This window comes from Azospirillum sp. TSO35-2 (assembly GCF_003116095.1).
Classification (GTDB): Bacteria; Pseudomonadota; Alphaproteobacteria; order Azospirillales; family Azospirillaceae; genus Azospirillum.
In genome coordinates, this window is record NZ_LGRA01000021.1 from 2966361 (window position 1) to 3067914 (window position 101554).

Here is a 101554-nt window from a genome sequence, read left to right on the forward strand (position 1 = left end):
TGGCCTGAAGGACTTCAAGATGGTCGAATCCAGCGAGGCCGGCATGCTGGGCGAGGTGAAGCGGGCGGTGCGCGCCAAGAAGTTCATCGTCTTCCTGGGCTGGGCGCCCCACCCGATGAACAAGTCCTTCGACATGACCTATCTGGCCGACGGCGACGACTGGTTCGGCCCCAATTTCGGCGGCGCCACCGTCAGCACCAACGTCCGCAAGGGCTACGCGACCGAGTGTCCGAACGTCGGCAAATTCCTTGCCAACCTGTCCTTCACGATCGACATGGAAAACTCCGTGATGGACGGCATCATGAACGCCAACAAGAAGCCGGACACCGCGGCGGCCGAGTGGCTGAAGAAGAATCCCGACACGTTGAAGACCTGGCTGAAAGGCGTCACCACCGTTGACGGCAAGGACGGGCTCGCCGCCGTCCAGGCCAAGCTGGGCCTCGCCAAGTCGTAGTCGCATGGCGCGGGGGGCGTGCCTCCCCGCGCCGTCGACATTATACAATCAACGATCTGTGGTGTCGGGAGGTGTTTTCGGCTACATCAACAGCATCATGACTCAGCCGTTGAAGCACCGCACCCTGTCGGCCGCGATCGTTGATCAGGTTCGGCAAGCCATCCTCGACGGCACCCATGCGGCCGGCACCCAGCTTCGCCAGGATGCGCTGGCCGAGCTTTATGGGACCAGCCGCATCCCGGTCCGCGAGGCGCTGTTCCAGTTGGAGGCGGAGGGGCTGGTCCGCATCGTGCCGCACAAGGGCGCCATCGTGTCCGAACTGTCGCTCGACGAGATCAACGATGTCTTCGACTTGAGGGCGCTGCTCGAGCCCCGCATGCTGGCCCAGTCGGCGCAGGCCTTCACTGCGGAGGATTTCGCCAAGCTGGATGAGATCCAGGCGCGTTTCGAAACGGCCATCGCGCTGCACGACGTCGGTCGTTGGGGCGCCCTGAACGCGGAACTTCATCTGGCGCTCTACGCCAAGGCGCGGCAGCCGCGCAGCCTTGCGATCGTGACTTCACTGTTGCAGACGAGCGACCGCTACACGCGGGTCCAGCTCAGTCAGACCAACGCCGCCATCGGCCGGGCCGAGCGGGACCATGCGGAACTGATCGCGATGTGCCGGCGCGGCGCCGTCTACGAGGCATGCCGTTTCCTGCAAGCCCACATCGAGGAGGTGCGCGGCGATCTCCTGAAGGTGCTGAGGCCGGCCGGGCTGGGGGCCTGAGCGGCGGATCGGCCGCTCAGGCTCCAACCCCGGCCGGCTCCCTGTCCTACGAGGCGTCGGCGACCTGGAACCCCTCCCAGAAGGGGTCGCGGTCGTCGACGAAGATGGTGTTGAAACCGGTGGTGCGCGCCCAGCCGCCGATCGAGGGAATGATGGCGGGCCAGTCGCCGACCGTGGTTTCCGCTTCCACCCGGCCGGTGAAGGTCGAGCCGATGATGCTCTCGTGGATGAAATCCTGGCCGACGGCGAGCCGTCCCATCGCGTGAAGCTGGGCGATGCGCGCCGAGGTGCCGGTGCCGCAGGGGGAGCGGTCGATCGCCTTGTCGCCGTAGAAGACCGCGTTGCGGGCGCTGCCCTGCGGCGTCACCGGGCGTCCGGTCCACATCACATGGGTCAGCCGGTCCAGCGCCGGATTGGTCGGGTGGACGATGCGGTGCCGGGCGTTGAAGGCGCTGCGCAGGCGCGGGCTGAGGCGCAGCACATCGGATGGCTGAAGGTCCGACAGGTCGGCATAGCCCTCCTGCGGCTCGACGATGGCGTAGAAGTTGCCGCCGAACGCGACGTCGACACGCAGCATCCCGAAGCCCTCGACCTCGACCTCGTAGCCGCGCCCGAGCAGGAAGGACGGCACGTTGGTCAGCGTCACGCTTTCCACATAGGGCCCGTTCTGGACGTAGCGCGCCTCGACCACCCCGGCCGGCGTGTCGAGCCGCAGCAGGCCCGGCTGGCGCGGCGTGACCAGGCCGTGCTCCAGCGCCATGGTGACGGTGCCGATCGTGCCGTGGCCGCACATCGGCAGGCAGCCGGACGTCTCGATGAAGAGGATGGCGACGTCGCAATCCTCCCGCGTCGGCGGGTAGAGGATCGAGCCGGACATCATGTCGTGGCCGCGCGGCTCGAACATCAGGCTCTTGCGGATCCAGTCATGCTCGGCGAGAAAATGCTGGCGCCGTTCGAACATGGTCGCCCCCCGAAGGGTGGGGATCGACCCGCCGGTGACGAGGCGGACCGGGTTGCCACAGGTATGACCGTCGATGCAGAAGAAGCTGTGACGCGCCATGGACGTGACCTCGAAGAAATGAGCGATCAGGGTAGAGGAGGGCCGGCCGCAGCCACCGGGAACGGTGCGCGGCCGGCCGTTGCGCGTCAGGCGGTGACGGCCAGACCAACATCCGGAAGGCTGGGCCGGTTGGCAAGCGCCTTGGTCATCAGCGCCTCGACCGCCGCCTTCTCGTGCGGCAGCAGCTCCAGCCGCGGCGGGCGGGTGCGCCAGGTGCCGCGACCCATGATGTGCTCGCACAACTTGATGCACTGCACGAGATCCGGGCGGGCGTCGAGGTGGAGCAGCGGCATGAACCACTCGTACAGCGCCATCGCCTCGGCGAAGCGGCCGGCCTTGGCGAGGCGGAACAGCGTCTCGCCCTCGCGCGGGAAGGCGTTCGACATCCCCGACACCCAGCCGACGGCGCCCATGGCGACGCTTTCGACGATGACGTCGTCGAGGCCGGCGAACAGAACGAAACGGTCGCCCACCATGTTGCGGGTGTCGATGAAGCGCCGGGTGTCGCCCGAGCTGTCCTTGAAGCAGACCACCGTGTCGCAGTCGGTCAGCATGGCGAGGATATCGGGGGTGACGTCGTTCTTGTAGACCGGCGGGTTGTTGTAGACCATCACCGGCAGGTCGGTGGCCTTGGCGACGCTGCGGAAATGCGCCGCCGTCTCATGCGGCTTCGACGAATAGACCAGCGCCGGCATGACCATCAGGCCGTCGACGCCGACGCGGGCGGCCTCGCGGGCGGTGTCCGCGGCGAAGGCGGTGGTGAATTCGGCGATGCCGCAGATCACCGGCACGCGCCCGGCGGCCGTCGCCTTGGCCGCCTCCATGATGGCGACCTTCTCGTTCCGGGCCAGCGACGTGTTCTCGCCCACCGTTCCGCAGATGATCAGGCCGGACACGCCGTCGCGGATCAGGGCGTCGATCACCTTCGCCGTGGCGTCGACGTCCACCGACAGGTCGTCGCGGAACTGGGTGGTCACCGCCGGGAAAACGCCTTCCCAGGAAATGCGGGCAGTCATGGAAGCTCTCCGAAGAAGCGGGGCGGTCCTGCGATGGAGGCCGCGCCGGGGGTGGGTGGGACAGGATGGTGTCGGTGCATGGCGCCAGCCCGGCGCGGTTCGGGTAGGATATTTTATACAATCCTGGAGTCAAGGGGCTTCCGACGTCTCCCATGGGGGAGGCGGTGATCGCCAAACGTCTCTGGGAAACCGGCTTGTCCCCGTCGTTCCAGTTGAAGCCGCAAGAGCCCCTGGTCCGCCGACGGGCGGTTCGAGGTGCAAGGGGGTGACGCGGCGGCGGGGATTGTATATTGTTTGCCCCGCGCCGACGCACGGGGTCGCGTCGCCGCTCTCGATCGGGCCGGGCAGCCCGCGGACAACGCCCATGGCCGGCGCCCCCAGGCCGGCGGACTGAACGGGTACGGAAGGCAAGGACCAGGATGCGCATCGCCGTCGTAGGGGCCGGTATCATCGGCGTCACCGTCGCCCACGCCCTGCTCGACGACGGGCATGAGGTCGAGGTGATCGACCGCGAAGGGCCGGCGGCCGGGACATCGGCCGGCAACGCGGGCTGGATCGCCCACATGGACATTCTGCCGCTGGCCTCGCCGAAAGCCTGGGCGCACATGCCGCGCTGGGTGCTCGACCCGCTCGGGCCGCTGTCGATCGCGCCGCGCTACCTGCCGCGCCTGGCTCCCTGGCTGCTACGCTTCGCCGCCGCCAGCCGGCCCAGCCGCATCGCGGCGGGGTCACGGGCGATCCATGCCCTCAACGCGGCCTCTCTTCCGGCTTGGGAAAAGCGGCTCGAGGCGCTGGGGCTGGGGCATCATCTCCGCCGCAAGGGCATCCTGTCCGTGTGGACCGACACCGCCGATTTCGCCGCGTCGGCCGCGCTCCACGCCCGGCAGGCCGCGCTGGGGATCCCGGTGGAACGGTTGGACCCGGCGATGGTCCGCCAACTGGAGCCGACCCTCGCCAAGGGCATCGCCGGCGGCGCCCACTACCCGACCGGCGCCCACATCAGCGACCCGCGCCAGTTCACCGAAGCCCTGGCTGACGCGGCGCGGGACCGCGGTGCCCGCTTCACCGTCGCTTCCGTTGCCGGCCTCGACGCGGGGGAAGCCGGTGTCGGGCTGCGCCTTGCCGACGGGGGCGGCATCCTGCCGGCCGACCGCGTGGTCGTCGCCTGCGGGGCCTGGGCGAAGCCGCTGGCGGCATCGGTCGGCGACCGGGTCCCGCTCGACACCGAGCGCGGCTACAACATCACCGTCGCCACCGGTTCGCTCGGCCTGTCGCGGCCAGTGATGTATGAGGGCCATGGCTTCGTCACCACCCCGCTCGACACCGGGGACCGCATCGGCGGCAACGTCGAATTCGCCGGGCTGGACGCGCCGCCGAACTGGGCCCGGGTCGACGCGATGCTGGGGCGGCTGGAACGGGTCATCCCGGGGCTGGCGATCAAGGACGGAACCCGTTGGATGGGCTTTCGCCCCTCCATGCCCGACAGCCTGCCGGTGATCGGACGGGCGACGGCAAGTCCCCGGGTCATCCACGCCTTCGGCCACGGCCACTACGGCCTGACCCAGGCCGCCGCAACGGCGGAGATGGTCGCCGCGATGGTCATGGACCGGCCGCCCCCCATCGCGGCCGAACCGTACGCGGCGGCCCGTTTCAAGACGGGCTTCTGATCGAAGCCGCGCCGCTCTACCATCCGCCATCCGCCATCCGCCTCAGCGCCGCGCCGCCGCCACGTCGGCCGGGCTGACGGCGGCCTGCTTGCCGCCGAAATGGCCGAGCACGTAGTTGGTGACCGCGGCGATCTCGACGTCGGTGTAGCCGGCGGCGAAACCGGGCATGAAGACCTCGCCGTCGGGCGTGTCCATGCGCGCGCCGTGCAGGATCACGTTCAGCGCGTTGGTGCCCTTCGGATCGTTGACCGACTGGCTGCCGGCCAGCCCGGCGTGGGAGTGCTGCAGGCCCTCGCCGTTCCAGCCATGGCAACTCGCGCAGGCGCCCTGGAACAGCTTCAGGCCGACGGTCTCCCGCGTGTTCTCGTCGGGCGGCGGCGCGTAGGGCGACGGCGCCTTGGCGGCCGGCGGGTTGGGGTTGATGGCGGCGGCAAGGTCGGAGGTCTGCGGCGGGACCGTCCGCAGATAGGCGACCATCGCCCGGATATCCTCCGGCGTCAGGTGGCGCAGGCTGTGGTCCACCACCTCCGCCATGCTGCCGGACGCCGAGCCCCGGCCCTCCGCGTGGCCCTTCGACAGGTAGTCGGTCAACTGGCGGTCGGTCCAGTCGCCGATGCCTGTCTGCTTGTCGGAACTGATGTTGTAGGCCTTCCAGCCCGCCGCCTCCGCGCCGGCGAACTTGCGCTCCTGGTCCAGCGCGAACAGGGCGTTGCGCGGCGTGTGGCATTCGCCGCAATGGCCCAGCGCCTCCACCAGATAGGCGCCGCGGTTCCATTCCGGCGGGTGGGAGGGATCCGGCGTCATCCGCTCGCCGGGCAGAAACAGCAGCTTCCAGGCGCGCATCAGGTAGCGCTGGTTGAAGGGGAACTTCAGGTCGTTCGCCGGGGCCTGCGCGCGCACCGGCGTCAGGCTCGACAGGTAGGCCTTCACCGCCAGGATGTCCTCGTCGCTCATCAGCGCGTAGGCGGCGTAGGGGAAGGCGGGATAGAGGTCCTCGCCGGCCTTGCCGACGCCGTGGCGCATGGCGCGGACGAACTCCGCGTCCGACCAGGTGCCGATGCCGGTTTCCTTGTCGGGGGTGATGTTGGGGGCGTAGATGGTCCCGAAGCCCAGCGTGAACGGCAGCCCGCCGGCGAAGGGCTTGCCGCCGGGCACGCTGTGGCAGGCGGCGCAGTCGGCGGCCTGGGCGACATACTCGCCGCGGGCGATCAGGTCCGGTCCGGCCGCCGGCCCTGGCGACGCGACCGCGTCCAGCCGGTGCGGCAGGAAGAAGAAGGCCGCGGCGGCGACCACGATCACCGCGACGAGGCCAAGAAACCACAGTCCCCAGCGCTTCATGGCCATCCTCATTCGCCGGTCCGGGCGAGCCGGGTCAGGTCGTTGTCAGCCGGTTCCCGCCCGGCGGGGCCCTTCGACAGGACGTCGCGCCCGCTTCCCTGCGACCGCAGCTCCTCCCGCCGGAAGGGCAGGCTGCGCAGCCGCTTGCCGGTGGCGGCGAAGATCGCGTTGCCCAGCGCCGGGGCGGCCGACACCGTGCCGGTTTCGCCGACGCCGCCCGGTCCCTCGGCGCTCTGCACGACATGGACCTCGATCGGCGGAGTCTCGTTGATGCGCAGGTTGCGGTAGTCGTGGAAGTTGCTCTGCTCGACCCGACCGCCGGCGAAGGTGATGCCGCTGTAGAGCGCCGCCGACAACCCGAAGAGGATGCCGCCTTCCAACTGCGCCTTCACGCTGTCCGGGTTGATGGCCAGCCCGCAGTCGATGGCGGCGACGATGCGCTTAAGACCGATCAGCCCGGCCGGGTCCACCGCCGCCTCGATCACCACGGCGACATGGCTGCCGAAGGAATCATGGAGCGAGACGCCGCGGCCGCTGCCACCCGGCAGCGGATTGCCCCAGCCCGCCTTCTCGACCGCGAGGTTCAGCACGGCCAGCGAGCGCGGGTTGTGTTGAAGCAGCGCGCGGCGGTAATCCACCGGATCCTTGCCGGCGGCGTGCGCCAGCTCGTCCATGAAGCTCTCGACCACGAACACGTTGTGGGTCGGACCGACGCCGCGCCACCAAGTGATGGGCACCGGCGGGTCGGCGCGGACCCAGTCCACCTGCACCGCCGGGAAGCGGTAGGGCGTCTCCTTCGCCCCTTCCACCGCGTCGTCGTCCAGCTTGCCCTGCTCCAGCCCGCCGGGGAAGTAATGGCCCATGACGGAGCCGCCGGTGACGCGGTCGGTCCACACCGTCGGCAACCCGTCCGGCCCCAGCCCGGCGGCGATGCGGTCGTAATAGGCGGGGCGGAAGATGTCGCGCCGGATGTCCTCCTCGCGGGTCCAGATGATCTTGACCGGGTAGTCGACCTGCTTGGCGATCGCCACCGCCTGCCCGATCGAATCCGCCTCCAGCCGCCGGCCGAAGCCGCCGCCGAGCAGGTGGTTGTGCAGGATCACCTTCTCCACCGGCAGTCCGGCCTCCTTGGCCGCCAGCCCCTGCGCGGCGGTCGGCACCTGGGTGCCGACCCAGATCTCGCAGGCGTCGGGGCGGACGTGAACGGTGGTGTTGATCGGCTCCATCGTCGCGTGCGCCAGGAAGGGCAATTGGTAGACCGCCTCCACCCGCTTGGACGCGGCCTTCATGGCGCCGTCCACGTCGCCGTCGCGCCGGGCCTGCACCGGCTGGCCGGTTTCCGACCTGGCCTTCAGGTCGGCCCAGATGCCGTTGCTGCTCGTGCCCGCGTTGGGTCCGTAGTCCCAGGTGATGTCCAGCGCCTCCAGCCCCTTCCTGGCCGCCCAGAAATGGTCGCCGACGACCGCCACCGCGTTGTCGATCCGCACCACGTCGCGCACGCCGGGGACGGCCCGCGCCGCCCGGTCGTCGACCGAGGCGACCTTGCCGCCGAACACCGGGCAGGCCGTCACCGTGGCGACCTTCATGCCCGGAACCTGGACATCGATGCCGAAGACGGCGGTGCCGTTCACCTTGCTGGGCGTTTCGACCCGCCGCACCGACCTGCCGATCAGCTTGAAATCCCTGGGGTCCTTCAGCGGCGGATCCTTCGGCACCGGCAGCCTCGACGCCCCGTCGACCACCTCGCCGTAGGTGGCGGTGCGTCCGGTCGGACGGTGGGTGATGATCGCCCGCTGGGCGGCGCATTCCGCCGGGTCGACGCCCCATTGGGCCGCCGCCGCGCCGATCAGCATCTGGCGGGCCGCCGCGCCGGCTTGGCGCAGCGGCACCCAGGCGCCGCGGATGGAGGTGGAGCCGCCGGTCGACTGCGACTTCAGCAGCGGCTGCTGGTACAGCTCCTCGTTCGGCGGGGCGGGCACGACCTGCACCTGGTCCAGCCCGACCTCCAGCTCCTCGGCGATCAGCATCGCTTCGCCGGTGTAGATGCCCTGTCCCATTTCGACGCTGGGGACGATCAGGGTGATGGAATTGTCGCGGCCGATGCGGATGAAACCGCCGGGTGCGAAGCCCTGGAAGGCGGCGCCGTCCTTGTCGGCGTCGCCGGCGCCCAGCATGCGCAGGCTGGGTTCCTCCCCCGCCGCCCACGCCTTGCGGCGGCCCATGGCGGCGAAGGCGATCAGCAGCGCCCCGCCTTGAAGGAAGCGGCGGCGCGTCGACGGTGACAGCGTCGCGCCATCGACGCGGGCGTAGGTGGGCTTGTCCATATCATGTGTCCCGGGCGGCGAGGGTCAGGCTTGCGACGCCTGCTTGATGGCGGCGCGGATGCGGGAATAGGTCCCGCAGCGGCAGATGTTGCCCGCCATGGCGGCGTCGATGTCGGCGTCGGACGGATTGGGGTTGCGGGCGAGCAGGGCTGCGGCGGACATCACCTGCCCGGACTGGCAATAGCCGCACTGGACGACCTCCAGCGCCAGCCACGCCTCCTGGATTTTCTTCCCCGAGGGCGACTGGCCCACCGCCTCCACCGTCGTGACCGCCCGCGCCCCGACGGAGGCGACCGGCAGGATGCAGGACCGCACCGGCTTGCCGTCGAGATGAACGGTGCAGGCGCCGCACTGGGCGATCCCGCAGCCGAACTTGGTGCCGTTCAGGCCGACGACGTCCCGCAGCACCCACAGCAGCGGCATGTCCGGCGGCACGTCGACCCGATGGGTTTCGCCGTTGACGTTGAGTGTGATCATCGAACCTCCAGCCCAGCCCGGATGCGAGCGGGGCTCGCCCCCGTCTCCGTCGCGCCGATCCGCCATTGGTGGGCAGAACGGTGGCGGGTGGTGTTTGGTTCCGTGCGCTTGCGTCAGCCCGCGTGCGGCGGCCGTCCGGCGTCCCCGGGCGCCGAGCGGGCCTGCGCTGCTATGCCGCTGGTCTTACCACCGACCTGGCTGAGGCATATCAATGCCTTGCGCGCAGGGGCGGGCTTTTGATCCGCGCTCTTTGCAACTCTATCTTCACCGCGGGCAGTTTTAAGTTGCGGCCCGCGAGACTGGAATGATGAATGTCTGTCCCTGTTCTCGTCGCGAAATCGGCCCCGCTCCCCGAGGCCGACGCGCGTGTTTCGCCGGCCCATCCCAAACATGGAAACCCGGCGGTGGTCGGGCTCGCGGGTTTCGGGCTGTCGACGCTGGTCCTGCAGTTCCACAATGTCGGCTGGGTCGCGATCGGCCCGGTGGTGTGGCTTGGCCTCATCTTCGGCGGCGTTGCCCAGATGATCGCCGGCCTGCAGGAAATGAAGGCCGGCAATAACTTCGGCTACAGCGCCTTCACCTCCTACGGCTGCTTCTGGATCGCCCTGGGGCTGATGCTGATCGGCAATGCGACCGGCCTGTTCAGGGTCACCGAAACCGACATCGGTTGGTATCTGGTCGCCTGGACCCTCTACACCGGGATCATGACCATCGGTGCGATGGGGATCAGCGCCGTGCTGGGTTTGTTGTTCGTGACGCTGCTCGCCGGCTTTGTTCTGCTGGATCTGGCGCATTTCGCCGACCCCCGATTCACCGTGGTCGCCGGGTACGAGCTGATGGGCTGTGCCGGTCTGGCGCTGTACGGCATGGCCCATGCGGTGTTCCTCGACGTCTTCGGTCGCGATGTCCTGCCGATGGGAAAGCCGATCCTGCGCTGAGCGGATCGCTGGGCGGTCGTCGGACCGCATCCCGACGGGGGCGCGGCGTGCCCCGCCCCCGTGATCGCGCGTGTCGCCCGCCGCCTCAGGCCAGCCCTTCTTCGGCGAGCGCCCGGGCGACGGACGGCACCTCCTTCATCCGGGCGAAATAGGACCGCAGCCGCTCGGGCAGCTCGATCCCGGACTTCGGCGCCCACATCAGCATGACGAACAGATACGCGTCGGCGATCGTCATCCGATCCCCCAGCAGGAAGGCACCGTCGCCAAGCTGCCCGGCGATGGAGGCGAAGTGCCGGGCCAGCATCCCGGCCGCCTTGTCCTTCTCCGCCTGGGTGGCGTCCGGGTAGAAGAACGGCTTGAAGTTGCCGTGCAGTTCGGTGGTCATGAAGGACGTGGCCTCCAGCGCACGCCAGCGCGTGATGCCGTCCGGCGGCAACAGCCTGCCGCTCCGGTGCGCGATGTAGGCGAGGATGGCGAGGTTCTCGGTCAGCACCGTCCCGTCGTCGAGTTCCAGCGCCGGCACATAGCCCCGTGGATTGATCGCCAGGAAATCGCGCCCGTCGTCGGTGCGCTTGTCCCGATCGACGCTGACCAGACGGTAGGGAAGCTCCGCTTCGATGAGCGCGATGTGGTCGGCCAGGCTGCAGGCGCCGGCATGGTGGTACAGGATCATGACCAAGCTCCGTGATGGAAGGTCCATTGCCACCGCTCCTCGGGTCGGTTAAAACCGGAACGATGTTCCACACAGAAATACGGAACAATGTTCCGTTTAGCAAGGGGCAAATCGGAGATGGACCGTCCGCGCGCCGAACACGGGGATGAACCGGAAGGCATGGTGGCGAAGCCCCGGGCGGGGCGCGCCGATGCCCAGCGCAACATGGACGCTCTGCTGAAAGCGGCCTTGGAGGTGTTCGCGACCTCGGGCGTGGACGCGCCGGTGCGCGACATCGCCGCTAGGGCGGGGGTCGGCGTCGGCACGCTCTACCGCCATTTCCCGCAGCGCGCCGACCTGATCGCCGCCGTCTTCCGCCGGGAGATCGACGCCTGCGCCGATGCCGCGGCCGAACTCGCGGCCGAACAGACGCCCGGTGATGCGCTGGCGCAGTGGATGCAGCGCTACGCCTCCTTCATCGCCACCAAGCGCGGGCTTGCCGCGGCCCTGCATTCCGGCGACCCGACCTTCGACACGCTGCCCGAATATTTCCAGAAGCGGCTGTTGCCGGCGCTTCAGGCGCTGCTCCACGCGGCGGCCGACGCCGGAGAGGTGCGCGGCGACGTCGATCCGAACGACCTGCTCAGCGCGGTCGGCCGTCTCGGCATGCGCGCCGGTGACGACGGCACCGCACAGACGCAGCGCATGGTGGCGCTGCTGGTCGATGGCCTGCGGTACGGGGCGAAGCCACCGGCGTGACGGCGGCGCCTCAGTTGCCCATCATCATGCGCCCATCATCATGCGGTAGCGGAGCTGGTCGAAGATCACGGCGAGGATCAGCAGCCCGCCGAGCAGGACCATCTGCAGGTACGAGCCGATCTGCGCGAGGTTCATGCCATTCTGCACCAGCACGATGAAGAAGGCGCCCAGCACCACGGTTTCCACCCGGCCGATGCCGCCGCGCAGCGACACCCCGGCGATGACGCAGGCGGCGATCGATTCCAGGGCGATGGTGCCGCCCAGGTTGGCCTCTCCCGATTCGACGCGGGCGGTCAGCAGAAGCCCGGTCAGCGCCGCGATCAGCGCGCACAGGACATAGGCGACGATCAGCGTGCGCCGCGTGTTGATGGCCGACAGCTTCGCCGCCTTGATGTTGCCGCCCACCGCGTAGAGATGGGCGCCGGTGCGGGTGCGGGTCATGATCACCCAGATGACGGCGATCGCGACGGCGGCGACCAGCACCGGCACCGGGATGCCGAGCCAGCGGCCGAAGCCGAACAGGTCGGCGAACTGCGGCGGCAGGCCCGACACCGGGACGCCGCCGGTGAGGAACAGCGACCCGCCGGCCGCCACCGAGCTGACGCCCAGCGTCATGATGAAGGGCGAGACGCCGAACCAGGCGACTCCGGCGCCGTTGGCCAGACCGACCAGCGCCGCCGCGGCGAAGCCGGCCAGCGCCCCCAGGGCGATCACCGGCGCGACCGCGTCGGGCAGCACCGTGCCCAGGCTCGCCATCACCAGGGCCGACACCACGGAGGTGAGGGCGACCGTCGCCCCGACCGCCAGATCGAAGCCGCCGGTGATCAGCACCATCATCTGCCCGAGCGACACCAGCACCAGATAGACCGACTGCCGCGCCACGTTGACGAGGTTGTCCACCGTCAGGAAGTTGTCGGACGCAAGCCCGAAGACGACCAGCGCGGCGACCAGGAAGAAGGGCAGCACGCCCAGCCGGATGAACAGCGCCCGGCTCATCGCCCGCAGGCGGACGGAGGTGGTGGCCGGAACGACGCCGGCCGGTCCGGCAGGCCCGGGGGCGGCGGAGGAGGTGGCGCTCATGCGGGCAGTCTCGCTTCGTCGGGGGTGGGGATCGCGGGGATGGGATCGAAGAAATGCGCGAGGACGGCGGCCTCGCCGATGCCGTCGCCGTCCAGCTCGGCGGCGATGCGGCCATGGGCGAAGACCAGCAGCCGGTGGGCGAGGTTCATGACCTCCGGCAGGTCGGAGGAGATCACCACCACCGCCTTGCCGGCCTCCGCCAGCTCGCGGATCAGCCGGTAGATGGCGGCGCGGGCGCCCATGTCGACGCCGACGGTCGGCTCGTCGAAGATGTAGAGGTCGTAATCGCGGCCGAGCGCCCGGCCGAACAGCGTCTTCTGCTGGTTGCCGCCGGACAGCTGCGCCACCGGACGGCCGCGATAGGCGACCGGCAGCTCGACTCGGTCGGCGGTCGCCTCGCAACGCTTGCGGATGCGCCGCCAGGGCAGCAGGCCGAAGCGGCTGCCGCTGCCGGCCAGCACGCCCTGGGCGAGGTTGTGGCGGGTGGTGAAGGCCAGTTGCAGCCCCTCGGTCTTGCGGTCGGGCGGCACGTAGCAGGCGCCGGCCCGCATCAGGGCGCCGGTGTCGGCGCCGGTGACGTCGACCCCCTTCAGGGTCACCCGCCCGGCATGGACCGGCAGCAGCCCCATCAGCGCCCGGAAGCTGCGCGACTTGCCGGAGCCGACCAGCCCGGCCACCCCCAGCACCTCGCCGGGGCGCAGTTCCAGATCGACGCCGTGGACGCCCCAGGCGTGCAGCCCCTCGACCCGCAGCAGGGCCGGGCCGGGGTGGCGGGCGATGGTCGGATAGACCTCGGCGATCGCGCGGCCGGCCATCATCTCCAGCAGGGCCGCTTCGCTGGTGTCGGCCATCGCCACGGTGCCGACCCAGCGGCCGTCGCGCAGCACGGTGACGCGGTCGGCGATGCGGGCAAACTCCTGCATGCGGTGCGAGATGTAGATGATGCCGACGCCGCGCGCCTTCATACGGGCGATGACGGCGAACAGATGGTCGACCTCGCGGTCGGTGAGCGACGCCGTCGGCTCGTCGAGGATCAGGATGCCGACCTCGCCGTGCAGGGCCTTGGCGATCTCGACCATCTGCTGCTCCGCCCGGCTCAGCGTGGCGACCAGCCGGCCGGGGTCGATGGCGAAGTCGAGGTCGGCGAACAGGGCGGCGGCCTTGCGCCGCATCGCCTTGCGGTCGAGGAAGGGGCCGGCGCGCGGCTCGTCGCCCAGGAACAGGTTCTCCGCCACCGTCAGGGTCGGCACCAGCGAGAATTCCTGGAACACCGCGGAGATGCCGGCGGCGCGGGCGTCGGCGACGCCGGTGAAGCGGGCGTGGTGGCCGCGCACCAGGATCTCGCCGTCGCTGGGGGCGGAGACGCCGGCCAGCAGCGAGATCAGGGTCGATTTGCCGGCGCCATTCTCCCCGAACAGCACATGCACCTCACCCGCGCGCAGGTCGAAATCGACCCGGTCGAGGGCGGTGACGCCGGGATAGCGCTTGGTCAGGGCGACGGTCCGGATCAGGGCGGGTGGGGACATGGGCGCGCTCCGGTTGGGGACCCTTGCGGACCGCCCCCTTGTGGATCGTTGGACGGTCCGCAAGGGGGGCGATCACGTCACGCTGCCGATCACTTCACGCTGAAGACCGGGCTGAAGTTGTCGGGCGGCAGGATGCTGTCGTGGGGCACGGTGCCGACGTTGGCCTTGTCGACGACGAAGATCTTCGGGCCGACATGGCGGACCAATTCCTGCTTCTCCAGCGCGCGCACCGCCTGGTCGATGGCGATCCGGCCCTGGATGACCATGGAATCGGCCGGCGCCGCCTGGATGAAGCCGCGCTTGATGCCCTGGTAGACGCCGGGCGTCATGTAGAAGGCGATCAGCCCGACCTTGTCCGTCAGCCCGCGTTCGCGCAGCAGGCCCTGCGCCGCTTCGGCGGTCACCGCGGTGCCGGCGATGTATTTGACGTCGGGCGTCGCCTGCAAGACGTCCTCGACCAAGCGGAGCTGCGCCTCCTTGCCGGTGTCGCCGTAGCGCGGCTCCAGCACCTGGACCGCCGAGCCGGCCACCGCCTCCTGGAAGCCCTTGTTGGCGGCCTCGACCCAGCCGGCGCCGGCCGGGCCGGGGAACCAGCCGACCTTGACCGGTGGGCTGCCGGCCGGGTGCCTGGCGGCGAGGTAGCGCCCGGCCTCCGCCCCCATGGTGTGGAAGGACACCAGCGACTTGGCGGTCAGCGCCGGCGAGGAGATGCCGTTGATGACGTCGATCACCGGGATGTTCTTCTTCGCCAGTTCGGCCACCAGATTGTTCAGGCCGTCGAAGGAGATGGCGCCGATCACCACGGCGTTGGCCCCGCGCGCCACGCAATCCTCGATCTGGCTGATCTGCTTGTTCAGCTCGGTGTAGCCGCCGGCCTCCACCACGTTGGCCTTGACCCCCAGCCGCTTGGCCTCCTGCACCACGCCGTAGTCGACGCCCAGCCAATAGGCGTCCTTCATGTGCGGGAAGGAGACGCAGATGTCCCACGCCTTGGCCGCCTTGGGCAGCGGGCTGTAGGTGATGTCCTTCGGCTTGCCGTCGGCGGAGAAGGCGGGCGTCACCTCCACCGCCGGGTAGGGAAACCAGTCGGCGGCCGAGGCCGGGACGGCGGCGGCAAGGCAGCTTCCAAGAACGGTACCGGCAACGAGAGCGCGAGCGAGGGCGTTCATGCGGGTGGTCTCCACGGCATGGGATGGGGCATGGGATGGACGGACGGGGATATCGGGGGGAAGGAGGACGGGGCGGGCCGACGCCGCCTCAGGCCAGCGCCTCCCGCAGGCGGGCCAGCCGCTGCGCCTCGTCGGCGCGGGCCGCCAACGCCTGCTCCATGTCGACCTTGACGAAGCGGACGGTGGTGTGCGGCTGCATCTGGCCGATCAGGTCCATGTCGGCGGACACCACCGCGCCCAGCGTGAAATAGCCGCCGCCCGACACGGCGTCGCGGTGCAGCACGATGGGCTCGGTGCCGCCCGGCACCTGGATCGAGCCGTAGGGATAGCAGGCGTCGACGATGTTGGAGGGGTTGGAGCCGGCGCCGAACGGCTGCTCGCGCGGCTCGAAGCTGAAGGGACGGCCGCCGCGGAAGCGATAGCCCATGCGGTCGGCCTCCGGCGCCACCTTCCAGCTGTCCTCGAAGAAGTTGCGCCCGGCCTCCTCGGTGATCAGGCGCCAGTACAGGCCGGGCAGCACGCGCAGCTCGGCGCTCTTGCCGACCGTGCGGCGCAGCGCCTCGGGCACCTCGGTGCCGTGCTGGACGGCGCGCGGCGGGCCGAGCGGCACCATGTCGCCGGCCGCCAGCGCCCGGCCGTGATAACCGCCGAGCGCACCGATGATGTAGGTGGAGCGGCTGCCCAGCGCCGGCGGGGTGTCGATGCCGCCGGAGATCGCGATGTAGGCACGGGCGCCGCCCTTCAGGTAATCGAAGGACAGCACCTGTCCGGCGCGCACCGGGAAGGCGGTCCAGGCCGGGTGCGGTTCGCCGTCGACGCGGGCCGGCAGGTCGGCGCCGGTGACGGCGACGGTGGCGTCCACCTCGAACTCGAGCTGCGGGCCCATGAACACCGCCTCCAGCGCGGCGGCGCCCTCCGGGTTGCCGACCAGCAGGTTGGCGGCGCGCAGCGCGTAGCGGTCCATCGCCCCCGACATCGGGATGCCGAGATGGAAATAGCCGGGCCGGCCGAGATCCTGGACCGTCGTCAGCAGGCCGGGGTTGAGAACCTTAAACGCCATGGAGGGTCTCCATCAGCCGCTGGTTGGTGCCGTCGATGTCCGCGTTGAAGCCGTCGAGGTCGAAGGTGACCTTGCGGATGCGCGGCTCATACCGGTTGGCCGCGACATCGGCGGTGATGGCGTCGTATTCCTCGCGGTCGATCGGCTTCCATTTCACGATGTCGCCCGGCCGGAAGAACACCATGAACTCGTGCAGATAGGAGACCTTCTGGGTCGGGTCGTAGATCGGCATCGGCGTGATGCCGAACATCTGGTAGCCGCCGGCCCCGCGCACCGAATAGACGCAGCCGAAGCAGCCGCCATGGCCAATGGTGTGCTTGGGCGTGTCGGTGCGCGGGCGCAGGTATTTCGGCACCTGGATCTGCCGCGACCGCTCGACCAGCTGGTAGAGGAAGGGCAGCCCGGCGACGAACCCGACCATCGACACGAACCAGGGCGCGGCGTGGTGGGCGTGGATGAACTGTTCCACCGTGTCGTAGCCGTTCATCCGCGCGGCATACTCCAGGTCGGTGCTCTGCGGATCCTGGTGCCGCTCGCGGAAGCGCATCAGCGTCTCGGTGGTCCAGGGATCGCGGTAGAAGACCGGGACCTCGATGATGCGGGTGTCGAGCCGCTTGTCGGCCTTCTCCGCCGCCTGTTCGAGCGACTGCAGCCGGCTCATCAGGGCATCGGGGGCGATGCGGTCGGGGTCGAACTTGATCTGGAAACTGCCGTTGGCCGGGCAGATCTCGGTGATGCCCTCGATCCGCGCGGCACGCACCGCGTTGGTGATCGACATGCTCTTGAAGAAGGCTTCGAGCGACATCTCCTCGTCCATTTCGACGAAGATGTGCTCGTCGCCACCGTAGGAATAGCGGGTGTGCATCCGGTGCTCCTATTGCGCGGCCTTCGGGGGATGGAATGCGGGGTTCCCGGCGAGCCAGCCTTCCAGGAACCGGGTGTGCGCCTTGCCCGCCCGGACATCCGGATCGGCGGCCAGCGCCTTGTGCAGCGCCACCGTGGTCTTGACGCCGGTGACGCTGAAGCGCTCCAGCGCCGCGGCAAGGCGGTCGATCGCCTCGGCACGGGTCGCGCCATGGACGATCAGCTTGCCGAGCAGCGAATCGTAGAAGGGCGGCACCGTGTAGCCCTCGTAGATCATGCCGTCGAAGCGCACCGCCGGATCCAGCGGCACGGCCAGCGTCTCGATGGTGCCGGGGCTGGGTCGGAAATCCGCGGCCGGATCCTCGGCGTTGATGCGCACCTCGATGGCGTGGCCGGTCCGCGTCACCTGGTCCTGGGTGACGGGCAGCGGCTCGCCGCCGGCGATGCGGATCATCGTCGCCACCAGATCGATGCCGGTGATCATCTCGGTCACCGGATGCTCGACCTGGATGCGGGTGTTCATCTCGATGAAGTAGAAGGCGCCGCTCGCCTCGTCGTAGAGATACTCCAGCGTGCCGGCGCCGCGGTAGCCGACGCTCTCGGCCAGCGCCACCGCCGAGGCGCACAGCCGCGCCCGGGTGGCATCGTCGAGGCAGGCGGCCGGCGCCTCCTCCCACACCTTCTGGCGGCGGCGCTGGAGCGAGCATTCGCGCTCGAAGCAATGGACCGCCCGCGTCCCGTCGCCGAGAATCTGCACCTCGATGTGGCGGGCGTTCTCGATGACCCGTTCCAGGTAGAGGCCGCCGTCGCCGAAGGCGGCCTGGGCCTCCGACTGGGCCTGCGGGGCGAGGCGGCGCAGCTCGTCGGGGGTGTCGGCGATGCGGATGCCGCGCCCGCCGCCGCCGGCCGCCGCCTTGATCATCACCGGGTAGCCGATGGCCTCGGCCGCGGCGAGCGCCGCTTCGACATCGGCGACGCGCCCCTGCGAGCCGGGCACCACCGGCACGCCGGCGGCGATGGCGGCGTCGCGGGCGGCGGCCTTGTCGCCCATGCGGCGGATGGTGTCGGCCTTGGGCCCGACGAAGACCAGCCCGAACGCCTCGACCATTTCGGCGAACTCGGCGTTCTCGGCCAGGAAGCCGTAGCCGGGATGGACGGCGTCGCAGCCGGCCTCCCGCGCCGCGGCGACCAGCCCGGCGGCGTTGAGGTAGGAGTGGCGGGCGGCCGGGCGGCCGACGCAGACCGCCGCATCGGCCAGTTTCACCGCCAGCATGTCGCGGTCGGCTTCGGAATAGGCCTGGACGGTTTCGATGCCCAGGCTCTTGGCGGCGCGGATGATCCGCACCGCGATCTCGCCGCGGTTGGCGACGAACAGGCGCCGGATCGCCATCGCCTCAGCCTTCCAGCTCGACGAGCACCGCGCCGGCCATCACCGGCTCCTCGTCCTCCACCGCGAAGCTCACGATGGTCCCGGCGACGTCGGCCCGGATCTCGTTGAAGCTCTTCATGACCTCGACCAGACCGATGACGTCGCCCGGCTCCACCCGGTCGCCAACCTCCTTGAAGGGCGGCTGGTCGGGGGCGGGGCGCCGGTAGAAGGAGCCGGGCAGGGGAGAGCGGATCTCGGGCATGGACACAATCCTTCTTGAACGGGCCCTTCTTGAACGGGCCGTCTGGGGCGTGAGGAGGAAATCAGGTCGGTTGCGCAACGAGATCGGCGGCCGCGACGATGCGGAGGCCGTCCTTCAGCAGGGCGCCGCGCACCGCGGTGCCGATCGCCAGCGCCCCCGGCGTGTCGGAATGGAAGCAGATCGAGTCGAAGGCGATGTCGATGTCGTCACCCTCCACCGTGCGGACCTTGCCGTCGCGGCAGGCGCGGACGCACTTGTCGGCAACCTCCGCCGGGTCGAGCGGGCGCATGCGGCGGGCGAAGACGATGGAGCCGCTGCGGTCATAGTCGCGGTCGGCGTAGAATTCGCGGATCACCGGCAGGCCGGCGGCCTCGGCGACGGCGCAGGTCTTCGAGACGTCCATGCAGAACAGCAGCGTGTCCGGGCTGGACTTCAGCAGCGCCTCCACCATCAGGCGCGACAGCGTCTCGTCCTTGGCCGCTTCCATGTAGAGGGCGCCGTGCGGCTTGACGTGTTGCAGGCGGGTGCCGTGCCGGCGGGCGAACTCGCGCAGCGCGCCGACCTGATAGAGGATGTCGTTCACCAGCTCGTCGGGCTTGGCCTGGATGACGCGGCGGCCGAAGCCCTGGAGGTCGCGGTAGCCGGGATGGGCGCCGAGCGCCACGCCGCGTTCCACGCCCAGCCGCACCACGCGGTCCATCAGGTTGGGATCGCCCGCGTGGAAGCCGGTGGCGACGTTGGCCGAGCTGATGAGGTCCATCAGCGCGTCGTCGGAGGCCTCGCCGAGAGTCCACTGGCCGTAGCCCTCGCCGAGGTCACAGTTGAGATCGACCATTGTGCGAGCCAACGCCTTACTCCCTTGCTTGTCTTTGGGGCCGGGCCGCCGCCCGGATGATTTTCGGAATGGCTGCCTTGCCATATGAGCGTATGTCGTTTCCAAATCTTTGCAATTTCTAACTTTTGAGATTGCATTATCGATTTTTCAGATGGAAAAATATGCCTGGAATGAAGGCAAAGCAGGGGTTTCAGCGGGGGTAAAGCCGGTGCCAGCCTGCCCACAAAACCGGCATTTTCGGATTACCAGATAATGCGACACGACAAAACCCAGGGGGTGGCGTGCTGAACTTTCGCCATGTGAAATATTTCGTCGCCACCGCCAATCTCGGGCAGGTGTCGCGCGCCGCGCGGGAGCTGTCGATTTCGCAGTCGGCGATCACCTCGGCCATCAAGGAACTGGAGGCCGAGGTGGGCGGGCGCCTGTTCGTCCGGACGGCGCAGGGGATGGAGCTGACCGACACCGGACGCCGCTTCCTCGCCGCCAGCCACCGCATCATGGCGAGCGTGGAGGAGGCCCTGCATCCCGCCGACACCGGGGCCGAGATCGCCGGCAGCCTGTCGATCGGCGCCAGCTACACCGTGCTCGGCTATTTCCTGCCGCAGCATCTGGAGCGGCTGGAGCGGCGCTACCCCAATCTGCGCATCCACATCCACGAACTGACGCGCGAGATGATCGAGGACAATCTGATCACCGGCCGGCTCGACATGGCGGTGGTCCTGACGTCGAACATCAGCAACCCGGAACTGACGACCGAAACGCTGATCGGCAGCCAGCGGCGGCTGTGGGTGCCCGCCGGGCACCGATTGCTGGAACTCGATTCCGTCGGATTGCAGGATGTGGCCGAACACCCCTACATCATGCTGACGGTCGACGAGGCCGCCCATTGGACGACCCGCTACTGGAGCGCCTCGCCCTTCCGCCCCAACGTCCGGCTGCGCACCTCGTCGATCGAGGCGGTGCGCTCCACCGTCGCCAACGGCCAGGGGGTGACCATCCTCTCCGACATGGTCTACCGGCCATGGTCGCTGGAGGGAAAGCGCATCGAGACGATCATCATGCGCGAACGGGTGCCGGCGATGGATGTCGGCCTTGCCTGGCGCCAGGGCGTGGAACTGACGCCGGCCATGCGCCTGTTCCGCACCCATTTCAGCGAGGTCTATCAAACCCCGCAGAGCCGCATGCCGCGGTGACCGCGCTGCCATAAACGCCGCGCGGCCCCGGCCTGCAGCACGCAGACCGGGGCCGGGGCAACGGAACCGCTCTAGCGGCGCCGCTCAGGGGTGGGAGACCGCTCCGGCGGTCCGGCCCGCGCCCTCTCCGGCGCCCACCCGGTCCGTCCGCCGCCCGGCTCCGGCCATGCGGCGCAGCAGGACGTAGAAGACCGGGGTCAGGATCAGGCCGAACAGGGTGACGCCGATCATGCCGGCGAACACCGCGACGCCCATGGCGTGGCGCATCTCGGCACCGGCGCCGACCGAGGTCACCAGCGGCACCACGCCCATGATGAAGGCGATGGAGGTCATCAGGATCGGCCGCAAGCGCAGGCGGCTGGCCTCGATGGCGGCCTGGACGGTGCTGCGGCCCTCCTCCTCCAGTTCGCGGGCGAACTCGACGATCAGGATGGCGTTCTTCGCCGACAGGCCGACCAGCACCATGAAGCCGATCTGGGTGAAGATGTTGTTGTCGCCGCCGGTGATCCACACGCCGGCCAGCGCCGACATCAGGCTCATCGGCACGATCATCAGGATGGCCAGCGGCAGGGTCAGGCTTTCGTACTGCGCCGCCAGCACCAGGAACACCAGCAGGATGCTGATCGGGAACACCCACAGCGCCGAGTTGCCGGCCAGGATCTGCTGGTAGGTCAGGTCGGTCCATTCGAACCGCACGCCGCGCGGCAGCGTCTCCGCCGCGATGCGCTCGGCCGCCGCCTGGGCCTGACCGGAGGAGAAGCCCGGCGCCGGCCCGCCGTTGATGTCGGCCGCCGTGTAGCCGTTGTAGCGCACCACCATCTCCGGCCCATAGCTGGGCGACACCCGGACCAGCGAGGACAGCGGCACCATGTCGCCGCGGTCGTTGCGGGTCTTCAGCAGGCCGATGTCGCCGGACTCCGCCCGGAACGGGGCGTCGGCCTGCACCCGCACCTGGTAGACGCGGCCGAAGCTGTTGAAGTCGTTGACGTAGAGCGAACCCAGATAGATCTGCATGGTGTTGAACACATCGCCGACCGACACGCCCTGCTGCTTGGCCTTCACGCGGTCGAGATCGACGTCGAGCTGCGGCACGTTGATCTGGTAGCTGGAGAAGGTCGGTCCCAGCTCCGGCGTCTGCATCGCCTTTTTGACGAAGGCGCCGACCGCCGCGTTCAACGCCTCGTAGCCGAGGGCGCCACGGTCCTCCACCTGCATCTTGAAGCCGCCCAGCGTGCCGAGCCCCATCACCGGCGGCGGCGGGAAGATGGCGACGAAGGCTTCCTTCAGGCCGGCGTAGCGCTTTTGCAGGTCGCCGGCGATGGCGGCGGCCGACAGGCTGGCATCGCCGCGCTCGGCGAAGGGCTTCAGCGTGACGAAGACGATGCCGGCGCTGGAGCTGTTGGTGAAGCCGTTGACCGACAGGCCGGGGAAGGCGACGGCGCTCTGCACGCCGGGACGCTTCAGGGCGATGTCGGTCATCTCGCGGATCACCGCCTCGGTGCGGTCGAGCGAGGCGCCGTTGGGCAACTGGGCGAAGCTGATCAGGTACTCCTTGTCCTGGGCCGGGACGAAGCCCATCGGCACCGCGCGGCCGAGCAGCACGGTCACCGCCAGCAGCAGCACATAGACCAGCATCATCAGGCCCTTGTGCCGCACCACCCCGCCGACGCCGCGGCCATAGCCGGAGGACGCGCGGTTGAACACCCGGTTGAACAGGCGGAAGAAGCCGCCGAACACCCGGTTCATCCCGCGGGTCAGCCAGTCCTGCGGCTGGTCATGGCCGCGCAGCAGCACCGCCGACAGCGCCGGCGACAGGGTCAGCGAGTTGAAGGCGGAGATCACGGTGGAAATCGCGATGGTCATCGCGAACTGCTTGTAGAACTCGCCCGACAGGCCGGTCATCGCCGCCAGCGGCACGAAGACGGCGACCAGGGTCAGGGCGATGGCGATGATCGGGCCGCTGACCTCGCGCATCGCCTTGTAGGTCGCTTCCTTGGCCGACAGGCCGGACTCGATGTTGCGCTCGACGTTCTCGACCACGACGATGGCGTCGTCGACGACGATGCCGATGGCCAGCACCATGCCGAACAGCGACAGCGCGTTGATCGAATAGCCCAGCAGCAGCATCAGGGAGAAGGTGCCGACGATCGACACCGGCACCGCCAGCAGCGGGATGATCGACGCCCGCCAGGTCTGCAGGAAGACGATCACCACCAGCACCACCAGCGCGATGGCCTCCAGCAGGGTGTGGATCACCGCCTCGATGCTCGACCGCACGAACTGGGTGGGGTCGTAGACGATGCTGAAATCCACGCCTTCCGGCATGTCGGCCTTCAGCTCGGCCATGGTGGCGCGCACCTGGTCGGAGATCGCCAGCGCGTTGGCGCCGGGGGCCTGGTTGATCGCCATCGCCACCGCCGACCGGTTGTCGAGCAGCGAGCGCAGGCCGTATTGCGACGCGGCCAGTTCGACGCGGGCGACGTCGCGCAGGTGGGTGACGCCGCCGTCCTTGCCGACCTTCAGGATGATGTCGGCGAACTCGTCGACCGTCTTCAGCCGGCCCTTGGCGTTGATCGACAGTTGCAGCGGCGTGTCGGGCGAGCTGGGCGAGGCACCGATGACGCCGGCCGCGACCTGGACGTTCTGCTCGCGGATCGCCGCGACGACGTCGGGGGCGGTCAGGCCGCGCTCCGCCACCTTGTTGGGGTCGAGCCAGACGCGCATCGAATAGTCGCCGGCACCCCAGACCTGCACCTCGCCGACGCCCTGGATGCGGCTCAGCCGGTCCTTGACGTTCAGGATGGCGTAGTTGCGCAGGTAGGTCATGTCGTAGCGGTCGTTCGGCGACAGCAGATGCACGACCATGGTCAGGGTGGGCGAGCTTTTGACCGTGGTCACGCCCAGCCGCTGCACATCCTCCGGCAGGCGGGGCAGCGCTTGCGAGACACGGTTCTGCACCAGCTGCTGTGCCTTGTCCGGGTCGGTGCCCAGCTTGAAGGTGACGGTCAGCGCCACGTTGCCGTCGCTGTTGGCCTGCGACTGCATGTACAGCATGTTCTCGACGCCGTTGATCTGCTCTTCCAGCGGGGCGGCGACGGTCTCGGCGATGACCTTGGGGTTGGCGCCCGGATACTGCGCCCGGACGACGACGGAGGGCGGGACAACCTCCGGATATTCGGAAATCGGCAACTGGAACAGCGAGATCACGCCCGCCAGGAACAGCGCCACGGACAGCACCCCCGCGAAGATCGGGCGGTCGATGAAGAATTTCGAGATGTTCATGACGGCTCTCCCGGCGGTGTCCGTTACGGCGCGGTGGAGGCGGTGTGGATCGAGCTGGGTGTCCCGTCCATCGCGACGACGCGCGGGCTGACGCGGCTGCCCGGCCGGGCGTGCTGCAGGCCGTTGACGACGACGCGCTCGCCGGGCTCCAGCCCGCTGGTGACGACGCGCAGCCCGGCCTGGAAGGCGCCGGGGACGATCACCCGGTAGCCGACGGTGTCGTCCGGGCCGACGACCAGGACGAACTTCTTGTCCTGGTCGGTGCCGATGGCGCGGTCATCGACCATCAGGGCGTCGTGCGGCTGGCTGCCACCGACCTTGATGCGGGCGTAAAGGCCGGGAACCAGCAGCCCGTCGGCGTTGTCGAAGCGGGCGCGCACCCGGATGGTGCCCGACACGGCGTCCATGCGGTTGTCGACATGCTCCACCGTGCCGTCGCGCGAATAGCCCGCCTCGTTGGCAAGGCCGAGCTGCACCGGCACGCCGGCCGCGTCCTTCACCCCGGCGATGTGGGTCAGGTAGGTCTGCTCGTCGACGTCGAACGAGGCGTAGATCGGCGAGACCGAGACCAGCGTGGTCAGCGGCGCCGCGGTGGCGCCCGCCGCCACCACGTTGCCGACCGTCACCTCGGCGCGCGACACCCGGCCGGAAACCGGCGCGCGGACCTGGGTGTGCTCCAGGTCGATGCGGGCGATCTCCAGCGCCGCCTGGGCGGCCTTCAGGTTGGCGGCGGCGGCGCGGGCGTCGTTCTCCTTGCTCTCCAGCGACTGGCGGGAAATGGTGTCGTCGCGGACCAGCCGCTGGGCGCGCTCCAGATCCGACGCGGTGAAGCGGACGCGGGCCTGGGCGGCGGCGACCTGCGCCTCCTGCCGGGCGACCTCCGCCTCATAGGGACGCGGGTCGATGGTGAACAGGACGTCGCCCTGGCGCACCAGCGCGCCGTTGCGGAAATGCACGGCGGTGATGGCGCCGGCGACCTGCGGGCGCAGCTCCACCCGGTCCACCGCTTCCAGCCGGCCGGAATAGGACTGCCAGTCGGTGATCTTGCGGGCGACGACCGGAGCGACATCGACCTCGGGCGGCGGCGGGGCGGCGGCGGCCGTGGTCTGCGGCGCGTCGGCGTGGCCCTGGCTGACCACGACACCGGCGCCACCGGCGGCGGCGATGCCGGCGAGAAGGACAAGAGCGAGCTTCGAACGGGATGTGATCGACATGGTGCGTGTCTCCAGCGGGGCGGAGGAAAGGGTCAGGTGCGGACGCCGGGCAGCCGGCGTCGGAAGAAGTCGGCGACCGCCTGCCGCGCCGGCGGATGGCCGGGCAGGGCGTCGTGCGAGATGGCGGGGAAGCGTGTGACCTCGGTCGGCACGCCGGCGGCGATCAGGCCGGCGGCGTACTGCTCGGCCTCGGCGCGCAGCAGGTCGTTCTGGGCGGTGACGATCAGCGCCGGGGGCAGCCCGGCCAGCCGCCGCGATTCCAACGGCGCGGCGTAGGGGTGCAGGCGCTGCGCCGCGTCCGGCAGATAGGCGCGGTAGCAGCGGGCACAGCTCGCCATCGTCGGATCGAACGGCGCCACGCGCTCCTCACCGGCACCGGTGCGGCTGGCCCGTGTCAGGCTGGGGTCGAGCATCGGGCCGAGCAGCGCCTGGGCGGCGATGGCGACGCCCCCCAGGTCGCGGGCGAGGAAGGTCAGCGAGGTGGCGACATGGCCGCCGGCGTCGTAACCGGCAACCCCCAGCCCGCCGTCGGCCAGCCCCAGCTCGCGCGCCGTCCCGGCGGTCCACACCGCGGCGCGGTAGGCGTCCTGGGCAGCGGCCGGGAAGGGGTGGGCGGGGGCCAGCGAGTAGCCGACCGACACCACCAGCGCCGGCACCGCCGCCGCGATGGCCGCCGCGCTGTCCTCCGCCTCGTCCAGCGAGCCGGAGGTGAAGCCGCCGCCATGCAGGTAGAGCAGCGCCGGCACCGCCAACCCGATCAGCGGCCGGTACAGCCGCAGCCGGATGTCCTGGGCGTGGCCGGCGATGGTCCGCTCATCGACCTCGAACGGGCAGGGCGTGGCGGCCGGCTGCGACGCGCTGCTTTGTGGCCTTGATGACCGTCCCATTCCGCTCCGGTGCCGCGGCACCCCTCCCGTATTGCAACAGGAGGGAGTGTGGCGTCTTGACGCAGCTGAATAAATACTGGGTCAGCGTCAACACAATTCGGATCGGATGAACAATCGCCGGGGCGCCTGCCCCGTCAACCGACGCACAGGGTCAAATCACGCACAGGCAGGCGCCGTCCGCCTCCATGGCGACGGAGTCGACGGCAACCGGCAACGCCTTCTCCGGCTTGACCTTTTCCGGCTTGCCCTTCTTGGGGGCCTCGCCGCCGCAGGCGTCGAGGGGCAGATCCTCGCCCTGCATCAGCGGACAGCGTTCGAACAGCTCGGCGAGCCAGTCGACGAAGACGCGCACCTTCGGCGACAGGTGGCGGTTTTGCGGGTAGAGGGCGGAGATCGGCATCAGGGCCGGGCGCCATTCCGTGAGGAATTCCACCAGGGCGCCGCTGCGCAGGTGGGGCAGGACCATGAAGCGGGCGGGCTGGATGATCCCCAGCCCCTCCAGCCCACAGGTGACGTAGGCGTCGGCGTCGTTCACCGACACCGTGCCGGCCATCTTCACCTCGTGCTCCTCGCCGTCGCGCACGAAGCTCAGCTCGTGGACCTTGCCGGTGCGGCTGAAATAGTTGACGGCGACGTGGCGCTCCAGATCCTCCAGCGTCTCCGGCACGCCGTGGGCGGCGATGTAGGACGGGCTGGCGCAGGTCACCGGGCGGAAGGCGCCGACCCGCCGGGCGATCAGGCTGGAATCCTGCAGGTCGCCGACGCGCAGGACGCAGTCCACCCCCTCCTGGATCAGGTCGATCGGCCGGTCGCTCATGCCGATCATGATCTCGATGTCGGGATAGGCGCGGTGGAACTCGTGGATCGCCGGGATGATCATCAGCCGGCCGATCGAACCGGGCATGTCGACGCGCAGCCGCCCGCGCGGCGTCTTGCGCGCGCTGGTGAAGGAGGCTTCGACCTCCTCCAGGTCCTGGAGGATGCGGGTGGCGCCCTCCAGATAGGCGGCGCCGTCGAGCGTCAGGCTCAGCTTGCGCGTCGTGCGCTGGAGCAGCCGGACGCCCAGCTGGGCTTCGAGATTCTGGATGGTGGTGGTGACCGACGCCCGCGGCAGGCCCAGCGTGTCGGCGGCTTTGGAAAAGCTGTTGACCTCCACCACCCGAACGAAGACGCGCATCGCGTGAAGCTTGTCCATGGTCGCCCCGTCCCGCCCGTGGTTCCACGCCGCCCGACAGGCGGCCCGGCTATTTAACCACGGCCTTCGGCGCTGTCGACTGTCCGGACGGTCATGGCTGGGGCGCGGGGCCGGATCCGGGTGGGGCCCGAGCGGCGCGGGGTCCGGTGGAGTGGCCGTTCGACACCGCGGCGGACGGATCGCCGCCGCGGTGCCTGCGGACCGTCACGTCCGCCGGTGGCGCATCATTGCGCCTGCGTGCCCGGCTGCCCGGTGGTGGTGCCCTGCGTCCCCGTGCCGTCGTTCCGCATCGTGTCGTTCGGCATGGTGGTGTCGCGCGAGGTGCCGGACGACCGCCCGGTGGTGCTCCGGTCGCCCGCATTGCCGGTCGAACTGCCGGACGAGGTGCCGGTATGGTCGTTCAGGTTCAGCGCGGACAGCGTGCGGTCGTCGGCCCGGCCGGTGGCCTTCAGGCCATTGTCGCGCTGGAACTTGATCAGGGCGCGGCGGGTGCTGGCGCCCCAGATGCCGTCGACGGTGATGTCGCGGCCGTCGTTGTGGTCGTTCAGCGCCTGCTGCAGGTCGCGGACGCGCTCGTGGCTCATGCCGGCGGCGGTCATGCCGCCCGACGTCCGGTGGGACTTTCCGGTGTGGGTCGTGTTGTCGGAGCGGGCGTCGCTGACCTCCTTGCTCGCCTTGTCGGTCCAGCGGTCGGTCTTCTTGCCCAGCCCCTCGTCCATGCTGTTGCCGGCGACGGCGCCGCCGACACCGCCGACCACGGCACCGACCGGGCCGCCGACCACCGCGCCGGCCACCGCGCCGCTGCCGGCGCCGGTCGCCGTCCGCGAGGTTTCCGTGCTGCCGCAGGCGCTGAGCGCGAACAGGGCGCCGACCGCCGCCGCGGTCATCAAGCTCTTGGGAATCCCACGCATGGTTGCGATCCTTTTCTGTGTTGGCGACCCGCCGCCCCGTGCGGCAAGAACTGTCCTGCCGCCCGGCAAGCGACAGCTGGGTCATACCAACAACAATCAGCAGGACGCCGGCTTGTTCCCTGACCCCGTCCGGGGATTTTCGGCCGAACCTCTACACCATCCGGAAAAACGACGGCGTCCGGGCGTCGATTGCGGCGAAAGCGAGGGAGCGGAACACGCTCCGGAGCGTTGGATGCGGGCGATCGAGCGGCCGCGCCGCGGCCCGGATGAGGGTCGGGAACGCGGATCGCCACCGAAGCGGGCTATCCGTAAGGGCCTGCGGTCCGGTCACCGGGATCCCCCCTTGCGCGGCCCGGAACGCCTTGATCGACGACCGTTCGGGCCTACATGAGCATCATCCCCGATACCCTTGATTTCATGCGTTTCACGCGACGGCGGCTGGCTCTGGGCCCAGGCGCCGCCGACCGCCGTTTCCCGGTCTGCGGCTGGCCGGCACGGTCGGCCCGGCGGCTTTGCAGAGCGATGGGCGGTCGGGGAAGGGAGTTACGAATGCCGAGCCAACACCGTTCGACCGAACCGCTGTCCCTCTATCTGAGGGACATGCGCAAATACGACCAACTCGCTCCGGAGGAGGAGCGCGACCTTGCCCGCCGCTGGCGCGGGCGGGACGACGCCGACGCGCTCGACCGGCTGGTCGGCAGCCATCTGCGGCTGGCGGTCGGTGTCGCCAAACGGTTCCAACGCTACGGCCTGCCGCTGGCCGATCTGGTGGCGGAGGGGAACATCGGGCTGATGCGCGCGGCGCGGAAGTTCGATCCGGAGAGGGGCTACCGCTTCTCCACCTACGCCCACTGGTGGATCCGCGCGGCCATCCAGGATTATGTCCTGCAGAACTGGTCGCTGGTGAAGATCGGCTCCAGCAGCGCCCACCGCACCCTGTTCTTCAGCCTGCGCCACCTGAAGGCCCGGCTGGCGGAGCTGGAGAGCGGCGACCTGTCACCGGAGGCGACCGCCACCATCGCCGCCGAACTCGACCTGCCGGAGCGCGACGTGGTGGAGATGAACCGCCGCCTGTCGGCCGACCGTTCCTTGAACGCCACGGTCGGGGAGGATGACGGCCTGGAATGGCAGGACCTGCTGGCCGACGACCAGGCCGACCAGGAAACCACGCTGGCCGAGGCGGAGGAGCACGTCCAGCGCCGGCGGCTGATCGCGCTGGGGCTCGACAAGCTGAACGCGCGGGACCGCCAGATCCTGATCGCCCGCCGCCTGCTGGACGAACCGGTGACCGCCGACGAGTTGAGCCGGCGCTTCAACCTGTCGCGCCAGCGCATCGGCCAGATCGAGGCGGCGGCGATGCAGACCGTTCGCAAGGCCGTTCTGGCCGGCCGGGCCGCCACCACGCCGTCCGGACCGCGGCCGGGCGCGTCCACGGGGCGGAAGGGACGGGCGGGTGGCCGGATCAGCGGGCCGGCCCGGTCCTGACCCCGTTGAGGCAGCCGGCGGGAAGCAGCGTGTTGCCGACCAGAAGGGCGCCGTGGCGGTACAGGCGCCAGCCGCTGCCCGGTTCCGGCAGGTCGAAGGCCCACAGCCGGCCCGACGGGTCGCTCCACACCATCCGCCCGTTCACCGCCGCCAGGGCCGCGGCGACCTCGGCGGCGCCGGTGCCGGGGCGGAACACCACCATGGTGGCGGTGGCGCCCGGCGGCGGCAGGGCGGCGACCGGACCGGCGATGGTCACCAGCAGGGCCAGCAGCACCGGAACCACCCGCCGTCGCCCGCCGCCACCGGTCGGCGGAGCGGCGTTCCGGTCGGACCGCTGAAGCCACCAGCCGGCCACGGCGACGGCGACCCCGAAGATGACGAACCACAGCAGGTCCCAGAACAGCTTGTCCTCGACGTCCATGCGGATGCGGTGGATGCCCAGCAGCCAGTGCGACAGCACGCCGTCCAGCATGTGCCACACCCCGAACCCGATCAGCGCCACCCCGGCCAACGCCCGCCCGGTGACGCGCCCGGCAGCCAGGGCATCGCGGCCGCGCCACAGCAGCCACAGCCCGGCCGCGGCGATGACGTACATCAGCGCGTGGAACAGCCCGTCCGCCAGGATCTGCACCCGGATGTCGCGGAAGGCCGGGGCGTCGATGGCCGAGAGCAGATGGTGCCATTGCAGGATCTGGTGCAGCAGGATCCCGTCGAAGAACCCGCCCAGCGCAAAGCCGAGGCTGCCGCCGGCCAGCAGAAGCCGGCGTTCCCGCCCGTTCGGGGCGGGCACCGGCGGCCGGCCGCTGTCGACGTCCATGGCGGACATGGCGCCCCTTCCTCCGCGTGGTCGGCATCCGCTTTCCAAACGGCGGCGCGGCGCGCTGGTTCCGGCCAACCACCGGCGGGCGTCCCCACCGGCGGGCGTCCTCCACCGACATCCGTGCACCGACCGGCGCGACCCGGATCGCGCAGCCCTGGCGTGAAGGACGTAACCCCTTCTCCCCATGGCGCTGCGATGGAAGGAACTCCGATCGCGTCCGCCACCATGGCGGCGAAACTGGCCATGGTGGGTTACATCCCCGGTGGCGACATGAAACCTTCCGGGCTCCCTCGCCACGACTTTACGCCGGTCCTGGCCGGAGGTGGTGACCGTCACACCCCCGCCGGCCAATCGGGGACACCGCCGTGCCGGCAGCGGTGCCCCGGGCCGGCGACGGCCATTCTGCGTTGTGGACATGTTGTGGACGGGGGCCGGGAACCGCGACGACAGGAGAGGCAGGGCCGCATGCTGGAGCGTCAGGCGAGGGACGTCCGTCTCGACCTTTTCAAGGGCGTGGCCCTTCTCATCATCTTCATCAACCACGTCGGGACCAACCCGCTGGCGAAGGTGATGCCCGGCCGTTTCGGACCGTCCGATTCGGCGGAGATCTTCGTCTTCATCTCCGGCTACGCCGTGGCGCTGGCCTACGGTCCGGTCCTGGCGGAGCGCGGCTTCGCCGCCTGCCTGGGCAAGGCGCTGGCCCGCTGCCGCCATTTGTGGGCGGCGAACATCGCCACCATGCTCGCCTGCGCCCTGGTCGTCGCCGCGGCGGTCCATGGCGCCGACCTGCCGATCACCGCCTCCAACCGGCTGGCCAGCTTCGCGCCGCTGTTCGACAGCCCGGTGACGGCGATGGCGTGGCATCTGGTTCTGCTGTATCTGCCCTTCGCGCTCGACATCCTGGCGCTCTACATCGTTCTGGTTGCCGCCGCTCCGGTTTTCCTGTGGTCCTACGCCCGCTTCGGCTGGGCGGCGGTGGTGGCGTCGGTTGCGCTGTATCTGGCCGCCCAGGCCGTGCCGGAGGCGACGCCTCCCAACCTGTGGCAGGGCGGCTGGAACTTCAGCCCGCTGGCGTGGCAGTGCGTCTTCTTCCTGGGCACGACGCTGGCCCTGGTCGTGCGCAGCGGCCGGCTGAGGTTGCCGCGTTCGCCCTGGCTGCTGGTGGCGGCGCTGGCGGTGGTGGTCGGCATGGCGCTGTGGAAGGGGGCGGCGTCCGACCTCGGCCGGTCGCTGCTGCCCGTTTCGCTGCATCCATGGCTGCCGGCGGACACCATTCCCTGGGCCGGAAAGCACAGTCTGGAGCCGATGCGGCTGCTGCATTTCCTGGCGCTGGTCTGCGCCGCGGCGCTGCTGGTGCCGCGCGACGCCGCGTGGCTGCGCTCCGGCCCGGCGCGGCTGCTGACCGCCTGCGGCCGCCATTCGCTGCCGGTGTTCTGCGTCGGGGTGGTGCTGTCCTTCACCGGCACCGTGCTGTTGCTGCTGGCCGACCGGAGCATGGCGACCGTCCTGGCGGTCAACCTGGGCGGCATGGCGGCGCTGGTGCTGTTGGCGATGGTGCTGGAGCGTCGGCGGACGCGCCGGGGTGTTTCCCCGGCCCCCACCGCGACGGTTGCGGCGGAGACGCCCTGACCCGGCGTCGATCCGGCAAGCTACGGCTGAGCGTCTTGAATCCTGCGGTCGGACGGCGCATAATCCCGGAATGCAAATCAATCCGGCCATACCGTCCTACCAGACGTTGAAGCCGACCCCGCAGCTGACGCCCGCGGCGCAGATCGCCATGTCTCCGGCAGTCCAGGCGGCGCAGCAGACCGCTCCGTCGGTGCGCACCCAGACCGCGGCCGCGCCGCAGGCCACCGGCAAGTCCGAACAGACGCGCGACGCCCGGTCGGGAACCCAGGGCGGCCAGACGGTCGACACGACCGCGGCGGCGCTGGGCGCGCGGGTGAACGCCCAGGGCTATCGCGGCTCCGCCCGCGGATCGCTGCTCGACCTTTCGGCCTGAGCCGGCGCCTCATCAGGTTGCTGCGCCAAAAAGGCGGCGGAGGTTTCCCTCCGCCGCCTTTGTCGTTTCGCGCCGGAGAGGCGCGTTGGCCTCAGTGCGACAATTCGCTCAGGGGACCCTTGCCCTTGACGGACTCGTAGCGGCCCTTCTGCCACTTCTCCAGTCCCTGGAGTTCCTTCTCGGTCATGTTCAGGGTCAGCTTGCTGCCCTTCATGTGCAGCTTGCTCAGCGGCAGGACGACGTCCTTGTCGCTGACATCCACGGTGTGGTCGACGTCGAGCACGGCGTAGAGCTGGTTGTTGTAGCGGACGACATCCTCGATCTCCGCCATGTTCTCGCCCTTGCTGCCGTAGATGTCCTTCCCCTTCAACTGATCGACATGCATCCGCAGCAGCGCCGGATCGGCGCGGTCGTCGACGGCCGCAACCGTTGGATTGTTGGACTTGGTGACGCTGTGGTCGGACGCAGCCAGGGCCGGCGTGGCGGCAAGCATGGCGGCGGTGCAGCCCAGAAGAAGGTAGCGTTTCATCGGTTGGCTCCATCTTGCGTGGATGTTGTCCCCGATGAACGGCGCAGTCTGCGGGAAGGTTTCATTGCAGCCAAAAGAAAGGGGCCTTTCCCCCGATTTGAGAAAGGCCCCCTGGTATTCCGGACGGTTGCGGAACGCTTACTTCAGCTCGTCCATCGTGTTGATGATGTGACTGACGATGCCGTATTCCTTGGCCTCGTCCGCCATCATCCAATAGTTGCGATCGGTGTCCTTGGAGACCTTTTCCAGCGTCTGCCCGGTCTCACGCGCGATGATCTTGTTCAGACGCTCGCGCATGCGGATGATTTCCTTCGCCTCGATGGCGATGTCCGTCGCCCGGCCGCCCGTCCCGCCCAGCGGCTGGTGGATCAGGAAGCGGGTGTTGGGCAGGCAGAAGCGGTCTTCCTTGTTCGCCGCCAGGAAGATGTGGCAGCCGGCGCTGGCGACCCAGCCCGTGCCCAGCATCTTCACCCGCGGCTTGATGAAGCGGATCATGTCGTGGATGGTGTCGCCGGCCTCGACGTGACCACCGGGCGAGTTGACCACCACGGTGACGTCGTCGTCGCTCTCATGGGCGAACGCCAGCAGCTGCGCCGAAACGGCCTGCGCCAGCTTCATGTCGATCTGACCGAAGATCAGGACCGTGCGCGCCTTGAACAGGCTCTGCTGAACGGCGGCGAACGGCGGCTGGGCGCTGTCCTTCGACTTTTCGTCCGGTTCCTTTTCCGGTTCATCGTCGAACCGGGTGTATCCGACCTGCGCCATTGATGTTCTTCTCCCTGATATCGGAAGCGGGGCTGCGGACCCTCGTCGGACCCGGAGCCGCATTGCGCCTTGCCAAGTCTCCACATAGCCTGTCCGGGCTGCATGTTCAACGTCCGGCAGGCCAAAATCGGTCGGGACCGGATTGACCCGGCCCGGTCGCTCCGGCCACACTCCGCCCGCCGGAATATCGAGGAGCGGAGCGGAATGGCCGGAACGGCGGCGGGGCAGGGCGTGTCGGTGATCATCGCGGCCCACCGCGCCCACGACACCATCGCGCGCGCCGTGCGCAGCCTGCTGGACCAGGACTGGACCGCGTGGGAGGCGGTGATCGTCAGCGACGACGGCACCGATTACCGCCCGACGCTGGTGGCGGCGGGACTGGATGATCCGCGGCTGGTCTTCACCGGCACCGGCCGAATCGGCGCCGGCGCGCCGGCGGCGCGCAACGCCGGACTGGCGGCAGCGCGGCTGGAGCTGGTGGCGCCGCTCGACGCCGACGACCGCTTCCGGCCCGGCCGGCTGTCGGCGCTGGCCCCGCTGGCGCTGGTCCATGGCGCCGCCTTCGACAACGTCGCCGTGGTGCGGGACGAGGATGATTCGCCGCTGTTGCGCCTGTTCGACGATGGCACGGCGCCGGCACGGCTCGACGCCGGCGGCTTCCTGGCCACCTCGGTGCCGATGTTCCCGCTGGTGCGCCGCGAGCTGGCGCCGGGCTGGGACGAGGACGTGAATTTCTGCGACGACGTGGTGTTCAACACGCGGCTTCTCGCCACCACCGGCCCGGTCCCGCTGGTGGCGACGCCCTTCTACGAATATCGCCAGCGCGCCGGCTCCATCACCTTCTCCGCCGACAGCGGGGAGCGGGCGGAGCGCTGCTACCGCCATGTGCTGGACCGGCTGGCGCGGGATGGATTCGGCATCGCCGACCGCGCCTTGGTCGCCCGCTTCGCCGCCGCCATCGAGATCAAGCGCGCCCGCAACGCCGCCTTCGATGCCGCCTTCAAGGCCGGCCGTTGCGCCAACTTCCAGGAGTTCCTGGCGCTGGCCGACGGGTAGCCCCACGATTCGCGACGATTCCGACCACGATTCCGCAGGTTTTGTTTTACCATTTCATGTCAGCCTCGATCTGTCGCCGACCGCCGGACCGGACACGGTATTGGACATGAGCGCCCCGACCTGCTGCCTCGCCCGCATCCCCGCCAACGGAAAGTTCTGGCTGAAGAACGCGCGGGTTCCCGACGCCTTGTGCGACATCCGGATCGAGGATGGCCGCATCCGGGCGCTGGTCCCGGCCGGCGACTCGCCCTGCTGCGCGCCGGGCCTGGACCTCGACGGCGGGGCGGTGCGCCGGCTGGACGGGGATGGTCCGGTCGAGGCCGGCGGGACGGCCGACCTGTGGGTGACGCTGTGCAGCGGCCGGACGGTGGCGATGCGGGGCGGCCGGCTGGAGGATGCGGTTCCCCCCTGACCACCGACGGACGGTTCGCCGCATTGAACCTTCTCGACATCGGATGTGAACTGAACGATATAGTTCAGTTTGCCCGGCCGCCGTTCGGTTGCGCCGCGGCGGCAACGAAACGTCTTCCAGGTCACAGCCTCCATGCGCCATTCGCTTCGCATCGTCGCACTCCTCGTCCTGATGGCATTGGCCGGCGGGGCGTACTGGTATTTCGTGAAGCAGGGCGGAACCGTGGCCGGGCTGACCGCGACGCTGAAGGCGGCCGGCGGCGCACCGGCGCAAGGCGGTGCGTCCGGCGCGCCGGGGGGCGGGGCCAAGCCGCCGGGCGGCATGCCGCCGATGCCGGTGGAGGCGGCGACGGTGCGCGTCGGCACGGTCGACCGCACGGTGACCGCCGTCGGCTCCCTGCTGTCCAACGAATCGGTGATGATCCGTCCGGAAATCGCCGGCCGCATCTCCGAGATCGCCTTCAAGGAAGGCCAGCGCGTGACCAAGGGCAGCGTGCTGGTGCGGCTGGACGACGCCATCGCGCGGGCCACCCTGGCCCAGGCGCAGGCGAGCATCGCCTTTTCCCGCGCCGAACTGTCGCGCGCCGACCAGCTGGTCCGCCAGAACACCGGCCCCTTGCGCAGCCGCGAGCAGGCGGCGGCCAAGCTGCTGGCCGACGAGGCGGCGGTGCAGTTGGCGAAGGCGCAACTGGACAAGCAGGTCATCACCGCGCCGTTCGACGGCGTGCTGGGCCTGCGCAAGGTGTCGGTCGGCGACTTCGTCCAGGCGGGCAAGGACATCGTCAACCTGGAGGACATCGACACCCTGAAGCTGGATTTCCGGGTGCCGGAGATGTTCCTGCCGGCGGTGAAGGTCGGCCAGACGGTGAAGGTGGCGGTGGACGCCTTCGGCGGGCGCAGCTTCGACGGCACGGTCTACGCCATCGACCCGCTGGTCGATGTGAACGGCCGTGCCCTGGCGGTCCGCGCCCGCGTGCCGAATCCCGACGGCAACCTGCGTCCCGGCCTGTTCGCCCGCGTCGGCCTGACCCTGGTCACGGTGCCGAACGCGGTGCTGATCCCGGAACAGGCCATCGTCGCCTTCGGCAAGGACCAGTTCGTCTTCAAGGTGGTCGACGGCAAGGTCAGCCAGACCAAGGTGACCCTGGGCGAGCGCCGCAACGCCGAGGTGGAGATCACCCAGGGGCTGGCCGCCGGCGACGTGGTGGTCACCGCCGGCCAACTGAAGATTCGCGACGGCGCGCCTGTGGCCGTGGTGCCCAACAAGCCCGCCGGGAGCTGAACCCATGGTCCTGTCCGACATTTCGGTCCGCCGTCCCGTCCTAGCGACGGTGATGAGCCTCGCGCTGATGCTGATCGGCATCGTGTCGTACCAGCGCCTGTCGGTGCGCGAGTATCCCAAGATCGACGAGCCGGTGGTCACCGTCGAGACGACCTACAAGGGCGCCTCGGCCCAGATCATCGAGAGCCAAGTCACCCAGACGCTGGAGGACAGCCTCGCCGGCATCGAGGGCATCGACGTCATGTCCTCGATCAGCCGGGCGGAGAAGTCGCAGATCACCCTGCGCTTCCGGCTCGACCGCAACGTCGACGTGGCGGCCAGCGATGTGCGCGACCGGGTGGGCCGCGTCCGCGCCGCCCTGCCGTCGGAAATCGACGAGCCGGTGATCGCCAAGGTCGAGGCCGACGCCCAGCCGATCATCTATCTCGCCTTCTCCTCCGACCGGCATTCGCCGCTGGAGGTCACCGACTTCGCCGACCGCTACGTCAAGGACCGGCTGCAGAACCTGCCCGGCGTCGCCCAGGTCCGCATCTTCGGCGAGCGGCGCTTCGCCATGCGGCTGTGGCTCGACCCGCAGCGGATGGCCGCCTACCGGGTGACGCCGCAGGACGTCGAGGCGGCGCTGCGCAAGCAGAACGTCGAGATCCCGGCCGGCCGCGTCGAAAGCGTGGCGCGCGAGTTCACCGTGGTGTCGGAAACCGACCTGCGCACGCCCGCCGAGTTCGAGAACATCATCCTGCGCGACGATTCCGGCTATCTGGTGCGTCTGCGCGACATTGGCCGGGCGGAGCTGGGCGCGCTCGACGAACGGGTCAGCGCGCGGTTCAACGGCCGCGGCGCCGTCGCCATCGGCGTGGTCAAGCAGTCGACCGCCAACCCGCTCGACGTGTCGAAAGCGGTCAACAACGCGCTGCCGAAGATCACCGCCGCCCTGCCCGACGGCATGGGGGTCGACGTCGCCTATGACAGCTCGGTCTTCATCTCCAAGTCGATTGACGCGGTGTTCCACACGATCTTCGAAGCCATCGTGCTGGTCGTGCTGGTGATCTTCTTCTTCCTGCGCTCTCTGCGGGCGACGCTGGTGCCGCTGGTGACCATCCCGGTGTCGCTGATCGGCGGCTTCGCCCTGATGTACGCCTTCGGCTTCTCGATCAACACGCTGACGCTGCTGTCGATGGTGCTGGCCATCGGCCTGGTGGTCGACGACGCCATCGTCATGCTGGAGAACATCTTCCGTTACGTCGAAGAGGGGATGGACCCCTTCCGGGCGGCGCTGAAGGGCTCGCGCGAGATCGGCTTCGCCGTCATCGCCATGACCATCACGCTGGCGGCGGTGTACGCGCCGATCGGCTTCATGACCGGCCGCACCGGCCGCCTGTTCACCGAGTTCGCGCTGACGCTGGCCGGCGCGGTGATCGTGTCGGGCTTCGTCGCGCTGACGCTGTCGCCGATGATGTGCTCCAAGCTGCTGAAGCACCAGACCAAGCATAATTTTCTCTACCGCGCGATCGAGCGGCTGCTGGAGGGCATGACCAACGGCTACCGCGCCCTGCTGCGTCTGTCGCTGCGGGCCCGGCCGCTGGTGCTGCTGATCGGCCTCGGCGTGGCGGCGGCCAGCTATGTGCTGTTCACCGGCCTGAAGTCGGAGCTGGCACCGGTCGAGGACCGCGGCACCATCGTCGGCATCGCCATCGCGCCGGAAGGCTCGACCCTGGACTACACGATGAGCTACGCCCAGCGGATGGAGGCGCTGTTCCGCCAGATCCCGGTGCTGGAGAAGTTCTTCGTCGTCGTCGGCTTCCCGGTGGTCAACCAGGGCATCGCCTTCGTCCGCCTGATCGACTGGGACCAGCGCGACGTCAAGCAGCAGGCGATCACCGCCCAGCTCTTCCCCAAGATGTTCGGCATTCCCGGCATCCTGGGCTTCGTCACCAACCCGCCGTCGCTGGGCCAGAGCCCGATCGACAAGCCGGTCAACTTCGTCATCCAGACCTCCCTGCCGTTCGAGGAGCTGCAGACGATGGTCAACGGCATGATGGCGGAGGCGCGCAACTTCCCCGGCTTGACCAACCTCGACACCGACCTGAAACTGAACAAGCCGGAGCTGCGCGTCTCGCTGGACCGCGACAAGGCGGCCGACCTGGGGGTGGACGTCGACGCGGTCGGCCGCACGCTGGAAACCCTGCTGGGCGGGCGGCAGGTCACCCGCTTCAAGAAGGAAGGCAAGCAGTACGACGTGATCGTCCAGGTCGCCAACGTCGACCGCCGCAACCCGGACGACATCGCCTCGATCTATGTCCGCGGCGGCACCAGCGCCACCGGCGGCCCCGGCCAGATGATCTCGCTCGCCAACCTGGTGAAGGTGGAGGAGCGGGTGTCGCCCAAGGAGCTGAACCACTTCAACAAGCTGCGCTCCGCCACCATCACCGCGACGCTGGCGCCCGGCGTGTCGCTGGGCGAGGCGCTGGCCGTCATGCAGGCGGCGGCGAACAAGATGCTGCCGGCGACCGCCCAGACCGACTATGCCGGGCAGAGCCGCGAGTTCCGTGAATCGGCGACCGGCCTCTACTTCGTCTTCATCCTGGCGCTGGCCTTCATCTATCTCGTTCTGGCGGCGCAGTTCGAAAGCTTCATCGACCCCTTCGTCATCATGCTGACGGTGCCGCTGTCGATGACCGGTGCGCTCGCCGCGTTGCAGTTCAGCGGCGGGACGATGAACGTCTACAGCCAGATCGGCCTGGTGACGCTGGTCGGGCTGATCACCAAGCACGGCATCCTGATCGTCGAGTTCGCCAATCAGCTCCAGCGTGCCGGAACCGACATCCGCAAGGCGGTGGAGGAAGCGGCCGTGCTGCGCCTGCGCCCGATCCTGATGACGACCGGCGCCATGGTGCTGGGCGCCGTGCCGCTGGCCAACGCCCAGGGCGCCGGTGCCGAAAGCCGGCAGGCGATCGGCGCCGTCATCGTCGGCGGCATGTCGCTGGGCACGCTGCTGACGCTGTTCGTGGTGCCGACGGTCTACAGCTATCTGGCGCGCAAGAAGCCGCTTCCGGTTGAGATCGAAGAGGAGCCTCACGGTTCCGGCCACGCCGCGCCCCATCCGGCGGAATGAGCGGAGGAGCCGCAGCGTCATGGCGAGCGTGCTGATCATCGACGACGACGATGTGGCGCGGGCGGTGCTGCTGCGCACCCTGACCCTGGCCGGTCACGAGGCGGTCGGCGCCCGCGATGGGGTGGAGGGGATGGCGCGTTTTCGCGACCACCCCGCCGACCTCGTCATCACCGACATCTTCATGCCGAACCAGGAGGGGCTGGCGACGATCATGGAACTGCGGCGCAGCGCCCCCGGCCTGAAGATCATCGCGATCTCCGGCGGCGGTGCCCGCGCGTCGCTGGACGTGCTGCCGGTGGCGGAAGCGCTGGGCGCCCAACGCACCCTGCGCAAGCCCTTCACCCCGGCCGAGGTGATGGAGACCGTCCGCGCCGTGCTGGCGGAATGACGGCACAAACACAAACGCCGCTCTCGTGCGAAAGCGGCGTTTGCTGGGTCGGGGTGGGCGTGTCGCTCGGTTCGCGGAGAGAGTTCCAGCTTGTTCTTGTTCAGCCGGGCCGTTCTTGGTCCGTGGAATCGTTTTCGGCCGCCCCGGTCAGGCGGCCATGCGTTCTTCCTGGACGCGGCGGCTGTCGCGAAGGCGTTCGAACATCTGCTGGATGGCGTCGCGGCTGATGCCGTCACGAGCCATGACAGCGATCACGATGGGGTCTTCGAGGAGTTCGGAAAGGGTCGGCGTCGTGCTGCGGTCCATGCGTCCCTCCCAATGTCCGACCCCCGTGTCACCGTGGCCAGTCCCAAGGGGCGGGAGCGGCAGACGGTCGAGGCCGGCAATAGCGATTGACCTATCCTTGTTGGCGTTCTTCTCGGCGTTCGGTCAGGCGGGGTGTAGCCCCTTTGCCCAAGATTGTACGTTGAAAATACAATTTAGCAACCATATCGCAGATCGGGTGGTATTGTCACCCGTCCATTGGTCAAGCTCCGCTATATCTTTCCGTTGCCCAGTATTGGCCGCCTTCCCATCGGATGGCCCGGCCGGGTCGCGGCAAGGATCCATGACCCGACTCCACCGAGTCGATCAGGCCCCCGGCTGCGCACGCGTCAGGCTTGCCCCTGAGGCGGCGCCGTCCGCCGCGGCGGACGGCACCGTGACCTCCACCGCGACCCGCCGGACCTTGGCGTGGGTCAGGCACAGGTCGGCGGCGCGGTCGGCCAAGTAATCGGGGCCGGGAACGGCGGATTCCGCGCACAGCCGGCGCAGATCCTCAACGATGTCCTCGTAGGACATGACGGCCGCGATGTCGTCCGGAAAGCCTGGGCCGGGGTGGGTGACGGTCAGCGTCAGGTCGAAGCGCACCATCGGCCGGTCGGCGCGGCCGGCGATGGCGACGGCCGCGGCGAACCCGCGCACCAGGATGGTGTAGGTGAGCGGCGCACCGCCCGGCTGGACGATGGTGGTTCGTTCTGCGCTGTGATCCGACAACACTGTCTCCCGCCCGGCGGTCCGGCGCCGGTAGTTTTCCGGGCGGCACTATAGGCGGTGCCGCCCCGCCTTACCACCGGCAGCCATGCCGGGACAGGGTCAAAGCGCCTCGGCGATGCGCACCACCGTGTCGCGGCCCGGCACGGCGTCGCGAAGGGCGGCGATGGAGGCGCCCAGCAGCGGGTGGTGAAGGTCCGCGGCGATGTCGGCGAGCGGGCAGAGCACGAAGGCGCGCTCAGCCATGCGGGGATGGGGGATCTCCAGGTCGGGGTCGGCCACCACGCGGTCGCCGTAGAGCAGGATGTCGATGTCGATCGGCCGCGGGCCGAAGCGCAGCCCGCCGCTCTCGCGGCCCAGCGTCGCCTCGATCTCCTTCAGGGCGCGCAGCAGCGGCCGCGGTTCCAGGGTCGTCGTGCCGCGCACCGCCATGTTGAGGAAGGCCGGCTGTTCGGTGACGTACATCGGCGCCGTCTCGTACACCGCCGACAGCGCGTCGATCCGCACGGCGTCGCCCAACCGCCGGATCGCCTCGGCCAGGTTGGCGGCGCGGTCGCCCAGATTGCCGCCGAGCGCCAGATGGACGGTGACGGCGGGCGCGCCTTGATCGGAGCCCTCATCCGAAGGGGTGGGTTGCGGCTGTGGCGGAAGCTCGGCCATGGCTTTGGCGATCCTGATGTGCTGGGATGGGGCGGGTTGCGAAACTCCTAGCAAATCTCCGCGCCTCCGTCAGCCTTGCTCGGGACCGGCGGGGCGGGGAACGCGGGCGCCGCGGCGGGGTTTCAGCATGACGAGTGTGGCGATGAAACGAAATCGCGGTGGAGGACGAATCATGGGTGCGCGCGCAGCGGCGATGCTTTTCGGCGGCACGGCCGTCATCCTGGCCGGTTGCGCCACCGGCCCCGACCCCGACGTGGCCCGGCGCGCCCAGACGTCGATGGTCGGCATGTCCAAGAGCAACCTGCTGTCCTGTGCCGGCGTGCCGGACCGGCAGGCGACGGCGTCGGGCCGTGAATACTACACCTACGTCGCCCCGGCGACCGGCGCCTACAGCCCCGGCAGCAGCATCGGCATCGGCGCCGGCAGCTTCGGTGGCAGCGGCGGGGTCGGGTTGGGGCTGGGCTTTGGCGTGCCGATCGGCGGCGGAAGCTATGGCTGCGAGGCGACGGTGGTGCTCGGCCCGCGCGGCACAGTCGAGCAGGTCAGCTACCCGGCCGGCGTTTCGCTGTCGTCCTGCACGCCGATCGTCCGGAATTGCGTGCCGCCGTCCTGATAAGACTTTGTAATGAGACGATCGGGACTGTTGCCGAGCCCCGCAATTCCCTATCTTGAAGCGGCGCCTTGGCGATAACCGGCTGACAACGGGCCGGGAACCGGGCGAGCGCGACGATGACGGTGCGGGTATGGCGGTCGAGAGGGCGTGCGCCCGAAGAAGGCAAGCACCCGAAACGTGCAAGAACAAGGGTTGGAGGGACGACGAACCATGGACATGAGCGGAAGCCATCGGATCGAGGCCAGCCGCGCCGCGGTGTGGGCGGCGCTGAACGATCCGGACATCCTGCGCCAGTGCATCCCCGGCTGCGAAGAGGTGGTCAAGCAGTCCGACACCGAGATGACCGCCAAGGTCGTCGCCAAGGTCGGGCCGGTCAGCGCCAAGTTCGCCGGCAAGGTCACCCTGTCGGACCTTGACCCGCCCAATGGCTACACCATCACCGGCGAAGGATCGGGCGGTGCCGCCGGCTTCGGCAAGGGCGGCGCCACCGTGTCGCTGGCCAGCGAAGGCGAGGGGACCGGCGAGGCCACGATCCTGACCTACACCGCCAAGGCCCAGGTCGGCGGCAAGCTGGCGCAGATCGGGTCGCGGCTGGTCGACGCCACCGCGCGCAAGATGGCCGAGGAGTTCTTCGCCCGATTCTCCCAGATCGTCGGCGCTCCGGTCGAGCCGGTCCCGGTCGAATCCGCCGATGTCCAGCCCGCCGCCGCACCCGCCGCTCCCGTTGCGGCCGAGTCGGCCACGGTAAGGCCGGCCGCCACCGCGTCCGCCCCGGCGAAGCCCGCCATCCGGATGGCGGCCCCGCCGCCGGAGGTACCCCTCCCGGTGCCGGCGGGGCTTGTCGGCGGCAGCTTTTACGTGCCGTGGGCGGCTCTCCTTGTGGTTGCCGTCCTGCTCGCTGCGCTTGCCTGGATGAATTAGGCCTGCGGATTGTTCATTGGTCTGACAGCAGCATGAAAGGGGCTTTGCCACACCCCCGGAATGTGTATGCTGCCGCGCGAATCCGGTTGGCCCCCTCGGCCGGCCGATCCATCGGAAGGGAAGCCGAAGAATGAAGAAGCTGTTGATGGGCGTTGCCGCCGTTGCCGCCCTCGTCACCGGTGCCGGCGCTGCCCAGGCGGCCGATGCCGCCGCTGGCAAGGACGTGTTCAAGGTCTGCATGGCCTGCCACACCGCCGAGCAGGGGAAGAACAAGGTCGGTCCGTCGCTGTTCGGCGTCGTCGGCCGTCCGGCCGCGTCGATCGAGGGTTACCAGTATTCGGCCCCGATGAAGGAAAAGGCCGCCGGCGGCCTGGTCTGGACCCCGGAGAACCTGGACGCCTACATCAAGGCCCCGAAGGAAGTCGTTCCGGGCGGCAAGATGGCCTTCGCCGGCCTGAAGGAAGACGCCAAGCGCGCCGACCTGATCGCCTTCCTGGCCGAGCAGAAGTAACACCGCCCGCCTCGACGAGGTGGATGGCGAAAGGGCCGGAGGGTGACCTCCGGCCCTTTTCTTATGCACAAGGTCCGTTGCCCGTGCGGGCCGGGCTCAGCCGGCCGCGTCCAGGCTCTTGCTCGCCACCTCGTAGACATCGGGGGACAGGCCCGGCGTGCCGACGATCCGTTCCAGTTGCGCCTTCATCAGCGCCTGCCGGGCCGCGTCATAGCGCCGCAGGCGGGAGAAGGGCCCCATCAGACGGGCTGCAACCTGCGGGTTCATCGGATCCAGGCGCAGGACCTGATCGGCGAGGAAGCGGTATCCGGCGCCGGTTGAGTCGTGGAAGCGCACCGGGTTGCCGTTGGCGAAGCCGCCGATCAACGCGTAGACCTTGTTCGGGTTGCGGATCTCGAAGGCCGGATGGCCCAGCAGCGCCGTCACCCGCTCCAGCGTGTCCGGCCGGTGGGACATCGCCTGGACACCGAACCACTTGTCGACCACCAGCGGCTCACCCTTCCAGCGCTCGTAGAAGTCCGCCAGCGCGGCGTCGCCTTCCGGCGTCGCGGCGTTGGACAGGAACTGCAGCGCCGCGATGACGTCGGTCATGCCCTGCGCCGTGCGGTACTGGTCGAGGCAGAGGTCCAGCACCTCCGCGTCCTCCAGCGCCATCAGGTAGGCGAGGCACAGGTTCTTCAGCGCCCGCTTGCCGATGGCCGCTGCGTCGACGGAGAAGGGCTCCTGGCTGGTGTTGCGGCGGTAGAGGTCGAGCCAGCGCGGGCGCAGCGCCGCGGCCAGCGTCTTGCGCGCGAACTCCCGCACCGTGTGAATGGCGTCGGGATCGACCACCGCCATCTGGGTGCCGAGATAGGCCTCGGTCGGCAGCACCAGCGCCTGGGCGGCAAAGGCCGGGTCGCGCGCCGCATCGTCCAGGATCGTGGCGACGGCGTCGACATAGCCCCGCGGCAGGTCCAGCGGGCGCCCGGCCTGCTGGTCGGCGACGAGGCCCAGCAGGATGCGGGTGCCCAGGATCTGCCCGGCCTCCCACCGGTTGAAGGCGTCGCTGTCATGCGCCATCAGGAAGGTGAGGTCGGCGTCGGTCAGGTCGCTCTTCAGCTTCACCGGGGCGGAGAAGCCGCGCAGCAGCGACGGCACCGGCCGGGCCGGGACGTCCTGGAACTCGAAGGTCTGGCTCTCGGCGGTGACGTGCAGGATGCGGCTGGTGCCGGCCGGCGCGGCCTCGCCGGCCAGCCGCAGCGGCAGGTCCCGCCCATCGGGGCCGAGCAGGCCGACCACCAGCGGGATGTGCATCGGCTGCTTCACCGGCTGGCCCGGCGTCGGCGGCACGGTCTGCCGGACGGTCAACCGGAAGCTCTTCGCGGCGGCGTCATAGTCGCTGGTGACGTCCAGTTCCGGCGTGCCGGACTGGCGGTACCAGAGCTGGAACTGGGAGAGGTCGATACCGCTGGCGTCGGCCATCGCCGCGACGAAATCGTCGCAGGTCACCGCCTGCCCGTCGTGGCGCTGGAAGTAGAGGTCGATGCCCTTGCGGTACTTCTCGGCCCCCAGCAGGGTGTGGATCATGCGGATGACTTCCGCACCCTTGTTGTAGACGGTCGGGGTGTAGAAGTTGTTGATCTCGACGTAGGCGTCGGGACGCACCGGGTGGGCCATGGCGCCGGCGTCCTCCTGGAACTGCACGGTGCGCAGCCCCTGGACGTCGCCGATGCGCTTCACCCCGCGCGAGTTCATGTCGGACGAGAATTCCTGGTCGCGGAAGACGGTCAGCCCCTCCTTCAGCGACAGCTGGAACCAGTCGCGGCAGGTGACGCGGTTGCCGGTCCAGTTGTGGAAATACTCGTGCGCGACCACCGCCTCGATGTTGAGGAAGTCGGTGTCGGTCGCCGTCTCCGGCTTGGCCAGGATGTATTTGGTGTTGAAGACATTGAGCGACTTGTTTTCCATCGCTCCCATGTTGAAATCGCCGACCGCGACGATGTTGAAGATGTCGAGGTCGTATTCCAGCCCATAGACCTCCTCATCCCAGCGCATCGACTTGATCAGCGAGCGCATGGCGTGGTCGATCTTGTCCTCGTTGCCCGGCTCGACATAGATGCGCAGCGTGACGTGGCGCCCGGACGCCGTGCGGAAATGATCCTCGGCATGGACGAGGTTGCCGGCGACCAGCGCGAACAGGTAGCAGGGCTTGGGGAACGGGTCCTCCCAGCGCGCCCAGTGGCGGCCACCGTCGAGATCGCCCGCATCGGCGAGGTTGCCGTTGGACAGCAGGACCGGGTAGCGCGCCTTTTCCGCCGTGATGGTGGTGCTGTAGCGCGCCATCACGTCGGGCCGGTCGATGAAGTAGGTGATCTTGCGGAACCCCTCCGCCTCGCACTGGGTGCAGAAGTTGCCGGAGGATTTGTAGAGCCCCTCCAGCGCCGTGTTCTCCTGCGGCCTGATGCGGACCACGGTTTCCAGGGTAAAGGATTCCGGCACGTCGGCCAGCGTCAGGTGGTCGGGCGTGACGGTGCAGGCCTCCGCCCCCAGCGTCCGCCCATCGAGCGCCACCGACACCAGGTCCAGCCGCTGGCCGTCGAGCGTCAACGGCGCGGCCGCGGCGTCGGGACGGGCCGGGTTGCGGCGGATGGCCAGCACCGCGCGGACGGTGGTGACATCCTCGCCCAGATCGACGAACAGGTCGACCGTGTCGATCAGATGCGCCGGCGGGCGATAGTCCTGGAGCCGGATGGCCTTCGGCGTGCCTTTGTCCATGTGCCTTGTCTCTGGTCTGTCTTACGGAAATGGGCCGTGCGGGACGGGTCCGGGGGACAGGAACTGTAGCAAGGCGAAACCGGGCTGTCCCGTGTGGGAATGGGGGTGCTGCCCGGCCCGACCGCGTGACCCGCGCCACCGTCAACAGCGTGAAGGCGCCCATGGTGTCGGTATACGGCCGGTAGAAGGGGCGCCAGCCTCCCCCATGAACCTTTGGGCCGAATCCTCCCGCCGGGAGCGGAGGAGGGACCGCCATCGACATGGATTGCCGGCGAAGTTTCGTCGACCCGCTTGCCGTTGTCGACACCTACGTCGCACCATGGCATTCTCAGGTTGATCACAGTGGTAAGAACTCTCCACCGAAGAGGTTGCTCCGGCAATGTCCAAGCTTTTGATAACGGTTGCCGTGGGCTTATGCCTGATCGGCGGTCTCACGGGTTGTGCGACGCAGGGACAGAACCGATACAGCGCCCAGGACGTGGGCCGGGCGTCGGTCGTCGAGTTCGGGACGGTGGTCGCCGCCCGCCCGGTCGATATCCGTGGTCAGAACACCGGCGTCGGCGGCCTTGTCGGCGGGACGGCCGGCGGATTGGCCCTGTCGAACGTCGGCCGAGGCACCGGCAACGTCGCGGCGATCCTGGGCGGTGTCCTGGTGGGCGCGGCGATGGGCGCCATGGCCGAGCAGGCGGCGAGCGACCGTGTCGGGATCGAGTACACCGTCACCCTCGCCAACGGAAAGACCATCACCATCGTTCAGGATCAGGCGGCGGGCGACCGGGTGTTCAACCCGTCCGAGCGGGTGATGATCCAGGCCAACGGAACCTATCAGCGGGTGCTGCCCGCCGATCACCTGCCCAACCAGATCGCCCGGCCGCAGGGCATCAAGGTCGTCGATTGACCCCCTTCAGGATCAAAGAAAATATGACGAGACGTCTTGCCTGTCTCCTGCTGGCCGCCCTCTAAGCAATATCCTTGGTCTTGGCCACCTTGACGCTGAACATCGCGTGCAACTGCGACGGCGAAATCGGTTTGTGGAGCACGCTGATGTCGTCGGCCGCGGCCGCATCGGTGCACTCGCGTGTCGTCTCGCCCGTCAGCAGGATGGCCGGGATGGGCGTGCCGAAGAGGGCGCGAATCCCACGGATCACCTCGACACCGCTTTTGCCATCGGGCAGCCGGTAGTCGGAAACGATGATGTGCGGCACCCGCTGGCTTCCCGGGAGCGCGGCCAACGCCTGCGGCCCGGAAATAAAGTCAGACACGTCGTACCCCCAGGACTCGATCAGCGTCTTCACGCCCAGTCGCACCAGTTCCTCGTCATCGACGACGACCACGAACCGGCCTTCCCCGCGAGCGATCGGGATCACCTCGGCCTCGGCGCGGCGCGCCACCGGGGCCACCGTCATGGGCAGGGTGACGATGAACGCCGATCCACGGCCGGGAACCGAACGCACCTCCACCGGATGATCCAGGAGGTCCGACAAGCGCTGGACGATCGCCAACCCCAGACCGAGGCCCTGTTTGCGGTCACGATGCTCGTTGGCAAGCTGTTGGAATTCCTCAAAGATGGCCTCCTGCTTGTCCGCCGGGATGCCGATGCCGGTGTCCTCCACCTCAATCTGCAAGGCGGTGCCGAGCGGACGGCAGCGCACCAGCACGCTGCCGGTTTCGGTGAACTTCAAGGCGTTCTGGCACAGGTTGCGCAGCATCCGTGCCAGCAGGTTCGGGTCGCTGCGCACCGTGGCCGTGCAGCCGATGACGTGCCATTCCAAGCCCTTCGCCTCCGCCATCGGCTTGTATTCCGCTTCGATCTGGTCGAGCACGGTGGACATCGGGAATTCCGACACCTCGAACTTGACCGTACCGGCGTCCAGTTGAGAGATGTCGAGCAGACTGTCGAGCAGGCTCTTCAGCGCCCCCAGGGCTTCGTTGGCGTGTGAAAGCGTCCTCTCCGCCCCCGGCTTGACCCTCCCCTCCAGCGCGGAGAGCATGAAGAACAACGACTGCACCGGCTGCCGGATGTCGTGACTTGCCGCCGCAAGAAATTTGCTTTTCGAATGGTTTGCCCGCTCGGCCTCATTCTTGGCGGCCAGCAACGCCGCTTCGGTCTCGCGCTGCCCGGTGACGTCGGTGTTGGTGCCGAACCACAGCACGATGTTGCCGTCGCCATCGCGCAGGGGCAGGGCACGCGACAGGAACCATCGGTACCGACCATCCTTCCCGCGCAACGGAAAGGTATCTTCCCATGGTTCACCGGTATCCCAGGACCACTGAAGGCGTTCGGCCACGCGCTCCAGGTGGTCGGGGTGATGAACCTGCTTCCAGCCCCCGCCTTCCATCTCGGCGAGTGTGGAGCCGGTGTAATCATGCCAGCGTTTGTTGTACCAGAAGATGTGGCCGTCCGGCCGTGCCATCCACGCCAATTGCGGTATCGAGTCCGCCAAGGTGCGGAACTGCTGCTCGCTCTTGCGCTTCTCGGCTCCGATCTCCAGGTCGGCGACCCGTCGTTCCGCTTCCATGAGCCGTGTCGTCGAGCGCGCCATGGTCATGCCGACGACGACCGTCACGAGAAGGGCGGCGAAAGCACCACCGATGGACAAAGCCAGCATCCAACGGCGTGGGGCGTCGAGGACCGTGACGGGCGCCGAGATCAACGCGGTCCAGCCGCTCAATTCGTGCCGTTTGGCGATCATGTAGACCGGATCGCCGTCGACCGGCGTTGCCTGGAACAGCGCATCCCGACCACGCCGCGCCCCATCGAGCACGCTCTGGCTTGGAAGTTTGCCGATCAGGCCATCGCCTGGATTTGCCGAATTCGAGCGGGCAATGATCTTGCCGCCCCGATCCAGGAAGCCGATGCGGCCGCCCTCCGGCACCGGAAGTTCGTTCAGGACCTGATGCAGCTTCCAAGCGCGGACGACGGCCGATACCGTGTACGTGACGGCACCGTTGCGGATCACGGGCACACTGATCACGTAGTAGGGCTCCAGTGTGCGCTCGTTCGCCGGCTGGACGCCACCCACGACCGGGTGCCCGCTGCGGAACACCATGGCGGCGTTCTGCGGATCAATCAGCGGCCGGGGAGGCGCCACCACCCCGGTTTGGGTGCTGGCAAGAAGCCGCCCTTCATCGGTGACGACAATGCTCGACCAACCCTCGTAGTTGGGAACGACCCGGCGTGCGAAGTCCATGAAGCCGGACAGGTTGCCGTCGTCCAAAGCGGTGGCGTTCGCCAATGCCGTAAGAACCGCGATCTCGCCGTCAAGTTGACGATTGAGCGCGGCAACCGTCGCGGTCGCCGTTTTCCCCAGCCTGTCCTCGACGGCCTTTTGCTCTTGCAAATTCAGGTAGTAGAGCACAGCCACCGCAAACACGATGAGCGGCAGCAAGAGCATCAGAATGCGGGCGGGCGCGTTGCGCTGGACGAACATGAAGGCCCCATCTCCGGGCGGTTACGGTTCCGACAAAGCGCAACGTGCGTGTCGCTCCCGACTCACAATGTAACAACGTCTCGAGCCGGGAAAGGTGTTCGGCGACGACCAAAAAATAGAGCACCACCATCGGCCGCGCCGACGAACGCCGACGACCGAGCTGGAGCCGGGCACTTCGTCCATCGACGGCGAGCGGGATGCTGGGCAGGGTGTGGCGGGACTGTGCGGATCAGGCTGAGCGCCCCGGAAGGGCCCCCTGAACGCGCCGTCACACGCGAACTGGCGAGGAGAACTGCCGACCGCGTGGAAGCACCGTGAGCGCAGGGGCGGGAGCAGCGGTTTCCCTCTGCTCTTGCGGGTCTTTGGCGGATGGGGTGGGATTCGAACCCACGGTAGGCTTGCGCCTACGCCAGTTTTCAAGACTGGAGCCTTAAACCGCTCGGCCACCCATCCGTCCGGCAACGGGAGTAGCGAATGCGTCGGGGCGGGTCAAGCGTTGCGCGCATCGGCCGGCCGGGGATCGGTCAGTTCCGGATCGGGCGGCCCAGGGTGCGCAGGCGGCGCGTCGGCTTCGGGGGGGAGGGGCTTTCGGAGAAATCGGGCAGGCTGGGGGCGCGGTCGATCGTCTTGCGAATCAGGTCGGCGGTGGCGTCCAGATCCTCCATCACCTCAGGGGCGACACGGTCGGCGTAGCGCGGGCCCAGCAGGCGGTCGCGAGTCTGTTCAATGGTGCGGAGTTCCGGTTCGAACAGTTCGCGGGCGCCGATCGGCAGCGCCTGGTCCTGGCGCATGCTGGAGAAATAGTTCCGCATCGCCCGCGCCAGCATAGTGGTCAGCAGCAGGTCCATCCGCTCGAACTCCGCGCGCAGATCGCTCAGCCGCGACTCGTCGACGCCGTGCAGGCGCTCTTCGGTCAGGGCGAACAGGGCGCGGATCTCCTCGATCTTCCGGCGGAAGTCGAGGAAGGAGGAGAAGCGGTCGTCGCCCATGTCGCGCTGGGCACGGTCGGCCAAGCCGGCGGCCTCGGTCGCTTGGCGCTCGATCGCCGCGAGCAGCCCCTTCACCTCGTCCCGGCTGTAGTCGCGCCCCCACGCCATGCCCGTCTGTCGCCCCCAATCCCGTCAGAACGGTGGTCGCACCGTCCGGCGCGCCATCCTAGAGATGGAAGTTTTAACAAAATGCTGTTGTTTCACCGATCCCACAGATGGGTGACCCCCCGGGGTGGTTCGGGGGCGGTTCCTGGGGGCTCAGGCGTCGCGCAGTTCCAGCACCACCGGCGTGTGGTCCGACGCCTTTTCCCCACCGCGCGGGCCGCGGTCGATGCTGCAGCCGGCCAGCCGGTCGGCCGCCTGGGGCGACAGCAGGAAATGGTCGATGCGCAGGCCCAGGTCACGCGGCCAGCTGCCGGCCTGATAGTCCCAGAAGGTGTAGGCGTGGTCGTCGTCGTGCAGCGCGCGATAGGCCTCGGTCAGGCCGAGATTCAGCAGGGCGCGGAACCTGGCGCGCGACTCCGGGCGGAACAGCGCGTCGCCGGCAAAGGCCTGCGGCGAGAAGACGTCGCGCGCCTCGGGGATGATGTTGTAGTCGCCGCCCAGCACGACCGGGATCTCCTGCGTCAGCAAATCGCGGGCATGGGCGTACAACCGATCCATCCAGCGGAGCTTGTAGGCAAACTTCTCGCCCGGCACCGGGTTGCCGTTCGGCAGGTAGAGCGAGGCGATGCGCACGCCGGCCACCGTCGCCTCGACATAGCGGGCCTGTTCGTCCTCCGGCTCGCCGGGCAGGCGGGTCAGCACATCCTCCGCCGGGGACTTCGACAGCAGGGCGACGCCGTTGTAGGCCTTCTGCCCGACCGCCTCGACGTGATAGCCGAGTTCCTCGAACGCCGCGCGGGGGAAGGCGGCGGTCTCGCATTTGATTTCCTGGAAGAGCGCGACGTCCGGGGACACCGCGCGCAGCCAGTCGGTGATCAGCGGAAGGCGGGCCTTCGCCGAGTTGACGTTCCAGGTGGCGATCTTCACGAAATGGCCTGCCTTTGCGCGTTGCTTCTTATACGGCGAACGAGTTGCCGCAGCCGCAGGACGCGGTCGCGTTGGGGTTCTTGATCTGGAAGGCGGCGCCCATCAGGTCCTCGACATAGTCGAGCGTCGCGCCGGCCAGCAGGTCGAGCGAGGCGTCGTCGGTCACGATGCGGGTGCCGTTCTTCTCGAAGACATGATCGTCCTCGCCGGCGGTGTCGTCGAAACCGAAGCCGTACTGGAAGCCGGAGCAGCCGCCGCCGGACACCGTCAGGCGCAGCATCAGGGCCGGGTTGCCCTCCTGTTCGATCAGGAAGGCGACGCGCTTGGCGGCGCTGTCGCTGACGCCCAGGATGCGGGGCGGCGTTTCGGCGGCAATCGCGCTGTCGGGAATCGCGGTGTCGGGCATGGGGAAACGCCTCTGTTGCGATGCGGGAGTTTAGAATGAATGTAAGGGCGAACGGGTCCCACGTCAAAGATCCCCGCAGACGGTCGGGGGCATAGCACGCCTTCGCCGTTGCACCCGCGTCCCCCCATCGGTAGTGTCCGCCCCATGACGGCGGATTTTTTCCACGATCGGCTGGCCCCCTATGGCTGCAACCCGGCGGACACGCGCGGGCGGCTGGCCGCGGAGCCGGAAAGCCCGACGCGCTCGTGCTACCAGCGCGACCGCGACCGCATCGTGCATTCCGGGGCCTTCCGCCGGCTGAAGCACAAGACGCAGGTCTTCGTCTACCACGAGGGCGACTATTACCGCACCCGGCTGACCCACAGCCTGGAGGTGGCGCAGATCGCCCGTTCCATCAGCCGCACGCTGGGCCTGAACGAGGATCTGGCGGAGGCGGTGGCACTTGCCCACGACCTCGGCCACACTCCCTTCGGCCATGCCGGGGAAGAGGCGCTGAACGTCTGCATGGAGCCGTTCGGCGGCTTTGCCCACAACGACCAGACCCTGCGCATCCTGACCCGGCTGGAGCGCCGCTACGCCGAGTTCGACGGGCTGAACCTGACCTGGGAAGCGCTGGAGGGCGTGGTCAAGCACAACGGTCCGCTGCTGCCGCCCCCCGGATCGCCACTGCCGCCCGGCCTGCGCCTGCCGACCACCATCGCCGGTTTCCAGGACGTCTGGGATCTGGAGTTGCACACCAACCCGGGGGCCGAGGCCCAGGTGGCGGCGCTGGCCGACGACATCGCCTACAACAACCACGACATCGACGACGGGCTGCGCGCCGGTCTGTTCGGCGTCGACGAGGTGGCCGAGCTGCCGCTGGTCGGCCCGATCGTCCGCGACGTGGCCGACCGCTACCCGGGGCTGGACCGCTCGCGCCTGATCCACGAGACGGTGCGGCGGATGATCAACGCCATGGTCGTCGACCTGATGACCGAGACGCGGCGCCGGCTGGCCGAACACCGGCCCGGCAGCGCGGCGGAGGTGCGGGCGCTGCCGCTGCCGGTGGTGTGCTTCTCCGACGCCATGCTGGAGGCGCAACGGCCGTTGCGCGCCTTCCTGCGCCAGCGCATGTACCGCCACTACCGCGTCAACCGCGAGATGAGCAAGTGCAAGCGCGTGGTCCACGCCCTGTTCCAGCTGTTCATGGACGAACCCAACACCCTGCCGACCGAATGGCAGCGCGACATCGCCACCGGCGGCGGCGACACCGACCTTGTGGTCCGTGCCCGCCATGTGGCCGACTACATCGCCGGCATGACCGACCGCTACGCGCTGGCCGAGCATGACCGGCTGTTCGACCTGCACGTGAAGACCTGACCACCCCAGCCCTCCATACGTTAAGCCCCTGAAAGCCAAGACCTAAGACGATGAATATTTTCAAGGCCTTCGAGACCGATATTCGCAAGCTGCTGGAAGAGCTGGCCGCCGAGGGTGCGATCCCGGCCGGGCTGGACGGCAGCCGTCTGACGGTCGAGCCGCCGCGCGAGGCGTCGCATGGCGACCTGTCCACCAACGCCGCGATGATCCTGGCCAAACCGGCGAAGATGGCGCCGCGCGCCCTGGCGGAACTGCTGGTGGCCAAGCTGAAGGGGCGGCCGGACGTCGCCTCGGTCGAGATCGCCGGTCCGGGCTTCGTCAACCTGCGCCTGACGGCCGACGTCTGGCGCGACCGCATCCGCGACGTGCTGAACGCCGGAACCGCCTATGGCGACAGCGACCTGGGCGGCAAGGCGCCGGTCAATGTGGAGTATGTGTCGGCCAACCCGACCGGCCCGCTGCACGCCGCCCACGGCCGCGGCGCGGTGTTCGGCGACGCGCTGGCGGCGCTGCTGGAGAAGGCCGGCTACGCCGTCAGCCGCGAGTACTACATCAACGACGCCGGCGCCCAGGTCGATGTGCTGGGACGGTCGACCCACATCCGCTACCGCGAGGCGCTGGGCGAGGAGGTCGGCGAGATCCCGGCCGGCCTCTATCCCGGCGAATACCTGAAGGAGGTCGGTCAGGCCCTGGCGGCGCGCGACGGCGACCGCTGGGTCGGCAAGGGCGAGGCCGAATGGCTGCCGGCCTGCCGCGACTTCGCCATCGCCATGATCATGGAGTGGATCAAGGAGGATCTGGGCGCCCTCGGTGTCAAGATGGACGTCTACAGCAGCGAACGCGCGCTGGTCACCGCCGGGGCGGTCGACACGGCGCTGGCGGCGCTGGAGGCCCGCGGCCTGATCTACACCGGCGTGCTGGAGCCGCCGAAGGGCAAGAAGCCCGACGATTGGGAGCCGCGGCCGCAAACCCTGTTCAAGTCCACCGACTTCGGCGACGACGTTGACAGGCCGTTGAAGAAGTCGGACGGCTCCTTCACCTACTTCTCGAACGACATCGCCTATCACTTTGATAAATATAAGCGCGGCTTCACCAGCCTGATCGATGTCTGGGGCGCCGACCATGGCGGCTACGTCAAGCGCATGCAGTCGGCCACCACGGCGGTGACCGAGGGCAAGGCGTCGCTGGACGTCAAGCTGTGCCAGTTGGTCCACCTGATGCAGAACGGCCAGCCGGTGAAGATGTCGAAGCGCGCCGGCACCTTCGTGACGCTGCGGGACGTGATCGACCAGGTCGGCCGCGACGTCGTCCGCTTCATCATGCTGACCCGGCGCAACGACCAGACGCTGGATTTCGACTTCGCCAAGGTGACGGAGCAGTCGAAGGACAACCCCGTCTTCTACGTGCAGTACGCCCACGCCCGCTGCCGGTCGGTCCTGCGCCACGCCGCCGCGTCGCTGCCGCAGCTCGACCAGGCACCGGCCGCCTTGGCCGCCGCGGCGAACCTCGCCCGCCTCGACAGCGAGGAGGAGATGACTCTGGCCAAGCGCATGGCGACTTGGCCGCGTGTGGTCGAGGCGGCGGCGGAAGCGCACGAGCCGCACCGCATCGCCTTCTTCCTCTACGATCTGGCCAGCGATTTCCACGCGCTGTGGAACCGGGGCCGCGACGACACCTCGCTGCGCTTCCTGATCGATGGCGACGCGGAGCTGACGACCGCCCGGCTGGCGCTGATCGCGGCGGTGGCGACGGTCATCGCCTCGGGTCTGGCGGTCATGGGTGTTGAGCCGGTGGAGGAACTGCGTTCATGAAGTACGACGGCGACGTCAACTACGCGGCCGATCCCTATGGGATGCCGTCCCGTCAGTCCGCGAGCAAGCGCGGCCTGCTGGCGCTCGGCTTCGCCGTGGTCGGCGTCGTCGCGTTTGCCGGAACGGTGGTCGTCGGCTTCCGTGGCCATGACCGCATCGCCTCCGACGGTCCGCCGCTGCTGACCGCCGACCCCGGTCCGGTCAAGGCACGTCCGGACCAGCCGGGCGGGCTGGAGGTGCCGCACCAGGACATCCTGGCCTACGAGCGGCTGCGCGACCACGACGCCAACGGAAAGGGCAACCCTGCGGTGGAACGGCTGCTGCCGCCGCCGGAGGTCCCGCTGCCCCGCCCGGTGGTGACGCCGCAGATGCCGGCGGCGGTGCCGTTGCCGACGGTGCCCTCGGTGGCGCAGTTGCCGCCGGGCTCCACCGCCACGGTGCCGCGGGACAGCGTCGCCGCCGCGGTGGCCGCCGCCGCCCCGCTGGTGCCGCCGGAACCGCTTCCGGGACAGCCGACTGCCATGCCACCAGCCGCCGTTCCGCCGGCCGGCCCCGTGGCGTCGGCAAGCCTGCCGCCGCCGAACGTCGCCGCCAAACCGCAGCCGGCACCGGTCGCCGGCCCGCGCCCGCAGCCGACCGCGACGGCGCCCAAGCCGGCGGCACCACCGGCGGCCCAGGCCTCGGCACAGCCGATCGGTCAGTTGATCGCCAAGCTGGAATCCGCGTCGCTGCCCGCCGCTCCGGCGGCGAAGACGGCGCCGCAGCCGGCCAAGCCGGCTGTCGCGGCCGCGCCGACGGTGACGGGGGGAAGCGGCGGCTGGCGGGTCCAACTGGCGTCCGTCCGCAGCGAGGCGGAGGCCGCCGCCGAGTGGAAGCGCCTCGCCGGCCGTCATTCGGACGCGCTCGGCGGCCTGTCGATGCAGGTCGCCAAGGTCGATCTGGGCGACAAGGGGACCTTCTACCGGGTGCAGGGCGCCGGTGCCGACGAGGCGCGCGCCAAGTCGGTCTGCGCTCTGCTGCGCGCTCAGAATGTGGGGTGTGTGGTTGTCCGTCCTTGATCGTGTGGAGTCCGTCGGTCCGGGCTCCCGCCCGCGCGCGGTCGTGTTCGGCTGCGCCGGGCTGGCCCTGACACCCGACGAGGCCGCCTTTTTCCGTGAGAGCGATCCGCTCGGCTTTATCCTGTTCCGCCGCAACTGCGACAGCCGCGACCAGATGCGCCGGCTGGTGGAGGATCTGCGCGCCAGCGTCGGCCGGCCCGACGCCCCGGTCCTGATCGACCAAGAAGGCGGGCGCGTGGCACGGATGCGGCCGCCGCACTGGCCGGCCCACCCACCGATGGGCGTGTTCGGCACGCTCGCCGCCCGCGATCCGGCGGCCGGGCGCGAGGCCGCCTGGATCAACGGGCGCCTGCTGGCCCACATGTTGGTGGAGGTCGGGATCACGGTGGATTGCGCCCCGGTCTGCGACGTCCCGGTGGAGGGCGCGCACGACATCATCGGCGACCGCGCCTTCTCGCGCGATCCGGCGGTGGTGATCGATCTGGCGCGGGCAACCGCCGACGGGCTGCTGGCCGGCGGGGTCCTGCCGGTGATCAAGCACATCCCCGGTCACGGCCGCGCCTTCGCCGACAGCCACGCCGAACTGCCGGTGGTGGAGGCCGACCGCGCCGCGCTGGAAGCGACCGACTTCGCGCCGTTCCGCGCGCTGGCCGACCTGCCGCTGGCGATGGTGGCCCATGTCGTGCTGAAGGCGATCGACCCGACCGCGCCCGCCAGCACCTCGCCCATCGTGGTGCGCGAGGTGGTGCGCGGCCCGTCCATCGGCTTCGACGGGCTGCTGTTCAGCGACGACCTGTCGATGAACGCGCTGCAGGGCGATGCGCGCGGCCGCGCCGAAGCGGTGCTGGCGGCGGGCATGGATGTCGTGCTCCACTGCAACGGCGACCTCGGCGAGATGCGCGCGCTGGTCGGCGCGGTGCCGGGGCTGAGCGGTGCGGCGGCGGCACGCTGGGAGCGGGCGGAGACGATGCGCCACGCGCCGGACCCGGCGGACATCGCGGCACTGACGACCCGGCTGGCCGAGCTGCTCGGCCGGGCCGGAACCTGACGGGGAGGGAGCGGACGATGGAGGCTTGGATCTTCCAGGTGACGGCCGTGGCCCTGCCGGCCATCCTCGCCATCACCATGCACGAGGCGGCGCACGGGTTCGTCGCCTGGCGGCTGGGCGACGACACCGCCTATCGGCTGGGCCGCGTCACCTTCAACCCGATCCGCCACATCGACCCGTTCGGGACGGTGCTGCTGCCGGCGCTGATGTATTTCACCACCGGCTTCGTCTTCGGCTGGGCCAAGCCGGTGCCGGTCAATTTCGCCCGGCTGGACCATCCGCGGCGCGACATGGTGTGGGTGGCACTCGCCGGGCCGGGGACCAACTTCCTGCTGGCGATCGCCTCGGCGGTGCTGTGGCGGCTGGTCAACCCGGACAACAGCACGGTCGAGCTGTGGATCCGCTCGGCCTGCGAGGTGTCGGTGCTGGTCAACGTCGTCCTGATGGTGTTCAACCTGATCCCGCTGCCGCCGCTGGACGGTGGGCGGGTGGCGGTCGGCATCCTGCCCGACGTGCTGGCGAGGCCGCTGGCCGGGCTGGAGCGGTTCGGCATGCTGATCCTGCTGGCGGCCATCTTCCTGCTGCCGACGCTGGGGCGGCAGATCGGCGTCGATCTCAATGTCATGACCTGGGTGCTGGGCCCGCCGGTGGACGTGGTGATCGACTTCATCCGCGTCCTCACCGGCAACGACTGATGGGCGACGTCCCGGCCGAGTGTGTGGCCGCCGATTCGCCGCGTGACCCGTCGCCCTCCGAACAGCTCCTGCTGGTGCTCGACGGCTTCGAGGGGCCGTTGGACATGCTGCTGGCGCTGGGGCGCGACCAGAAGGTCGACCTGACGCGCATCTCCATCCTGGAACTGGCCGACCAGTACCTCGCCTTCGTGGCGGAGGCGCGCAAGGTGCGGCTGGAGCTGGCGGCCGACTATCTGGTGATGGCGGCGTGGCTGGCCTACCTGAAATCCCGCCTGCTGCTGCCCGAACCGGAGGGCGAGGAGCCGTCGGGCGAGGACATGGCGGCGGCGCTCGCCTTCCAGCTTCAGCGGCTGGAGGCGATGAAGGAGGCGGCGGCACGGCTGTTCGCCCGGCCGCGGCTGGGCATCGACGTCCACCCGCGCGGCGCGCCGGAGGATCTCGACCTGCACCGCAAGTCGGTCTACGAGGTGACTCTGTTCGACCTGCTGCGCGCCTATGGCCGGCACCGCGGCCGCAAGGAGGCCGGCGTCCTGCACATCGCCCCCGTCCGCCTCTATTCGATGGAGGAGGCGGTGCAGCGCCTGTCCGCGCTGCTCGGCCATATGCCGGACTGGGCGACGCTCGCCAGCTTCCTGCCGGGCGGGGCGGGGGAGGGCGGCGCGCTGCTGACCCGCTCGGCCCTGGCGGCCCATTTCGCCGCGACGCTGGAACTCGCCAAGGCCGGCCGGGTGGAGTTGCGCCAGGAGGGCGCCTTCGCTCCGCTCTACGTCCGCAGCCGCCGCGGCGACGGCGGTCCCCCCGTGGTCGGCGAAGCCGGCGAGCCAGCAGCCACCGGAAACACCTGAAAGCCCGACCGGTCATGATCAAGGAAGTCACCGACGCGCACGAGGCGGAGGCCCGCATCGGCAAGCTGCGCCTGCTGGAAGCGCTGCTGTTCGCATCCGCCGAGCCGCTGGACGAGGAAACGCTGGCCGGCCGCATCGGTCCGGAGGTCGGCGCGCTGCTGGAGGAATTGCGCGCCCACTACGCGCCGCGCGGCGTCAATCTGGTGCGGACCGGCGGCGGCTGGGCGATGCGCACCGCCGCCGATCTCGCCCCGCAGCTTCGCCGCGAGGAGGAGGTGTCGCGCAAGCTGTCCCGCGCGGCGATCGAAACGCTGGCGATCATCGCCTACCATCAGCCGGTGACGCGGGGCGAGATCGAGTCCATCCGTGGCGTCGCCACCAGCAAGGGCACGCTGGACCTGCTGATGGAGCATGGCTGGATCCGGCCGGGCCGGCGGCGCGAGACCCCCGGGCGGCCGCTGACCTGGATCACAACCGACCATTTCCTCGACCATTTCGGGCTGGAATCGCTGCGCGACCTGCCCAGCGTCGACGACCTGCGCGCCGCCGGCCTGCTGGACAGCCGCCCGGTGCTGCTGGGGCTGGGGGGCATGGGCGACGACGGCGCGCTGCCGTCCGGCGATGGCGATTCCGGTCACGACGGGGAGTAACGCAGCTTTTCGCCGGCCGCCGGTCGAATTCCCGTGAAACCTCAATGACGACGGGTTAAGGATGGTGGGGCGAACGTTGCGGGCTATTGGCCTTTCTGCCATAGTGCCGGCCCGCCGCAAGGCCGTTCGAAACGTGATAGGCGCGCCATGGGTTCTTTCAGCATCTGGCACTGGATCATCGTTCTTCTGATCGTTCTGCTGCTGTTCGGCGCCGGTAAGTTGCCGAAAGTGATGGGCGATATCGCGAAGGGTGTGAAGTCCTTCAAGGCGGGCCTCCAGGACGACAGCGACGATGCCGCCTCCGGCGCGAACGCCCCCGGTGCGAACGCCAAGGTCATCCCGAACCAGCCGGCGGCCAACGCGGCCGAAACGGCGGCCAAGAAGGACGAGGCGGTCCGCGGCTGACCGACGGCGCGCAAGGCCGCCTTGTGCGCCTCCCCCGCTCCCCGCATTCGTGAAGCCGGAAGAACATGTTCGACATCGCTTGGTCCGAACTGATGGTGATCGCCGTCATCGCTCTCGTGGTCATCGGACCCAAGGATTTGCCCAAGGCGATCTTCACGCTGGGCAAATGGGTGCGAAAGGCGAGAGGCGTCGCGCGCGAGTTCCAGACCCACATCGACGACATGATGCGTGAGACCGAGTTGGACGAGCTTCGCAAGGAAGCCCTGAAGACCCGCGACATGAACATCAAGAAGATGATGGAAGACACCATCGACCCCAAGGGCGAGGTGGCCAAGGCGTTCGATCCCAAGGGCTTCGACGTCGGGCTGAACGGTCACGCCGGCAGCCCGCCGGAACCCGACCTGCCGCCGGCCTCCGAGGCGGTTCCCGCCCCGGCCGCCGCGCCCGCGGTGACGGACAGCGCGCCCGCCAGCACGCCCGCGGCCCCGGCCCCGGTGCCGGCCACCACCCCACCGGCGCAACCGGCTCACGCCGAGGGCCAGCCGACCGACAAGCACACGCAGTAAAGACGGGCCATGACCGGCGACACGCAGCAGGACGACCTCGAAGACAGCAAGATGCCGCTGATCGATCATCTGATCGAACTGCGGAACCGGTTGATGTGGGCGATCGGCGCGATCCTGATCGCCTTCCTGCTGTGTTACGCCGTCTCCGACAAGATCTACAATTTCCTGGTCCAGCCGCTGGCCGACATCCTGGCCGGGCAGGGCCGCCGGATGATCTACACCGGCCTGACCGAAGCCTTCTTCACCTATGTGAAGGTCGCCTTCTGGGCCGGCTGCTTCATCTCCTTCCCGGTCGTCGCTGGCCAAATCTGGATGTTCGTCGCGCCGGGCCTCTACAAGCACGAGCGCAAGGCGTTCCTGCCTTTCCTGGTTGCCACCCCGGTTCTGTTCCTGACCGGCGCCGCGCTCGTCTACTACTTCATCTTCCCGATGGCGTGGCGCTTCTTCCTGGGGTTCGAGTACCACCCCGGCGGCGACGCCCCGGCGCTGCCGATCGAGTTCGAGGCGCGCGTCGGCGAGTACCTGCATCTGGTGATGTCACTGATCTTCGCCTTCGGCATCGCCTTCCAGCTGCCAGTGCTGCTGACCCTGCTGATCCGCGTCGGCATCATCACCACCGACACGCTGGCGTCGAAGCGGCGGTACGCCATCGTCTTCGCCTTCATCGCCGCGGCCGTCCTGACCCCGCCGGACGTCATCAGCCAGGTCAGCCTGGCGATCCCGATGCTGGCGCTGTACGAGATCTCCATCCTGGTCGGACGCCGCATCGAGAAGGCCCGTGCCGCCGCCGAGGCGGAATAAGCCGCCCTGGCTGTCGGCAATAATCCGTCCGTCGTGGACACACCGCCATTCTCGCGCTAAAAGCACGGTTCGGCCAATGGAAGGCCGCGCCGCGCACCCGGAGCCTTGACCGTATGCAGACCGCCAACGACATCCGTCGCACGTTCCTGGATTTCTTCGCCAAGCAGGGCCATCAGATCGTCGAATCGTCGCCGCTCGTGCCGCGCAACGACCCGACGCTGATGTTCACCAACGCCGGCATGGTCCAGTTCAAGAACGTCTTCACCGGTGCCGAACAGCGGCCCTATTCGCGCGCCACCACCTCGCAGAAATGCGTGCGCGCCGGCGGCAAGCACAACGACCTCGACAATGTCGGCTACACGGCGCGGCATCACACCTTCTTCGAGATGCTGGGGAACTTCTCCTTCGGTGACTATTTCAAGGACGACGCCATCGCGTTCGCCTGGAACCTGATCACCAAGGAATACGGTCTGCCGGCCGACAAGCTGCTGGTGACGGTCCACACCTCGGACGAGGATGCGGCGGCGATCTGGCGCAAGGTCGCCGGCCTGTCGGACGACCGCATCATCCGCATCCCGACCGACGACAATTTCTGGCGGATGGGCGACACCGGCCCCTGCGGCCCCTGCTCGGAGATCTTCTTCGATCACGGCCCGTCGATCGCCGGTGGCCCGCCGGGCAGCCCGGACGAGGACGGCGACCGCTTCATCGAGATCTGGAACCTCGTGTTCATGCAGTATGAGCAGCGTGGTCCCAACGATCTGGTGCCGCTGCCCAAGCCGTCGATCGACACCGGCATGGGGCTGGAGCGCCTGGCCGCCGTGCTGCAGGGCAAGCACGACAACTACGACATCGACCTGATGCGGGCGCTGATCGTCGCCTCGGCCGACGCCACCAAGACCTCGCCGGACGGGGCGCACGCGGTGTCGCACCGGGTGATCGCCGATCATCTGCGCTCCACCTCCTTCCTGATCGCCGACGGCGTCCTGCCGTCGAACGAAGGCCGCGGCTATGTGCTGCGCCGCATCATGCGCCGCGCCATGCGCCACGCCCACATGATCGGCGCGCGCGAACCGCTGATGCACCGGCTGGTCCCGGCGTTGATCCAGCAGATGGGCGGCGCCTATCCGGAGCTGAACCGCGCCCGCGCCCTGATCGTCGAGACGCTGAAGCTGGAGGAAACCCGCTTCAAGCAGACGCTGGAGCGCGGCCTGCGCCTGCTGGAGGACGAGGTCGGCCATCTGGGCGAGGGCCAGCCGCTGGCCGGCGACGTCGCCTTCAAGCTGTACGACACCTACGGCTTCCCGCTCGACCTGACGCAGGACGTGCTGCGCGGCCAGGGCCGCGGCGTCGACGAGGCCGGCTTCAAGGCGGCGATGGACGAGCAGCGCCGCAAGGCCCGCGAATCCTGGGCCGGTTCGGGCGAGGTCGGCACCGAGAAGCTGTGGTTCGAGATCAAGGACGAGCTGGGCGCCACCGAGTTCTTCGGCTACGACACCGAGGTCGCCGAGGGCAAGGTGACCGCCATCGTCAAGGGTGACGGCCGCGTCGACGGCGCCAACGTCGGCGACCAAGTGATGGTCGTCGTCAACCAGACGCCGTTCTACGGCGAATCGGGCGGACAGGTCGGCGATTCGGGCGTGATCTTCTCCGCCAACGGCGCCGAGGTCGCGGTCGGCGACACGCTGAAGAAGCTGGGCGCGGTCTGGGCCCATGTCGGCACCGTCACCAAGGGCACCCTGTCGGTCGGCGACGTGGTCGAGCTGCGGGTCGACACCGAGCGCCGCGCCGCCATCCGCGCCAACCACTCCGCCACCCACCTGCTGCACGAGGCGTTGCGCCACCGGCTGGGCGACCACGTCACCCAGAAGGGGTCACTGGTGGCGCCGGAGCGGCTGCGCTTCGACATCAGCCAGCCGACCGGCCTGTCGGCCGAGGACATCGCGGTGATCGAGGATGAGGTCAACCGCCGCATCCTGGCCAACAGCGACGTCATCACCCGCCTGATGTCGCCGGACGAAGCCCGCGCCCAGGGCGCGATGGCGCTGTTCGGCGAGAAGTACGGCGACGAGGTGCGCGTGGTGTCGATGGGCGGCCCGCACGGCGAGGCCGACCGCGACTATTCGATCGAGCTGTGCGGCGGCACCCATGTCCGCCGCACCGGCGACATCGGCGTGTTCAAGATCGTTTCCGAAGGCGCGGTTGCCGCCGGCGTCCGCCGCATCGAGGCGCTGACCGGCACCGGCGCCAAGGCGTGGCTGACCGAACGCGATCATCTGCTGACCGAGACGGCGAGCGTCCTGAAGGTGAAGCCCGACGAGGTGCCGGCCCGTGTGGCCGTCCTGGTCGAGGAACGTCGCAAGATGGAACGCGAACTGGCCGACCTGCGCCGGCAGGTTGCCATGGGAGGCGGCGCCAAGGCCGAAGGCGGCAACGAGGCCAAGGACGTCGCCGGGGTCAAGGTCGCCGCCCGCGTGGTCGAGGGGCTGCCGGCCAAGGACCTGAAGCCGATGGCCGACGAGTTGAAGAAGCTGGTCGGCTCCGGCGTCGTGGTGCTGATCGCCAGCAACGACGGCAAGGCCTCCATCGTCATCGGCGTGACCGACGACCTGACCGGCGCCCTGAGCGCCGTCGATCTGGTCCGCGTCGGAGCCGAGGCGCTGGGCGGCAAGGGCGGCGGCGGCCGGCCGGACATGGCCCAGGCCGGCGGCCCCGACGCCTCGCTGGCGCCGGCGGCGATCGAGGCCATCGAAAAGGCGATCGCGGCTAGGAAGGCCTCCTGATCCGACAAAACGGCCTCCGAAGCGATTCGGGGGCCGTTTTTCTGTCTGCCGACTTTCTGGCCAGGGCGCCCGATCCATGGAACTCCCGACTCTGCCCTTCACCGTGACCGACTGGAGCGCCGTTCCGGTCACCGAGCATCCGGGGGAAACCGGCAAGGCGCTGTGGCGCAGCTTCAACGCCGGCGAACTGCGGGTGCGGCTGGTCGAATACACGCCGGGCTATCTGGCCGACCATTGGTGCGACCGCGGCCATGTGCTGTTCGTGGTCAGCGGCGAACTGGTCACGGAACTGAAGGACGGCCGGCGGTTTGTACTGACGGCGGGCATGAGCTATCAGGTGTCCGACTTCGGCGACCACCCGCACCGATCATCCACCGAGGCCGGCGCGACCCTGTTCATCGTGGATTGAGGAAACCGTCCCATGCGCTTCACCGGAACCGACAGCTACGTCGCCACCGAGGACCTGATGGTGGCGGTCAACGCCGCAATCACGCTGGAGCGGCCTCTTCTGGTGAAGGGGGAGCCGGGGACCGGCAAGACGGTGCTGGCGGTGGAGATCGCCCGGGCGCTGAACAAGCCGCTGCTGTCCTGGCACGTCAAGTCGACGACCAAGGCGCAGCAGGGCCTGTACGAATACGACGCGGTCAGCCGCCTGCGCGACAGCCAGTTGGGCGAAGCGAAGGTCCACGACATCGGCAACTACATCGTCCGCGGCAAGCTGTGGGAAGCCTTCGAGGCGCCCGAGCCGCCGGTGCTGCTGATCGACGAGATTGACAAGGCCGACATCGAGTTCCCCAACGACCTGCTGCTCGAACTCGACCGCATGGAGTTCCACGTCTACGAAACCCGCCAGACGATCAAGGCGGCCAAGCGCCCGATCGTCATCATCACCTCCAACAACGAGAAGGAGCTGCCGGACGCCTTCCTGCGCCGCTGCTTCTTCCACTACATCCGCTTCCCCGACCGCGAGACGATGGAACAGATCGTCGCCGTCCATTACCCGGACCTGAAATCGACCCTGCTGCGCGAGGCGCTGAACCTGTTCTACGACCTGCGCGAGGTGCCGGGGCTGAAGAAGAAGCCGTCGACCTCCGAACTGCTGGACTGGATCCGGCTGCTGATGGTCGAGGACATCGACCCGGAAACCCTGCGCGCCAAGGACGCCCGCAGCATGATCCCGCCGCTGTGCGGCGCCCTGCTGAAGAACGAGCAGGACGTCCACGCGCTGGAACGGCTGGCCTTCCTGGCGAAGCGCGGCGGGCGCTGAGGTCAGCGCGTCTTCCGGACTGCGGCATTTTGGCGGAAGACGGCTTGACCGCGGCCTCACCAAGCGGTAAGCAGGAGTCATGACCATCGCCCACACCATGCGAATGCGAATTACCGGCCCGGCGCTCTGACAGCGTCGGACAGTTGCCGTGTTCGTGTTCACTGGTCGTGTGGAGTGTGTAGCGTGCCGCTGCACCCTGAGGTTACCGGGACCCTCAATCCGGTTCATCGTTGCAAAAGTGAATTGACCGCCGTTGCGGCGCCGCTGTGCGCTGTCCGGTTCGGTGCGCTCCTTGGTGAGCGAATGTGTGGCTCGGCGCGAATTAGTCCCCCGGTCCGCTGAGGCGGTCCGGGTCACGCCCGATTTCTCCCCGCATTCGTTCGCCCAAGGATTTCCGCGATGCTCTCCGCGCATGCCGATGCCGCGCGCACGCTTACTGTGCACAGCCGTTTCGACACCCGTTCCCCTGATTTCGAAGACCGCCTGCCGGCGTGGCTGCCGCTGTCGGCGGTGACCGATGCCGCGGAGCGGCTGGCCGGCCAGATCGTCCGCACACCGCTGCTGCACGCCGCCAGCCTGGGGCGCGAGCTGTGGCTGAAGGCCGAGGTGTTCCAGGCCACCGGCGCCTTCAAGGAGCGCGGCGCGCTGAACCGCCTGCTGCGGTTGACGGCGCCGGAGCGGGCCGGCGGCGTGGTGGCGATGTCGGCGGGCAACCACGCGCAGGGGGTGGCGTTGCACGCCGCGCGACTGGGCGTCAAGGCGACCATCGTGATGCCGGTGACGGCGCCCCGCTGCAAGGTGGAGCGGACGGCCGAGCTCGGCGCCGAGGTGGTGCTGTTTGGTGCCACGGTGGGCGAAGCCAAGGGCAAGGCGCTGGAACTGGCGACGGAGCGGCGGCTGACCTTCCTCCACCCCTACGACGATCCCGACGTCATCGCCGGACAGGGCACGGTCGGGCTGGAGCTGCTGGCCGACCGTCCGGACGTCGAGACGGTGGTGGTGCCGGTGGGCGGCGGCGGGCTGCTGGCCGGCGTGGCGGCGGCGGTCAAGGCGCAGCGCCCCCATGTGCGGGTGGTTGGTGTTCGGCTGGCGCGCCGCGGCGGGCCGACGCTGGCCGACGGCATCAACGTCCACGCGCTGGGCAAGCTGCCCCAGCTCATCGTCGACACCCTGGTCGACCGCGTCGTCGAGGTGGAGGAGGGCGAGATCGCCGCGGCGATGCGCGCACTGCACGGCTCCTTCGGCGTGGTCGCCGAGGGGGCGGGGGCTGCCGCCGTCGCCGCGGTGCTGAGCGGCCGGCTCGGCCGGACCGGCCGGACGGTGGCGGTGCTGTCAGGCCGCAACGTCGACGGCGACACGCTGGCGCGAACCCTCGCGGCGTAAGGGGACCGTAAGGACGGAGGTGCCGCGCCTGCGGCACCAAAGGACCAGAGGGATCCGTGTCGACCGGTTGAACCGGATACTCCGTCTTTTCGTCCAAGCAAAGTATGGATAGGTCAGCAAAAATGACCTATATTGGAGGAAGCGCTGTAAAAACCTCGACCGCACCGAAGGGTGATTGGCATGGCGAACAATTCATTCCAGATTATTTCGTCATCCCCTGCATCGGTAACTTACGATCGTCCCAGGGCAGCCCATAGCGTCTTTGATAACGTCCAAGGGCAGGTCTTCGGCGTGGTCATGACCGCCTTCGGCATTGCCATTCTGCACGCCGCCGGGCTGATCACCGGACAGGCGGCGGGGCTCGCCTTTGTGATTTCCTACGCGACGGGCCTCAATTTCGGACTCTTGTTCTTCCTGGTCAATCTTCCCTTCTATTTTCTTGCGCTGGCGCGGATCGGCGTCCGCTTCACGGTCGGCTCGCTGATCGCGGTGACCGGCATCTCCGTGCTGTCGAGCGTCCTGCCCAGCGTGATGAGTTTCAACGCCATCGACCCCTTCGTCGCCGCGGTGCTGGCCGGCTTCTGTGTCGGGATCGGCGTGATCGGGCTGTTCCGCCACGGCGCCAGCGGCGGCGGTGTCGGTATCCTCGCCTACTACATCCAGCAGAAGACCGACTTCCGCGCCGGCTGGCTGCAGGCGCTGTTCGATCTGGCGATCTTCTCGGGCGCGGCCTTCGTCCTTGATTGGCAGGCGCTGCTGGCCTCGGCGCTGGGCGCCGCGGTGCTGAACGCCTTCGTCGCCTTCAACCACCGTGCCGACTGGTACGTCGCGCGCTGAGCGCTGCGCGCGCGCTTTTACTCGCGGCCCAGCACCCGGTCGACCACGGCGTCCGCCCACTCGCGCGACCGGAAGCTCGCCTTGGCCTCCACCGGGTCATAGACGCGCTCCACCCACTCCCAAAAGGGGATCGGGCGCTTCTGGTTGTAGGCGGCGTACAGCTCGAAGAAATAGTCGAGGATGCCGGTCTTGGCCTGCTTGAAATGGCCGTATTTCCAGGACAGCTGCTTCATCGCCTGATCGAGCGGCTGGCCTTCGTGGGCGAACAGGTACAGCGTCGCCATGAAGCCGGCGCGGTCGGCGCCCGACTTGCAGTGCATCAGCGCCGGATAGCGCATGGTCCGGAACAGCTCGCGCGCCTTCAGAAGCGTGTCCTTCTTCGGCATGTCGCGGGAGTTCACCGGGAAGTCGACCAGTTCCAGCCCGTGGGCGCGGCAGGCCTCCGCCTCCAGGATGTAGGAGGCGCAGTCGCGCGAGCCGCGCAGGTTCAGGATGGTCTTCACACCGTTGCGCGCCGCCGCGGCGATGTGCGACGGCGAGGGCTGGCTCGCCCGGAACATGTTGGGCGACACACGGTAGGTGTTGGAGTAGATCAGCCGGAAGCAGGCATGGTCAATGAACACGCTTTCGAGATGACCGAGCGCGCGCTGCCATGGCGTCGCCATGCGGCTGCGGTTGCGCTTGATCGCGTCGGCCAGCGCCGTCGTGGTGACCGCCCGCACATAGCTTTTCTTCGCCACCTTGTCCCTTTCGACTCTGACGGAGTGCCAACATAGGCAGAGTTGGCGCCCGGTCAAGCGTTCGGCCGTTCAAGCGCTCCTCAGCCCGTCTTCCCTTGCAGGCGCCCGTACATGCCGTGCTGGGCCGCCAGTGTCAGCACCACCTCCATGTAGAGGTTGATCAGGCCGTTGGCGTAGAAGGCCGGGCAGCCGGTGTAGTGCCGCTCCCCCGTCATCGCCGTCGGCTCGATCAGGTCGGCGTTCAGGACGATCAGGTCCCTGTCCGGGTCGTAGAGGAAGGCGGACTGGTCGGAGCGCAGCGGGTGGATCGCCTGGTGGTCGTCGGCCTCGATCCGGCCGGCCGCCATGAACTGGCACAGCATGCCCAGGCTGCCCATGGCGAGCGGCAGCACCTGCTTCAGGCTGCGCCGCGCCAGATCGTCGTAGGCCGCCTCGTCCAGGCCGGGGCGCAGCATCGGCGCCGCCTCCACCAGATTCCAGCAGACATGCAGGGCGGTGTGGCTGCCGGTCTTGGTGATCGACAGCATGTCGTAGCCCGACGGGCCGTGCAGCACCGACTTCTGCAGCTCGCGGCTCAGCACGAATCCGGCGGCGGCCAGTTCGGTGATGCTGCCCTCGCTGCGGCAGCGCTCCTCCTCCATCATCACCTTGATCGCCCAATCCTTGATGATGGCGTCCAGCAGGTGGCAGATGGAGTCGCGCAGGAAGCCGACCATGCGGTCGGGATCGGCGGCGGCCATGCCGTCCGGGTCGGCAAAGTCCAGCCCGTGCGGCGAGTCCGGCGGCGTCGACAGGCGCAGATGGCCGGTCTCGTCCAGCGGCATGCGGGCGATGATGTGCTCCCGCAGGTCGTTGTAGAGCACCCCCAGCAGCGCGTTGATCGCCACCTTCTCGAAGTCTTCCTTGCGGGTGTCGGCGTGGGCCGGGCAGTGGCCGGCGAGGGTCACCAGCTCGTCGCCGAACAGGTAGTTCGGGTCCTCGGCAATCCGGTGCAGGATGGGGGCGAGGTTGATGCGGGCCATGCCGGCGTCCTCATGGGCGGCGGCGTAGGCGAGGGCGAAGTCGTTGGTCCGCGCCATGGGGTCACCCTTCCTGCAAACGGTCGTAAACGGAATAATCGAGCGCGAGGCCGGCCACGATGTCGAGGTACAGCTTGATCAGGTTCGTGGCGTAGAAGGCCGGGCAGCCGGTGTAGTAGCGCTCCTCCGGCTTGGCGAAGGTGACGATCGGATCGGCGTTCAGCCGGATCAACCCGTTGCCGTCCAGCACGAAGGCGGTCTGGTCCTTGGGCAGCCGGTGGACGGCCAGCCCGTCCTTCGGCTCGATCCCGCTTTCCTCCATGTAATGGACCAGCATGCCCAGGCTGGACATCGACAGCGGCACGATCTGCTTCAGGCTGCGGTGGACCAGATCGTCGTAGAAGGCGGCGTCCCGGCCCGGCACCAGCAGCGGCGCGGCCTCCACCATCGCCCAGCAGATGTGGATGGCGGTGTGGCTGCCGGTCTTGGTGATCGACAGCATGTCGTAGCCGGCCCGCTGGTAGAGTGGCGAGCTGTCGAGCGAGGTGCGCAGCACGAAGGTCGCCGCCGCCTCCAGCGAGATCGCGCCGGAGCCCTGGGCACGGAAATACTCCTCCTCGTGCAGCAGGTCGACGACCCAGCCGGAAATCAGCCCGTCCAGCAGATGGCAGGTGGCGTCGCGCAGGACCGAGCAGAAGACGTCCGGGGCCGCCGCCGCCATCGCGGCGCGGTCGGCCGGATCCAGCCCGTGCGGGGAGCGCGGCGGGATCGGCAGCATCGGCCGGCCGTCGGCGTCGAAGGGCAGGTTGCCGGCGATGTGGTCGCGCAAACGCCCGAACAGCAGCGCCAGCAGGCTGTTCACCACCACCTTGTCGGCGTCGTCCTGCGGGATGGGTGGCGCGGCGTTGGCGGCCGCCGTGGGGGCGCCACCCGCCGCGTGGAACGGGCACTGGCCGGCGCCCTGGCGGAATTCCGGGGTGAACAGAAAGTTCGGATCGGCCTGGATCCGTTGCAGGACATGCGCGACCGACACCCGCGTCAGGCCGGCCTCGCCATGGGCCGTGCTGAAGCTTTGGGCGAAGTCGTTGGAGCGGCTGGGCGGGGTGGTGGACATCGGCACGTCTTCATCGCGGAGATGGGGCAGGTGGATTACCCTAAAGTGAAAACCCGCCCCGGCGCAACGGAGTGTCGTTGCGTGGCCCGATAATGTCGCGGCTGCCGCGTTATTTCGCCACGATCCGTCCTTCCACCGCGGGAGCGATCGTCTTCTTGGCTCCGACGTAGCTCATCACGATGGTGGCCAGCAGCACCGCGCCCGACGCGTCGACGATGACTTTGGCGCGCGGGAAGGCGGCGTAGCCGTCGCCGCCCTTCAGCATGTAGTCGTTGGTGGCGACGCGGTAGGTCGCCGACGGGTCCAGCGGCTTGCCGCCCACCGTCGCCGCGGTCACCCGGCGCCCGGCCGGCGCCTTCGGGTCGTAGGTCATGGTCAGGCCGGACACCTGCGGAAAGCGGCCGGCCTTTTCCTCGACCTTGCTGACACCCTGCTCCAGCGTCGACATCAGGTCCTGGCCGCTCATCTCCACCAGGACGCCGACGTTGCCGAAGGGCAGTTCGGCGAAGATGTCGCGGCGGGTCAGGGTGGAGCCGGCGGGGTGCAGGGCGTCGGCGCGGATGCCGCCGCCGTTGGTGATGGCGACGTCGGCCTTCAGCGCGTCGCGCAGGGCGTCGGTGATCAGGTTGCCCATCGTCGCCTCCCGGGTGCGCACCACGTCCTTGCGGCTGTCCAGCTCGGTCGCGGTGGTGCCGATCACCGCGGCAAGGTCGTTGTCCAGCCGTTGGGTGTAGCCGCCCACCACCGCCTCCACCTGGGGATCCGGGGCGACGCCGGCGGTGGTGACGAACCGCCATTCGGTCGGCAGCGTGGTGGTCGCCGGCCCCTTGCCGCCGTCCTTGGTCGCCACGTTCAGCTTGACGATGCCGAGATACTGGGCGTCATGGCCGGCCTTCAGGATCAGGGTGGAGCCCTCGTAGAAGCTGATGGGATCGTGGTCGTGGCCGCCCAGCACCAGGTCAATGCCCTTGACCTTGGAGGCCAACTCCCGGTCCTCCTCGATGGTCAGGTGGGTCAGCGCCACCACGACCGCCGCCCCGTCCGCCCGCAACGCCTTCACCGCCGTCGCCGCCGACTCCAGCACCGGCGTGAAGCTCAGGCTCGGCCCCGCGCTCGACAGGCGGGCGGTGTCGGGGGTGATCAGGCCGATGAAGCCGACCTTGATGCCGTCGACGGTCCGGGTCCAGCTCGGCACCGTGTTGGCGAAGGTGGAGCCGTCGGCGGCGTGGACGTTGGTGCCGATCCAGGGAAACTTCGATTCGCCCATGCGCTGCTTCAGCAGGTCGGGGCCGAAGTCGAATTCATGGTTGCCGAAGGTCACGGCGTCGACGCCGATGGCGTTGAACAGCGTGATCATCTGCTCGCCCCGCGTCGTGCCGGACAGCAGCGATGGCGACAGGAAATCGCCGCCGACCGTGGTGATGGCGTTCGGGGCCGCCGCCCGCTCGCGCCGCAGCAGGGTCATCAGCGGGCCGAAGCCGCCCTGGCCCTTGACCGGCTCGATCTCGTAGACGTCGTTGACGTGCAGGAAGGTCAGCGATCCGTTCTGCGCCCAGGCGGGCAGGGCGGCGCCCAGCGCCAGAGCAAGCAGGGGGGCGGCGAACAGACGGGAACGGGCGAACATGCGGGGGATCTCCGGCGCGGCCTTCAGGCGTTGGTGGGCACTCTAACCCAGATCACCGCCGCGCATAGCCGCTTTGCGCGGTTTCCGGCCCGGCCGCGGCTTGAACTCCGCCCGCGACGGCCTCACAAATCCAAGGGTAGCCGCCCACCACACGAGCCGAGCCATGCGCATCCTGGTCGTTCAGAACAGCCGCACCGCCCCCATTGGTCTGCTCGGCGAGGCCTTGGCCGATAACGGCGCCACGCTCGTCACCATCGCCGCCAACGAGGGCGAGGCGATCCCCGACCAGGATGGCTTCGCCGGGCTGGTCGTGCTGGGCGGGCCGCAGGACGCCTGGGACGATGCCAAGGGACCGCATTTCGGCCGGGTGATGGAAACGATCCGCGACTTCACCGACGCCGACCGGCCGGTGATGGGCATCTGCCTGGGGGCGCAGCTGGCCGCGCGGGCCTATGGCGCCAAGGTCTATCGCCACACCGTGCCGGAGCTGGGCATCCACCGCGTGTCGCTGACCGACACGGCGCAGGACGACCCGCTGCTGGGCGGCTTCGGCCCGGCGCTGCATCTGGCGCAGTGGCATTACGACACCTTCGAGTTTCCCGACGGCGCCGTCCCGCTGGCCTACAGCGAGGCCTGCGGCCGTCAAGCCTTCCGGCTGGGCCGCGCCACCTACGGCTTCCAGTTCCATCCGGAGGCGACGGCGGACATCGTCCGCGGCTGGGCCTCCCGCATCGGGGAGGAGGCGCGGGAGCGCAACCACGCGCAGCTCGACGGGCTGGAGAGCGCCCTGGCCGCCCATCTGCCGGCGGCGGAGGCGTTCACCCGCGCGATGACCCGGCGCTGGCTGGATCTGGCGGCGTAACAAGCGCTTCGGGGTTCACGTAGCCGGCCAGCAGCTCCGGCGTGTCGACGTCGTAGAGGATGCCGGCGTCGTCCACCGCCACCTCGCACAGCCGGTCGGCGTGCTGGCCGATCAGCCGCTTGGCGCCGGCGTCGCCGCTCAAGGCCGCCATCTCGGTGAAGAAGGCGCGGTCCCACAGCACCGGGTTGCCCTGCTTGCCATGGGTGGTCGGCACGCAGATGGCGCGGCCTTCCAGCGGATTGTAGGCGGCGATCAGCCGGTCGATCACCGCCGACGCCACCCGCGGCATGTCGCCCAGGCACACCACCACCGCGTCCGATTCGCTGGGCACCGCCGCCAGCCCGGCGCGCAGCGAACTGCTGAGCCCGTCGGCGAAGGCCGGGTTGTGGACGAAGGTCACCGGCCGGTCGGCCAGCGCCGCCGCGACGCTCTCGCCCTGGTGCCCGGTCACCACGATGACGTTGGTGGCCTGCGAGGCCAGCGCCGCGTCGACCGCGCGGGCGACCAGCGGCGTGCCGTGGACGTCGGCCAGCAGCTTGTTGGTCGGGCCCATGCGGCTGGAACGGCCGGCGGCCAGCACCAGCGCCGTCACCCGCGGGGCGCGCGGCGTCTCCGGCGCGATGCCGGCGCGGGGCAGCGGGCGGGTCGGGATCTCCGCCAGCAGCCCGCCGACGCCCATCCGCATCACCTCGGCCCGCCCCGGCGGGATGCCGGCGGCGATGCGCTGCAACACCCAGTCGAAGCCGTTCAGCTTGGGCGAGCGGGCGCAGCCGGGCAGGCCCAGCACCGGCTTGTCGTTGCGGTGGGCCAGCAGCAGCAGGTTGCCGGGATCGACCGGCATGCCAAAATGCTCCACCGTGCCGCCGGCCCGTTCGATGGCGGCGGGCAGCACGTCGCGCCGGTCGGTGATGGCCGAGGCGCCGGCGATCAGCAGCAGGTCGGCGGACGGCGCGGCGGCGATCCGCTCGGCCAGCGCCGCCTCGTCATGGTCGCAGCGCGCCTCGCCGACCAGGGTGCCGCCCAGCGCCTCCACCCGCTCGCGCGTCACCGCGACGGTCTTGTCCAGCACGCTGTCCTTCATCCCCGGCAGCCGGGTCTGGATCAGCGCGACCGTCAACGGACGGAAGGCGGCGACCGCCAGCGGCGGCGGACCGTCGGCGGCCAGCCGCTCCGCCCGTTCGACGGCGGCGGCGGGGGCGGCGAAGGGGATGATCTTGACCGTCGCCAGCATCTGGCCAGGCTCGACCGCGGCGAAGTCGGGCAGGGTGGCGATGGTGACGCTCTCGTCGATGGCGTTGATCGCGTCGATGCGGGCGGGGTCGAGCCGCAACACACCGCGCACCGCGGCGAACAGGTTGACCCGGCCGGTGAAGGCGGCGGCAACCTGCACGGACCAGCCCGCCAGGACGGCGGCGATCCGCGTGGCGGCGTCGTCCTCGCCGACGTCGGCGTTGCCCAGCTTGGCGGCGATCACCGTGGCGACGCCGGCATCGGCCAGCGCGGCGACGTCGTCCGCCGACAGCCGCCGGCCCTTCCTGAAGGACAGCGAACCCAGCCGCAGGGAATGCGCCAGGATGGCGCCCTCGGCGTCGGACAGGGGAAGCGGGCCGAAATGCATGGGGGCTCCGGTGGGCACGGACGGTCAATGCCCACGGATATGGCGACCGGAACGGAGCGGGGCAATGGGAGGAACGTTCAGGTGGTCAGGTGTCGGCTGACGATGCCCCCACCTAACCTCCCCCGCTCTCGCAGGGGAGGGACTGCCGCCGCCCTCCCGCATCAGCACTTACTCCCTCCCCCGCCCAGCTCTCGCACAACGCTTCGCTTTGTGCTGACGCGGCAGGCGGACCGTAGGTCCGCTGAGAGCGGGGGGAGGGTCGGGGTGGGGGCAATCAAGCAACCAGTTTCCGAGCCAACACCCCCTCAGCAGGGATGGTTCTCGCCCCGGCGCACGCAGGTGATCTGGCCCATGATCGAAATGGCGATCTCGGCCGGGGTGGTGGCGCCGATCGACAGGCCGACCGGGCCGCGGATGCGCTTCACCTCCGGTTCGGTCAGGCCCTCGTCGCGCAGGCGGTCGAGGCGCAGCGCGTGGGTGCGCTTGCTGCCCAGCGCGCCGACATAGAAGGCCGGCGAGCGCAAGGCGGCGATCAGCGCCGGGTCGTCCAGCTTCGGGTCGTGCGTCAGGGTGACGACGGCGGTCCGCATGTCGGGCTTCAGCTCCGCCAGCGCCTCGTCGGGCCACAGATGGTTCAGCTTGACACCGGGGAAGCGGGCCTCGGTCGCAAAGGCGCCGCGCGGGTCGATCACCGTCACGTCGTAGCCGGTCAGCGCCGCCACCGGGGCCAGCGCCTGGGCGATGTGCACCGCGCCGACGATCAGCAGCCGCATGGCCGGGTTGTGGACGTGCACGAACAGGCGGAAGCCATCCTCGTCCTGCGGGTCGGTCAGCAGGCCGGAACGGTCCTGGCGGATGCGCCGCCGCACCTCGTCCCGCACGTCGGCCTCGAGCCCGAAGGCGCCGTGCATGGTGTCTTCGAACACCAGGGTCTGCAGGCCGCTGCTGAGGTCGGTGACCAGGGCAACCGGGGTCGCGGCGGCCTTCGCCGCAAGCAACCGGTCCAGAATATCGCGTTTCATTCCACGGCCTCGATATAGACCTGCACCTGCCCGCCGCAGGCCAGCCCGACTTCCCAGGCCATTTCGTTGCTGATGCCAAAGGACAGCAGGCGCGGTTCGCCATCCTTCATCGTCTTGGCGGCCTCGTGCGCGACGGCGCCTTCGATGCAGCCGCCGGACACCGAACCGGCCATCGCGCCGGCCTCGTCCACCGCCATCTGGCTGCCGACCGGCCGCGGCGAGGACCCCCAGGTCGCCACCACGGTCGCCAGGGCCACCCTGCGGCCGCCGGCGCGCCATGCGGCTGCCTGCTCCACGATGTTGTCCGCCATCAGGGTGTCGTTCATCCCGCCGCCTCCTTCAACCAGCGACGCAAGCCCGGGTTACGACGCGGCCCCTCGGCCGACAGGGCGCCGGCAAGGTCCGCGAGGCTGTTCAGGCTGTGGGCCGCAAGAAAATCGTCCACATGCGGCAGCAACGCCCGTATGCCCGAGGACTTCGGCGCGAAGCCTTCCCAGCGCAGCAATGGATTCAGCCAGACGAGCCGCCGACAGCTTTTGTGCAGCCGTTCGGCCTCCGCCGCAAGCCCTTCCCCTGCATCCCTGTCAAGCCCGTCGGTAATGAGAAGCACCACCGCACCCTGGCCCAGCACCCGACGCGCCCAGGTCCGGTTGAAGGCGTGCAGCGCGGTGCCGATGCGGGTGCCGCCCGACCAGTCGGCGACGGCGACCGACACGGCGTCCAGCGCCACGTCGACATCCTTGTGGCGCAGATGGCGGGTGATGTTGGTCAGCCGCGTTCCGAAGACGAAGCTGTAGACCCGGTCGCGGTCGTTGGTCACCGCGTGCATGAAATGCAGCAGCATCCGCGAGTAGCGGGTCATCGAGCCGGAAATGTCGCACAGCACCACGAGCGGCGGCGGCCGGGTGCGGCGGCGCTGGCGGGCGAGGTCGGACAGCTCGCCGCCGGTGCGCAGCATCCGCCGCAGGGTGGCGCGTGGGTCGACGCGCGGCCCCATCGGATCGGCGCGGTGCCGCCGGGTGGTGACCTCCGCCAGCGGCAGGGCGAGGCGGGTCAGCAGGCGCTTGGCCTGCGCCATCTCCTCCCCCGTCATCTTCTCGAAATCCTTGTCCTGCAACCGTTCGGCGGCGGAGACGGTGAAGGTCGCGTCGATCTCGATCTCGGTCTTGTCGGGCTCCTCCTGCTCGCGGCCGGTGCCGTGCAGCGCCTCGGCCAGCCGCTGGGCCATTTCCGGCCGGTCGGGCGGCGCCTCGGTGCGGACCTTGGGCAGCATCAGGGACATCATCCGCTTCAGGATGTCCGGGTTGCGCCAGAAGACGTGGAAGGCCTGGTCGAACAGCTCGCTCTGGTCGTGGCGGTTCACGAAGACGGCGTGCAGCGCCCAATAGAAGTCGGTGCGGTTGGACAGGCCGACCGCCTCCACCGCCTCCACCGCCTGCAGCAGCTTGCCCGGCCCGACCGGCAGGCCGGCGGCGCGCAGGGCCCGGGCGAAATGCATCAGGTTGAGGGTGAGGCGGCCTTCGGGAACGATGTCCGTCATGGCGCGGTCACCGTGCGGTGGTGGCGGCCAGCTCGGTCTTGACCTGGGCCAGGATGCGCGCCGCCTCGCTGCCCTGGATGCGGGCGATGTCGTCCTGGTACTTCAGCAGGGTGCCCAGCGTGTCGTTGATGACGGAGGGTTCCAGCTCCAGCTGGTTCAACTCCACCAGCGCCTGGGCCCAGTCCAGCGTCTCCGCCACCCCCGGCGCCTTGTAGAGATCGAGCCCGCGCAGGGTCTGCACGAAGCCAACCACCTGCGCCGCCAGCCGGGCGGCGGCCTGCGGCGCCTTGACCGCGACGATCTCGCGCTCCCGCGCGGCGCTGGGGTAGTCGACCCAATGGTAGAAGCAGCGCCGTTTCAGCGCGTCGTGGATCTCGCGCGTGCGGTTGGAGGTGAGGATGACGATCGGCGGTTCGGCCGCGTGGACGGTGCCGAACTCCGGGATCGAGACCTGATAGTCGGACAGGATCTCCAGCAGATAGGCCTCGAACGGCTCGTCGGTGCGGTCCAGTTCGTCGATCAGCAGCACCGGCGGCCCGGCGAGGTCCGGCTCCAGCGCCTGCAGCAGCGGCCGCTTGACCAGGAATCGTTCGGAGAACAGGTCCGACGCCAGCGACTCGCGATCCTGGCCGCCCGACGCCTCGGCCAGCCGAATTTCCATCATCTGCCGGGCGTAGTTCCATTCGTAGACCGCCGACGAGGCGTCCAGCCCTTCGTAGCACTGCAAGCGCAGCAGCTTGCGGCCGAGCGTGGCCGACAGGACCTTGGCGATCTCGGTCTTGCCGACGCCGGCCTCGCCCTCCAGGAACAGCGGGCGCTTGAGCTTCAGCGACAGATAGAGCGCGGTCGCCAGCGAGCGGTCCGCGACGTAGTTGCCGCGGGTGAGAAGCGCCAGCGTGTCGTCGACGGAGGCGGGGAGGGGTGTGGTCATCAAGAAACCTTGGATGGACAGCAAAGGCCCTCTCCCGCCCCGGGAGAGGGAGGGGACCCACCGAAGGTGGGGAGGGTGAGGGGTAATCCAAGAATCGAGCGCTCGGATCCTTGCCCACCCCTCACCCTTCCCAAGCTCTGCTTGGGCCCCTTCCCTCTCCCGGGGCGGGAGAGGGAACCAGATCACCCCGCCGCTTCGACCGCGCGCTTCGCCATCACGGTGACGAGGTGGGCGCGGTAGTCGGCGCTGGCGTGGATGTCGGCGTTCAGGCCATCGGCGCCGACCGACAGGCCGTTCAGCGCCTCCGCCCGGAAGTCGGCGGCCAGCGCCGCTTCGAAGGCGTCAGCGCGGAAGACGGAGCCGGCGGCCCCGGTCACCGCCACCCGCACCTCGGCGCCGAACCTAGCGACATAGACGCCGACGATGGCATAGCGGCTGGCGGGGTTGCGGAACTTGGCGTAGGCCGCCTTGTCGGGGCGGGAGAAGCGCACCGCCTTGATGATCTCGCCCGGTTCCAGCGCCGTTTCGAACATTCCGGTGAAGAAGTCGTCGCCGGCGATGGTCCGGCGGTCGGTCGTCACCAGCCCTTTCAGCGCCACCACCGCCGACGGGTAGTCGGCCGACGGGTCGGCGTTGGCGATCGAGCCGCCGAGCGTGCCCATGTTGCGGACCTGACGGTCGCCGATGCCCTCGGCGAGGCCGGCCAGCGATGGGATCACCCGCTTGACGAGGTCGGAATGGGCGACCTCGGCGTGGCGGGTGAAGGCGCCGATCTCCAGCCCGCCATCCACCTCGCGGATGCCCTTCAGCTCCGGGATGCCGCTGAGGTCGATCAGGTCGGACGGCCGCGCCAGCCGCTGCTTCAGCGTCGGCAGCAGGGTCTGGCCACCGCCGAGCAGCTTGGCCTCCTCCGCCTGGATGGCGGACGCCGCCTCGGCGACCGTCGTGGGCCGTTGGTACGTGAACGCGTACATTCTCTGCCTCCTTCTTCTTCGGCCGTCTTATTCCGCCGCCAAGGCCGGCGTCGCGTCGCGGATCGTGCGCCAGACCTTCTCCGGCGTCGCCGGCATGTCCATGTGGGTGATGCCGTAGTCCGACAGCGCGTCGACCACCGCGTTCATCACGGCGGCGGCGGCGCCGATGGTCCCGGCCTCGCCACAACCCTTCACGCCCAGCGGGTTGTGGGTGCAGGGCTGGTCCTCGTGGTAGCGCACGGTGAAGGACGGCACGTCGTCCGCCCGCGGCATGCAGTAATCCATGTAGGACCCGGTGACGAGCTGCCCCGACTCCTCGTCATAGACGCAGTTCTCGTACAGCGCCTGGCCGATGCCCTGGACCAGGCCGCCATGCACCTGCCCCTCGACGATCAGCGGGTTGATGACGTTGCCGAAATCATCGACCGCGGCGAAATTGACGATGGTCGTCACGCCGGTGTCGGGGTCGATCTCCAGCTCGCAGACGTGGCAGCCGTTGGGGTAGGTGAAGTTCTTGGGGTCGTAGAACGCCTGCTCGTCCAGCCCCGGCTCCAGCTCGTCGAGCGGGAAGTTGTGCGGGACGTAGGCCTGCAGGGCGATGTCGCCGATGCCCAGGCTCTTGTCGGTGCCGGCGACGGTGAAGCGGCCGTCCTTCACCTCGATGTCGGTTTCAGCGGCTTCCAGCATGTGGGCGGCGATCTTCTTGGCCTTGCGCTCCACCTTGTCCATCGCCTTCACCAGGGCCGAGCCGCCGACCGCGAGCGAGCGCGAGCCGTAGGTGCCCATGCCGAAGGGGATCTTGTTGGTGTCGCCGTGGACGATCTCGACATTCTCGATCGGCACGCCGAAACGCTCGGCGACGATCTGGGCGAAGGTCGTCTCATGACCCTGGCCGTGGCTGTGAGAACCGGTGAAGACCGTCACCGAACCCGTTGGGTGGAAACGAACTTCCGCGCATTCATAAAGTCCGGCGCGAGCGCCGAGCGCGCCGGCGACGTTGCTTGGGGCGATGCCGCAAGCCTCGATGTAGGTGGCGAATCCGATGCCGCGCAGCTTGCCGCGCGCCTTCGATTCGGCGCGGCGCTGCTGGAAGCCGGGGTAATCGACCAGCGGCAGGGCGATGTCGAGGTTCTTGGCAAAGTCGCCGGTGTCGTATTGCAGCGCGACCGGCGTCTGGTAGGGCATCGCGTCGGCCGGCACGAAGTTGCGGCGGCGGATCTCGGTCTTGTCCATCCCCATCACGCCGGCCGCCACATCGACCAGCCGTTCGATCAGATAGCAGGCTTCCGGCCGGCCGGCGCCGCGGTAGGCGTCGACGGGGGAGGTGTTGGTGAAGACCGCCTTCACCTCGGCGTAGATCGCCGGGGTCTTGTACTGTCCGGCCAGCAGCGTGGCGTAGAGGTAGGTGGGGATCGACGGCGCGAAGGTCGACAGGTAGGCGCCCATGTTGGCCAGCGTCGAAACGCGCAACGCCAGGAAGTTGCCGTCCGCATCCATCGCCATTTCGGCGTGGCTGACATGGTCGCGGCCGTGGGCGTCGGTCAGGAAGCTCTCGCTGCGGTCGGCGGTCCATTTCACCGGACGCCCGATCTTGCGCGCCGCCCAGGTGACGACCGCCTCTTCCCCGTAATGGAAGATCTTCGAGCCGAAGCCGCCGCCGACGTCGGGGGCGACGACGCGCAGCTTGTGCTCCGGGATGCCCAGCACGAAGGCGCCCATCAGCAGGCGGATGACGTGCGGGTTCTGGCTGGTGGTGGTCAGCGTGTACTCGCCGCTCGACGCGTCGTATTCACCGAGCGCGGCCCGCGGTTCCATCGCGTTCGGCACCAGCCGCTGGTTGACGAGGTCGATCCTGGCGACGTGCGCCGCCTGGGCGAAGGCCGCGTCCACCGCCGCCTTGTCGCCGAGATGCCAGTCATAGCAGACGTTGCCCGGCGCGTCGTCGTGGACCAGCGTCGCCGCCCCGTCGATGGCGCGGGTGGAGGAGCCCACCGCCGGCAGTTCCTCGTAATCGACCACCACCATCTCGGCGGCGTCGCGCGCCTGCTCGCGGGTTTCGGCGATGACCACCGCCACCGCGTCGCCGACGTAGCGCACGCGGTCGCGCGCCAGCGGATAGTGCGGCGGCTCCTTCATCGGGGAGCCGTCCTTGGAGTGGATCTGCCAGCCACAGGGCAGGCTGCCGACCTTGTCGGCCTCCATGTCGGCGCCGGTCAGCACCGCGACGACGCCCGGCATCGCCAGCGCGTCGGCCGGGTCGATGCCCAGGACGCGGGCGTGGGCGTAGGGGGAGCGGACATGGACCGCGTGGGTCATGTTCGGGCGCTTGAAATCGTCCGTGTAGTTGCCGCGGCCGGTCAGGAAGCGCTGGTCTTCGCGCCGGCGCACCGAGGCGCCGATGCCATTGGGGTTCGCCATCTCGTGTTTCCTCCCGTGGGAACGCGTAAGATGCGGAAAAGACAATCAGTTTTGGGCGTTTTCGCCCTTATTCCGCCGCCTTATTCGGCGGCCACCGGCGCCGCCTGCGCCCCCTGCATGGCGTCGGCCCCCGCCTTCACCGCCTTGACGATGTTGTGGTAGCCGGTGCAGCGGCAGATGTTGCCCTCCAGCCCCTCGCGGATGTCGGCTTCGGTCGGGTTCGGATTCTCGCGGACCAGATCGACCGCGCTCATCACCATGCCCGGGGTGCAGAAGCCGCATTGCAGGCCGTGATGCTCGCGGAAGGCCGCCTGCATCGGGTGCAGCGTGCCGTCGGCCGCCGCCAGCCCCTCGATGGTGGTGACGGTGGCGCCGTCGGCCTGGATCGCCAGCGTGGTGCAGGACTTCACCGAACGCCCGTCGACATGAACGACGCAGGCGCCGCACTGGCTGGTGTCGCACCCGACATGGGTGCCGGTCAGGCCCAGATGCTCGCGCAGGAACGCCACGAGCAGGGTGCGCTCCTCGACCTCGCGCGAGACCGTCTTGCCGTTGACGGTCATCGAAACGGTACAGGACATCGAATTACCTCCCGCTGGCTCAGCTTGTGGCTTGCAGTCTTGGCTGTTCACATCTCGTGGGACACGCCGGGGGCCCCGTTGTCGGCATCGCTGTCCGCTTCGGCCGGCGCTCCTGCGCCACAAGGATAGGGGGTGTCCGCCCGTCGAGGTCAAGAAGTCCTATGGCCGTCGGCCGAAAGAAGTGTGTCCGGACGGTCAATGCTGCGGATTGTACGTACTGGCGCGCAATTTTATGACGCGTTACAGTGGGTTGGCGCAGCCCACGTCTTGTGGGTGCACGAACGAATTCGTCGGGCAACGTCCCGGCGCATCAACAATAATGGGGGGAGCCGGTATGATTCGCCAATTCCTGGGCCGCCAAGTTCTGGGCCTCTGCGCCGCCGCCGGCGTGAGCCTGTCGGTCGCCCTGCCTGCCCAGGCCGAGACCTTCATCACCGTGCTGACCGGTGGCACCAGCGGCGTCTATTACCCGCTTGGCGTGGCGCTCGTCAACGTGTACGGCAAGGCTCTGCCGGGGGCGAAGGTGACGGCGCAGGCGACCAAGGCGTCGGTGGAGAACCTGAACCTGCTGCAGGCCGGCCGCGGCGAGATCGGCTTCACGCTGGGCGATTCGCTGAGCGACGCCTGGAAGGGCAACGAGGAGGTCGGCTTCAAGAGCAAGCTCGACAAGCTGCGCACCATCGCCGCGATCTACCCAAACTACATCCAGGTGGTCGCCAGCAAGGACTCGGGCATCAAGACACTGGCCGACCTGAAGGGCAAGCGGGTGTCGGTTGGCGCGCCGAAATCGGGGACCGAGCTGAACGCCCGCGCCATCTTTGGCGCCGCCGGACTGGGCTACAAGGACTTCGCCAAGACCGAATACCTGCCGTTCGGCGAATCGGTCGACCTGATGAAGAACCGCCAGCTCGACGCGACGCTGATCTCCGCCGGGCTGGGCGTGGCGGCGATCAAGGATCTGTCCTCCTCGCAGGAGATCACCGTCGTCAGCATCCCGGCCGACGTGGTGCAGAAGGTCGGCGATGCCGCCTACATCGCCGAGACGATCCCGGCCGGCACCTACCCGGGCCAGACGGAGGCGGTGCCGACCGCGGCGGTCCGCAACCTGCTGGTCAGCCATTCCGGCGTGTCGGACGACGCCGCCTACGCCATGACCAAAACGCTGTTCGAGAATCTCGACGCGCTGGCCGCCGCCCATGTCGCCGCCAAGCAGATCAAGCTGGACGCGACGGCGACCCAGTCGCCGGTGCCGCTCCACCCCGGCGCCATGAAATACTACAAGGAAAAGGGCCTGATGTGAGCGGCCCGCCGGCGGAGACGAAGCCGTGACAGCAAAGCCAAGCGGGGCGGACGCCGAAATCCGCCAAGCCATCGATCGGGAAAACCCCGCCACCGTCGTCGCCTTCGAGGGAATCGACGGGCGGGCCGTGTTCCTCATCGCCGTCGCCTTTTCCGTCTTCCAGATCTGGACCGCCGCCTTCAACCCCGTGTCGACCATGGTGGTGCGCGCGGTCCATGTCGGTTTCCTGCTGCTGATGACCTTCGCCCTGTTCGGCGCCCGGCAGGTTGCCGAGCGGCGGCGGGTGCCCTGGTACGACTGGCTGCTGGGGCTGACGGCGTTCGGCGTCGGTCTCTATCATTATGTGTTCGAGGTCGAGCTGATCCAGCGGGCGGGCGACCCCAACACCACCGACCTGGTCGTCGGCGCCGTCGCCGTCGCCCTGGTGTTCGAGGCGGCGCGGCGGATCATGGGGCTGGCCCTGCCGATCATGTGCGGCGTCTTCATACCCTACGCACTGTTCGGCCGCTCCCTGCCGTTCGGGCTGGCCCATCGCGGCTACGACCTCGACCAGGTGATCGACAACCTGTACCTGTCGACCGAGGGGCTGTACGGCACGCCGACCTTCGTGTCGGCCAGCTACATCTTCCTGTTCATCCTGTTCGGCGCCTTCCTGGAGCGCGCCGGCATGATCAAGCTGTTCAACGACGTGTCGCTGGGGCTGGTCGGCCACGCCAAGGGCGGGCCGGCCAAGGTCGCGGTGATCTCGTCGGGCCTGATGGGCACCATCAACGGGTCGGGGGTCGCCAACGTGCTGACCACCGGCCAGTTCACCATCCCGCTGATGATGCGCTTCGGCTACCGCCCGGCCTTCGCCGGCGCGGTGGAGGCGACGGCCAGCATGGGCGGACAGTTGATGCCGCCGGTGATGGGGGCCGCCGCCTTCATCATGGCGGAAACCATCGGCGTGCCCTACAGCCAGGTCGCGCTGGCCGCCACCATACCGGCGATCCTCTATTTCGGCAGCGCCTTCTGGATGGTCCATCTGGAGGCGGGGATGCGCAACCTCGTCGGCCTGCCGCGCGACCAGTGCCCGAGCGCATTGCGTGCGGTGGTGGAGGGCTGGTACCTGATCCTGCCGCTGGCGGCGTTGGTCTACCTGCTGTTCTCCGGCTTCACGCCGCTGTTCGCCGGAGTGATCGGCATCGCGGCGACGGCGGCGCTGATCCTGGGCATGACCATCGTCGGCACCGTCGGGCCGACGCTGCTGCGCGTCGCCTTCTGGGTGGTGGTCGGGCTGGCGGCCGCCGGCCTGTGGCGGATGGGGCTGCGGACCGAGCATCTGGCCTTCACCATGGTGGTCCTGCTGGTCATCCCCTGCCTGATGTTCCGGGGTGGGCGGGAAACCCTGCGGCTGGTGGTCAACAGCATCGCCGACGGCGCCAAGAACGCGGTCGGCGTCGGCGTCGCCTGCGCGCTGGTCGGCGTGCTGATCGGCATGATGACGCTGACCGGTTTGGCCTCCAGCTTCGCATCGACCATCGTCGACTGGTCGGGCGGCAACCTGCTGGCGGCCCTGGTGCTGACGATGATCGCCTGCATCGTGCTGGGCACCGGGCTGCCGACGACGGCGAACTACATCATCACCGCGTCGATCGCCGCCCCGGCGCTGCTGACGATGGGCGTGCCGCTGATCGTCAGCCACATGTTCGTCTTCTACTTCGGCATCATGGCCGACCTGACCCCGCCGGTGGCGCTGGCGGCGCTGGCGGCCTCGTCGATCTGCCGGGCCGACCATATGGAGATCGGCTGGATCGCCACCCGCGTCGCCATGGCCGGCTATGTCGTGCCCTTCATGGCGGTGTATGACCCGGCGCTGGTGTTGCAGAGCGGCGACTGGCTGGCGGTGGCCTATGTCTTCGTCAAGGCCTGCGTCGCCATCGCCCTGTGGGGGGCCGCGACCATCGGCTTCTTCTGGACGCCGTTGCCGCTGGTCGGCCGTGTCTATGCGGCGCTCGCGTCGTTCCTGTTCATCGTGGCGCTGCCGCTGACCGACGAGGCCGGTTTCGTGATGACCGGGCTGTTCCTGCTGTGGCAGCACCGGCGGCGCCGCGTTCCGGCCGCCGCGGCGGCCTGATGGCTGGTCTGTGCCTGTTCGCCCTCGGCGGTGCGCTGCTGGCGTCGCTGCCGGGGGCGGACGTCACCCTGTCCTGGACCCATTCCATCGAGAAGACCGAATGGCTCGAGTCCTGGGCGGTGGCCGACGACCGGCTGCGTCCGGTGGAGGCGCGCATCCGCGGCACCGGCGCCGGGATGGAGCCCGGCCCGGACGCCCGCCTGACCGCCGACGGCTGGCTGGTCTGGACACCAGCCCTGCCGCCGCAGGACAGCGTGACGCTGGCCGCGTCGGACTTCACCGGCGAGCACCGGCTGTGCGCCGCCGCTGACTGCCGGCCGCTGTCGGGCTGGACCGGGGCGGGCGACCGGCCGGTGGTGATGCGGGCCTGCCGGTGAATCCCCCCGCCTACGAAAGTTCGTCGATCCGCCGGCCCTTCCGGCTTGGCTTACGCTCCCCCAGTCCGCATACTCCCGTTCCTTTCGTCTGCTGACCATCCGGACCCATGATCACGTCCCCCACACACCATCGCCGCTTGCCCCAGCTTCCGGCCATCCTTGTCGGCGCCGTTTTCGCCATCGCCGTCATGCTGCCGGGCAGTCACGGAGCCCTCGCGGCGGAGGTCGCGCAGACGGGTGCGCCGCATCTGGACGGGCGGTTGCTGGGGGCGGTGTGGGTGGTGCCGTTCGCCGGCATCCTGCTGTCGATCGCGCTGTTCCCGCTGCTGGCGCCGATGGTGTGGCACCATCATTTCGGCAAGATCTCGGCGCTGTGGGCACTGGCCTTCCTGGTGCCCTTCGCCGCGATCTTTGGGGTCGAGCTGGCCGGGTACGAGCTGCTGCACACCGTGCTGCTGGAGTACATCCCCTTCATCGTGCTGCTGACCGCGCTGTTCACGGTGGCCGGCGGCGTGCGGCTGGCCGGCTCGCTGGTGGGGACACCGCTGGCCAACACGGTCGGGCTGGCGCTGGGCACCGTGCTGGCCAGCCTGATGGGCACCACCGGCGCGTCGATGCTGCTGATCCGCCCGCTGCTGCGCGCCAACGAGCATCGCCGCCACAAGATCCACACCGTGGTGTTCTTCATCTTCCTGGTGTCGAACGTCGGCGGCTCGCTGACGCCGCTGGGCGACCCGCCGCTGTTCCTGGGCTTCCTGAAGGGCGTCGATTTCTTCTGGCCGACGGTGCATCTGCTGGCGCCGATGGGCTTCCTGTCCGGCCTGCTGCTGGTGATCTACTTCGTGCTGGACCTCTACCTGCACACCCGCGACCCCGGCAAACACCCGCTGATCGAAGGCGTGCACGAACGCGAGCCGATCCGCATCGAGGGGGCGGTGAACCTGCTGCTGCTGCTGGCGATCATCGGCGCCGTGCTGCTGAGCGGCGTCTGGCATCCGGGCATCGGCGTCACCATCCACCATGTGACGGTGTCGCTGGAAACCATCGTCTCCAACCTGCTGCTGCTGGCGATCACCGGCCTGTCGCTGCTGCTGACCAGCGCGAAGAGCCGCCGGATGAACGGCTTCAGCTGGGGGCCGATCCTGGAGGTGGCGAAGCTGTTCGCCGCGATCTTCCTGACCATCATCCCGGCCATCGCCATCCTGAAGGCCGGAACCGACGGCGCGCTGGGCGCCATCATCGCCGCCGTGAACGAGGGCGGGAAGCCCAACCCCGCCGCCTATTTCTGGGCGGCCGGCATCCTGTCGAGCTTCCTCGACAACGCGCCGACCTACCTGATCTTCTTCAACACCGCGGGCGGCGAGGCGCAGCCGCTGATGACCGACCTGTCGCTGACGCTGACCGCCATTTCGGCCGGCGCCGTCTTCATGGGCGCCAACAGCTACATCGGCAACGCCCCCAACTTCATGGTCAAGGCGATCGCCGAGGAACGCGGCGTCGCCATGCCCAGCTTCTTCGGCTACATGGCGTGGTCCTGCGGCATCCTGGTGCCGCTGCTGGTGCTGACGACGCTGGTGTTCTTCGTCTGACGGAAGCGGGCGAGGGGCCAGGGGAGGGGAGGGGCGTCACGCCTCCCCGCGTTCCTCCCGCTTGGCCTGCTGCCAGAAGGCTTCCATCTCGTCCAGCGTGGCGTCCTGCGGCTTGCGGCCCTGGTCGGCCAGCAGGGCCTCGATCCGGTGGAAGCGGCGTTCGAACTTGGCGTTGGTGCCGCGCAGCGCCGCTTCCGGCTCCACCTTCAGGCGGCGGGCGAGGTTGACCAGCGCGAACAGCAGGTCGCCCAGTTCATCCGCCACCCGCTCCTGCGCCGAGCCGGCGTCCATCTCCGCCCGCAGTTCCCGCACCTCCTCCTCGATCTTGTCGAGGATGTCGCGGGCGTCGGTCCAGTCGAAGCCGACCCGCGCCGCGCGGTTCTGCAGCTTCAGCGCCCGGGTCAGGGCGGGCAGGCCGGCGATGACGCCCTCCAGAGCCGACGGCGCGCGCCCTTCCTCGGCCGCCTTGGCGGCACGCTCCGCCGCCTTGTGGTCCTCCCAGCGCGAGGTCTGCTGGTCGGCGGTCTTCACCTCGTCCGGGCCGAAGACGTGGGGGTGGCGGCGGATCATCTTGTCGGCGATGACCCCGGCGACCTCCTCGAAATCGAACAGCCCTTCCTCGCGCGCCATCTGGCTGTAATAGACGACCTGGAACAGCAGATCGCCCAACTCCTCGCGCAGGGCCGGCTTGTCGTCCTTCTCGATGGCGTCGGCGACCTCGTAGGCCTCCTCGATCGTGTGCGGCGCGATGGTCCGGTAGGTCTGCACGAGATCCCACGGGCATCCACCGTCGGGATCACGCAGCCGGGCCATCACGTCGATCAGCCGGTCGATGTTGCGGGTCATATCGTGCCGTCTCCGAAACGGTGCAGGGAAGGGACCGCGACGATAGCCGACGGGACGGGGCGGGGGAAGCGGGGAGGGGGGAGCGGGAACTCCAACTACTGCAAGTTCAACAATCTCACCGATAGCAAGAAAGCGAGAAGCGGTTGCTTTTCTGCGCTCATACATCGATGACGGAGGCCTGCACACATCATTGACACGCAGGATTTTCGGAGATACGTCTCTATGAGGTTGTGGTTACCTGATCGCAAGTCAAAAAAAGTTTAGATGGTGATAGATATGGCTGGAAAGATCGGCGTAGTGACGGTTCCGACCCGTTATGAAGGGCTTGTAGATACGGTTGGTCAGAAAGCTGTCGGGCAAGTTCTTCTAGAATCACGCGAAGATCTTAATTCCGTTCGCGAATCGCTCGTTGAGGTTGCTAGTGCCAATCAAGGGAAACTTTTGTTTTTACTAGGCGGAACGGGAACCGGAAAAACCACTCTCGCAGCATCATGCGAAATTTATCTCGCGACCTATGTTTCCAAAGTAGTTACGCCGCCGCCTGACTATGAACTTCCGCTAGGAAGTCTTCCAGCGTGGCTTCACAAAACGTAGCTATATGACAGACACAGGTGCTGGCGCAGCAATGCTTTAGAAACAATGGCTTAGCGCTAAAACGCCTCCCCCCGCCTATGCCACTAGATATTGATTCAAATCCGGTGCGCCTTTCGGTAGAATGCCGGCCTCGCGGAGGTCGGTCGTGGACAACGAACGCTTTTACAAAATCTGCCGGGACTTCGACCTCAGTATCCACACTGATGCCGACGAGCTGACGCATCGTTTCACAGACGACGTCCAGGCCCGCGCCTTTCTGGAAGCCCTCGTCTGGCCCGACCAACCGTTCTGTCCGCACTGCGGCTCCGTTCGCGTCTACCGTTTCCGCCCGGTCAAGACGACCCGCGGCGGCGAAGCCCGCGCCCCGCGCGTTGGCCTTTTCGAGTGCGGGGATTGTGCCGCGCAGTTCTCCGCGACGACTCACACCCCGCTTCACGGGACGAAACTCCCCCTGCTGAAGTGGATAAAGGCGCTCTTCTACCTACTCAGCAGCAGCAAGGGCGTCTCGTCCGTCGTCCTGGCCCGCCATCTCGGCGTGACTCAGCCAACGGCCTGGAAGATGGCACACGCCATCCGTGAACTTCTCGACCATCGGCACGAGGCCGAGCCGGTTCTGGACGGCGAGGTCGAGATCGACACGAAGCGGATTGGCGGAGAGCCGCGCAAAGACGCCTACACGAAATACGTGTGGAATCCACGCGGCAAGGGGTCGGACAAGTCGATCGTTCTGGTTATGGCCGACCGGGACGGACGGGTCCGAACCAGTGTCGTTTCCGGTGAGTCGGCTGCCGAGTTGGCGCCAGCCATCAAGGCGGTTGTGAAGCCAGAAGCGCACCTGATGACCGACGGGGACAAGGCCCTCGCCGTCGTTGGACAGGACTTCGAAGGACACTCCAGCGTCAATCACGGAGCCGAAGAGTACGCCCGGGTCGAACGGAAGGACGGAAAGCCTCCGCGTAGACGGCGTCGCAATGGAAAGTTGCGGGACGACGAGCGAAACGTTCACGTCAATCACGCCGAGGGCTTTTCGGCTCTTCTCGAACGCAGCCGTTTCGGCGTCTACCATAGGTTTAGCCGCGTTCACATGAGTCGGTATCTCGACGAAGCCGCCTGGCTGTGGAGCGCGGCTTCGTCCGGAACCCTGACGACCGCTGAAGGACATTCACAGGGCGAAGTTCAGGCCGAACCGTTCGTTCTCCAGTTGATGACGTTGATGCCGCGGGCGTTCGGCCGGCAGGTCCGCTGGTCGGCGAAGGGCGGCCTGTTCTGGCCCCCGCCACTTCGGGCGGAAGATCCCCCAGCGCCGTCGCGGGCCCTGATGCTGGCTCGGGCGAAAGAGAAGAACGGCGCTGGACATGACCTCCCCCGGAAGGACCGTCCCGCCGGAATTTCTTCGAGGGGCTCTCGCCCTCTGCCCGCCCCCGTCCGGCTTCGGGCGACGTCTCCGCCGTTTCGACCGCTGCCGCCCGGCCGCCCGCCGCCGGATTTCACAGACGAAGAGATAGACGGCCTCTTCTGACGCCGCCGCGCCGACGGCCAGTGGCCAGTCGCGCCCGAGGTCCGTCTGGCCTACCTAAAAGTTGTCGACTCCTTCAGCGCCGATTGCCAACCGGCTCTTCATGATCTCACTTACCCACTACATATGGGGGTGTGTAGTCAACAATCCGCTTTCAAACCTGTGTCTGTCATATAGCTACGAATTGGGATAGATTTGCCAGACTTGCGTTTTGAGTATCAGCCTCATCAAGAGGATGAACTTCGCGTAGACTGCTGGTTTCAGCGGGGAGACCGTCCAGAAACACTCGAGTTTACACATCGGCAGGCCGAGGAGCTCACTCCAGCGGCACTCTCGTCATATACTCTGGGAAAGATTCGTGACTATGCACGCGACTATGGTCTTCTTTAAGAGAAAATACTCATAGAGCGCCCTTGCAAACTGCTGCCGCCGATTGAACTGGTTCACCACCGCGCTACCGGTTCAATCGGCTGGAAGACTGACACTTCTATGTTGCGAGGGACTGACAGTTTAACTTTGCGCTTATACACATGAAAAACACATAATCAACATTATGGAAATAATGTGCGCGCGCCCATGCGTCGAAGCGATGCCGGCCCTGCATCCCGGCGCAAGCTTCGGGCTTGCCGAAAATCGATAGCAAACCTATCTAATAGCCATGCTACAAGATAAGCCTCTGTACCTTCCTCCGAATTTCGGTCTTCACCTGTTCCGTGCCTCGCACCTGTGGCGGCGGGCGGCGAACAGGGTGTTGGCGGACAGTGGGTTTTCCACGTCGGCCATCGCGCCGCTGATGCTGCTGGACGCGCTCGGCGACGGGTTGCGGCAGCGGGAGCTGGCGGAGGAGATGGCGGTCGAGGGGCCGTCGCTGGTCCGGCTGCTCGATGGGCTGGAGGCGGCGGGGCTGCTCGAACGGCGGGAGGATCCCTGCGACCGCCGCGCGAAAACTCTGCACATGACCGACGCGGGCCGTCGCCTGTTGGTGCAGGTGAACGAGGCGTTGAACGACGTGCGCCAACGGTTGCTCGGCGACGTGACGGAGGCCGATGTCGCGGCCTGCCATCGCGTGCTGTCCAGCATCGCGGCGAACGCCAAACGCGAACAGACCTGACCACCGCCCGGTCAATCCCGGGGCCTGCGACCCCGGAGCCATGTTCCCTTAAGGAAACGACACCGTGACTGTTCTGAACTCCCTGTTCCGGGCCCTGCCCCGGATTGCCGTGACGCTGCTGGTGACCGTGGCGGCGGCCGGTGGCGGCTGGTGGCTGTGGGACTATTACATGAACGAGCCGTGGACCCGCGACGGCCGGGTGCGGGCGGACATCGTGCAGGTGTCGTCCGACGTCACCGGGCTGGTGACCGACGTCCGGGTGTCCGACAACGCGCTGGTCCACGCGGGCGACGTGCTGTTCGTCGTCGATCCCGGCCGCTATCGGCTGGCGGTGGAGCAGGCCCAGGCCAACCTGGACAGCGCGCGGGCCGAACAGGCGTACCGCAGCGCCGAGGCCGGCCGCTATGAACGGCTGGGCAACAACGTGGTCTCCACCGCCCAGCGGCAGGAGGTGATCGCGGCGATGACCAAGGCCGAGGCGGCGACCAAGCAGGCGGAGGCGGCGCTGAACCTCGCCCGCTTCAACCTGGAGCGGACGGTGGTCAAGGCGACCGTCGACGGCTATGTCACCAACCTCCAGCTCAAGGTCGGCAACTACGTCGCGGCCGGGCAGGCGGTGGTGGCCCTGCTCGACCGCCACTCCTTCTATGTCATGGGCTATTTCGAGGAAACCAAGCTGCCGCGCATCCACCCCGGCGCACCGGTCGCGGTGCGGATCATGGGCGTGGACGCCGACCTGAGCGGCCATGTCGACAGCATCACCCGCGCCATCGTCGACCGCGACCGGGCGGAAGGCAGCGGGCTGGTCGCCAACGTCAACCCGACCTTCAACTGGGTGCGGCTGGCCCAGCGCATCCCGGTGCGCATCGCCCTGGACACGGTGCCGGAGTCGCTGCAGCTGGTCGCCGGGCGGACCGCCACCGTCGCGGTGCGGACGGCCGACGGCGCCGCCACCCGCAAGGTGGCGGACTTGTCGGCGGAGCGGTGAGCCCGGCCGCCATGTCCGCCCTACCAAAGCCCCCCACCCTCGCCGAGCTGGTCTTTTCGCTGAAGTCCTTCGCGGCCTCCATGCTGGCGCTCTACATCGCGTTCGGCATGGGGCTGCCGCGGCCGTTCTGGGCGATGATGACCGCCTATGTGGTGTCCAGCCCGCTGTCGGGCACGGTGCGGTCGAAGGCGGTGTTCCGCGTCGCCGGCACCGTCATCGGCAGCATCGCCGCGGTGATCCTGACCGTCTCGATGGTCAGCGCGCCGGAACTGCTGTCGCTGGCGGTCGGGCTGTGGGTCGGCGGCTGCCTGTACCTGTCGCTGCTCGACCGCACGCCGCGCAGCTACGCCTTCATGCTGGCCGGCTACACCGCCGGTCTGATCGTCTTCCCCGCGGTGTCCAACCCCGAAGCGATCTTCGACACCGGGCTGGCCCGGGTGGAGGAGATCATCCTGGGCATCGTCTGCGCCACCCTGGTGCACAGCGTCGTGCTGCCGCGCGGGCTGGGGCCGGTGCTGCTCGGCCGGCTGGACGCGGCGCTGCGCGACGCGGAATGCTGGACGCTCGACGCGCTGAACGGCGCCGATGCGGGGGCAAGGGCGGGCAACCGCCACCGGATGGCCAGCGACCTGACCGAGCTGCGGGTGATGACCACCCACCTGCCCTACGACACCTCGGACCTGCGCTGGATGACGCGGCCGATGCGGGCGTTGCAGGACCGCATGGTCTATCTGCTGCCGATCCTGACCTCGGTGCAGGAACGGCTGGCGACGCTGCGCCGGCCCGACGGCACGCTGCCGCCCGATCTGGCGCCGCTGCTGGAGGATGTGAAGGCCTGGATCGCCGCCGACGACGGGGATACCGCGGGCGCCGATGCGCTGACCGGCCGGCTCGACCGGCTGACGGCGGAGGCGGCACGGCTGTGCGGGCGCGGTGCGGCCGACTGGCGGCAGCCGACGCGGCTCAGCCTGTTCCGCCGCCTGCACGCCCTGGTCGACATCCACCGCGATTGCCGGGATCTGCGGGCGCACATCCGTTCCGGCGACGACGCCCTGCCCGACCACCTCGACCCGCTGGTGCGCCGGCGCTCGCGCGGGGTGTTCCACCTCGACCACGGCATGGCGCTGTGGTCGGGCGCCGCCGCGCTGCTGGGGATCGGCGTCGTCTGCGCCTTCTGGATTCTCACCGGCTGGTCGTCGGGATCGGCGGCGGCGATGATGGTCGCGGTCTTCACCTGCTTCTTCGCGTCGTTCGACGATCCGGTGCCGGGCATCCGCACCTTCCTGGTCTACACCCTGGCCTCGCTGCCGGTCGCCGCCTTCTATCTGCTGGTCGTGCTGCCGTCCTTCGACAGCTTTCCGATGCTGGCGCTGTGCCTGGCGCCGACGCTGATCACGCTGGGGGTGTTCGTCGCCCGGCCGGCGGTGATGGGGCGGGCGATGGCGATGATCTTCGGCGTCGGCGGCGCGCTCAGCCTGCTCGACACCGGGAACGGCGACTTCGCCTCCTTCCTGAACAGCAGCACCGGGCAGGTCATCGGCATCATCACGGCGATGCTCGTCACCCGGCTGTGCCGGTCGGTCGGCGCGGCGTGGAGCGCCCGGCGCCTGCTGCACGCCGGCTGGCGCGAGATCGCCGAGCTGGCCGGGCGGCGCGCGGTGCCGCCGGCCGATGGCTTCGAGAGCCGCATGCTCGACCGCGTCGGGCTGCTGGCAACGCGGCTGGCCCAGGTCGCCCGCGACGACGAGGCGGCGTCGAAGATCGACGTCGACGCGATCGACGCGGTGCGCGACCTGCGGGTCGGGTTGAACGTGGTGGAACTGCAACGGGTCCGCCCGGCGCTTGGCCCCGCCGCCGGACCGGCGCTGGGCCGGCTGCTCGACGGGGTCGCCCGCCATTTCCGCGCGCTGTCGGCCCACCGGCCCGATCCGGTGCCGCCGGCGCTGCTGGACAGCATGGACAGCCTGCTGACGGTGGTCGGCACCGTTCCACCCGGACCGGAACGCGACCGCGCGGTGGTGGCGTTGGCCGCCCTGCGCCACGCCCTGTTCCCCGACGCCGGGGTCGACGTCGGGGGCGGGGAGACCGGGCTGACCGAAGAAACGATCCATCCCGACCGGGTGAGCGCATGATCGGCGAAATCGACGTCTATGGCCTGTTCCTTCCGCCGCTGCTGATCCTCGCGGTGGTCGCCTGGGTGGTGTCGGGGCTGCTGCGCCGGGCGCTGCGCGCGGTTGGCGCCTATGGCTGGGTGTGGCACCCGCCCCTGTTCGACATCGCGCTCTACGTCATCGTGCTGAGCGGCTTGGCGGCGCTGTGGGCCCGGTTCGGCTGAGCGGCCGCCGGGACCTTGCCGGATTTGGTCGACACCGCAACCGGCGGGCGTGCTAGGCTGGCCGCCATGACCGCCCCGCTGTCGCAGCCTTTTTCCATCCCCGGCATGCTGTCCGACGCCGACGCCGAGAGCGCCTGGATCGACGTGATCCGGAAGATGGACGAAACCTACGCCAACCTCGTGGCGCAGCAGGTCGAGCTTGAGCGCAAGAACGCCGAACTGGAGGAGGCGCAGGCCTTCATCGCCAGCGTGCTGGGCTCGATGACCGACGTGCTGATCGCCTGCGACCGCGACGGCCGGATCGAACAGAGCAACCCGGCGGCGGAACGCGCGCTGGGCTGCGCCGGGCGCGAGCTGATCGGCCGGCCGCTGCGCGACTTCCTCGACGCGGGCTCCCACTCCGCCTTCGCCCGGCTGTGCAGCGCCGCGTTGCAGCGCGAGGGCGGCAGCGACGTGGAGCTGTCGCTGCGCGGGCCGACCGGTCCCTTCCCCGTCTCGGTCAACAGCACGGTGCGCTACGACCAGCGCGGCCACGCCATCGGGCTGGTGCTGGTCGGCCGGCCGATCGGCGAGCTGCGCCGCGCCTACCGCGACCTCGCCTCCGCGCATGAGGGGCTGAAGCAGACCCAGCAGCAACTGGTCCATTCGGAAAAGATGGCCTCGCTCGGCCGGCTGGTCGCCGGGGTGGCGCACGAACTGAACAACCCGATCTCCTTCGTCTACGGCAACGCCCACGCCATGCGCCGCTACGTCGACCGGCTGACCGCCTATCTCGACAAGGTGCATGAGGGCGTGCCGGCCCAGGAGCTGGCGGCCCTGCGCAAGGAGCTGCGCATCGACCGTGCCCGCGCCGACACCCCGGCGACGCTCGACGGCATGCTGGAGGGGACGGAGCGGGTGCGCGACATCGTCAACGAGCTGCGCCGCTTCTCGTCGGAACAGAAGCACGCCTCGGAACGCTTTGATCTGACGGCACTTCTGCGCTCCGCCGTCACCTGGGTGGCCAAGGCGCAGATGCCGGACCTGACCGTGGTCTTCGACCTGCCCGACGCGCTGGAGATCGCCGGCCATCCCGGCCATCTGCATCAGGTCGCGATGAATCTGGTCCAGAACGCCATCGACGCCATGGCCGGCGCCCCCGCCAAGCGGCTGGAGCTGCACGGCCGGCTGGAGGGCGGCGCCGTCGTCGTCACCTTCCGTGACACCGGCCACGGCATCCCCGGCGACGTGCTGGGCCGCGTCTTCGATCCCTTCTTCACCACCAAGCCGGTCGGCAAGGGCACCGGGCTGGGGCTGTCGATCAGCTATCAACTCGTCCGCGACCATGGCGGCACGCTGGTCGCCGCCAACCACGCCGACGGTGGCGCGCTGTTCACCCTGACCCTGCCGGCGGCCGGCCGCATCGATGAAGGGACCGCGCGATGACGACCCGCCCGCTGTCGGTGCTCTGGCTGCAATCGGGCGGCTGCGGCGGCTGCACCATGTCGCTGCTGTGCGCCGAAGCGCCCGATCTGGCGACGCTGTTCGACACCGCCGGCATCCGCCTGCTCTGGCACCCCAGCCTGTCGGAGGAGACGGGAGCGGAGGCGCTGGAGCTGTTCGAGCGCATCCTGGCCGGCGACGAGCCGCTGGACGTGCTGTGCGTGGAAGGGTCGCTGCTGCGCGGTCCCAACGGCAGCGGGCGCTTCCATGTGCTGGCCGGCACCGGGCGGCCGACCATCGACTGGGCGCGCGATCTGGCGGCCGTCGCCGGAACCGTGGTGGCGGTCGGCACCTGCGCCGCCTATGGCGGCATCACCGCCGCCGGGGAGAACATCGCCGACGCCTGCGGCCTCCAGTATGAGGGGACGCAACGCGGCGGCGCGCTGGGCGGCGAGTTCCGGGCGCGCGGCGGCCTGCCGGTGGTCAACGTCGCCGGCTGCCCGACCCACCCCAACTGGGTGACCGAGACGCTGATGCTGCTGGCCGAGGGCGCGCTTGCCGCGGACGGGCTGGACGGCTACCAGCGTCCGCGCTTCTACGCCGACCATCTGGTCCATCACGGCTGCCCGCGCAACGAGTATTACGAGTACAAGGCGAGCGCCGAGAAGCCGTCGGACCTCGGCTGCCTGATGGAGAATCTGGGCTGCCTCGGCACCCAGGCGCACGCCGACTGCAACACGCGGCTGTGGAACGGCGAGGGATCCTGCACCCGCGGCGGCTACGCCTGCATCAACTGCACCGCGCCGGGCTTCGAGGAGCCGGGACACCCCTTCCAGCAGACACCGAAATTCGCCGGCATCCCCATCGGCCTGCCGACCGACATGCCCAAGGCGTGGTTCGTGGCGCTCGCCTCGCTGGCCAAGGCGGCGACGCCGGAGCGGGTGCGCCGCAACGCCGCCGCCGACCGCATCGTCGTGCCGCCGACCATCCGTCCGCCGAAGAAGGGCTGAGCCGGTGAGTGACGAGACCAAACGCCGCCTGATCGTCGGCCCGTTCAACCGGGTGGAAGGCGACCTGGAGGTCCGGCTGGAGATTACCGGCGGCACCGTGTCGGCCGCCTACGTCAACGCGCCGCTGTTCCGCGGCTTCGAACGCATCCTGGAGGGGCGTGACCCGTTGGACGCGCTGGTGGTGGCGCCGCGGATCTGCGGAATCTGCTCCGTCTCGCAGTCGCACGCCGCGGCGCTGGCGCTGGCCGGGGCGATGGGGCTCGCGGCGCCGCGCAACGGGCTGCTGGCGACCAACCTGATGACGGCGACCGAGAATGTCGCCGACCATCTGACCCACTTCCACCTGTTCTTCATGCCCGACTTCGCCCGCCCCGCCTACGCCGGCCGACCCTGGTTCGCGCAGGCGGAGGCGCGGTTCAAGGCGGTGCAGGGCGTCGCCGTGCGGGCCGCCACCGCGGCGCGGGCCGGGCTGTTCCATGTTCTGGGCCTGCTGGGCGGCAAGTGGCCGCACACGCTGACCCTCCAGCCGGGCGGCGTCACCCGCGCGGTCGATGCGCGCGACCGGGTGCGCCTGCTCGCCACCGTCGGCGCCTTCCGCCGCTTCCTGGAAGACAGCCTGTTCGGCGCGCCGCTCGACCGCGTGCTGGAACTGGCGACGCCGGAGGCTCTCGACCGCTGGCGCAACGCCGGCCCGATGGGCGACTTCCGCCTGTTCCTGGAGATCGCCGCCGACCTGGATCTCGCCCATCTCGGCCGTGCCTATGGCCGTTTCCTCAGCCACGGCGCCTATCCCGATCCCGACGGCGGGCATCTCTACCGCCGCGGCACCGCGGCCGACGGGCGGGCCGGCGCCTTCGACCCGGCGGAGGTCGCCGAGCATCACCGCTTCAGCCGCATGGCCGGCCAGGATCGCCCGCACCCGCCCTTCGCCGGATCGACGGTGCCGGACGGGCTGGACGAGACCGGCTACAGCTGGTGCAAGGCGCCGCGGCTCGCCGGCCTGCCCTTTGAAACCGGGGCCATCGCCCGGCAACTGGTCGACGGCCACCCGCTGATCGGGGCGCTGGTGGCGCAGGACGGCGGGTCGGTCTACAGCCGGGTGATCGCCCGCCTGCTGGAGCTGGCCCGCACCACCCGGGCGATGGAGGGCTGGCTGCGCGCCCTCGACCCGTCAGGTCCGTGGTGCGTCCCGGCGGAGATGCCCGACAGCGCCCAGGCCGTCGGCCTGACCGAGGCGGCGCGCGGCGCGCTCGGCCATTGGCTGCGGATCGAGCAGGGTCGGATCGCCGGCTACCAGATCATCGCGCCGACCACCTGGAACTTCTCCCCCCGCGACCTCGACGGCGTGCCGGGTCCTCTGGAGCAGGCGCTGGTCGGCGCCCCGGTGCGCGACGGCGAACGCGCGCCGCTGTCGGTGCAGCACATCGTCCGCTCGTTCGATCCCTGCATGGTCTGCACGGTGCATTGAGCAGCAGCCACGACCCAAGCAGGATGCGGCGATCTTCCACACGGCGAACAAGCGAACGCGCTTGCCGACATGCATGTATCAATGGTTGATCCCCAGCAAGGCATTCTCCGCTTTTGCCGAGACAGCGCGGGTGTCCAAGCTCGAAACGTCACGGGGTCAACATGAGATTTCTAATCCTGGCCGCCGCTCTGAGTGTGGTTGGCGGTGGCAGCGGCTTTGCCGCAAGCTTCGACTGCGGCAAAGCAAGCACACCGGTGGAAAAGGCGATCTGCGCCGACCAGCGGTTGTCCGACCTCGACAGCGAACTCGGCCGCGCCTACAAAGCCGCGCTTCAGTCCAACGCCGCTCCGGCCGATCTCAAAGCCGAGCAGAAGAGCTGGGTTGTCCAGAGAAATCGCTGCACGGATACGGCTTGTCTTGCATCGGCCTACCAAGCGAGGCTGGCGGCCTTGAGCGCACCGCCGCAATCTTCCACCGCAGGCGTGGCGGTTATGGGCACTTATCAGACAAAGGGAGGGGAACTTCTTGTCGCTCAACCTTCCGCCGACGCGATCAAGTTCCGCCTGAATGCCACATACCGGATGAACACCGGTGAGGTCGAGGGAATGGCGGTCCTTAGCAACAATCAGGCGATTTTTGCGCCGCCGGGTGGAAGTGAATACGACGACTGCCGCATAACCCTCACGTTCTTGGGCGAAACAGCAAAAGTGAACCAGGAGGGCAGCTGCGGCATGGGCTTGAATGTCAGCGGAAGCGGCAGTTACAAGCGCTCCAGCAAGACCACGCCTGTTTTTAACTGACGCCATATATCCCAAGCTGCAGTGACGCCGACCACGGGGCTGCCATCGAAGACCGATTGGGGGGCCGGCCGGTATAGGGGCGACCCCTCTTCTTTTGCTACGAGATGATGAACGCCGCGTAGGACATGACGCCGACGAACACCAGGAGCGAGACCATCTGTGCCATCTGAACCTCCATCGGGCGGGGCCATGGGTTGGGTTTGTGCCGCCGTGATGGCTATGGTTTAGGCGTTCCCAGGCGGGTGATAAATACCGCGTTCCGAGCTTCACTGTTCGACTTTGAAGAACAATGACGGCCGGGCGGAGCGTCGGCTCGCGGACACCCAAGCGGCAACTCTCCAGCCAGACTGGCAAGTTGGTTGCCAGTTTCCCGGCATGCTGTAATGTTGATATCCACAATCGCTGCTATGGCGAGCGAAGCTGCGGGAAACATCGTGCAATTACAAGCCTCTGGTCGGGCCGCGGATCCTGGCATGGAACTTGTACGAACGTTGCCGCGGCCGCGGGGCGCCGCATGCGACGGGTGGGCACGGCGACGTGGACGAGGATGTGGGCATGGACGGTGACGATCGCGGCGCGGCGCGCATCCTGGTGCTGGGCATCGGCAACATTCTGTGGGCCGACGAAGGGTTCGGCGTCCGCACGGTGGAGCGTCTGGCGGCGGGCTGGCGGTTTCCCGACAGCGTGACGCTGATGGACGGCGGCACCCAGGGCCTGTACCTGCTGCCCCATCTCGAGGCGGCCGACGCGCTGATCGTCGTCGACGCCATCGACTACGGGCTGGAGCCCGGCACCCGCCGCGTCTTCCGCGGCGACGACGTCCCGGCCTTCCTCGGCGCCAAGAAGATGAGCCTGCACCAGACCGGCTTCCAGGAGGTGCTGGCCAGCGCCATGTTCCTCGGCCGCTGCCCGGAACGGCTGATCCTGGTCGGCGTCCAGCCGGAATGCCTGGAGGATTACGGCGGCGGCCTGACCGGCACCGTCGCGGCCCAGGTCGCCCCGACCATCGACGTCATCCGCGGAATCCTGCGTGACGAGTTCGGGGTGGAAGGCACGCCGCGCTCCGGCGTCGTGGGCGCCGACATCGCCGCCGCCGCCATCACCCGCGACGCCTACGAGGCCGGACGCCCCAGCGCGGAGGAAGCCTGCCGCACCGGCGATCCCCGCATCCTGGCGGCGCTGGCCGCCGCCGGTCCGACCTGAGGGGGGCGGGGCCATGTGCATCGGAATTCCCCTGCGCCTGGACGCGGTTGACGGCATCGCCGGCCGGACGGCGGACGGCATCGCCATCGACCTGTCGCTGCTGCCGGACACCCGGCCCGGCGACTGGGTGCTGAGCTTCCTCGGCGCCGCGCGCCGCGCGCTGGATCCCGACGAGGCGGCGCAGATCCGCGCGGCGCTGGCGGCGATGGCCGCGGCGCTGGAGGGCGAGCGCGATGACGACGCCTTCGCCGACCTGACCGGCCGCGAACCCACCCTTCCCCCCCACCTGGAGGCGGCCCGCGCCGCCGGCCGTTCGGAGGCCTGAGCAATCATGACGGACCTTGCCCTGGCAGAGGACGGCACCGCGGACACGCCGCCCGCCCGCCCACCCGCCAAGCCCAGCTTCCCCTTGCCGCCGCTGGTCGACC

93 protein-coding genes and 1 tRNA gene are annotated in these 101554 nt (G+C 68.9%); 50 read left to right on the plus strand and 44 right to left on the minus strand.

Features of this window, described 5'->3' with window-relative positions:
• Nucleotides 1–454: glycine betaine ABC transporter substrate-binding protein (locus TSO352_RS29430; protein ID WP_282183907.1), on the plus strand; the 454-nt coding region annotated here is incomplete at its 5' end.
• A 61-nt stretch (nucleotides 455–515) separates the two neighbouring features.
• Nucleotides 516–1223 carry a GntR family transcriptional regulator gene (locus tag TSO352_RS29435; RefSeq protein ID WP_247872502.1) on the plus strand — a complete coding sequence of 236 codons (708 nt, stop codon included), beginning with the start codon at nucleotides 516–518 and terminating at the stop codon, nucleotides 1221–1223.
• A 46-nt stretch (nucleotides 1224–1269) separates the two neighbouring features.
• On the opposite strand, the gene TSO352_RS29440 is transcribed toward TSO352_RS29435, so the two are convergent.
• Both TSO352_RS29440 and TSO352_RS29445 read right to left on the minus strand, forming a co-directional pair.
• Nucleotides 1270–2283 carry a 4-hydroxyproline epimerase gene (locus TSO352_RS29440; RefSeq protein WP_109110589.1) on the minus strand — a complete coding sequence of 338 codons (1014 nt, stop codon included), beginning with the start codon at nucleotides 2281–2283 and terminating at the stop codon, nucleotides 1270–1272.
• An 86-nt stretch (nucleotides 2284–2369) separates the two neighbouring features.
• Nucleotides 2370–3299 (minus strand): dihydrodipicolinate synthase family protein, encoded by a 930-nt coding sequence (locus tag TSO352_RS29445; protein WP_109110590.1) that lies wholly within the window; start codon nucleotides 3297–3299, stop codon nucleotides 2370–2372.
• 419 nt (nucleotides 3300–3718) lie between these two features.
• Between TSO352_RS29445 and TSO352_RS29450 the strand changes: the two genes are divergently transcribed.
• Entirely contained in the window at nucleotides 3719–4966 is a 1248-nt protein-coding gene (locus TSO352_RS29450; RefSeq protein WP_109110591.1) for an FAD-dependent oxidoreductase, read from the plus strand.
• Nucleotides 4967–5008: 42 nt separating this feature from the next.
• Here the strand turns inward: TSO352_RS29450 and TSO352_RS29455 are convergent, their stop codons facing one another.
• The 3 genes from TSO352_RS29455 to TSO352_RS29465 are packed head-to-tail and all read right to left on the minus strand — an operon-like array spanning nucleotide 5009 to nucleotide 9105.
• A complete protein-coding gene (locus TSO352_RS29455; protein ID WP_109110944.1) occupies nucleotides 5009–6304 on the minus strand; it encodes a cytochrome c in 1296 nt (431 codons plus the stop codon).
• An 8-nt stretch (nucleotides 6305–6312) separates the two neighbouring features.
• Nucleotides 6313–8628, minus strand: a complete 2316-nt coding sequence (locus TSO352_RS29460; protein WP_109110592.1) for a xanthine dehydrogenase family protein molybdopterin-binding subunit — start codon at nucleotides 8626–8628, stop codon at nucleotides 6313–6315.
• 24 nt (nucleotides 8629–8652) lie between these two features.
• Nucleotides 8653–9105: a (2Fe-2S)-binding protein gene (locus tag TSO352_RS29465; RefSeq protein ID WP_109110593.1), complete on the minus strand. Its 453-nt coding sequence runs from the start codon at nucleotides 9103–9105 to the stop codon at nucleotides 8653–8655.
• Nucleotides 9106–9416: 311 nt separating this feature from the next.
• On the opposite strand from TSO352_RS29465, the gene TSO352_RS29470 reads away from it, so the two are divergent.
• Nucleotides 9417–10043, plus strand: a complete 627-nt coding sequence (locus TSO352_RS29470) for a GPR1/FUN34/YaaH family transporter (protein ID WP_109110594.1) — start codon at nucleotides 9417–9419, stop codon at nucleotides 10041–10043.
• Between the two features lie 85 nt (nucleotides 10044–10128).
• Here the strand turns inward: TSO352_RS29470 and TSO352_RS29475 are convergent, their stop codons facing one another.
• Nucleotides 10129–10716 (minus strand): glutathione S-transferase N-terminal domain-containing protein, encoded by a 588-nt coding sequence (locus tag TSO352_RS29475; RefSeq protein WP_109110595.1) that lies wholly within the window; start codon nucleotides 10714–10716, stop codon nucleotides 10129–10131.
• 159 nt (nucleotides 10717–10875) lie between these two features.
• Between TSO352_RS29475 and TSO352_RS29480 the strand changes: the two genes are divergently transcribed.
• On the plus strand, nucleotides 10876–11454 hold the full coding sequence (locus tag TSO352_RS29480) for a TetR/AcrR family transcriptional regulator (RefSeq protein WP_199231742.1): 579 nt from the start codon (nucleotides 10876–10878) through the stop codon (nucleotides 11452–11454).
• A gap of 24 nt (nucleotides 11455–11478) precedes the next feature.
• On the opposite strand, the gene TSO352_RS29485 is transcribed toward TSO352_RS29480, so the two are convergent.
• The 8 genes from TSO352_RS29485 to TSO352_RS29520 all read right to left on the minus strand — a co-directional run bounded on the left by TSO352_RS29485 (nucleotide 11479) and on the right by TSO352_RS29520 (nucleotide 19631).
• Nucleotides 11479–12534 carry an ABC transporter permease gene (locus TSO352_RS29485; RefSeq protein ID WP_109110597.1) on the minus strand — a complete coding sequence of 352 codons (1056 nt, stop codon included), beginning with the start codon at nucleotides 12532–12534 and terminating at the stop codon, nucleotides 11479–11481.
• Entirely contained in the window at nucleotides 12531–14060 is a 1530-nt protein-coding gene (locus tag TSO352_RS29490; RefSeq protein WP_109110598.1) for a sugar ABC transporter ATP-binding protein, read from the minus strand. The genes TSO352_RS29485 and TSO352_RS29490 overlap by 4 nt, the downstream gene beginning before the upstream one ends.
• Nucleotides 14061–14149: 89 nt before the next feature.
• Nucleotides 14150–15229: a TMAO reductase system periplasmic protein TorT gene (torT, locus tag TSO352_RS29495; protein ID WP_109110599.1), complete on the minus strand. Its 1080-nt coding sequence runs from the start codon at nucleotides 15227–15229 to the stop codon at nucleotides 14150–14152.
• Between the two features lie 88 nt (nucleotides 15230–15317).
• Nucleotides 15318–16289: a biotin-dependent carboxyltransferase family protein gene (locus tag TSO352_RS29500; RefSeq protein WP_109110600.1), complete on the minus strand. Its 972-nt coding sequence runs from the start codon at nucleotides 16287–16289 to the stop codon at nucleotides 15318–15320.
• Entirely contained in the window at nucleotides 16279–17154 is an 876-nt protein-coding gene (locus tag TSO352_RS29505) for an allophanate hydrolase subunit 1 (protein ID WP_109110601.1), read from the minus strand. The genes TSO352_RS29500 and TSO352_RS29505 overlap by 11 nt, the downstream gene beginning before the upstream one ends.
• A gap of 9 nt (nucleotides 17155–17163) precedes the next feature.
• Nucleotides 17164–18543, minus strand: coding sequence for an acetyl-CoA carboxylase biotin carboxylase subunit (locus tag TSO352_RS29510; RefSeq protein WP_109110602.1), 1380 nt, complete (start codon nucleotides 18541–18543; stop codon nucleotides 17164–17166).
• Between the two features lie 4 nt (nucleotides 18544–18547).
• Nucleotides 18548–18784: an acetyl-CoA carboxylase gene (locus TSO352_RS29515; RefSeq protein ID WP_109110603.1), complete on the minus strand. Its 237-nt coding sequence runs from the start codon at nucleotides 18782–18784 to the stop codon at nucleotides 18548–18550.
• 61 nt (nucleotides 18785–18845) lie between these two features.
• Complete coding sequence (locus tag TSO352_RS29520; protein ID WP_109110604.1) at nucleotides 18846–19631, minus strand: 5-oxoprolinase subunit PxpA; 786 nt, start codon at nucleotides 19629–19631, stop codon at nucleotides 18846–18848.
• A gap of 269 nt (nucleotides 19632–19900) precedes the next feature.
• On the opposite strand from TSO352_RS29520, the gene TSO352_RS29525 reads away from it, so the two are divergent.
• Nucleotides 19901–20812 carry a LysR family transcriptional regulator gene (locus TSO352_RS29525; RefSeq protein ID WP_109110605.1) on the plus strand — a complete coding sequence of 304 codons (912 nt, stop codon included), beginning with the start codon at nucleotides 19901–19903 and terminating at the stop codon, nucleotides 20810–20812.
• Between the two features lie 84 nt (nucleotides 20813–20896).
• On the opposite strand, the gene TSO352_RS29530 is transcribed toward TSO352_RS29525, so the two are convergent.
• From TSO352_RS29530 to TSO352_RS29550, 5 genes are all read right to left on the minus strand, one after another.
• Entirely contained in the window at nucleotides 20897–24094 is a 3198-nt protein-coding gene (locus tag TSO352_RS29530) for an efflux RND transporter permease subunit (protein WP_109110606.1), read from the minus strand.
• A 23-nt stretch (nucleotides 24095–24117) separates the two neighbouring features.
• Nucleotides 24118–25308 (minus strand): efflux RND transporter periplasmic adaptor subunit, encoded by a 1191-nt coding sequence (locus tag TSO352_RS29535; protein ID WP_109110607.1) that lies wholly within the window; start codon nucleotides 25306–25308, stop codon nucleotides 24118–24120.
• A gap of 32 nt (nucleotides 25309–25340) precedes the next feature.
• The gene (locus tag TSO352_RS29540; RefSeq protein ID WP_109110608.1) at nucleotides 25341–26195 is read right to left on the minus strand and encodes an alpha/beta hydrolase; all 855 of its coding nucleotides are present in this window, start codon (nucleotides 26193–26195) and stop codon (nucleotides 25341–25343) included.
• A 151-nt stretch (nucleotides 26196–26346) separates the two neighbouring features.
• A complete protein-coding gene (locus TSO352_RS29545; protein WP_109110609.1) occupies nucleotides 26347–27390 on the minus strand; it encodes a LysR family transcriptional regulator in 1044 nt (347 codons plus the stop codon).
• A gap of 224 nt (nucleotides 27391–27614) precedes the next feature.
• Nucleotides 27615–28301: a peptidoglycan-binding domain-containing protein gene (locus TSO352_RS29550; RefSeq protein WP_109110610.1), complete on the minus strand. Its 687-nt coding sequence runs from the start codon at nucleotides 28299–28301 to the stop codon at nucleotides 27615–27617.
• 549 nt (nucleotides 28302–28850) lie between these two features.
• Between TSO352_RS29550 and TSO352_RS29555 the strand changes: the two genes are divergently transcribed.
• Nucleotides 28851–29786 (plus strand): RNA polymerase factor sigma-32, encoded by a 936-nt coding sequence (locus TSO352_RS29555; protein WP_109110611.1) that lies wholly within the window; start codon nucleotides 28851–28853, stop codon nucleotides 29784–29786.
• Here TSO352_RS29555 and TSO352_RS29560 read toward each other — a convergent pair.
• Nucleotides 29764–30612, minus strand: coding sequence for a DUF2243 domain-containing protein (locus TSO352_RS29560; RefSeq protein ID WP_247872504.1), 849 nt, complete (start codon nucleotides 30610–30612; stop codon nucleotides 29764–29766). The two genes, TSO352_RS29555 and TSO352_RS29560, sit on opposite strands and share 23 nt — an antisense overlap.
• 459 nt (nucleotides 30613–31071) lie before the next feature.
• On the opposite strand from TSO352_RS29560, the gene TSO352_RS29565 reads away from it, so the two are divergent.
• Together TSO352_RS29565 and TSO352_RS29570 are read left to right on the plus strand one after the other, a co-directional pair.
• Nucleotides 31072–32235 carry an OpgC domain-containing protein gene (locus TSO352_RS29565; protein ID WP_109110613.1) on the plus strand — a complete coding sequence of 388 codons (1164 nt, stop codon included), beginning with the start codon at nucleotides 31072–31074 and terminating at the stop codon, nucleotides 32233–32235.
• A gap of 70 nt (nucleotides 32236–32305) precedes the next feature.
• Nucleotides 32306–32608 carry a hypothetical protein gene (locus TSO352_RS29570; RefSeq protein WP_109110614.1) on the plus strand — a complete coding sequence of 101 codons (303 nt, stop codon included), beginning with the start codon at nucleotides 32306–32308 and terminating at the stop codon, nucleotides 32606–32608.
• A gap of 91 nt (nucleotides 32609–32699) precedes the next feature.
• On the opposite strand, the gene TSO352_RS29575 is transcribed toward TSO352_RS29570, so the two are convergent.
• Together TSO352_RS29575 and TSO352_RS29580 are read right to left on the minus strand one after the other, a co-directional pair.
• Nucleotides 32700–33137 (minus strand): PRC-barrel domain-containing protein, encoded by a 438-nt coding sequence (locus tag TSO352_RS29575; protein ID WP_109110615.1) that lies wholly within the window; start codon nucleotides 33135–33137, stop codon nucleotides 32700–32702.
• 138 nt (nucleotides 33138–33275) lie between these two features.
• Nucleotides 33276–33902, minus strand: a complete 627-nt coding sequence (locus tag TSO352_RS29580) for an ATP-dependent Clp protease proteolytic subunit (RefSeq protein ID WP_109110616.1) — start codon at nucleotides 33900–33902, stop codon at nucleotides 33276–33278.
• A gap of 204 nt (nucleotides 33903–34106) precedes the next feature.
• Here TSO352_RS29580 and TSO352_RS29585 point away from each other — a divergent pair, with 204 nt between their 5' ends.
• The 5 genes from TSO352_RS29585 to TSO352_RS29605 all read left to right on the plus strand — a co-directional run bounded on the left by TSO352_RS29585 (nucleotide 34107) and on the right by TSO352_RS29605 (nucleotide 40151).
• Entirely contained in the window at nucleotides 34107–34958 is an 852-nt protein-coding gene (locus tag TSO352_RS29585) for a glycosyltransferase (protein WP_109110617.1), read from the plus strand.
• A gap of 106 nt (nucleotides 34959–35064) precedes the next feature.
• The gene (locus tag TSO352_RS29590; protein ID WP_109110618.1) at nucleotides 35065–35370 is read left to right on the plus strand and encodes a hypothetical protein; all 306 of its coding nucleotides are present in this window, start codon (nucleotides 35065–35067) and stop codon (nucleotides 35368–35370) included.
• A 132-nt stretch (nucleotides 35371–35502) separates the two neighbouring features.
• Nucleotides 35503–36651, plus strand: coding sequence for an efflux RND transporter periplasmic adaptor subunit (locus TSO352_RS29595; protein ID WP_109110619.1), 1149 nt, complete (start codon nucleotides 35503–35505; stop codon nucleotides 36649–36651).
• A gap of 4 nt (nucleotides 36652–36655) precedes the next feature.
• Nucleotides 36656–39763 carry an efflux RND transporter permease subunit gene (locus TSO352_RS29600; RefSeq protein WP_109110620.1) on the plus strand — a complete coding sequence of 1036 codons (3108 nt, stop codon included), beginning with the start codon at nucleotides 36656–36658 and terminating at the stop codon, nucleotides 39761–39763.
• Between the two features lie 19 nt (nucleotides 39764–39782).
• On the plus strand, nucleotides 39783–40151 hold the full coding sequence (locus TSO352_RS29605; protein WP_109110621.1) for a response regulator: 369 nt from the start codon (nucleotides 39783–39785) through the stop codon (nucleotides 40149–40151).
• A 147-nt stretch (nucleotides 40152–40298) separates the two neighbouring features.
• Here the strand turns inward: TSO352_RS29605 and TSO352_RS33680 are convergent, their stop codons facing one another.
• From TSO352_RS33680 to folK, 3 genes are all read right to left on the minus strand, one after another.
• Nucleotides 40299–40457, minus strand: coding sequence for a hypothetical protein (locus tag TSO352_RS33680; RefSeq protein WP_199231744.1), 159 nt, complete (start codon nucleotides 40455–40457; stop codon nucleotides 40299–40301).
• A 324-nt stretch (nucleotides 40458–40781) separates the two neighbouring features.
• A complete protein-coding gene (locus TSO352_RS29610) occupies nucleotides 40782–41186 on the minus strand; it encodes a hypothetical protein (protein WP_109110945.1) in 405 nt (134 codons plus the stop codon).
• 99 nt (nucleotides 41187–41285) lie between these two features.
• Nucleotides 41286–41843 carry a 2-amino-4-hydroxy-6-hydroxymethyldihydropteridine diphosphokinase gene (gene folK / locus TSO352_RS29615; protein ID WP_109110622.1) on the minus strand — a complete coding sequence of 186 codons (558 nt, stop codon included), beginning with the start codon at nucleotides 41841–41843 and terminating at the stop codon, nucleotides 41286–41288.
• A gap of 172 nt (nucleotides 41844–42015) precedes the next feature.
• Between folK and TSO352_RS29620 the strand changes: the two genes are divergently transcribed.
• The 3 genes from TSO352_RS29620 (at nucleotide 42016) to TSO352_RS29630 (ending at nucleotide 43888) form a co-directional block, all read left to right on the plus strand.
• Complete coding sequence (locus TSO352_RS29620) at nucleotides 42016–42456, plus strand: hypothetical protein (protein ID WP_109110623.1); 441 nt, start codon at nucleotides 42016–42018, stop codon at nucleotides 42454–42456.
• A gap of 210 nt (nucleotides 42457–42666) precedes the next feature.
• On the plus strand, nucleotides 42667–43377 hold the full coding sequence (locus tag TSO352_RS29625; protein WP_109110624.1) for a carbon monoxide dehydrogenase subunit G: 711 nt from the start codon (nucleotides 42667–42669) through the stop codon (nucleotides 43375–43377).
• A 130-nt stretch (nucleotides 43378–43507) separates the two neighbouring features.
• Nucleotides 43508–43888, plus strand: coding sequence for a cytochrome c family protein (locus TSO352_RS29630; RefSeq protein ID WP_109110625.1), 381 nt, complete (start codon nucleotides 43508–43510; stop codon nucleotides 43886–43888).
• A gap of 96 nt (nucleotides 43889–43984) precedes the next feature.
• On the opposite strand, the gene pepN is transcribed toward TSO352_RS29630, so the two are convergent.
• A complete protein-coding gene (pepN, locus tag TSO352_RS29635) occupies nucleotides 43985–46642 on the minus strand; it encodes an aminopeptidase N (protein ID WP_109110626.1) in 2658 nt (885 codons plus the stop codon).
• A 478-nt stretch (nucleotides 46643–47120) separates the two neighbouring features.
• Between pepN and TSO352_RS29640 the strand changes: the two genes are divergently transcribed.
• Complete coding sequence (locus TSO352_RS29640; RefSeq protein WP_247872505.1) at nucleotides 47121–47540, plus strand: hypothetical protein; 420 nt, start codon at nucleotides 47121–47123, stop codon at nucleotides 47538–47540.
• Nucleotides 47541–47601: 61 nt separating this feature from the next.
• On the opposite strand, the gene TSO352_RS29645 is transcribed toward TSO352_RS29640, so the two are convergent.
• The 5 genes from TSO352_RS29645 to erpA form a co-directional block, all read right to left on the minus strand.
• Nucleotides 47602–50073, minus strand: coding sequence for an ATP-binding protein (locus TSO352_RS29645; RefSeq protein WP_109110627.1), 2472 nt, complete (start codon nucleotides 50071–50073; stop codon nucleotides 47602–47604).
• 363 nt (nucleotides 50074–50436) lie between these two features.
• Nucleotides 50437–50526: transfer RNA gene (locus TSO352_RS29650), tRNA-Ser, on the minus strand.
• A gap of 71 nt (nucleotides 50527–50597) precedes the next feature.
• Complete coding sequence (locus TSO352_RS29655; protein WP_109110628.1) at nucleotides 50598–51170, minus strand: hypothetical protein; 573 nt, start codon at nucleotides 51168–51170, stop codon at nucleotides 50598–50600.
• Between the two features lie 150 nt (nucleotides 51171–51320).
• Nucleotides 51321–52094, minus strand: a complete 774-nt coding sequence (gene xth / locus TSO352_RS29660; RefSeq protein WP_109110629.1) for an exodeoxyribonuclease III — start codon at nucleotides 52092–52094, stop codon at nucleotides 51321–51323.
• A gap of 28 nt (nucleotides 52095–52122) precedes the next feature.
• A complete protein-coding gene (erpA, locus tag TSO352_RS29665; RefSeq protein ID WP_109110630.1) occupies nucleotides 52123–52500 on the minus strand; it encodes an iron-sulfur cluster insertion protein ErpA in 378 nt (125 codons plus the stop codon).
• A gap of 144 nt (nucleotides 52501–52644) precedes the next feature.
• Here erpA and TSO352_RS29670 point away from each other — a divergent pair, with 144 nt between their 5' ends.
• The 15 genes from TSO352_RS29670 (at nucleotide 52645) to TSO352_RS29745 (ending at nucleotide 68008) form a co-directional block, all read left to right on the plus strand.
• On the plus strand, nucleotides 52645–53859 hold the full coding sequence (locus TSO352_RS29670; protein WP_109110631.1) for a deoxyguanosinetriphosphate triphosphohydrolase: 1215 nt from the start codon (nucleotides 52645–52647) through the stop codon (nucleotides 53857–53859).
• 50 nt (nucleotides 53860–53909) lie between these two features.
• On the plus strand, nucleotides 53910–55670 hold the full coding sequence (argS, locus tag TSO352_RS29675; protein WP_109110632.1) for an arginine--tRNA ligase: 1761 nt from the start codon (nucleotides 53910–53912) through the stop codon (nucleotides 55668–55670).
• Complete coding sequence (locus TSO352_RS29680) at nucleotides 55667–56728, plus strand: SPOR domain-containing protein (protein WP_109110633.1); 1062 nt, start codon at nucleotides 55667–55669, stop codon at nucleotides 56726–56728. Before argS ends, TSO352_RS29680 begins: the two co-directional genes overlap by 4 nt.
• Nucleotides 56700–57776 carry a beta-N-acetylhexosaminidase gene (nagZ, locus tag TSO352_RS29685; protein WP_109110634.1) on the plus strand — a complete coding sequence of 359 codons (1077 nt, stop codon included), beginning with the start codon at nucleotides 56700–56702 and terminating at the stop codon, nucleotides 57774–57776. Before TSO352_RS29680 ends, nagZ begins: the two co-directional genes overlap by 29 nt.
• 17 nt (nucleotides 57777–57793) lie before the next feature.
• A complete protein-coding gene (locus tag TSO352_RS29690) occupies nucleotides 57794–58471 on the plus strand; it encodes a site-2 protease family protein (RefSeq protein ID WP_109110635.1) in 678 nt (225 codons plus the stop codon).
• On the plus strand, nucleotides 58471–59316 hold the full coding sequence (locus tag TSO352_RS29695) for a ScpA family protein (protein WP_109110636.1): 846 nt from the start codon (nucleotides 58471–58473) through the stop codon (nucleotides 59314–59316). The genes TSO352_RS29690 and TSO352_RS29695 overlap by 1 nt, the downstream gene beginning before the upstream one ends.
• A gap of 14 nt (nucleotides 59317–59330) precedes the next feature.
• Nucleotides 59331–59966, plus strand: coding sequence for an SMC-Scp complex subunit ScpB (scpB, locus tag TSO352_RS29700; protein ID WP_109110637.1), 636 nt, complete (start codon nucleotides 59331–59333; stop codon nucleotides 59964–59966).
• Nucleotides 59967–60113: 147 nt separating this feature from the next.
• Nucleotides 60114–60371 (plus strand): twin-arginine translocase TatA/TatE family subunit, encoded by a 258-nt coding sequence (locus tag TSO352_RS29705; RefSeq protein WP_109110638.1) that lies wholly within the window; start codon nucleotides 60114–60116, stop codon nucleotides 60369–60371.
• A 65-nt stretch (nucleotides 60372–60436) separates the two neighbouring features.
• On the plus strand, nucleotides 60437–60937 hold the full coding sequence (gene tatB / locus TSO352_RS29710; RefSeq protein ID WP_109110639.1) for a Sec-independent protein translocase protein TatB: 501 nt from the start codon (nucleotides 60437–60439) through the stop codon (nucleotides 60935–60937).
• Between the two features lie 9 nt (nucleotides 60938–60946).
• Nucleotides 60947–61738 (plus strand): twin-arginine translocase subunit TatC, encoded by a 792-nt coding sequence (gene tatC / locus TSO352_RS29715; protein ID WP_109110640.1) that lies wholly within the window; start codon nucleotides 60947–60949, stop codon nucleotides 61736–61738.
• Nucleotides 61739–61851: 113 nt separating this feature from the next.
• A complete protein-coding gene (alaS, locus tag TSO352_RS29720) occupies nucleotides 61852–64521 on the plus strand; it encodes an alanine--tRNA ligase (protein ID WP_109110641.1) in 2670 nt (889 codons plus the stop codon).
• 76 nt (nucleotides 64522–64597) lie between these two features.
• Nucleotides 64598–64930: a DHCW motif cupin fold protein gene (locus tag TSO352_RS29725; protein ID WP_109110642.1), complete on the plus strand. Its 333-nt coding sequence runs from the start codon at nucleotides 64598–64600 to the stop codon at nucleotides 64928–64930.
• A 12-nt stretch (nucleotides 64931–64942) separates the two neighbouring features.
• A complete protein-coding gene (locus TSO352_RS29730; protein ID WP_109110643.1) occupies nucleotides 64943–65788 on the plus strand; it encodes a MoxR family ATPase in 846 nt (281 codons plus the stop codon).
• A gap of 399 nt (nucleotides 65789–66187) precedes the next feature.
• Nucleotides 66188–67171, plus strand: coding sequence for a pyridoxal-phosphate dependent enzyme (locus TSO352_RS29740; RefSeq protein ID WP_109110644.1), 984 nt, complete (start codon nucleotides 66188–66190; stop codon nucleotides 67169–67171).
• 180 nt (nucleotides 67172–67351) lie between these two features.
• Nucleotides 67352–68008, plus strand: a complete 657-nt coding sequence (locus TSO352_RS29745; protein ID WP_247872506.1) for a YitT family protein — start codon at nucleotides 67352–67354, stop codon at nucleotides 68006–68008.
• Between the two features lie 17 nt (nucleotides 68009–68025).
• Here TSO352_RS29745 and TSO352_RS29750 read toward each other — a convergent pair whose 3' ends face one another.
• The 4 genes from TSO352_RS29750 to TSO352_RS29765 form a co-directional block, all read right to left on the minus strand.
• On the minus strand, nucleotides 68026–68748 hold the full coding sequence (locus TSO352_RS29750) for a sulfur transferase domain-containing protein (protein ID WP_109110646.1): 723 nt from the start codon (nucleotides 68746–68748) through the stop codon (nucleotides 68026–68028).
• Between the two features lie 80 nt (nucleotides 68749–68828).
• Entirely contained in the window at nucleotides 68829–69827 is a 999-nt protein-coding gene (locus TSO352_RS29755) for a hypothetical protein (protein WP_109110647.1), read from the minus strand.
• Between the two features lie 4 nt (nucleotides 69828–69831).
• Nucleotides 69832–70881: a hypothetical protein gene (locus tag TSO352_RS29760; protein ID WP_109110648.1), complete on the minus strand. Its 1050-nt coding sequence runs from the start codon at nucleotides 70879–70881 to the stop codon at nucleotides 69832–69834.
• A gap of 109 nt (nucleotides 70882–70990) precedes the next feature.
• Nucleotides 70991–72505 (minus strand): 5'-nucleotidase C-terminal domain-containing protein, encoded by a 1515-nt coding sequence (locus tag TSO352_RS29765; protein WP_109110649.1) that lies wholly within the window; start codon nucleotides 72503–72505, stop codon nucleotides 70991–70993.
• 163 nt (nucleotides 72506–72668) lie between these two features.
• On the opposite strand from TSO352_RS29765, the gene TSO352_RS29770 reads away from it, so the two are divergent.
• Nucleotides 72669–73367, plus strand: coding sequence for a type 1 glutamine amidotransferase (locus TSO352_RS29770; RefSeq protein WP_109110650.1), 699 nt, complete (start codon nucleotides 72669–72671; stop codon nucleotides 73365–73367).
• On the opposite strand, the gene TSO352_RS29775 is transcribed toward TSO352_RS29770, so the two are convergent.
• The 8 genes from TSO352_RS29775 to TSO352_RS29810 form a co-directional block, all read right to left on the minus strand.
• Nucleotides 73324–74985 carry a molybdopterin-binding/glycosyltransferase family 2 protein gene (locus TSO352_RS29775; RefSeq protein WP_109110651.1) on the minus strand — a complete coding sequence of 554 codons (1662 nt, stop codon included), beginning with the start codon at nucleotides 74983–74985 and terminating at the stop codon, nucleotides 73324–73326. The two genes, TSO352_RS29770 and TSO352_RS29775, sit on opposite strands and share 44 nt — an antisense overlap.
• 305 nt (nucleotides 74986–75290) lie before the next feature.
• Nucleotides 75291–76007, minus strand: a complete 717-nt coding sequence (locus tag TSO352_RS29780) for an XdhC family protein (protein ID WP_109110652.1) — start codon at nucleotides 76005–76007, stop codon at nucleotides 75291–75293.
• Entirely contained in the window at nucleotides 76004–76333 is a 330-nt protein-coding gene (locus TSO352_RS29785; RefSeq protein ID WP_199231745.1) for an XdhC family protein, read from the minus strand. Before TSO352_RS29785 ends, TSO352_RS29780 begins: the two co-directional genes overlap by 4 nt.
• Complete coding sequence (locus TSO352_RS29790; RefSeq protein WP_109110653.1) at nucleotides 76330–77547, minus strand: VWA domain-containing protein; 1218 nt, start codon at nucleotides 77545–77547, stop codon at nucleotides 76330–76332. Before TSO352_RS29790 ends, TSO352_RS29785 begins: the two co-directional genes overlap by 4 nt.
• Nucleotides 77548–77554: 7 nt before the next feature.
• Nucleotides 77555–78478, minus strand: a complete 924-nt coding sequence (locus TSO352_RS29795) for a MoxR family ATPase (protein ID WP_109110948.1) — start codon at nucleotides 78476–78478, stop codon at nucleotides 77555–77557.
• 182 nt (nucleotides 78479–78660) lie between these two features.
• Complete coding sequence (locus tag TSO352_RS29800) at nucleotides 78661–79452, minus strand: xanthine dehydrogenase family protein subunit M (protein WP_109110654.1); 792 nt, start codon at nucleotides 79450–79452, stop codon at nucleotides 78661–78663.
• A gap of 27 nt (nucleotides 79453–79479) precedes the next feature.
• Nucleotides 79480–81870 (minus strand): xanthine dehydrogenase family protein molybdopterin-binding subunit, encoded by a 2391-nt coding sequence (locus TSO352_RS29805; RefSeq protein ID WP_109110655.1) that lies wholly within the window; start codon nucleotides 81868–81870, stop codon nucleotides 79480–79482.
• 80 nt (nucleotides 81871–81950) lie between these two features.
• Nucleotides 81951–82451 (minus strand): (2Fe-2S)-binding protein, encoded by a 501-nt coding sequence (locus TSO352_RS29810; RefSeq protein ID WP_109110656.1) that lies wholly within the window; start codon nucleotides 82449–82451, stop codon nucleotides 81951–81953.
• A gap of 334 nt (nucleotides 82452–82785) precedes the next feature.
• Between TSO352_RS29810 and TSO352_RS29815 the strand changes: the two genes are divergently transcribed.
• From TSO352_RS29815 to TSO352_RS29830, 4 genes are all read left to right on the plus strand, one after another.
• Nucleotides 82786–83751, plus strand: coding sequence for a TAXI family TRAP transporter solute-binding subunit (locus tag TSO352_RS29815; RefSeq protein WP_109110657.1), 966 nt, complete (start codon nucleotides 82786–82788; stop codon nucleotides 83749–83751).
• A gap of 25 nt (nucleotides 83752–83776) precedes the next feature.
• Complete coding sequence (locus TSO352_RS29820) at nucleotides 83777–85867, plus strand: TRAP transporter permease (protein WP_109110658.1); 2091 nt, start codon at nucleotides 83777–83779, stop codon at nucleotides 85865–85867.
• Nucleotides 85867–86244: a DUF1850 domain-containing protein gene (locus TSO352_RS29825; protein WP_109110949.1), complete on the plus strand. Its 378-nt coding sequence runs from the start codon at nucleotides 85867–85869 to the stop codon at nucleotides 86242–86244. Before TSO352_RS29820 ends, TSO352_RS29825 begins: the two co-directional genes overlap by 1 nt.
• Nucleotides 86245–86381: 137 nt before the next feature.
• Entirely contained in the window at nucleotides 86382–87833 is a 1452-nt protein-coding gene (locus TSO352_RS29830) for a sodium:proton antiporter (protein WP_247872507.1), read from the plus strand.
• A gap of 36 nt (nucleotides 87834–87869) precedes the next feature.
• On the opposite strand, the gene mazG is transcribed toward TSO352_RS29830, so the two are convergent.
• Entirely contained in the window at nucleotides 87870–88679 is an 810-nt protein-coding gene (gene mazG, locus TSO352_RS29835) for a nucleoside triphosphate pyrophosphohydrolase (protein WP_109110660.1), read from the minus strand.
• Between the two features lie 276 nt (nucleotides 88680–88955).
• Here mazG and TSO352_RS33030 point away from each other — a divergent pair, with 276 nt between their 5' ends.
• The 12 genes from TSO352_RS33030 to TSO352_RS29890 all read left to right on the plus strand — a co-directional run bounded on the left by TSO352_RS33030 (nucleotide 88956) and on the right by TSO352_RS29890 (nucleotide 101451).
• The gene (locus tag TSO352_RS33030) at nucleotides 88956–89273 is read left to right on the plus strand and encodes a hypothetical protein (protein ID WP_146210809.1); all 318 of its coding nucleotides are present in this window, start codon (nucleotides 88956–88958) and stop codon (nucleotides 89271–89273) included.
• A gap of 145 nt (nucleotides 89274–89418) precedes the next feature.
• Nucleotides 89419–90792: an IS1595 family transposase gene (locus tag TSO352_RS29840; RefSeq protein ID WP_158284548.1), complete on the plus strand. Its 1374-nt coding sequence runs from the start codon at nucleotides 89419–89421 to the stop codon at nucleotides 90790–90792.
• Nucleotides 90793–91540: 748 nt separating this feature from the next.
• Entirely contained in the window at nucleotides 91541–91900 is a 360-nt protein-coding gene (locus TSO352_RS29845) for a MarR family transcriptional regulator (RefSeq protein WP_247872508.1), read from the plus strand.
• Between the two features lie 64 nt (nucleotides 91901–91964).
• Nucleotides 91965–92888, plus strand: coding sequence for an HlyD family secretion protein (locus tag TSO352_RS29850; RefSeq protein WP_109110662.1), 924 nt, complete (start codon nucleotides 91965–91967; stop codon nucleotides 92886–92888).
• 11 nt (nucleotides 92889–92899) lie between these two features.
• Nucleotides 92900–95020, plus strand: a complete 2121-nt coding sequence (locus TSO352_RS29855) for an FUSC family protein (RefSeq protein WP_109110663.1) — start codon at nucleotides 92900–92902, stop codon at nucleotides 95018–95020.
• Nucleotides 95017–95223: a DUF1656 domain-containing protein gene (locus TSO352_RS29860; RefSeq protein WP_109110664.1), complete on the plus strand. Its 207-nt coding sequence runs from the start codon at nucleotides 95017–95019 to the stop codon at nucleotides 95221–95223. Before TSO352_RS29855 ends, TSO352_RS29860 begins: the two co-directional genes overlap by 4 nt.
• Before the next feature lie 66 nt (nucleotides 95224–95289).
• Nucleotides 95290–96648, plus strand: a complete 1359-nt coding sequence (locus tag TSO352_RS29865) for an ATP-binding protein (protein ID WP_109110665.1) — start codon at nucleotides 95290–95292, stop codon at nucleotides 96646–96648.
• Complete coding sequence (locus TSO352_RS29870; protein WP_109110666.1) at nucleotides 96645–97655, plus strand: HupU protein; 1011 nt, start codon at nucleotides 96645–96647, stop codon at nucleotides 97653–97655. Before TSO352_RS29865 ends, TSO352_RS29870 begins: the two co-directional genes overlap by 4 nt.
• 4 nt (nucleotides 97656–97659) lie before the next feature.
• Entirely contained in the window at nucleotides 97660–99123 is a 1464-nt protein-coding gene (locus TSO352_RS29875) for a nickel-dependent hydrogenase large subunit (protein WP_109110667.1), read from the plus strand.
• A 161-nt stretch (nucleotides 99124–99284) separates the two neighbouring features.
• Nucleotides 99285–99923, plus strand: a complete 639-nt coding sequence (locus TSO352_RS29880) for a lysozyme inhibitor LprI family protein (RefSeq protein WP_109110668.1) — start codon at nucleotides 99285–99287, stop codon at nucleotides 99921–99923.
• A 555-nt stretch (nucleotides 99924–100478) separates the two neighbouring features.
• Entirely contained in the window at nucleotides 100479–101126 is a 648-nt protein-coding gene (locus TSO352_RS29885) for a HyaD/HybD family hydrogenase maturation endopeptidase (protein ID WP_109110669.1), read from the plus strand.
• A gap of 13 nt (nucleotides 101127–101139) precedes the next feature.
• Complete coding sequence (locus tag TSO352_RS29890; protein WP_109110670.1) at nucleotides 101140–101451, plus strand: HypC/HybG/HupF family hydrogenase formation chaperone; 312 nt, start codon at nucleotides 101140–101142, stop codon at nucleotides 101449–101451.
• Nucleotides 101452–101554 lie beyond the last annotated feature (103 nt).

What these genes read in the sequence shown, in the direction of transcription:
- TSO352_RS29440 (WP_109110589.1), bottom strand. Translation starts at nt 2,283, where the DNA reads ATGGCGCGTCACAGCTTCTTCTGCATCGACGGTCATACCTGTGGCAAC.
- TSO352_RS29445 (WP_109110590.1), bottom strand. Translation starts at nt 3,299, where the DNA reads ATGACTGCCCGCATTTCCTGGGAAGGCGTTTTCCCGGCGGTGACCACC.
- TSO352_RS29450 (WP_109110591.1), top strand. Translation starts at nt 3,719, where the DNA reads ATGCGCATCGCCGTCGTAGGGGCCGGTATCATCGGCGTCACCGTCGCC.
- TSO352_RS29455 (WP_109110944.1), bottom strand. Translation starts at nt 6,304, where the DNA reads ATGAAGCGCTGGGGACTGTGGTTTCTTGGCCTCGTCGCGGTGATCGTG.
- TSO352_RS29460 (WP_109110592.1), bottom strand. Translation starts at nt 8,628, where the DNA reads ATGGACAAGCCCACCTACGCCCGCGTCGATGGCGCGACGCTGTCACCG.
- TSO352_RS29465 (WP_109110593.1), bottom strand. Translation starts at nt 9,105, where the DNA reads ATGATCACACTCAACGTCAACGGCGAAACCCATCGGGTCGACGTGCCG.
- TSO352_RS29470 (WP_109110594.1), top strand. Translation starts at nt 9,417, where the DNA reads ATGTCTGTCCCTGTTCTCGTCGCGAAATCGGCCCCGCTCCCCGAGGCC.
- TSO352_RS29475 (WP_109110595.1), bottom strand. Translation starts at nt 10,716, where the DNA reads ATGATCCTGTACCACCATGCCGGCGCCTGCAGCCTGGCCGACCACATC.
- TSO352_RS29480 (WP_199231742.1), top strand. Translation starts at nt 10,876, where the DNA reads ATGGTGGCGAAGCCCCGGGCGGGGCGCGCCGATGCCCAGCGCAACATG.
- TSO352_RS29485 (WP_109110597.1), bottom strand. Translation starts at nt 12,534, where the DNA reads ATGAGCGCCACCTCCTCCGCCGCCCCCGGGCCTGCCGGACCGGCCGGC.
- TSO352_RS29490 (WP_109110598.1), bottom strand. Translation starts at nt 14,060, where the DNA reads ATGTCCCCACCCGCCCTGATCCGGACCGTCGCCCTGACCAAGCGCTAT.
- torT (WP_109110599.1), bottom strand. Translation starts at nt 15,229, where the DNA reads ATGAACGCCCTCGCTCGCGCTCTCGTTGCCGGTACCGTTCTTGGAAGC.
- TSO352_RS29500 (WP_109110600.1), bottom strand. Translation starts at nt 16,289, where the DNA reads ATGGCGTTTAAGGTTCTCAACCCCGGCCTGCTGACGACGGTCCAGGAT.
- TSO352_RS29505 (WP_109110601.1), bottom strand. Translation starts at nt 17,154, where the DNA reads ATGCACACCCGCTATTCCTACGGTGGCGACGAGCACATCTTCGTCGAA.
- TSO352_RS29510 (WP_109110602.1), bottom strand. Translation starts at nt 18,543, where the DNA reads ATGGCGATCCGGCGCCTGTTCGTCGCCAACCGCGGCGAGATCGCGGTG.
- TSO352_RS29515 (WP_109110603.1), bottom strand. Translation starts at nt 18,784, where the DNA reads ATGCCCGAGATCCGCTCTCCCCTGCCCGGCTCCTTCTACCGGCGCCCC.
- TSO352_RS29530 (WP_109110606.1), bottom strand. Translation starts at nt 24,094, where the DNA reads ATGAACATCTCGAAATTCTTCATCGACCGCCCGATCTTCGCGGGGGTG.
- TSO352_RS29535 (WP_109110607.1), bottom strand. Translation starts at nt 25,308, where the DNA reads ATGTCGATCACATCCCGTTCGAAGCTCGCTCTTGTCCTTCTCGCCGGC.
- TSO352_RS29540 (WP_109110608.1), bottom strand. Translation starts at nt 26,195, where the DNA reads ATGGGACGGTCATCAAGGCCACAAAGCAGCGCGTCGCAGCCGGCCGCC.
- TSO352_RS29545 (WP_109110609.1), bottom strand. Translation starts at nt 27,390, where the DNA reads ATGGACAAGCTTCACGCGATGCGCGTCTTCGTTCGGGTGGTGGAGGTC.
- TSO352_RS29550 (WP_109110610.1), bottom strand. Translation starts at nt 28,301, where the DNA reads ATGCGTGGGATTCCCAAGAGCTTGATGACCGCGGCGGCGGTCGGCGCC.
- TSO352_RS29555 (WP_109110611.1), top strand. Translation starts at nt 28,851, where the DNA reads ATGCCGAGCCAACACCGTTCGACCGAACCGCTGTCCCTCTATCTGAGG.
- TSO352_RS29560 (WP_247872504.1), bottom strand. Translation starts at nt 30,612, where the DNA reads ATGTCCGCCATGGACGTCGACAGCGGCCGGCCGCCGGTGCCCGCCCCG.
- TSO352_RS29565 (WP_109110613.1), top strand. Translation starts at nt 31,072, where the DNA reads ATGCTGGAGCGTCAGGCGAGGGACGTCCGTCTCGACCTTTTCAAGGGC.
- TSO352_RS29570 (WP_109110614.1), top strand. Translation starts at nt 32,306, where the DNA reads ATGCAAATCAATCCGGCCATACCGTCCTACCAGACGTTGAAGCCGACC.
- TSO352_RS29575 (WP_109110615.1), bottom strand. Translation starts at nt 33,137, where the DNA reads ATGAAACGCTACCTTCTTCTGGGCTGCACCGCCGCCATGCTTGCCGCC.
- TSO352_RS29580 (WP_109110616.1), bottom strand. Translation starts at nt 33,902, where the DNA reads ATGGCGCAGGTCGGATACACCCGGTTCGACGATGAACCGGAAAAGGAA.
- TSO352_RS29585 (WP_109110617.1), top strand. Translation starts at nt 34,107, where the DNA reads ATGGCCGGAACGGCGGCGGGGCAGGGCGTGTCGGTGATCATCGCGGCC.
- TSO352_RS29590 (WP_109110618.1), top strand. Translation starts at nt 35,065, where the DNA reads ATGAGCGCCCCGACCTGCTGCCTCGCCCGCATCCCCGCCAACGGAAAG.
- TSO352_RS29595 (WP_109110619.1), top strand. Translation starts at nt 35,503, where the DNA reads ATGCGCCATTCGCTTCGCATCGTCGCACTCCTCGTCCTGATGGCATTG.
- TSO352_RS29600 (WP_109110620.1), top strand. Translation starts at nt 36,656, where the DNA reads ATGGTCCTGTCCGACATTTCGGTCCGCCGTCCCGTCCTAGCGACGGTG.
- TSO352_RS29605 (WP_109110621.1), top strand. Translation starts at nt 39,783, where the DNA reads ATGGCGAGCGTGCTGATCATCGACGACGACGATGTGGCGCGGGCGGTG.
- TSO352_RS33680 (WP_199231744.1), bottom strand. Translation starts at nt 40,457, where the DNA reads ATGGACCGCAGCACGACGCCGACCCTTTCCGAACTCCTCGAAGACCCC.
- folK (WP_109110622.1), bottom strand. Translation starts at nt 41,843, where the DNA reads ATGGCCGAGCTTCCGCCACAGCCGCAACCCACCCCTTCGGATGAGGGC.
- TSO352_RS29620 (WP_109110623.1), top strand. Translation starts at nt 42,016, where the DNA reads ATGGGTGCGCGCGCAGCGGCGATGCTTTTCGGCGGCACGGCCGTCATC.
- TSO352_RS29625 (WP_109110624.1), top strand. Translation starts at nt 42,667, where the DNA reads ATGGACATGAGCGGAAGCCATCGGATCGAGGCCAGCCGCGCCGCGGTG.
- TSO352_RS29630 (WP_109110625.1), top strand. Translation starts at nt 43,508, where the DNA reads ATGAAGAAGCTGTTGATGGGCGTTGCCGCCGTTGCCGCCCTCGTCACC.
- pepN (WP_109110626.1), bottom strand. Translation starts at nt 46,642, where the DNA reads ATGGACAAAGGCACGCCGAAGGCCATCCGGCTCCAGGACTATCGCCCG.
- TSO352_RS29645 (WP_109110627.1), bottom strand. Translation starts at nt 50,073, where the DNA reads ATGTTCGTCCAGCGCAACGCGCCCGCCCGCATTCTGATGCTCTTGCTG.
- TSO352_RS29655 (WP_109110628.1), bottom strand. Translation starts at nt 51,170, where the DNA reads ATGGCGTGGGGGCGCGACTACAGCCGGGACGAGGTGAAGGGGCTGCTC.
- erpA (WP_109110630.1), bottom strand. Translation starts at nt 52,500, where the DNA reads ATGCCCGACACCGCGATTCCCGACAGCGCGATTGCCGCCGAAACGCCG.
- TSO352_RS29670 (WP_109110631.1), top strand. Translation starts at nt 52,645, where the DNA reads ATGACGGCGGATTTTTTCCACGATCGGCTGGCCCCCTATGGCTGCAAC.
- argS (WP_109110632.1), top strand. Translation starts at nt 53,910, where the DNA reads ATGAATATTTTCAAGGCCTTCGAGACCGATATTCGCAAGCTGCTGGAA.
- TSO352_RS29680 (WP_109110633.1), top strand. Translation starts at nt 55,667, where the DNA reads ATGAAGTACGACGGCGACGTCAACTACGCGGCCGATCCCTATGGGATG.
- nagZ (WP_109110634.1), top strand. Translation starts at nt 56,700, where the DNA reads ATGTGGGGTGTGTGGTTGTCCGTCCTTGATCGTGTGGAGTCCGTCGGT.
- TSO352_RS29690 (WP_109110635.1), top strand. Translation starts at nt 57,794, where the DNA reads ATGGAGGCTTGGATCTTCCAGGTGACGGCCGTGGCCCTGCCGGCCATC.
- TSO352_RS29695 (WP_109110636.1), top strand. Translation starts at nt 58,471, where the DNA reads ATGGGCGACGTCCCGGCCGAGTGTGTGGCCGCCGATTCGCCGCGTGAC.
- scpB (WP_109110637.1), top strand. Translation starts at nt 59,331, where the DNA reads ATGATCAAGGAAGTCACCGACGCGCACGAGGCGGAGGCCCGCATCGGC.
- TSO352_RS29705 (WP_109110638.1), top strand. Translation starts at nt 60,114, where the DNA reads ATGGGTTCTTTCAGCATCTGGCACTGGATCATCGTTCTTCTGATCGTT.
- tatB (WP_109110639.1), top strand. Translation starts at nt 60,437, where the DNA reads ATGTTCGACATCGCTTGGTCCGAACTGATGGTGATCGCCGTCATCGCT.
- tatC (WP_109110640.1), top strand. Translation starts at nt 60,947, where the DNA reads ATGACCGGCGACACGCAGCAGGACGACCTCGAAGACAGCAAGATGCCG.
- alaS (WP_109110641.1), top strand. Translation starts at nt 61,852, where the DNA reads ATGCAGACCGCCAACGACATCCGTCGCACGTTCCTGGATTTCTTCGCC.
- TSO352_RS29725 (WP_109110642.1), top strand. Translation starts at nt 64,598, where the DNA reads ATGGAACTCCCGACTCTGCCCTTCACCGTGACCGACTGGAGCGCCGTT.
- TSO352_RS29730 (WP_109110643.1), top strand. Translation starts at nt 64,943, where the DNA reads ATGCGCTTCACCGGAACCGACAGCTACGTCGCCACCGAGGACCTGATG.
- TSO352_RS29740 (WP_109110644.1), top strand. Translation starts at nt 66,188, where the DNA reads ATGCTCTCCGCGCATGCCGATGCCGCGCGCACGCTTACTGTGCACAGC.
- TSO352_RS29745 (WP_247872506.1), top strand. Translation starts at nt 67,352, where the DNA reads ATGGCGAACAATTCATTCCAGATTATTTCGTCATCCCCTGCATCGGTA.
- TSO352_RS29755 (WP_109110647.1), bottom strand. Translation starts at nt 69,827, where the DNA reads ATGGCGCGGACCAACGACTTCGCCCTCGCCTACGCCGCCGCCCATGAG.
- TSO352_RS29760 (WP_109110648.1), bottom strand. Translation starts at nt 70,881, where the DNA reads ATGTCCACCACCCCGCCCAGCCGCTCCAACGACTTCGCCCAAAGCTTC.
- TSO352_RS29765 (WP_109110649.1), bottom strand. Translation starts at nt 72,505, where the DNA reads ATGTTCGCCCGTTCCCGTCTGTTCGCCGCCCCCCTGCTTGCTCTGGCG.
- TSO352_RS29770 (WP_109110650.1), top strand. Translation starts at nt 72,669, where the DNA reads ATGCGCATCCTGGTCGTTCAGAACAGCCGCACCGCCCCCATTGGTCTG.
- TSO352_RS29775 (WP_109110651.1), bottom strand. Translation starts at nt 74,985, where the DNA reads ATGCATTTCGGCCCGCTTCCCCTGTCCGACGCCGAGGGCGCCATCCTG.
- TSO352_RS29780 (WP_109110652.1), bottom strand. Translation starts at nt 76,007, where the DNA reads ATGAAACGCGATATTCTGGACCGGTTGCTTGCGGCGAAGGCCGCCGCG.
- TSO352_RS29785 (WP_199231745.1), bottom strand. Translation starts at nt 76,333, where the DNA reads ATGAACGACACCCTGATGGCGGACAACATCGTGGAGCAGGCAGCCGCA.
- TSO352_RS29790 (WP_109110653.1), bottom strand. Translation starts at nt 77,547, where the DNA reads ATGACGGACATCGTTCCCGAAGGCCGCCTCACCCTCAACCTGATGCAT.
- TSO352_RS29795 (WP_109110948.1), bottom strand. Translation starts at nt 78,478, where the DNA reads ATGACCACACCCCTCCCCGCCTCCGTCGACGACACGCTGGCGCTTCTC.
- TSO352_RS29800 (WP_109110654.1), bottom strand. Translation starts at nt 79,452, where the DNA reads ATGTACGCGTTCACGTACCAACGGCCCACGACGGTCGCCGAGGCGGCG.
- TSO352_RS29805 (WP_109110655.1), bottom strand. Translation starts at nt 81,870, where the DNA reads ATGGCGAACCCCAATGGCATCGGCGCCTCGGTGCGCCGGCGCGAAGAC.
- TSO352_RS29810 (WP_109110656.1), bottom strand. Translation starts at nt 82,451, where the DNA reads ATGTCCTGTACCGTTTCGATGACCGTCAACGGCAAGACGGTCTCGCGC.
- TSO352_RS29815 (WP_109110657.1), top strand. Translation starts at nt 82,786, where the DNA reads ATGATTCGCCAATTCCTGGGCCGCCAAGTTCTGGGCCTCTGCGCCGCC.
- TSO352_RS29825 (WP_109110949.1), top strand. Translation starts at nt 85,867, where the DNA reads ATGGCTGGTCTGTGCCTGTTCGCCCTCGGCGGTGCGCTGCTGGCGTCG.
- mazG (WP_109110660.1), bottom strand. Translation starts at nt 88,679, where the DNA reads ATGACCCGCAACATCGACCGGCTGATCGACGTGATGGCCCGGCTGCGT.
- TSO352_RS33030 (WP_146210809.1), top strand. Translation starts at nt 88,956, where the DNA reads ATGGCTGGAAAGATCGGCGTAGTGACGGTTCCGACCCGTTATGAAGGG.
- TSO352_RS29855 (WP_109110663.1), top strand. Translation starts at nt 92,900, where the DNA reads ATGTCCGCCCTACCAAAGCCCCCCACCCTCGCCGAGCTGGTCTTTTCG.
- TSO352_RS29860 (WP_109110664.1), top strand. Translation starts at nt 95,017, where the DNA reads ATGATCGGCGAAATCGACGTCTATGGCCTGTTCCTTCCGCCGCTGCTG.
- TSO352_RS29865 (WP_109110665.1), top strand. Translation starts at nt 95,290, where the DNA reads ATGACCGCCCCGCTGTCGCAGCCTTTTTCCATCCCCGGCATGCTGTCC.
- TSO352_RS29870 (WP_109110666.1), top strand. Translation starts at nt 96,645, where the DNA reads ATGACGACCCGCCCGCTGTCGGTGCTCTGGCTGCAATCGGGCGGCTGC.
- TSO352_RS29880 (WP_109110668.1), top strand. Translation starts at nt 99,285, where the DNA reads ATGAGATTTCTAATCCTGGCCGCCGCTCTGAGTGTGGTTGGCGGTGGC.
- TSO352_RS29885 (WP_109110669.1), top strand. Translation starts at nt 100,479, where the DNA reads ATGGACGGTGACGATCGCGGCGCGGCGCGCATCCTGGTGCTGGGCATC.
- TSO352_RS29890 (WP_109110670.1), top strand. Translation starts at nt 101,140, where the DNA reads ATGTGCATCGGAATTCCCCTGCGCCTGGACGCGGTTGACGGCATCGCC.